The following is a 113,625-nucleotide window of genomic DNA, read 5'->3' on the forward strand; positions in this document are numbered from 1 at the left end:
GCCTTCGACCCAGCCCTCAACGCGGCCTCCAACTCGGCTTTCAACCCGGCGGCAGTTCCATCAGCCAGTTGTGCACCAGCCCGGCCAGTTCCAGGCTGTTGCTGTCCATCATCAGCATGTGCGAATTTCCGGTGATTCCGCGTTCCGGCAACGACAGCACCTGGACGCAGGGGTAGCGCGCCGCAAATTCCTGCACGCGGGCGCGCATGCGCGGCCAGCGCGGGTCGGTGTCCATGTTGTCGCCCATCACGATCAGCGTGGGCGTGCGGTAGTCATCGCCAGGCGCCAACAGGGGAATGCTTGCCGGTTCCAGCGCGACGACCGCGCGGACCCGATCCGGCTGCGCCTGGGCCGCGCGGATGCCGAACACGCCCGCTTGCGAATGGCAGACGACAATCATGCGGCCGACGCGTTCCAGCAGCGCCAGGTAGGCGCGCAGGACGGCGGCGTCGGTGTGCACCCAGCGTGGGACCATCTGGGCGGCAAGCTGACCGAACGCCTCCACCGGAAAGCGGGTGTTGGGGTAGGCGCTGTCCGGACCCGGACGCGTGCCGGGCCGGCCGATACGAAAACGCGTATAGCAGTCTTCCTGTGCCTGCACGATGGGCGGCTCGGGCCAGATGTCAGGAACGGGCGCAAAGCCGGACCGTCCGCGCTCGACGGCGTCGCACAGGTAGGCATCCCAGCCGCGCCGCAGGAACGTGTTGAGCCAGCCCTCGCGGCCATCGGGCGTGGTCTCCCAGGCGGCGCCGGTCATGCCGCCGCCGTGCCAGAACGCGATCGGCGGGCGGCCGTTGGGCGGGTCCGCCAGAAAGTACTGCGCGTACATCTGCTCCACGCGGTACGTGCCGTTCGGGTCCAGCGCGACGGGCTGTCCGCCCTCGGCCATCACGACCTCGCGGCGGGGCAGGCCCGACAGCGAGGCCTCGCGGCCGCCGACATGGAAGGACCCCATGCCGCGCAGGCGCAGGGGACCGGGTTCCTCCAAGTCATTCTGGTGGGAAGCCGCCGCCATCATTCGGCCTTGATGTGGTTCGCCTGGATCACTTGCTTCCACCGCGCGGTCTCGGCGCCGACGAAGTCGCCCAGCGATTGCCGCGTGCCGCTGGCCGTCTCGACGCCCAGTTCGCGCATCTTGGCCGCCACTTCGGGCGCTTGCAGGGCGGTGGCGAACGCGTTGTGCAGCGCGTCCAGTTCGGCGGCGGGCGTGCGCGCCGGCGCCATGATGCCGAACCAAGGCGTGATGAGAAAGTCGGGCACGCCGCCTTCAGCGAAGGTCGGCACGTCGGGGATCGCGGGCGCCCGTTTGCTGCTTGCCACGGCCAGCGCGCGCAGCTTGCCGGCCCGGATGTTGGCCAGCGAGGCGGGAAGATTGTCGAAGTACATATCGACCTGGCCGCCAAGCAGATCGGCGGCGACCTGGCCGGCGCCCTTGTAGGGAATGTGGGCGACGTCGATGCCCGCGCGCTGCTTGAGCAGTTCCGTTGCCAGATGCGCCGAGCCGCCCACGCCGGACGATGCAGAATTCAATTTACCCGGATTGGCGCGGGCGTACGCCAGCAGTTCCGGCAAGGTGTTGGCGGGCACTTGGGGATTGACCACCAGCACGCTGGGCACCGTGCCGATCATTGCCACGGGCGCGAAGTCCTTGACGATGTCGTAGGGCGCGGGCTGGTAGAGCGATGGCGCGACGGTGCAGCCAAAGGCGCACATGAGCAGCGTGTATCCATCCGGCGCGGCGCGTGCCACCGCCTGCGCGCCGATGTTGCCGCCGGCGCCTGCGCGGTTTTCAACGATGAGCGGCTGGCCAAGGCGCCGCCCCAGGTCCTCTCCCAGGATGCGCGCCAGGATGTCAGGAGTGCCGCCCGCGGGAAAGGGCACCACGAGGGTGATGGGCCGCGCGGGAAAGCCGGCGGCCGCGGTGGCGGGCTGGGCGGCGCCCAGCGCCAGAACGGCGCCCGCCGTGGCGGCCAGCAGAAAGCGGCGAGAGGTGGCGGCGCGCCAGCGCGCGGTGAGGGCGGTGAGCAGGGCCATGAAGACGTCTCCAGGAAGTCGGTGTCGGATGCGAAATGGGCCGATCTGCGAGCCACTGTAGCCAAGCGCTGGTGCGACGCCCAATGCCGGGCATGCAAGGCGGTTATATCAATTCTGGTATGCGACTTTCATTGCATGTGTTTCGCGCATAGCATGGTCGCCATGACCGACACTCACCCCTTGCCCTATCTGCGCCGGCTGGACATGAACCTGCTGTTGACGTTCGACGCGCTGATGCGCACGCGCAGCGCCACCGCCAGTTCCGCGCTGCTGCACAAGACGCAGCCCGCCATCAGCCGCGACCTTGCGCGCCTGCGGGACCGGCTGGACGACCCCTTGCTCGTCGTCGTCAAGGGCCGCTTCATTCCGACCGAGCGCGCGCTGGAGTTGCATGCGGCCGTGCAGGACGCGCTGGCGCAGATCGAGTCGGCCTTGCGCCCGGCAGAGGACTTCGATCCCGCGCGCGCCAGCGGCGTGGTCAACATCGGGACCGGCGCGCACAGCGAGATCCTGCTGGCCGCACCGTTGCTGGAACGGCTGCGCCGCGCTGCGCCAGGAATCACGCTGCGATTCCAATCGGTGCATGGCGACTTTGTTCCCGACGACCTGGATGCGGAACGGCTGGACATTGCCATCGGACTGTTCGGCAAGGTGCCGGCGCGCTTTCACCGCGATACGCTGCTGCGCGACCGGCGCGTGTGTGTCGTGTCGAAAGCGCATCCGCGCGCGGGGCAGGGCGCGCTGACGCTGGCTGACTTGCCGCGCATCAGGTGGTTTGCCTTCGCCCAGATGTACGGACGCGAGACCAACTTCGACCGAGCCCTGAAGCCGGAGGCGGGACGGCTGGAATTCTCTGCCTACCTGTCGGGCTTTGGCATCACGCCCTACGTCTTGCTGGATACGGACTATGCGACCACCATGCCGGCCAGCGTGGCGCAGGTGCATGGCAAGCACTTTCCGCTGGCGATGCTGGAATTGCCTGCCAGCCTGCGCAAGATCGAATTCGTGATGGTCTGGCCGCGCCGGCTGCATACGTCGCCGCTGCAGGCGTGGCTGCGCGGCCAGATCCGTGACGTGCTGCGGGACCGCGCGGGCGGTCCCGGGCCAGCCGATCAGCTCGCCTAGGGCTTGCCCGACGCCACGTCCAGCACCGACCCGTCTTCCAGGCTCACGCGGTAGATCTCGCGCACGACATTGCCTGCAAAGCCGATCTCGACAATGGACACGTCCTGGAAGGTCGTCTCGATGCCCTCGGGCAGCACGGCGTTGAACTTGTCGGATTCCGCCTTCATGGCGTCCTGCAGCCGCGCGTCGTACGGCGTCATGCTGTAGACCAGCGTGGTGTGCGGGTCTAGCGGCCAGCCAGTTATTCGCTAGCCCAGGAACATGACCGCCACGATGGCGATGCCGAGCAGCAGGTTCACACCGACCCAGCGCCGGATGCCGGCCATCGCCTGGCCGCCGGCGGGCCAGTCGGACACCGCCACGGCAGCGGCCAGGCGCTTGAACAGCGCGAACCGGATGTGGCCGAAGATCGCCATCATGACGATGCCGCCGCTGGCCATCAGCGTCCAGTTGCGGGGCATGAAGAACGAGCCGCCCGTCTGCGCGGCCTGGCTGGCCGACGAGCCGATCATCCAGGCGCCGGTCACGAGAATCAGCACGATGGCCGCCAGCACGGCATTCAGAAAGGGGCCCAGCACCGAGGCCAAGAGCGGCAACCGCACGGGCGGATCCAGTTTCGCGGCCGCCGGCCGCAGAAAACAGTGGGCGAACAGCATGCCGCCCACCCAGAGGATCACGGCTATGACGTGGAGAAACTGGAGGACGGCGTAGAGCATGGGATCAGCCTGTGGAAAGCGCCGCCGCGGGAGGCGGCGGACGTCGTACGGATGATATCTCCGCAAACCCGACGCGCGGACTTGACCAAGATCATGGTTTTGCATTTAGAATGAGAACGATTGTTATTTGTAGTTATGAATTTTGTAGTTAGTGAGTCAGGGAGCCGTCCGTGCCGAATTCCGTGCTCGCCTCGGGCGACGCCGTCAACATGCTGTACCGCACCCATCACGGATGGCTGCACGGCTGGCTGCGCGCCAAGCTGGGCAACAGCTTCGATGCCGCCGATCTTGCGCAGGACACCTTCGTGCGCGTGCTGCGGCACCGGCACGAACTGGACGCGCTGCGCGAGCCGCGCGCGTACCTGACCACCATCGCCAAGCGCCTGCTGCTGAACCACAATCGCCGCCGATCGGTCGAGCAGGCCTACATGGAAGCGTTGGCGTTGATGCCCGAGGCGCTTGCTCCTTCCCCCGAACAGCGCTTCATCATCCTGGAGACGCTGCAGGAAATTGAAGAAATGCTGGCCGGCCTGTCGCTGCCCGCCCGCCAGGCGTTCCTGATGGCGCAACTGGAAGGCCTGAGCCATGGCGAAATCGCAGACAAGCTCAACGTGTCGCTGCGCACCGTGCACCGCTACATCACCAAGGGATACGAGCAATGCATCATGGCGGTGATGTGAGCGCGCCAGCGGAACCGGCAGCCGAGCTGCCCGCCGTCGAGCGCAACGTCGCACGCGAGGCTGCGCGGTGGCTGATGCGGCTGAGCTCAGGCCGGGCTACCGACGCGGACGTCCATGCCTGCGACCAATGGCGCGCCAGCAAGGCCGAGCACGAACATGCCTGGCAGCGGGCGCAGCGCGTGAATGCGCGCTTCGGCCTCATTCCGTCCGCGCTGGGCATGGCAACGCTGAATCGACCGGACCTCAAGAGCCGCCGCGCCGCGCTCAAGACGCTGGTTGCCCTGATTGTGGCCGCGCCGGTCGGCTGGGCTGCCTGGCGGGCCGATCCCCTGGACTGGAGCGCCGACTACCGGAGCGCCGCCGGCGAGCGGCGCGACGTGATCCTGGCCGACGGTTCGACGCTGCACCTGAATACCTCCAGCGCCGTCGACGTGTTGTTCGACGACGCGACGCGCCTCTTGCGCCTGCGCGCCGGCGAGATCGCCGTCCATGCGGTGGCGGACCCCGCCAGCCATCCGCGTCCCTTCATCGTGCGTACGCGGCTGGGCGATATCGAGGCGCATGCCTCGCGCTTCTGTGTGCGCGAGGAGAGCGGGCGTTGCCAGCTCAGCGTGCAGGAAGGGCGCGTGCGCGTCAGCAGCGCCGGACAGCCGGGGCGCTACGTGGACGTGGCGGCCGGCGAGCAGAGCAGCCTGTCGCCCGATGGCGCCGGCCCCGCGACGCCCGCCGATCCGCATGCCAGCGACTGGCTGCGCGGCGTGCTGTACGCCAGCGCGCTGCGGCTGGACACCTTCGCGGTCGAGCTTGGCCGCTACCGGCAGGGCATCCTGCGCTGCGCGCCGGAGATCGCGCACCTGCGCATCTCCGGCGCCTTCCAATTGCACGACACCGACGCGGTGTTGGCGGCGCTGCCCGCCACCTTGCCCGTGCAGGTGCGCTACCGCACGCCGTATTGGGTAACGATCGTGCCTCGCGACACCTCGGCGTGAGGCGCGGGGTCGGCATGGCGGATCACGTTCACGGCGTTGCCGCGTCTTTTTCCGGCGCGCTGAAAATATTTTTGAAAATGCTGTCCGGTTTTGATTTCACGCGGGTCATGGTTTGTATAGGCACACGGATGCCGATACCTGTTGGATCGAAAGGACGACCATGGCTTACTACCCCGCCGGCCGCGCAAGCGGCTCCCGAGCAGCCCAAGGCGCGCAATGCCGGCTGACCCGTCTTACCGCTGCCGTGCATGCGGCGCTGGCCCTGACCGCTGCATCCGCCGCGATGCTGCCGGTCTCCGCCGCGCAGGCGCAAGGCGCCGCGGTGACGCAGGCCGGGGCGCGCGGCTACAGCATTCCGGCGGGATCGCTGGCGGACGCGCTGCCGCGTTTTGCGGACAGCGCCGGCGTGACGGTGCTGTTCGATGCGGCGCTGGTGGGCCAGCGCCGCACCGCCGGACTGCAGGGGGCGTACTCCGTGCATGAAGGGTTCGCGCGTCTTCTGGCGGGCAGCGGGCTGGGCGTGCAGGAACGCAGCGCGGGCGTCTTCGTGCTGCAGGCGTTGCCGCAGGGCAGCGTGACGCAGCTTGCGCCGGTGCAGATCGACGGCGAAGCGGCCGTCGTCACGCCGGCCTGGGAAACCAGCACCGATCGCCGCCGCCTGGACGATCTGCAGATCCGCAACTGGACCGACCTGAGCCGGCGCGCCGAACCGGGCGTGAACTTCAATCGCACGACCAACAGCATCAACATCCGCGGCCTGGATCAGGACCGTGTGCTGACGCGGGTGGACGGCATCCGCCTGCCGTGGCTGGACGACGGCGCGCGCGGCGTGAAGGGCGGCCTGGAAGCGGTGGACTTCAACAGCCTGTCGCGCCTGGACATTGTGCGCGGCGCGGACGCCACGGGCGGCGGCTCGGGCGCGATTTCGGGCATTGCCGACCTGCACACCCTGAATCCGGCCGACCTGCTAGGCGGCGGCAAGACCTTTGGCGCGCTGGCCAAGACCGATTACGACTCCGCCGACAACAGCTGGGGCGCCAACGCGGCGCTGGCCGGCCAGATCCACAGCAACACATTCTGGCTGGTGCAGGCCGGCGTGCGCAACGGCCACGAACTGGACAACCGCGGCGACGTCGGCGGGTACGGCGCCAAGCGCAGCAAGCCCAGCCCCGAAGACTACGATCAGCGCAGCTTCCTCATGAAGCTGCAGCAGCGCGTGGACGGCGCGCATCTGTTCGGCCTGACGGGCGAATACTTCAAGCGCAATGCCGACATCGACAACAAGTGGGAGCAGGGCCCCGGCACCAGCTACCTCATCGGCGAAAACAGCACCCGCAAGGAAACCGAGCGCGAGCGCGTGTCGTTCGACTACACGTACACGGCGCCGGACTCGGGCAGCCTGGTCGACACCGCACACGCCGTTGTGTATTGGCAGCGCGTGCGACTGGACAACTCGCTGGACGGCATCCGCGGCGTCGATGCGCGCGCGTTCATCATTCCGGGCGATCCATTCCGCTACGGCTTTCCCAACGGCCCCTACGGCCGCAGCAATTCGATCCAGCAGACGCTCTTTGGCGCCAGCACGGAATTCACCAAGCGCATCGCGGGCGCGTCGGTGTCGCAGCTGTGGTCGTTCGGCGGCGAGTGGTACGGCAACAAGACCGAGCAAAATTCCAGCGGCTACGACAACTGCCCGGTGATCCGACCCGGCACGCCCGCGCCGTTCGGCCCGCGCGCGTGCGACATGCTGCACACCAACCAGGCCGACGTCCCGCAATCCAAGGGTGACCAATGGGCGCTGTGGGTGCAGGACGAGTTCAGCTTCGCGGATGGCAGATACACGCTGGCGCCGGCATTGCGCTATGACCACTACGAGCAACGGCCGCAATCCACCGCCGGCTACGAAAGCAATCCCAACGCGGCCGCGCTGCCGCCCAGCAACAGCGGCAGCCGCTTCTCGCCCAAGCTGCTGGGCACGTGGCGGGCGGCCGAACAGCTCAGCCTCTATGCGCAGTACGCTTACGGCTTCAAGGCGCCCAGCGCCACGCAGCTCTACACCAACTACGGCGGCCCTGGCACCTATCTGCGCGTGGGCAATCCGTACCTGAAACCCGAAACCAGCAAGGGCTGGGAACTGGGCGCCAAGCTCGGTTCCGACGATCTCGGCGGTGCGGTATCGTTCTTTGATAATCGTTATCAGAACTTTATCGATGGCGATGTGCCGCTGAATCCCAATTCGCCGCAGTGGCAGCCGGGTTGGGCGGGGCAGTATCCGCTGGGCGTGACCGGCAACGTCAACCGCGCCAAGGTCCGCATCTACGGCGCCGAGGCCAGCGCGCACTGGAAGTTTGCGCCGGGTTGGCGCACGTGGGGCTCGCTGGCTTGGGCGGTGGGCAAGGACGAGGGCACGGGGCAGTACCTGAACTCCGTCGCGCCCCTCAAGGCGATACTGGGCGTCGGGTATGGCCGCGACGTGTGGGGCGTGGACGCCATGCTCACCACAGCCATGCAGCGCGACAAGGTCGAGTATCCCGATGCGTCGCCCGACGCGCCCAATCCCGACTTCAAGGCGCCGGGCTATGGCGTGGTGGACCTGATGGGCTACTGGCGTCCGGCTGCGGTGAAGGGCTTGCAGGTGCAGGCGGGCGTGTTCAACCTGTTCGACAAGAAGTACTGGGAGGCCATCAACGTGCCGACCGCGGGCGCCACCGCGATCCCGCGTGCGGTGGATTGGTACACGGAACCGGGACGCAGCGTGCGCGTCTCGCTGACTTATCAATATTGAGTTCGGTCCGCCGCCATTCGGCGCTGACCGGACCGGCGGCGGTTTTCTGCAGTGTTTTTTTGCACCGGCCGGAGGGCCTACGATGACGAATAATGATTTCTCGACCCGCGCTGAAGAACTGCGTGCCCGCAATGAGGCGCTGGCGGCGTCGCAACCCGGGCTGCGCGCCCGCAATCTGGCCCAAGCGTTGGGCGTGTCCGAGGCCGAGTGGGTGGCCGCCGGCTGTGGCGGCGTGAAGGCAACGGCGCTGCATGGCAAGCCGCAGGAGATCTTCCGCGAATTGGGCACGCTGGGCGAAGTGATGGCGCTGACGCGCAACGACTGGTGTGTGCACGAGCGCCATGGGGTGTATGAGGACATCCAGGCCGACGGTCCGGTAGGTCTGGTGCTGGGACCGGACATCGACCTGCGCGTGTTCTTCACCGCATGGAAGTCGGCCTGGGCAGTCGAGCAGGACGGCCGCCAGAGCCTGCAGTTCTTCGACGGCGCGGGCGTTGCGGTGCACAAGGTCTACCGCACTGACGGCACGGACGCTGCCGCGTGGGACGCGCTGGTCGCGCGGTTTGCGGGCGAGTCGCAATGGCCCGTGGCCGAGGCCTATGCGCCGTCCGCCGACGCCGAGCAGGTCGAGGACGCGTCCGCCTGGCGCGAAGCGTGGCTGGGCATGAAGGACACGCACGAGTTCTTCCCGCTGCTGCGCAAGTTCAAGGTGTCGCGCCTGGCGGCCCTGACGGCGGCCGGCGAAGACCTGGCGCAGCCGGTGCCTGCCGACGCCGTGGAGCGCATGCTGCAATCGGCGGCCGAATCGGGCCTGCGCATCATGTGCTTCGTGGGCAACCGCGGCATGATCCAGATCCACTCCGGTCCGGTGCAGTCGCTGCGCCGCACGGGCCCGTGGTTCAACGTGCTGGATCCCAAGTTCAACCTGCACCTGGACACCACGGCCATCGCGTCGGCCTGGGTGGTCAACAAGCCGACGACCGACGGCTGGGTCACTTCGCTGGAGGTGTACGCCAGCACGGGCGACCTGATCGTGCAGTTCTTCGGTGAACGCAAACCCGGTCAGCGGGAAATCCCGCAATGGCGCGACCTGATGGTCAGCCTGTGCAGCGCGCCGCTGGCCGCTTGAGCGCATAAGGAAACGAGAGCGATGAAGAAATGGTTGGCAGTGGCGGCCTGGTTGTTGGCGGCAGGCGCGCAGGCGGCGCCGCCCGAACGGGTGGTGACCTTGGGCGGCACCGTGACCGAGATCGTGTATCAGCTCGGGCAGGGCGGCAAGCTGGTGGGAGACGATCTCTCCAGCCTGTACCCGGAGGCCGCGACCAAGCTGCCGCGCGTCGGCTATTACCGTGCGGTGCCGGTGGAAGGCGTGCTGGCGCTCAAGCCGGATCTGGTGCTGGCGTCCGAGCAGGCCGGTCCGCCCGACGCGCTCAAGCGCCTGGGCGACGTCGGCGTGCGCATCGTCACCGTGCCGGACACCCCGTCGGTGGATTCGCTGAAAGCGCGCATCCGCAACATCGCCGAGGCGCTGGACGTGGCCCCGGCGGGTGAAGCGCTGGTGACCGAGATCACCCGCGACCTGAAGGCGGTCGAGGCGATTCCGATCACTGGCGCGCGCGCCATCCTGGTGATGAACCGCACCGGCACGCTGCAAGGCGCGGGCGGCGGCACGGCGGCCAACGAAGTCATGACGATGGCGGGGTTGGCCAATGTGCTGAAGGACCAGCAGGGCTACAAGCCGCTCTCGGCCGAAGCGGTCAGCGCGCTCGCGCCCGACGTCATCGTCGTGACGCGAACTTCGCTGGAAGCTTCCGGCGGCGTGGACAAGCTGCTGGCGCTGCCGGGCCTGGCCTCCACGCCGGCCGCCGCGCGCAAGCGCGTCATCGTCATGGACGACCTGCTCCTCTTGGGCATGGGCCCGCGCCTGCCTTTGGCGCTGACCGAACTCAAGCGGGAGGCGGCCGGTGTCATGGGGCGCTAGCGCAAAGCGCGTCTCCGCGCCGCTGGCGCTGGCAGTGCTGGGCGCCGTGCTGGCGCTGGTGGCGCTGGCCGCCAGCAGCAGCGGCGCGGTCCAGATTCCGTTGCGCGACATGCCCACGCTGCTGTTTGGCGACCCCGCGCCGGGCGATGCGCTGTGGCGCAACGTCCTGATCGACATCCGGCTGCCCCGGGTGCTGTTTGCGATGGTGGCGGGCGCCGCGCTGGCCATATCCGGTGCGGCGATGCAGGCGCTGTTTCGCAATCCGCTGGCCGAGCCTGGCCTTATCGGCATTTCGGCGGGCGGCTCGCTGGGCGCGGTGGCCGCCATCGTGCTGACCTCGGGCGGCTTCTGGGTGCTGGCGCCGGCCGCGTTCGCCGGCAGCCTGCTTGCCACCTTCTGCGCATACGCGCTGGGCCGGCGCGTGCCCGGCATGGCGGGACTGCTGCTCGCGGGCATCGCCATCAACGCGGTGGCGGGCGCCATGATTGGGCTGTTCACGTTCGTGGCCAATGACGCGCAGTTGCGCGACCTCACGTTCTGGACCATGGGCAGCCTGGCCGGCGCCAAGTGGACGTTGCTGGCGTTCCTCGGCCCGTGGGTGCTGCTGATGTCCTGGTGGCTGATGCGCCAGTGGCGCGTCATGAACGCCTTGCTGTTGGGCGAGCGCGAAGCGCAGCACCTGGGTTACGCGCTCAAGCGCGTGCGCGCGCAGCTGGTGCTGGCGTGCGCGCTGATCGTTGGGCCGCTGGTTGCCGCGACGGGCGGCATCGGCTTTGTCGGCCTGGTGGTGCCGCATCTGGTGCGCATGACGCTGGGCGCGAATCACCGCTGGCTGCTGCCGGCCTGCGTGCTGGGCGGGGCGCTGGCGCTGACGCTGGCCGACTGGCTGTCGCGTGTCGCCGTCGTGCCGGCGGAGCTGCCGATCGGGCTGGTGACCAGCCTGGTGGGCGGACCCTTTTTCTTGTGGCTGCTGGCGCGCGGCCGGAGGCACGGTTGATGCTTGCAGCCGACGATCTCGTATTGACGCGGGGCGGCAACCGCATTCTGGACAAGGTGTCGTTGGCGGTGCGGCCCGGCGAAGTGGTCGGCCTTTTGGGCGCGAACGGCGCGGGCAAGTCGACGCTGCTGGGCGCAATGTCCGCCGAATTGGCGCCGGAAGCTGGCTCGGTCCGCCTGGGCGATGCCGACGTGCAGCAATTGGCGCATCGCCAACAGGCCCGCCTGCGCGCCGTGCTGCCGCAAAAGCCCGGGTTGAGCTTCGACCTGGACGTGCGTGACGTGGTGGCAATGGGGGCGTACCCGTTTCCCGAACTGTCGCCCGCGCAGGTGGACACGCTGGTGGATCAGGCGCTGGGCTGGGCCGACGTGTCGCATCTGAATGCGCGCCGCTATCCCGAGCTGTCCGGGGGCGAGCAGCAGCGGGTGCAGTTTGCGCGCGTGCTGGTGCAGTGCAAGGCGGCCCGGGGGCTGGGTGAGCCGCGCTATCTGCTGCTGGACGAGCCCACCGCCAGTCTGGACCCCAAGCACCAGGGCGACCTCTTGCGCGTCGCTGCAGGCCTGGCCCATGACGGCGATACCGGCGTACTGGTGATCCTGCACGACATGAACCTGGCGGCGCGCTGGTGCGACCGCTTGCTCCTGCTGTGCGGCGGCCGGGCCATCGCGTCGGGCACGCCGGCCGAGGTGCTGACGCCGAAGAACCTGTTCCTGGCCTACGGCATCGACGCCCATGTCATGCCGCATCCCTTGCAGCCCGAGCGCCTGCTCGTGGTCACGACATGACGGCGTGACGCCGGACGCGGGGCCGGTAAAATGGCGGGCATTGCACTTTCCCGCCAATTTTCACAGGACCCCGTGTCATGCCTACTTTTGACGTCGTCTCCGAAGTCGACAAACACGAACTGACCAACGCCGTCGACCAAGCCAACCGCGAACTGTCCACGCGCTTCGACTTCAAGGGCACCGAAGCCAAGTTCGAACTCGAGGGCTATGTCGTGACCCAGGTCGCTTCCAGCGCGTTCCAGCTCAAGCAGATGCTGGACATCCTGCGCGGCCGCCTGTCTGCCCGCGGCATCGACGTGCGCTGCCTGGACGTGGCCGACCCGCTTGAAAACCTGGGCGGCGCCCGCCAGAAGGTCACCATCAAGCAGGGCATCGAACAGCCCGTTGCCAAGAAGCTCATCGCCGCCATCAAGAACGCCAAGCTCAAGGTCGAATCGCAGATCAATGGCGACAAGCTGCGCATCTCGGGCAAGAAGCGCGACGACCTGCAGACCGCCATTGCATTGCTGAAAAAGACCGACGTCGAGCTGCCGCTGCAGTTCGAAAACTTCCGCGACTAAGCCGCGCGGGCCGCACCGATGGGGCATTCCAGCGAACTGCTCCTTGTCGTTGAGCTTGCGCGCGCGGGCGGCATGTCGGCCGCGGCGCGCGAGCTTGATGTCACCCCTGCCGCAGTCAGCAAGCGGCTGGCGCAGATCGAGGCGCGGCTGGGCGTGCGGCTCTTCAACCGCAGCACGCGGCGCCTCAGTCTTACCGCCGAGGGCGAGGTGTATCTGGAAAACGCCCGCCGCATCCTGGGCGAGATCGACGACCTGGACGCGCTCATCGCCAGCCGTCAGGCCGCCCCGCGCGGCCTGCTCAAGGTCAATGCGCCGCTGGGTTTCGGGCGCAGCTATATCGCGCCGGCCATCGCGGAATTCGCGCAGCAGTATCCCGAAGTCTCGCTGCAATTGCAGTTGACCGACCGGCCGGCCGACTTCGTGCGCGAGGCCTTTGACGTTGCGGTGCGCTTTGGCGATCTACCCGACACGAGTCTCATCGCGCGCAAGATCGCGCCCAACCGGCGCCTCGTGTGCGCGTCGCCCGGTTACCTGAAAAAACACGGCACGCCGACCACGCCGCATGATCTGGCGCGGCACCAGTGCATCGTGCTGCGCCAGAACGACGCTGCCTATGGGCTGTGGCGTTTCACGAAAGGCCGGCGCAGCGAAACCGTGAAGGTGCGCGGCAATCTCAGCAGCAACGATGGCGAGGTCACCCTGACCTGGGGCCTGGCCGGCCTGGGCATCCTGCAACGCGCGGAATGGGACCTGGCGCGCTACCTGCGCAGCGGCCGGCTGGTGCAGGTGCTAGAGGACTATGCGCTGCCGCAGGCGGATATCTACGCCGTTTTCCCGGAAAGGCACCACCTGTCCGCCAAGGTGCGGGTGTTCGTGGATTTCCTGGTGGCGTATTTCGGCGAAGGGTCGGAGGGGCGGTGGTGAAGCGCTGTTCCTTTGTGCTAGATCCCGTTGCGCGTGCTTTCTTCAACCTCGATCACGCTGTCCACAGGTGCTGCGCCGCGTAGGCGCGCCACGGCCGCCAGGCCTCAGATCGCGCCAGCAGTTGCGCGGGTGTGTAGGCCCGCGATTCCAGCTTTTCCAGCGCGCGGATCAAGCCGATATCCGCATGCGGAAACGCATCCGGCTCACGCAGTTGCCGCAGCGCGATGTATTGCGCCGTCCATTCCCCCACGCCGCGTATCGTGCGCAACCGCCGCACGGCGTCTTCCAGGTCGACGGCGGCGTCAAAGAGATGCGGGTCCGCGACTGCCGCTGCGGCCACCGCAGACAGCGTCGCCGCCCGGCTGCGCGGCATGCCCAGCGAGGCCAGTTCGGCGGCGGCCACCACGTCCGGCTCGGGAAACACGTGCGTCAGCGCGCCGTCCGGCTGCGCTAGCGGCTTGCCATGCGCCGCCACCAGCTTGCCCGCCAGCCGGATGGCGGCGGCCACCGTGATCTGTTGTCCCAGCACTGCCCGCATGGCCAGTTCAAAACCGTCCCACGCGCCCGGCACGCGCAGCCCCGGCCGCGCCTGCATCAGCGCCGTCATGACTGGATCGGCGGCAAACTGCGCAGCGATTGCCGCCGGGTCGCTGGCCAGGTCGAACACGCGGCGCAGACGCGCGATGATGGCCGGCAGTGACGGCAGATGAGGAAAGCGCACCGCCACCTGCAGCGCGTCGCCCGCGCCCGGCCGCACCGTGACCGTGCCTTGCGCACCATCCAGGCTGACGGTGCGCGCATAGGTGTCGCCCGTCACGGACTCGACGCCGGGAATGGCGCGCAGCCGCAGGAACGCCAGCATGGCGTCCCAGTCGTAGGGCGGGCGGTAGCGCAGCAGCAGCTTGATTTCCCCATCCTGGCCCGCCGGCACCTCCGGCTTGCCTGAACGCCGCAGTTCGCCGGGGGCCCGGCCGAACAGGTCGAGGAACACCTCGTTGAAACGGCGGATGCTGCCGAATCCCGACGCGAAGGCGATCTCGGCCATGGGCAACTGCGTTTCATGGATGAGCTGCTTGGCCAGCAGCACGCGGCGCGTCTGCGCGAATGCGACGGGCGAGGCGCCCAGGTGCTGGCGGAACTGCCGCCGCAACTGCCGTTCGCCCACCCCCAGGCGCTGCGCCAGCGCGTCGACGCCGGCCTCGTCCAGCGCACCCAGCTCGATACGCTGCAATGCGCGCGCCACGGTGGGCGGCAACTCGTGGCCGGGGCCGACTTCGGGCGCCGTTTCCGGGCGGCAGCGCAGGCAAGGGTGGAACCCGGCCTCCTGCGCGGCTGCGGCCGTCGAAAAGAACGTGACGTTTTTCGACAGGGGCGTGCGCGCCGGACAGACCGGGCGGCAATAGATGCGCGTGGTCTTGACGGCCGTGAAGAAGCGGCCGTCGTAGCGGGCGTCGCGCACCTGGATGGCGCTGTAGCAGGCATCGTGGTTCAGGTTCATGAAGCGATGCTAACGCCGCCGGGCGGGCAAGATCTAGCGGATTTCGGACAGAGTTGTGAATGTCACACTGCTGTCCGAAAACCGCCAGCACCCGGTCTGGCGGCGGGTCTATATTGGCGGCTTGCCTACCTATCCGGAGCGACATCATGCCGGTACACACCTTTCTGCTGGAACGGGTTCCCACCCCCATTGGCCGGATGCTCGTGCTGACCGATGCCCAAGCCCACCTGCGCGCCGTGGACTGGGAAGACTACGAATCCCGCATGCACCTGCTGTTGCAGCGCCAGTACGGCCGGGGCGCGGTGCAACTGCAGGACGCCGCGCAGCCTTCGCAGGCAAGCCGCGCGCTGCAAGCGTATTTCGATGGCGACGTGGACGCCATCTCGGATCTTCCGGTCGCCTTGGGCGGCACGCGCTTCCAGCAGCAGGTCTGGCACGCGCTGCGCGGCATCGAAGGCGGCAGCACCATCAGCTACGGCACGCTGGCGACGCGAATCGCCCGTCCCACGGCCGTGCGCGCGGTCGGGCTGGCCAACGGCGCCAATCCCGTGGGCATCGTCATTCCGTGCCATCGCGTGATCGGCGCCAACGCCACGCTGACGGGCTACGGCGGCGGCCTGCACCGCAAGCGCTGGCTGCTGACGCACGAGGCGGCCTGGCGCAGCGCGCAGCCGCAGCGCCGTACCGAGGCGGCACTTTCAACTTCAAGTTGAAAATGTTGTGAATTTCGGCGCGTTCACCACGCGCCGCGCTCGGTACAGTGCCAGCAGACTCATCCGCACGGAGCGCTGGCACCATGAAGACCTATCGCATTGCAACCATCCCCGGCGACGGCATCGGCAAGGAAGTGATTCCCGCCGGCCAGCGCGTCATGCAGGAACTCGCCGCCCAGGGCGGTCTGCGGTTCGAATTTGAAGACTTCGACTGGGGCGGCGACTACTACCGCAAGCATGGCGTCATGATGCCCGCCGACGGGCTGGATGCGCTGCGCGACAAGGACGCGATCCTGTTCGGCTCGGCCGGCGACCCCGACATCGCCGACCACATCACCTTGTGGGGCCTGCGCCTGAAGATCTGCCAGGGGTTCGACCAATACGCCAACGTGCGCCCCACGCGCATCCTGCCGGGGATCGACGCACCGCTCAAGCGCTGCACGCCTGAACAACTGAACTGGGTGATTGTGCGCGAGAACTCCGAAGGCGAGTACTCGGGCGTTGGCGGCCGCGTGCATCAAGGCCATCCCATCGAAGCCGCGACCGACGTGTCGATCATGACGCGCGCCGGCGTCGAGCGCATTCTGCGCTTCGCGTTCAAGCTGGCGCAATCGCGGCCGCGCAAGCTGCTGACCGTTGTCACCAAGTCCAATGCCCAGCGCCATGCCATGGTGATGTGGGACGAGATCGCCGTGCAGGTCAGCCGCGAATTTCCCGACGTGACCTGGGACAAGGAACTGGTCGACGCCGCCACCGCCCGCATGGTCAACCGGCCCGCGACCCTGGACACCATCGTCGCCACCAACCTGCACGCCGACATCCTGAGCGACCTGGCGGCCGCCCTGGCCGGCAGCCTGGGCATTGCGCCCACCGGCAACATCGACCCCGAACGCCGCTACCCGTCCATGTTCGAACCCATCCACGGCTCGGCCTTCGACATCATGGGCAAGGGACTCGCCAATCCGGTCGGGACGTTCTGGTCGGTGGTGATGCTGCTGGAACACCTGGGCGAAACCGACGCGGCGGCGCGGCTGATGCAGGCCATTGAAAGCGTCACCGCCGATCCCGCGCTGCACACCGGCGACCTGGGCGGCCACGCCACGACCGAGCAGGTGACCAAGGCGGTCTGCGCAAAGCTGGCGGAATCGGCGCAAGCCAAGGCGGCATAGACGGCTTCCGGATGTAGGACGGATTCCGGTGTCAGACACCCTTCTTGATGTAGGACTGATTCCGGTGTCAGACACCTGAATCTGTCTTACGGCTTCAGGAAATCCGGTCAGGTAAGAGGACATCAGATCCGACCCCTGCGCCCGGCAACACAACAACAAGCGAAGTTCATTCGTAGTCAGGAGACAAATCATGCATAAGAAAGCGATGACCGCGCGCGCTCTGGCGTTCGCCTGCCTGATCGGCGTTTCATTCGCGGGCGGCGCGCAGGCGCAGTCCTACCCGGCGCGTCCCGTGAGCCTGATCGTGCCGTTCCCGGCGGGCGGCACGACGGACGTGCTGGCGCGCGCGTTGGGGCAGGAGCTGGCCAAGAGCCTCGGCCAGCCGGTGGTGGTCGAGAACAAGCCGGGCGCAGGGTCGACGCTGGGCGCGGACTACGTCGCCAAGGCGGCGCCGGACGGCTACACGTTGCTGATGGGCGCGGTGCATCACACCATCGCCACCAGTGTCTACAAAAGCCTGCATTACGACTTCCAGAAGGACTTCGCGCCGGTCACCACGGTGGCGCTGGTGCCCAACGTGCTGGTCGTCAATCCCAAGCTGCCCGCCAAGGACGTGGCGTCGCTGTTGAAACTGGCGCAGGCGTCGCCCGGCAAGCTGACCTATGGTTCCAACGGCATGGGCACGGGCCAGCATCTGATCGGCGCACAGTTCGAGCGCGCGGGCCATGTGCAGTTGCTGCATGTGCCGTACAAGGGCAGTGGTCCGCTGACGACCGATCTGCTGGGCGGCCAGATCGACATGTCGTTCGACACGATCACGCCGGTGCTGGCGCACATTCAGAGCGGCAAGCTGCGTGCGCTGGCCGTTACCACCAACCAGCGTTCGGCCGCGCTGCCGGACGTACCGACCATGGAAGAGGCCGGTCTGAAGCCCTTCAACATGGGTACGTGGTTCGGCGTGCTGGCGCCAGCGGCGGCGCCCAAGGAGGTGGTCGACCGGCTGAATGCCGAGATGGTGAAGATCATCCGTTCGCCGGACTTCACGCGCCGCATGGCGGAAATCGGCGCGGTGCCGATCGGCGACACGCCCGCGGAGATGAAGGCGCGCATCGGCGCGGACACCGCGAATTACGCGAAGCTGGTCAAGGAAGCGAAAGTTGCAGTGAATTGAGGGGCAGGGCGGGAGCGGCCATTGCGGCCGCTGCCGCGCCGGCCTTCGTGACCCCCGTCATGCGCGGATCCATCCACGCGAAATCGGCAGGGCCAGCACCTTGCGATACAGCCCCTGTACCGCCGCCGTCACCGGCACGCCCGCGCGGCGCCACATGGGAATCGTGACCGCCGCGGCCATGGGCGCCAGCAGCAATCCGCCCAGGATATCCAGCGGGAAATGCACGCCCAGGTACACGCGCGACGTCCCCACGAGCAACGCGCCCGCCAATGCCAGCCAACCCCATCCCGTCCAACGGCGATCCAGGATCAGCGCAAAGGCGAAGGCCGCGATGATGATCGTGTGATTGCTGGGAAACGACGAGGTCGCCTTGTGCGCGAAGAAGGCGTGCCCCAGGCCGATCACGAAGGGCCGCGGATGCGGCCACAGCACGCCGCATAAATAGCTGGCGGCCAACGCCACGGCGACGCTGGCCAGCGCCTTGAGCATCAGGCTGCGCTGGGCTTCCTTGCCCCACAGCCACACGGCGGCCATGACGCCCGGCACCAGCAGGATGAGTTTGTTCGCCACCAGCATGGCCGCATGGATCCGCCACGCGGGCGTGGCGGGGTCGGCGTTGATCAGAAGAAAAAGGGACTGGTTGAAGCTTTCCGGGAAATCCATGACACGTCATCGCGGCGTAATAAATCGGTTGCCGCGATGGTAATGACCGTACCCGTCAGTTCCCTTACAACGCGCTTCGATACGGCCGCTTTTACTTCTGGATGCGATTGCCCTGCGCATCGACAACCGGCTCGCCGCTTTCCTTCGAGAAGGCCCCCTTCTGCGGCGACGGAAGAATGTCCAGCACCAGTTCGCACGGCCGGCACAGCTTCGCGCCCAGCGGCGTCGACACAAAGGGACGGTTCAGCAGGATCGGGTGCTGCTCGATCGCGTCCAGCAACGCGTCATCCGACAGCGACGTGTCGTCCAGACCCAGTTCCGCGTAGGGCGTGCCCTTTTCGCGCAGGGCATCACGCACGCTGACGCCAGCCTTCTTGAACAGCGCTTTCAGCGTGTCGCGCGAGGGCGGCGTTTCCAGGTACAGGACGACCTGCGGCTCGATGCCGGCGTTGCGGATCAGGCCCAGCGTGTTGCGCGAGGTGCCGCACTTGGGGTTGTGATAGATGATGACGTCGGACATGAGGGCTCCTCTTTCGGGTGATGCGCTGTGAATCTGCACAATGCAACTGCGCCATGCCATTGAGCAAGGCAAGACCCGGAGCATAGTCCATCTACCGCGCCGCAGTCCGGCGCCGCGCCGCCGTCACACCGACAGATGCCGCCGCACGTCCTCGCCGTCGATGGCATCGCGCCCGCCGCTTGCCACCACCTCGCCGCGCGACAGCACGACAAACTGGTCCGCCAGTTCGCGCGCAAAATCAAAATACTGTTCGCACAGCAGGATCGCGATGTCGCCGCGCTGGCGCAGCATGTGGATCACCCGCGCGATGTCCTTGATGATGGACGGCTGGATGCCTTCGGTGGGCTCGTCGAGGATGATGAGCTTGGGCTCGGCCACCAGCGCCCGCGCGATGGCCAACTGCTGCTGTTGCCCGCCAGACAGATCGCCGCCGCGCCGCGCCAGCATGCTTTTCAGCACCGGGAACAGTTCAAAGACTTCCTCCTTGATGCGGCGGGCGCGGGCCGCGGGTTTGGTCGCCATGCCCATCAGGATGTTTTCTTCGACCGTCAGCCGCGCGAAGATGTCGCGGCCCTGGGGCACATAAGCCATGCCGCGCGCGGCGCGCTGGTGCGGCGCCAGGCGCGTGATGTCGGCTCCGTCGAAGGCGATGCCGCCGCGCGCCACGGGCAGTACGCCCATGACGCACTTGAGCAGCGTCGTCTTGCCCACGCCATTGCGGCCCAGGAGCGCCAGGCATTCGCCTTGCCGCACCGACAGCGACACGCCGCGCAGGGTATGGCTGCCGCCGTAGTATTGGTCGATCGTGCTTACGTCCAGCATGTTCAGCGCCCCAAGTAGACTTCGATCACGCGCGGGTCGGCCTGCACACGGCTCATCGGGCCTTCGGCCAGCACCGAGCCTTCGTGCAGCACCGTCACCTTGCCATCGCCCGCGATCTGGTTCACGAAGTCCATGTCGTGTTCCACCACCATCAGGGAATGCCGGCCGCGCAGTTCGTTCAAGAGTTCGCCGGTGCGTTCGGTCTCGGCGTCGGTCATGCCGGCCACGGGTTCGTCCAGCAGCAGCAACTGCGGCTCCTGCATCAGCAGCATGCCGATCTCCAGCCACTGCTTCTGGCCGTGCGACAAGAGGCCCGCGGGCCGCCATACCTCGGGCCGCAGCCGGATCAGGTCCAGCGTCTCGCCGATCCGGTCGGCCTGTTCGCTGGACAGCCGCGAGAACAGGGTGGGGCGCACGCGCTTGTCCGTCTTCATCGCCAGCTCCAGGTTCTCGAACACGGTGTGCTGTTCGAACACCGTGGGGCGCTGGAACTTGCGGCCGATGCCCGCGTGCGCGATCTGCGCCTCGCTCAGCGTCGTCAGGTCGATGCTCTGGCCGAAGTACGCCGTGCCCGACGTGGGCCGCGTCTTGCCGGTGATGACGTCCATCATGGTGGTCTTGCCGGCGCCGTTGGGGCCGATGATGCAGCGCAGTTCGCCCACGCCGATATCCAGCGTCAGATCGTTCAGCGCCTTGAAGCCGTCGAAGCTGACCGTGATGCCTTCCAGGTACAGGATGGCGCCGTGGCTGGTGTCCAGGCCCTTGGGGCTGACGCGGCCATAGCCGGCGTCGCCGCTCGGGCCGCCGTCCAGCGTGGCCGATTCGGTGTGCGTGGAGGTCATGCCTTCTTCTCCTGGATGCGGGCCGCGATACGGCGGGCAAGACCGACGATGCCGGTCGGCAGGAACAGGGTCACCAGCACGAAGATGAGGCCCAGCGCGTACAGCCAGTATTCCGGCAGCACGCTGGTGAACCAGGTCTTCAGGCCGTTGACGGCGCCCGCGCCGATGATGGGGCCGATCAGCGTGCCGCGCCCGCCCGTCGCCACCCAGATGACCATCTCGATGGAGTTCTCGGTGGACATTTCACCGGGATTGATGATGCCGACCTGCGGCACGTACAGCGCCCCGGCGATGCCGCACAGCACGGCCGACAGCGTCCACACGAACAGCTTGAAGCCCAGCGGGTCGTAGCCGATGAAGCGCACGCGGCTTTCGGCATCGCGCACGGCGGTCAGCACGCGTCCCAGCTTGCTCTGCGTGACCATGCGCGCAAGAATCAGCGCGCCGGCCAGCGCCGCCAGCGTCACCCAGTACAACGTGGCGCGCGTGCCCGGCGCGGTGATGTCAAAGCCCAGAATGCGCTTGAAATCGGTAAAGCCGTTGTTGCCGCCAAACCCCGTGTCATTGCGAAAGAACAGGAGCATCGCGGCAAAGGTCAGCGCCTGCGTGATGATCGAGAAGTACACGCCCTTGATGCGCGAGCGGAAGGCAAAGTAGCCGAAGACGAAGGCCAGCACGCCGGGCACCAGCACCACCAGCAGCATCGCGTACCAGAAGTGTTCCGTGAACGACCAGTACCAGGGGTAGGTCTTCCAGTCCAAAAACACCATGAAGTCGGGCAGGTCGCTCTGGTAGACGCCGTCGCGGCCGATGGCGCGCATCAGGTACATGCCGTGCGCGTAGCCGCCCAGCGCAAAGAACAGGCCATGGCCCAGCGACAGGATGCCCGCATAGCCCCACACCAGGTCCAGCGCCAGCGCCGCCATGGCGTAGCACATGAACTTGCCCATCAAGGCCACGGCGTAGGCCGACACATGCAGTGCATGGCCGGGCGGAAACACCAGATTCATCAGCGGCAACAGCGCCAGCAGGACGACGCCCGCGGCCAGCGCCGCCCACACGCGGCCCGAGAAGATCGGGCGGCGCGCCAGCAGGTTAAGGTCGGTCAGCGCGGTCTGTTTCATTCGACGCTCCGGCCCTTGGGGGCGAACAGGCCTTGCGGCCGCTTTTGGACGAACAGCACGATGAGCACCAGGATGGTGATCTTGGCCATGACAGCTCCCGCGTAAGGCTCCAGGAATTTATTCACGCCGCCCAGGCCGAGCGCGGCGATGACGGTGCCAGCAAGCTGGCCCACGCCGCCCAGCACCACGACCATGAACGAGTCGACGATGTAGCCGCGGCCCAGGTCCGGCCCCACGTTGCCCAGCTGCGAGAGCGCCACGCCGGCCAGCCCCGCGATGCCGGAGCCCAGGCCGAAGGCCAGCATGTCGACGCGGCCGGTGGGCACGCCCACGCAGTCCGCCATGCGCCGGTTCTGCGTGATGGCGCGCACGAAGAGGCCAAGCCGCGTGTGGTTCAGCAACGCCCACACCAGGAAGACGACAAAGAAGGCAAAGCCGATGATGACGAGCCGGTTGTAGGTGAGCACCAGCCCGCCCAACACGGTCACGCCGCCCGACATCCAGCTGGGGTTGCCGACCTCCACGTTCTGCGCGCCGAAGAGCGACCGCACGCCCTGCATCAGCATCAGGCTGATGCCCCAGGTGGCCAGCAGCGTTTCAAGCGGACGGCCATACAGCCAGCGGATCACGGTGCGTTCCAGCGCCATGCCCACCAGCGCCGTCACCACGAAGGCAAGCGGCAACGCGGCCACGACATACCAGTCCAGCCAGCCCGGCAGCCAGGCGCGAAACACCGTCTGCACCACGTACGTCACATACGCGCCGATCATCAGCAGTTCGCCGTGCGCCATGTTGATGACGCCCATCAGGCCGAAGGTGATGGCCAGGCCCAGCGCGGCCAGCAGCAGCACGCTGCCTAGGCTCACGCCGTAAAAGAGATTGCCGGCCCATTCGATCGTGGCCAGGTGCCGGTCGATCTGCTTGAGCGCATTGGCCGCCGCCTCGCGGACGCCGGCGTCGGGTTCGGTGTACGTCCCGTCGCGCTCCTGCGTCAGGGCCGCCAGCGTGGGCCGGAAGGCCGCATTCTTCGTGTCGCCCAACACCTGCACCGCGTGGCGGCGCTTGGCGGGGTCTTCGCTTTTCAGTTCCAGATTGGCTTGCGCGATCAGCAGTGCGCCGCGCACGGCCTCGCTCTTCTCCGCAGCCAGCGCCTTTTCCAGCATCGGCAGGCGCGCCGGGTCGCCGGTCTGCTGCAGCCGCCGGGCCGCGTCAAGACGCTCGTTGGCGTTGTCGGAGAACAGGCGGGATCCCGCCAGCGCGGCCTCGATGGCGCGGCGCAGGCGGTTGTTGATGGAAATCGTGCCCGCGTCCGCGGGCAGGTCCACGGCAGCGCTCGTGGAAGGGTCAGTGGCGCGCGACCCGCCGGCGCCGATCAGCACGCGGCCGTCGGCAGTGGCGTAGAGCTGGTCGCTGCCCAGCGCCTGCAGCACCGCGGCCGCAGCGGGATCGGGCAGTTGGCCCAGCGCGGCAATCGCCTGCAGCCTGGCGTCGGTGTCGTCGCCGGCCAGCGGCGCAAGCAGGGCCTGGTCCACGCCGGCGGCGGCCGCGGGCGCGGCCAGCGCCGGCACGGCGATCAGCCATGCCAGGAGGAAACGACGCAAGAAGTGTGCGATTGCCGCGATGCGCATGGCTACCTTTTCCTTGGGGTTGAGACTACAGGCCTTGCTTGCCTTCGTTGCCCGGGATGTACGGGCTCCACGGCTGGGCGCGGATCGGACCCTTGCTCTTCCACACCACGCTGAACTGGCCGTCCGCCTTGATCTCGCCGATGTAGACGGGCTTGTGCAGGTGGTGGTTGGTCTTGTCCATTTCGATCGTGTAGCCGTCCGGCGCGTTGAACTTCTGCCCACCCATCGCTGCGATGACCTTGTCGACGTCGGTGGTCTTGGCCTGTTCAACCGCCTGCTTCCACATGTGGATGCCGATGTAGGTGGCTTCCATCGGATCGTTCGTCACGACGGTGTTGGCGTTGGGCAGATTCTTGGCCTTGGCGTAGGCCTTCCACTTCGCGATGAATGCGTCGTTGACGGGGTTTTTGACGGACTGGAAGTAGTTCCACGCAGCCAGGTGGCCGACCAGCGGCTTGGTGTCGACGCCGCGCAGTTCCTCTTCGCCCACGCTGAACGCCACGACCGGCACGTCGGTGGCCTTCAGGCCGGCGTTGCCCAGTTCCTTGTAGAAGGGCACGTTCGAGTCGCCATTGATGGTCGAGATCACGGCCGTCTTGCCGCCCGTGGCGAACTTCTTGATGTTCGCGACGATGGTCTGGTAGTCGGAGTGACCGAACGGGGTGTAGACCTCGTCGATGTCGCTGTCCTTCACGCCCTTGGAATGCAGGAAGGCGCGCAGGATCTTGTTGGTGGTGCGGGGATAGACGTAGTCGGTGCCCAGCAGCACGAAGCGCTTGGCGCCGCCGCCGTCTTCGCTCATCAGGTATTCGACGGCGGGAATGGCCTGCTGGTTGGGCGCGGCGCCCGTGTAGAACACGTTCTTCTCCAGCTCTTCGCCTTCGTACTGCACGGGGTAGAACAGCAGACCGTTCAGTTCCTTGAACACCGGCAGCACCGACTTGCGCGACACCGAGGTCCAGCAGCCGAAGACCACCGCCACCTTGTCCTGCGCGAGCAGCTGGCGCGACTTCTCGGCAAACAGCGGCCAGTTCGAGGCGGGGTCCACCACCACGGCTTCCAGCTTCTTGCCCATCACGCCGCCGTTGGCGTTGATCTCGTCGATGGTCATCAGGGCCACGTCCTTGAGCGACGTTTCCGAGATGGCCATGGTGCCCGACAGCGAATGCAGGATGCCGACCTTGATGGTGTCCTCGGCGGCGTGGACCTGCGGCATCCATCCTGTCATGGCCAACAGGCTCACGGCGGTCAGTTGCTTAAGGGCTAGTCTGCGTTTCATGGTGACTCCTGGATGGAAGGTGCCGGCCTGGCCGGCGAGAGAACGTTCTGAAAATGCAGTCGCACAGGGATTCAAAAGCAAAACGCGTGCCAAGTTTTGGCAGGCATGCGGCTGCTGTATGAAGCGGGCGGGTTTACGCGAAGGCGCGTGGCGATGGCGGCGCCGCGCGACGGGGATCAGAACGGTGCCGTCTGCACAGAATCGGTGCGTGTTGCGCGCGATGACGGTGCGGCGTGCATGCCGATGCGATGGCCTGCGAAAGCGCCAGGCGCGCGGTCTTGCCGCGCTTCAGAGGGAAAGCGGCGTGCGCGGCCAACATGGCACGCACTTTGCTTGGGAATCCGTACTTGTATACAAGAAAGGATTCCAGCATGAATGCCGCAGCAACGCAGAAGCACCCCGCCGGTTGGACGATCGCGCAATGGCAGGCCGCCTACCGCGACGGTGCGCAGCCTGAAGGCTTGTTGGCCGGCCATGTGGCCGCGCCGGATGACGTCGAAGACAATGCCTGGATCCGGCGCGTGGACCGCGCGCAGCTCGACGAACAGCTCGACGGCCTGCGTCTCTTGCTGGCCGCGGCGGGCGGCGACATCTCGCGCCTGCCGCTGTATGGCGTTCCCTTCGCGATCAAGGACAACATCGATGCGGCCGGCTGGCCCACGACCGCGGCGTGTCCCGAGTTCGCCTATACACCGCAGGAAGACGCCACCGTCGTGCGCCGTCTGCGCGCGGCCGGCGCCATCCTCATCGGCAAGACGAATCTGGACCAGTTCGCGACCGGCCTGGTGGGCACGCGATCGCCGCATGGCGCCGTGGCCAACACGTTCGATCCCGCCTACGTCAGCGGCGGTTCCAGCTCCGGTTCGGCATCGGTGGTCGCGCGCGGCATCGCGGCGTTTTCGCTGGGCACCGATACCGCGGGCTCCGGGCGTGTGCCGGCCGGCTTCAACAATATCGTCGGGCTCAAGCCGACCAAGGGTTGGCTCAGCACCGCAGGCGTAGTGCCGGCGTGCCGCACGCTGGACTGCGTATCGATCTTTGCGCTGACGGTGGACGACGCCGACAAGGTGGCGCAAGTGGCCGGCGGGTACGACGATGCCGATCCGTATTCGCGCCCCATGCCGGTTGGCGCGTCGCTGCCGTGGCCGAAGGCGCCTCGGTTGGCGGTGCCCGCATCGCTGGAATTCTTTGGCGACACGCAGGCCGCCGCCGTGTTCGACGACGCGGTGCGTGCACTGCGTGCCGAGGGCGCCCAGGTCGAGACCATCGACTTCGCGCCGTTCAGCGAACTGGCCGCGCTGCTGTATCAAGGGCCATGGGTCGCCGAACGCTTTGCGGCCGTGGAATCGTTGTGGAAAGAGAACCCCGGCGCCATCAATCCGGTGGTGCGCGGCATTGTCGAACAGGCCGCGAACTACACCGCGCTGGACGCGTTCAAGGCCGAGTACCGGCGCGCCGAGCTCACCCGCCAGATCCATCGCGCGCTGGAAGGCTTTGACGCGCTGGTCGTGCCGACCTCGCCGTCCATCTACACCATCGCCCAGCTTGAAGCGGACCCCGTCACGCTCAATTCCCGCCTGGGTGTCTACACCAACTTCGCCAATCTGGCCGATCTGTCCGCGCTGGCCGTGCCGGCCGGCATGCGCGCCGATGGGCTGCCGTCCGGCATCACGCTGATCGGACTGGCGTGGCAGGACCGCGCGCTGGCGCAGTTCGGCAGGCAATGGCAGGCGCGGCGCGGGCTGCCGCTGGGCGCAACCGGGATGCCGCTGCCCACGCTGGCGGCGGATGGCGCACCGTCCGCGGACACCGTGCGCGTCGCCGTCGTGGGCGCGCATCTGACCGGCATGCCGCTCAACCACCAACTGACGTCGCGCCACGCGGTGTTTGTCGAGAAGACGGCGACGGCGGGCGACTACCGCCTCTTCGCCCTGGCCAACACCACACCGCCCAAGCCCGGGCTGGTGAAGATGGACAGCGGCGCCGCCATCGAGGTCGAGCTGTGGGACGTGCCGGTGACGGCCTTCGGCGCGTTTGTGGCCGAGATTCCCGCGCCGCTGGGCATCGGCACGCTGGAGCTGGCCGACGGCCGGCTGGTCAAGGGTTTCATCTGCGAACCGCGCGGCCTGGAGGGCGCGCGCGACATCACCGCGTTCGGCGGCTGGCGGGCCTATCTGGCCAGCCTGAATGCCGCCACCTGCTGACTACCCGCTACCCACTCCATAACCCCGCCCTCACCTCAGGGAGTCGCACCGTGTTCGATACTGTTCTGATTGCAAACCGCGGCGAAATCGCCGTCCGCGCCATCCGCACCCTCAAGCGGCTGGGCATCCGCAGCGTGGCCGTCTATTCCGACCCGGACCGCAACGCCGCGCACGTGCGCGAGGCCGATGTGGCCGTGGCGCTGGGCGGCGAGAAGGCGGCCGACAGCTACCTGCGCATGGACCTGCTGCTGGCCGCCGCACGCGAACAGGGTGCGCAGGCGATCTATCCCGGCTACGGCTTTCTGTCGGAAAGCGCTGAATTCGCGGACGCCTGCGAGGCCGCGGGCATCGCCTTCGTCGGCCCCACGCCGCTGCAGATACGCGAGTTCGGGCTGAAGCACCGCTCGCGCGAGCTGGCTGCGGAAGCTGGCGTGCCGATGACGCCGGGCACCGGGCTCCTGTCCAGCCTGGGTGAGGCGCTGTCGCAGGCCGAGCGCATCGGCTATCCCGTCATGCTCAAGAGCACGGCGGGCGGCGGCGGCATTGGGCTCTCGCGCTGCGAGAACGAGGCGGAACTGACCGTGGCGTTCGACAGCGTGCAGCGCATGGGCGAGCACTTCTTTCGCGATGGCGGCGCGTTCATCGAGCGGTATGTGGACAACGCGCGGCACGTCGAGGTTCAGATCTTTGGCGACGGTGCGGGCCGCGTGCTGGCGCTGGGCGAACGCGACTGCTCGGTGCAGCGCCGCAACCAGAAGGTCATCGAAGAAACCCCCGCGCCGTTGCTGCCGGCCGCCACGCGCGCCGCGCTGCTGGATGCCGCCGTCAAGCTGGGCGAATCGGTGAACTACCGCTCTGCCGGCACGGTGGAGTTCATCTACGATCCGGGGCGCGACGCCTTCTATTTTCTGGAGGTCAACACGCGCCTGCAGGTCGAGCATCCGGTGACCGAGGCCGTCACCGGCTTGGACCTGGTGGAGTGCATGTTGCGCGTGGCAGCAGGCGAGCCGCTGGATTTCGCAGCCATGTCGCGCGCGCCGCAAGGCGCGTCCATTGAAGTGCGCCTGTATGCGGAGGATCCGCTGCGCCAGTTCCAGCCGTCGCCAGGCGTGTTGACCGAGGTCTCGTTCCCGGAAGGCGTGCGCGTCGATGGCTGGGTCGAAACCGGCACGGACGTGCCCGCGTTCTATGACCCGATGCTGGCCAAGCTGATCGTGCATGCGGACACGCGCGAGGCCGCGCTGGACAAGCTGGCCGACGCGCTGGCGCGCACGCGCCTGCACGGCATTGCGACCAACCTGGATTACCTGCGCCAGATCGTGGCCGATGCGCGCTTTCGCGCTGGGCAGCTGTCCACGCGCTTTCTGGAAAGCTTTGCGTATCGCCCGTCGGCGATCGAGGTCGTGGAAGCCGGGACCTACACCAGCGTGCAGGACTATCCCGGCCGCGCGGGCTACTGGGACATCGGCGTGCCGCCGTCCGGTCCCATGGACGACTACGCGTTTCGCGTCGCGAATCGCATCGTCGGCAACGCGCCGGACGCGGCCGGCATCGAGACCACGTTGGTCGGACCCACGCTGCGCTTTCACGGCGACGCCGTCGTGGCGTTGACCGGCGCCTCGTGCGCCGCCACGCTGGACGGGGAACCCGTGCCGATGTGGCAGCCGATCTTCGTGACGTCGGGGCAGGTGCTGGCCACCGGCCGTGCGCTGTCCGGCTGCCGCAGCTACCTGGCGGTGCGCAACGGTCTGGACGTGCCGCTGTATCTGGGCAGCCGCTCCACGTTTGCGCTGGGGCAGTTCGGCGGCCATGCCGGCCGCACGCTGCGCGTGGGCGACATGCTGCCCGTGATCCGCCCCGAGCTGGCGGGCGCCACGGCCGCGCCGCCCGAGACGCTGCCGCACGCCGCGCCCGCGGCGCTGATCCCCGAATACGGCAGCACCTGGGAGATCGGCGTGCTGTACGGCCCGCACGGCGCGCCGGACTTTTTTCAGCCAGAAGCCATCGACGCGTTCTTCGCGGCCGACTGGGAGGTGCACTACAACTCCAACCGCCTGGGCGTGCGGCTGATCGGGCCCAAGCCGACGTGGGCGCGTGAGAACGGCGGCGAGGCGGGCCTGCACCCGTCCAACATCCACGATTGCGAGTATGCGATCGGCAGCATCAACTTCACGGGCGACAGCCCCGTGATCCTGACGCGCGACGGCCCCAGCCTGGGCGGCTTCGTGTGCCCGGTCACCATTGCCCGCGCCGAACTGTGGAAGGTGGGGCAGGTCAAGCCCGGCGACCGCATCCGCTTCGTGCGCATCGACTACCCGCAGGCCGTGGCGCTGGAAGCTGCGCAGGACCGCCGCATTGCCGATCTGGCGCCGGCGGTTCCCGCTGCGACGGAGCCGACGCCCGTGCCCGCGACCGTCTCCGAGACGATCGTGGCCGCGCTGCCCGCAGAAGGATCGCGTCCCTCGGTGTCGTACCGGCAGGCGGGCGACGGCTACCTGCTGCTGGAATACGGCGACAACGTGCTGGACCTGGCGCTGCGCATGCGCATCCACCTGTTGATGGAAGCATTGAACGCGAACCCGGTGGCCGGCGTGCTGGAGCTGTCGCCGGGCGTGCGCTCGCTGCAGATCCGCTACGACAGCCGGGTGATCCTGCAGGGCGCGCTCATCGCCAGGCTGCTGAAGATCGAGGAAGGACTGGCCGACGTCGCGACGCTGAAGGTGCCGACGCGCGTCGTTTACCTGCCCATGGCCTTCGAAGACAGCGCCACGCTGGGCGCGGTGCAGCGCTATCAGGAAACCGTGCGCGCCAGCGCGCCCTGGCTGCCGAACAACGTGGACTTCATCCAGCGCATCAACGGCCTGGATTCACGCGACGAGGTGAGTCGCATCGTGTTCGAGGCCAGCTATCTCATCATGGGCCTGGGCGACGTCTATCTGGGCGCGCCGTGCGCGGTGCCGATCGATCCGCGCCACCGTCTGCTGACGTCCAAGTACAACCCGGCGCGCACCTTCACCGCCGAGGGCACGGTGGGCATCGGCGGCGTCTACATGTGCATCTACGGCATGGATTCGCCCGGCGGCTATCAACTGGTGGGACGCACGCTGCCCATCTGGAACAAGTTCCTGAAGAATCCCGTGTTCCAGGACGGCAAGCCCTGGCTGCTGCGTTTCTTCGATCAGGTGCGGTTCTATCCGGTCACCGAAGCCGAACTGGACGTGCTGCGCGAAGACTTCCGCGAAGGCCGCGCGACGGTCCGCATCGAAGAAGAGATATTCGACTTCGCGGCGCATCAGCGTTTCATGGCCGAGCAGGCGGACAGCATTGCCGCGTTCCAGGCGCGCCAGAAGACGGCCTTCGATGCCGAGGTGGCGCTGTGGAAGAGCGAGGATGTGGCTGCCGACCCCCCCGCCGCGCAGCCCGAGGCCGAGACCGTGCTGCGCGAGGGCGAACGCCTGGTCAGCGCGGACATGTGCGGCAACATCTGGAAGATCCCGGTCCAGGTGGGGCAAAGCGTGTCGGCCGGCGACACGCTGGTGGTGGTCGAGGCCATGAAGATGGAACTGTCCGTCATCGCGCCCGCGTCCGGCACGGTGTCCGCCATCCGGTGCGTGCCCGGCAAGCCCGTCAATGCGGGCGATCCGCTCGTCGTGATCACCGAAGACGCCACGTGCGTCGTGACCGGATGATGCGGTTGGAAGCCGTCCAGGCCGGTCCGGCCATCCGCCAGTCGCCGGCGCTGGCGGGCTCGCTGGCCGATCAGGTCTACCAGCGCATCAAGGACGACCTGTTCGGCTTCCGGATGCTGCCCGGCGAACGCTTCACGGAGGCCGACCTGGTGGCGCGGCTTGGCGTGAGCCGCACGCCGGTGCGGCTGGGCCTGGCGCGGCTGGAACGCGAAGGCTTCGTGCTGGCGCGGCCGCGCAGCGGCTGGCAGGTGCGGCCCTTTGATTTCGAGCGCTTCGAGGCGCTGTACGACGTGCGCGTGGTGCTGGAGCTGGCGGCGGTGGATAAGCTGTGCGCGCGGCAGGACATGGATCGGGCCGGGATGCTGGGCGCGCTGACCGACGTGTGGCTGGTGCCGCCGCCGCAGCGCATCCTGGACGGCCGGCTGGTGGGGCAGCTGGACGAGGCGTTTCATTGCGCGCTGGTCGCCGCGGCCGGCAACCCCGAGATGGCGCAGATCCACCGCGACGTGACGGAAAAGATCCGCATCGTGCGGCGGCTGGATTTCACGAAGGACTTCCGGGTGGATGCCACGTACGACGAACACGCGGCCATCCTGCGTGCGGTGCTGGCGCGCCGCATCGATGAGGCCGCGCGCTTGCTGCGATCCCATATCGACATGAGCAAGGCCGAGGTGCGCAAGATCACGCTGCACATGCTGCACGAGGCGCGTGCCAGCGCCGGTTGACAGGTCGAGGGCAGTTGGCGGGTTTCGGTTCCCAGCCCCTGTCTTCAGCCCTGAAGCTGCCGATAGACTTCCTGCGACACGCGCTGCAACTCATCACGGCTGACCGCGCCGGACAGCGCGTAGCCGAACTCGCCTTCGACCCAATAGAACACGCGGACGGGCCCTTCCTGCGTGAACTGGAAGGCGGTCTGCCCGCCTGCCGCTTCCCGCGTCACATACAACGTCAGGCGCTGCCCATCGGCAGCGCCGTACATGAACTGCGCGACGGGCCCCGCGCCACCCGGCAGGAGGCGTCCGCCGATCAATTCGTAACCCGTTTTCGACAGCGACGGTGCGCGCATCGGCGCGCCCATGCGTTTGGTCAGCCAGGTCACCAGCGCCTTCTCGTTGTCGCCGCTGACTTCAACGGGCCGGCCCATGTCGGGCGCAAACACGGCGTGGGCGATGGCGGCGCGCTGGGCGTAGCCGCCCGCCGCGCGCTCGGGACTGGCGGTGGCCAGCGCGGCTTGCAGATGACGCGCGTCGACGGCGCCGCGCGCGAACCACGCCAGGCTGGCGCTGACCGCGGCAATCGCCACGCTGGCAGCCATCGCGCGCCACGGCCACGTCCGTGCCGGGGCGCGCAGCGGCAGGCGCAACGGCAACGGTTCGTCCAGCACGGGATCCAGCAAGGCATGCAGCGCGCGCCGTTGCGCCTGCCAGTCGTCCACGCGCGTCTGGTCCTGCGGATGCGCGGCCAGAAAGGCGGCCACCTCGGCATGACGCGCGGCGGAGAGCTGGCCGTCCGCGTAGCCATGCAGATCGGCTTCGGTGATCGGCGTACCCGCGGCGGGAACCGGGTGGAGGCGTTTGTCGTTCATGGCATTTCACGCGGGGTGGGAACGGGCCGCAGGCGCGGTGCGGCGTCACGGCCGCGCATCAGTGCGCCGAGCTTCTCGCGGGCGCGCGACAGGCGCGACATGACGGTGCCGATGGGCACCGACAGGATGCGTGCGGTCTCCTGGTAGGAAAGGTCTTCGACCGCAATCAGCAGTAGGACCTCGCACTGCTCGGCCGGCAGGGCCTGCAGGCAGCGGTCCAGGTCGCGCACTTCAAGCTGATCGGTCTGGGTGGCGCGCACCGGCGCGTCGGGCAGGTCGCCCGGTGCCGTCTGGTCGGTACGCCGGCTGGCGGCGCGCACACCGTCGATGAAATGGTTGTGCATGATGCCGAACATCCAGGCGCGCAGTTCGCCGCGCCGCTGCCAGCGTGAATAGCGGCTCCATGCGCGCTCCAGCGTATCCTGAACGAGGTCGTCGGCCCGGTCGGGGTCACCCGTCAGCCCGCGCGCGTAACGCCGCAGGCTGGGGATGCAGGCCAGGATCTGGGCTTCGTCTTCGGCGCGCATGGTCTGATCGGGCAGCTGTCCGGATCAGGGTTTGACGACGTGCCAGATTTCCTTGAAGTTGTCGCCGGTCTTGTCACCCGGCTTGGTGTCCTTGGCGAACAGGTACAGCGGCTTGTTCTTGTAGGCCCATTGCTTGCTGCCGTCGGGGCGGGTGATGACCGTCAGGTCGCCCATCGGCTTGGCGTCGCCGGTGGCCATGGCGGGCGGCCAGGCCTTGGCGCACTGGTCAACGCAGGCGCTCTTGCCCGCGGTGTCCTTGTCGAAGGTGTACAGCGTCATGCCGGCGCTATCGACCAGAATGCCGTTCTGGGTCTTGACGGCCTGGGCGTGGGCGCCGGCCGAGAACAGGGCGGCGCAGGCAAGAGCCAGGGCCGCGGCGGTGTGTTTGCGCATGGTGTGCCTCGTAGAGGGAAAGGATTGGGGGACTGCCCTCTACGGACGCCGGCCGGGGCCGCTTTATTCCAGCGGTCCGGAAAAAAGCTGCCGCGAAGGGTTCAAGCGCCCGGCCGGACCGCGCCGGGGTTATACCGCATTTCATGCTCCAGCTCGGTCTCCTCCACGGAAGTGAAGCCCAGCGCCTCGTACAGCCGCCGGGCGGGATTGCCTTTCAGGACGCTCAGGGTGACTGGCGCGCCTTCCTTGTCCGCCCGGTCCAGCACCTTGGCGAGCAGCCGGCGGCCCAGCCCCTGACCCTGGAAGTCGGGATCGATCTGGATCTGCACGATGCGCCAGCCCGCTGGGTCGCGGTAATGCTTGAACAGGCCCGCAGGACGGCCGGCCAGCCAGACGATCTGGGCGTCGTCAAAGTGGTAGTGGATGCGCGCCAGGTGCTCGGCTTCGTCCACCGGAATGCCGGCACGCTCCAGATACGCCGTCATCGTGCGCTTGCGCAGGGACAGCAGGAACGGCACGTCTTCTTCGGTGGCGGGCTGCAACGCCAGATCGGGGGTGAGGCTCATGTTGCGGTGCGAAGGGAATGGGGGAACGCGGGCGCCGCCGGATGGCGGGCGGGTTGCCTGACGTTATAGATCGGTTGCGGGGTGGGCGCTAGATGGATTGAGAGGCGTTGGAGGCGTACCGTAAACCAGTCCTGGAAACAGACGGCAGCAATGGCCTTTCAAAAAATGAGTAGTAGACTTCACAAATTCAGGCAATCGCATTAATTTGATACGTGTACTTCACATTTTGGAGCTGGGATATGCCCTCGTATTCCACAGATCCCCTGATCAATGCGCTGGTCAAGGCGCGACGCGACCGTAAATACACGCAGGCTCAGCTTGCGGATCTTGCGGGTATCAGTCGTCGTGCATTGGTAGCGATCGAGGGTGGAGGGGATTGCAATGTATCGACGTTGCGCCGCCTTACGCGCGCCCTGGACTTGGAGTTGAGGCTGGTCCCCGCAGAGTATGCGCCGCCCACCCTTGAAGACGTGTATGCCGAAAACGAGGCGGCCTACCGCCGTTTGCGCGAAGGGCATAAATCATGACGCTGGACATCTATGTGCAGGACAAGAAGGTTGGCGTGCTGGACCAGACCGGGATTACCTCCTTCGTGTTTACCTATCTGCCCGATACGCCAAGAGACTTGGCAGTGTCTTTACTGATGCCGCCGCGCACAGAAAGCTGGACCAGCCCATTTCTATTCCCAGTGTTCCAGGTCTCGCTGCCAGAAGGGGCGTTGCGGCAGACACTGGAACGGTTCTTCGCAAAAAACTTCGCCAGCTTTGGCGACATGGAACTGTTGGCAATCGTTGGCGAAAATCTGATCGGTCAGGTTAAAGCCGTGCCCGCGGGCGCGACACCTTCGCGACGAAGCGTCCATGAATCGCTGCAAAGTCTGTTGTCATCGGACCTGAAATCCATCGTGCGCCATTACTTGGGCGAGGATAGTCATGGGCCGGGCGTATCCGGAGGATTCTTGAAATTTCTGGCGCGCAGCCCCGTCAGCGGGGATGGTGTGAAACGCACCATCGCCGTCGACCAGTGGATCGTCAAATTGAACGATCCTGATCGTGCAGACATCGTGCTGATGGAACACTTCGGAATGATGGCGGCGCGAGAGATGGGGCTCAACGTGCCCGACACGCATCTTGCCCCCGATTTCAGCCGGTTGCTTGTCAGACGATTTGATGTCGACGCCACGGGTAGGTCTCTCGGTTTCGAAGATATGTGTGCATTGACCGGCCAGCCGGCGCGGGACAAGTTCAGTGGTTCGGCCGAGCGCATCGTTCGTACCATCCGCGCCTTCTGTCCCGGGATGGCAGGCCAACGAGCCTGCGAACAGTTTTATGCGCAGTATCTGTTGGCCGCAGCCATCAGAAACGGCGATGCGCATCTGAAGAACTTTGGGCTGTTGTACGAGGGCGGGGAGATTCCTGCGCTGGCTCCCGTGTTCGACATGCTGACGATGTCCGTTTACGCGCCCCGCGACAACCAGGGTGATGCCAACGACGGCATGGCACTCACGCTGGGCGGAACGAAGCGCTGGCCCACGGCGGATTCGCTAAAGCGACTGGGGCAAGTGTGTGACGTATCGCCGGGCAGACAGAACCACTGGCGCAAGCATCTCGGAGAGGCGCTGTTGAGGACTGCCGAATCTGCGGTGGCGTTCAAACACGCAAATCAAGGCGAAGCGGTAGGTCGAAACATCGTCAGGATGCTGGAGCTTTGGTCGCACGGGATGAAGCAGGTAGATGCGACGATCGCAAAGAAGCTCAAGCAATCCGCGGAATCGCTCGCCCCTAAGCCTGCGATTTGACCGGCGCAGGCGTCAACATCCCCAACGGCTCCGGCCCGAAATGCCGCAGATTCGGGAACACCGTCCGCAGATCGTCCCGGCTGGCGCCGAACCACGCGCCCAGGTCTGCGCCCAACTGATCCACCGACGTAGTGGGCAGCAGCCGGCCGTTGTCGACGAATCCAGGCCCATTCAGCGCGATTTCCGGATGGGCGCCGTAGCAGCGGCCGCCGTTGACCGCGCCGCCCAGCACGAAGTGATGCGAGCCCCAACCGTGATCCGAGCCGTTGCCGTTGGAGCCCAGCGTGCGGCCGAACTCGGAGGCCGTGAAGGTGGTGACCTGATCGGCTACGCCCATCTCTGCCAGCGCGCTCTGGAACACCGCCAGCGCCTGGCCCATCTCCTTCAGCAGTGCCGGGTGCGTGTCGTTCAGTCCCGTGTGGTTGTCATAGCCGTTCTGCGAAACAAAAAACACCTGACGCCGCGCGCCCAGCGTGTCGCGGGCGGCGATGATGCGCGCCACGATCCGCAGCTGTTGGGCGAGCGGCGTGGAAAAATCCCCCGGCACGGCGACGTCCGCCAAGGCGGCCCGCAGGCGCGTGTCGGCCGAGATGGATTGCGCGGCGATGCGCGACATCTCGCGTTCCATCAGGTGTTCGCGCGGCTCGGTGATCAGGTCTCGCAGCAGCGCGGTGCAGGCGCTGGAACCGTACATGTCGCGATGCAGCAGGTCGATCTGTGTCGAGCCGTTGATGCCCACGCGATAACCGGCCACCTTGCGCCCGGCCAGCAGCACCGTGCTGCCGCCCGCCGTGATGCCGGTGAAGGTGCGCTGCGCGTTGGCGCCCGCGAACAGATCCGTCAGGCGGCCGGCCCAACCCGACGATGCGCCCTCCGGCGCCAATGCCTGCCAGACCGATTGCTGGTCATTGTGCGAGAACAGCTTGGGCGGCAGCGGCACGCGCGCCCCGATGTATTCGGCCTTGGTCGTGGGCACAATCAGCGGTCCCACGTTGAGCAGCGCCGCCATGTCGCCACGTTCGTACAGCGGGGCCAGCGGCGCCAGCGCGGGGGCCAGCGCAAACTGCATGCCGCCCTGCGTGTCGGCCTTGCCGCGCAGCAGGGTGGCGCGCAGCGCGTCGCGGGGCAGCGCGATATCGCTGCGGGCCGTGGAATACGCGCGGTACGACGACGGATCGTACGGGACCAGCGTGTTGTAGGGATCGTTGCCGCCGTACAGGAAGACGCACACGAGCGCCTTGTACGAGGGAGGGGCGGATTGCGCGGCAGCGGCGCCGATGGCGGCCAGGTTCAGCGCCAGCGGGGCGGCCGCGCGGGTCGCGCCCAGCGCAAAGGCGCGCAGCAGGAAGGCACGGCGGTCGAGGTCGCGGCGGTCTGTCATTTCTGCACCAGGTATTCGGGCGTGGCGGCCACCAGCATGATCGCGGCGCGAACCCGGTCGCGCGGGCGGTCCGGCGGCAGCGTGGCCACGGCCTTGGCGATGGACGCCGCCGTGCGTGCGCTGAAGGCATCGCCCGCCAGCAGCAGCACGACGCGCGCCACGAGTGCTTCTGGATCCTTGGCCAGCGTGATCTCGGGCGTATAGCTCGTCTGCAGATCCTCCCAGCCGCGGTCCGCGTAGATCGCCAGGAAGTTCAGGTAGCCCGCAATGCTGGTCTCGTCCGTGATCTGCAGTTCCGGGGCGACCAGATGGCGGCGGGCCAGTTCGGTGACCGGCGGCACGTAACGGGGCCGGAAGAAGTTGAACACCGTGGCCGACCGCATGGGACTCTGCGCCAACCGGATCGTGTTGTCTGTGGTGTCCGGCATGGCCCATTCGCCGTTGGTGGACGTGGCCCCAAATGCCCGGGCCCAGCCCGAAAAGCGCAGGATGGGCTCGCGCACCTTGCCCCAATGGGGCGAAGACAGGTCCGGCTGGCGCGCCTCGGGGTCCAGCAGGATGGCGCGCACCACGGCCTTCAAATTGCCGCGCTGGCCCGTGCCGTCGTTGTTGAACACGGCCGACACGCGCCCCACGTACGCAGGACTGGGATTGCTGGTCACCATGCGCTGGATGAGCTGCATGCCGATGAAAGGCCCGACATTGGGATGGGCGCTGATGACCTCCATGGCGCGCTTGAGCGACAGATGGCCGTCGGTGCCGGGCGGGATGACCGCGCCCAGGAAGCGCTTTTCCGACATCGAGTGCAACGCGTTGTTCAGCGCCATGGGACGGCGGTGAAACTCCACGTTCGTCTCCGGCCCGTTGATGTCCCAGCCCGTGAAGACCTTGGCCAGCCCCTGCACGTCCGCATTGGTGTAGGTTTCGACGGGCGCGCCGTTCACCATCTTCACCGTGCCGTCCTGGTTCAGCACCAGCAGGCCGATGCTGAACAGCTGCATCACCTCGCGCGCATAGTTTTCGTCGGGGTGGCGGCCGGTCTTGGGATCTTCCTTGCGGTTGCCGCGATAGGTCAGCATGCAGCCCATCGACAGGTTCTGCGTCACGGCGGTCAGCAGGTCCTGGTAGTTGCCCAGCGCGTGCTTGGCCAAGAGGTCCATGAAGCCCGCCGCGCCAAAAAGCGGCCACGACGCCGTGATGGACGAAACGCCGACGACGAAGATCTCCGACAGCGAGAACGCAACCCGCGTGCGCACCTGATCGGGCGCACTGATGAATTTGCGCCACAACGTCGATTCCAGCGGCGCGTTGATGCCGTTGCCCTTGAAGGCCTCGGTATTCCGGTTCTTTTGCAGCAGCCAGTCGAAGTGCGTCTGCGACGGCGGCATCGCCAGCTGCGCGTCCAGCCACGCCGCGTAGCCGCCGCGCACGACGGCGTCTATGTCGGCCGGCGTGGGGCCGAACGTCGCCTGCGCCAGAAAGCGCGAGGCCTGGCCGGGATTCAGGGATGCGGACTGCTGCGCAGCCGCTGACGGCGTAGCGGTCATGCGCCGGGCACCTCGTCAAATGCGAAAACCTACGGTACTAAAAGCCCGGCGGGGCCTTCAATACCGTCATTCGGACGAGGGACTACACCAAACGCATGAGATCAGGCGGATATGACGCGTCGCGCGCGCGTCATACCGCGCGGGTCACACGGAGCGCGTGATGCCGCCGTCGATGCGGATGTTCTGGCCGGTGATGTAGGACGACGCGTCGGAGGCCAGGAACGCGATCAGGTCCGCCACTTCCTGCGCCGTGCCGTAGCGGCCCATCGGAATGCGCACGCGGCGGTCTTCCTTTTCGGGCAGGCTGTCGATGAAGCCGGGCAGCACGTTGTTCATGCGCACGTTGTGCTGCGCGTATTCGTCGGTGAACACTTTGGTGAAGGCGGCAAGGCCCGCGCGGAACACGCCCGACGTCGGAAACAGCGCTTCCGGCTCGAAGGTGGCGTAGGTGGAAATGTTGACGATGGCGCCGGACTGCTGCTGCTTCATCACCGGCGCGACCAGGCGGGTGATGCGCACGACGTTCAGCAGGTAGAACTCCATGCCCAGATGCCAGTCGTCGTCGCTGATCTCCAGCAGCGGACCCTTGGGACCGTGGCCGGCGCTGTTGACCACCGCATCGACGCGGCCCCACTTCTGCAGGGTGGCTTCAACCAGGCGGGACAGGTCTTCGGTCGAGCGGTTTGAGCCGGTGACGCCCAGGCCGCCCAGTTCCTGCGCCAGCGCCGCGCCCTTGCCGGACGAGGACAGGATGGCCACGCGGTAGCCGTCCGCCGCCAGCTTGCGCGCCGCCGCCGCACCCATGCCGCTGCCGGCCGCCGTGAGGATCGCCACTTTTTCCGTGCTCATGCTCGCTCCAGTCTGGAATTCGGGAGCGGCCATTGTAGGGGCGGGTGGGCGTGTGGCCCAAGACGCCGGACGCGGACGGCTACGGCTTGGACCCCACGCGCCAGATCACGTTGCCCACGTCGTCCGCCACCAGCAGGCTGCCCTGCGCGTCGATGGCCACGCCTACCGGCCGGCCCTGCGCCTGGCCGGCGTCATTGAGAAATCCGGTCAGCACGTCCAGGGCCGGACCGGCGGGCTGGTTCTGGTCGAAGGGCACGAAGATCACCTTGTAGCCGCTGCGCGGATCGCGGTTCCAAGATCCGTGCTGGCCGACGAACATGCCGTTGACGAAGGGCGCCGGCAGCTTGGCGCCGCCGGACCACGCCAAGCCCAGCGAGGCGGTGTGCGGGCCCAGCGCGTAATCGGGCACGATGGCCTGCGCCACTAGGTCCGGCCGCGGCGGCGTCACACGCGTATCGACGTGCTGGCCGAAATAGCTGTACGGCCAGCCATAGAAGCCGCCGTCGCGCACAGAGGTCATGTAGTCGGGAACAAGGTCGCTGCCCAGTTCATCGCGCTCGTTGACCGCTGTCCACAGTGTCTTGCCGTCCGGCCCCCACGCCATGCCGACCGGATTGCGCAACCCCGTCGCAAAAAGGCGCTTCTGGCCGCTGGCCACGTCCAGCTCCCAGATGGCGGCGCGGCCCTCCTCGATGTCCATGCCGTTTTCGCCCACGTTGCTGTTCGAGCCGACGGACACGTACAGCCGCGACCCGTCCGGGCTGGCGATGAGGTTCTTGGTCCAGTGATGGTTCAGGCCCGCGGGCAGGTCGGTGACCTTCTCGGCGGGGGCGGTGATGTGCGTCTGCCCCGGCGTAAAGGGAAAGCGCACGACTGCATCCGCATTCGCGACATAAAGATGGTTGCCGACGAGCGCCATGCCGAACGGTGAATTCAGGTCTTGCAGCAGGACGGTCCGCGTTTCGGCGACGCCGTCGTGGTCGGCATCGCGCAGCAACGTGATGCGGTTTGCGCTGACGGTCTTGGCGCCGGCCCGCTTCATCACCAACCCCGTGGCCCACGCCTTGATGCCGCCCGGCGCGTCCTCGGGCTTAGGCGGCGCGTTGGTCTCGGCGACCAGCACATCGCCGTTGGGCAGCACGTACAGCCAGCGCGGATGGTCCAGTCCGCTGGCGTAGGCGGTGACGGCAAGGCCGGCGGCGGGCGTCGGCTGCGCGCCGTCCTGCCAGCCCACGGCCTGGGCCGTGTTCACCGTGGGAATGAGCGTGGTGTTGGGCGGCGGCAGTTGGGGATCAGGACCCATGCCCGCTTCGACGGGCAGCTTGGCAACCTCGCCGCAGGCGCTGAGCAGCGTCAACGCCAGGACGGCCGCCGGCAGGATGCGCAGGGTAGGCATGACGCTCGCCTACTTCACCAGCGTGACCGGCACGTGCGCCAACTGCACGACCTGATTGGCGACCGACCCGATCAGGATGTTGGCCAGCTTGCCATTGCCGCGCGTGCCCATGACGATGCGCGCGCAGCCATGGTCCTGCGCATAACCCGCGATTTCCGCCGGGGCGTTGCCAAAGACCACATGACTGACGTAGTCCACGCCGGCCGAATCCAGCTGCTTGCGCGCCTCTTCTGACGCTTCGCGGCCTTCGCGGGCGTAGAAGTCATTGATCATGTCCTGCGTGATCAGGCGCGACACCCCGGCGCGTCCGCGTGGCGGAGTCTGGATGTTGATGAGATGGATGCGCGCCGATTTGGCGCCCTGCGCGAGGCGGCGGGCGTACACGACGGCGCGGTCGGCGTTTTCGGAGCCGTCGACGGGAACAAGGATATTCAGCATCGCAGCTCCTTACTTGACCAGCGTGACCGGCAGTTCGGTCAGGGAAAGCACGCCCGTGGCGACCGACCCCATGAAAAGCGCTGACACGGACCCCAGCCCCCGTGTCCCCATGAAGATCTCGTTTGCGCCGGTTTCTTCGGCCACGCGTACGATCGTCTCGGCGGCCGCGCCGCCCTGGATGTGGGTCTCGAACGGCACGCCGGCCTGCGTCAGCAGTGCGCGCGCGGCCTCAACCGCGGCCTCGCCTTCTTCCTGGTGATAGGCGTCGATCTCTTCCTGCGACAGGCCGCTGCCGAACGCGCCGGCCTTCAAGGGAATCTGGACTGTCAGCAGGTCCACGCGTTCGACGGGATCGTAGCGGCGCGCGTCGAGCAGCGCCTTGACCGCGTTCAGGGCGGGTTCTGAACCATCGACGGGAATCAGGATGCGTTTCATGAGCGTCTCCTTGCGAACCGTAGGGGGGCGTGCGTTCCACTGTATCCCACATTCGCCCCGCCGGCGGCGCCCCGGCGATGCGTCGGATCAAGGGGAGGGCGTTCCCCGCCACGCGTCGGGCACCGTCTCCGCCGTCATTGCAGTGCCCAGCAGCAGGCTCGCCTGGCGCGCCAGCGCGGGCGCTTCGCCGGTGGTCTGCAAGCGCAGTCCGCCCGGACCGCGATCCCTCAGCAGGCCGCGTTCCTGCAGTTGGTGGCGCAGCCAGCGAGCCACCGGCGCGCCCGTTTCCAGCAGCGGAACGCCAGGGCCGGCGGCGTCCTGGATCACGTCGCGCAGAAAGGGAAAGTGCGTGCAGCCCAGCACCAGCACGTCCGCGCCGGCCTCGCGCAATTCGGCCACCGGTGCGCGCACGGCCTCAACGGCCTCGGGGCCCGACAGCACGCCTTGCTCGACCAGCCGGACCCACTGCGGGCAAGGGCGCAGCAGGATGCGCACTTCGGGCGCCTCGCGCTGCACGAGCGCGGCGAACTTGGGGCTGGCCAGCGTCCCCGTCGTGGCAAAGACGCCGACCACACCCGTATGCGTCAGGTGCGCCGCGGGTTTGATGGCGGGTTCGACGCCGATGATGATGAGCTCGGGATGACGCTTGCGCAGCAACGCGATCGCCGCGGCGGTGGCGGTGTTGCAGGCCACCACCATGGCGCGGGCGCCCTGCGACACGAAATAGTCGGCGATGGCGCAGGCGCGGCGCTCGACGAACGCCTGGGTCTTTTCCCCGTAGGGCACATGGGCGGAGTCGGCGACGTAGAGCAGGGACTCGTTGGGCAGCGCGTCGCGGATCGCGCGCAGAACGCTCAGCCCGCCGACGCCGGAGTCGTACACGCCGATGGGGGATTCGGAAAGCATGGAAAGACGTTGGTCTATGCAGGATGCGGTGGCGGCAAGTGTAGCGCCGGGGCCTACTGGCGTTCTGCCGGCGGGGTTCAGCGGCGGGTCCAGCGGCGGGTTTACCGGCGGGTTTACTGGCGGGTTTACTGGCTTTCCGCCGCGGGCGATGCGTCCCGCTGCCGCCGTGCCTCGTCGATCAGCTTGCGCGCGGCGCCCGACAGCGGCGCATCGCGCCAGATCAGATTCAGCGGCGCGCGCAGGGCTTTCGGGTGCGTCACGCTGACGTAAACCACACCTTCGATGTTCACGCGGCGCAGCGACGCCGGCACCAGCGACACGCCCAGCCCCGCGGCAACAAAACTCAGCGTGGACAGCATGCGCGGCGCTTCCTGCGTGACGCGCGGGCTGAAGCCTTCGGCGCTGCAGGCGGCAATGATCGCGTCGTACAGACCCGGGCCGCTGTGACGCCGGTACAGGATCAGCGATTCGTCCGCCAGTTCCGACAGCGCGATGCGCTTGCGCGTGCGGCCCTTGACGGCGGGATGGTCGGCCGGAAAGGCCGCCAGCATGGCCTCTTCAAGCACGGTTTCCATCTGCACGCCCGGGTCGGCGTGCGCGCCGCGGATGAAGGCGACATCGATGCGTCCTTCGGCCACGGCCTCGCGCAGTTCCCCGGTGCTGCTCTCTTCCAGCACCAGATGCACGTGCGGCGCGCTTTCGCGGAAACGGCGGATGACCGACGGCACGAACGGATGAAATGCCGCCGACCCCGTGAACCCCACCGTCAAGCGGCCCGCCTCGCCCTGTGACACCCGCCGCACACCGTCCACGGCCTGGTCCACCATCGCGATGATGTTGCGCGCATCATCCAGCAACGCGCGGCCGCTTTCCGTGAGTTCCATGCCGCGCGGCAATCGGTGGAACAGGGTCACGCCCAGCTCGGCCTCCAGCACCCGGATCTGCTGGCTGAGTGGGGGCTGACGAATGCCCAGCCGGGCGGCGGCCTTGGTCAGGTGGGACTCCTCGGCGACCGCCAGGAAATAACGCAGGAGCCGTAAATCTACGCTTGCCATATGTGTTCGATATGAGATTTAAACTTGTCATATATTAGACATTATTCAAGGCGAAGCGTACGCTGCAAGTTCGTTATCCACCTCTGGCGCGGCCCCCCCGCCAGTTCCCATTGCCGGCCTGGCGCCGGCCACCAAAAAGATGAACGCAGCACTTCCCATTGACGAGGCCGGCGTACGGCCTCCCCCTACTTGCGGCCAGTTGTTCTACGGATTCCTCGTGCTGGGCCTGACCGCCTTTGGCGGCGCCTTGCCCCTGGCCCGTCGCATGGTCGTCGAAAAGCACCGCTGGCTGACCGGCGCCGAATTCACCGAACTGCTGGGCCTGTGCCAGTTCCTGCCGGGCGGCAACATCATCAACCTGTCCGTCGCCCTGGGCATGAAATTCCGCGGTCCGCGCGGCGCCTTCGCCGCGCTGATGGGCCTGATCCTGGCGCCGTCCATCATCGTGATCATGCTGGGCATGGTCTACGACCGGTTCCAGAACGATCCCGACATCCAGCACCTGTTCGCCGGCCTGGCCGCCGCCGCGGCCGGGTTGCTGATCTCGATGGCGGTGAAGATCGGCATGCCGGTCATCAAGCGCCGCGACTGGCTGGCGGGCGTGGTCGCCACCGCCTGTTTCATTGCGATTGCCGTGCTGCGCATTCCGTTGCTGCCCACCATGGCGGTCCTGACGCCGCTCAGCATCCTGATGGTCTGGAGGCAACGTCGATGATTCACACACTGATCGCGCTCGTCCTGATTTTTACCCAGCTGTCCGTGCTGGCCTTCGGCGGCGGCAACACCATCCTGCCCGAGATGCAGCGCCAGGTCGTGGAGGTGCACGGCTGGATGACCGCCGCCGACTTTTCCGCGCTCTTCGCGCTGGGCCAGGCCGCGCCGGGGCCCAATCTGATGGTCGTCACGTTGGTCGGCTGGCACGTCGCGGGGTTGCCGGGCGTGCTTGCCACGACCATCGCCAAGTTTGGCCCGTCGTCGATCATCACCGTCATTGCGCTGGGATTGTGGGAGAAATTCAAGGACCGCCCGTGGCGCGGGGTCATTCAGGCGGGCATCTTCCCGATGACCGTCGGCCTGGTCGCGGCCAGCGCCTCGCTCATCACCGAGGCGTCTGTCCATACGTGGTTGCTGGGCGCCATCGCCGCCATCGTGGCGATCCTGGGCAGCGTCACGCGGATTCACCCGCTGTGGCTGCTTTTCGCGGGCGCGCTGGCCGGTTTGCTTGGTATCAGTTAGCGTAGGGGACTCTTGCGAGCCCAGCGCGCGATACGCGCCACGGGTGCGCACTGCGGACAGGAGCCCGCCATGCAGCCGCTCACAGACGAAAACGCTTCAGACGAAAACGCTTCAGACGAAAACGCTTCAGACGAAAACGCTTTAGATGAAAGCGCCCGGGGCCGCAGCACCCGGGATGACCGCGCCGAGCAAGACACGCCCCGCGATGCCGGCGCCGGCGCGGCGTCGAATGCCGAGCCGCTGCCGTTCTTCGACGCCCATCGCCGGCTGATGCTGTGCGCCGGCCTGCTGCTCGTCGTCGCGGGCGGGTTATACGCCGCCGGCCTGACGCCCAGCCTCGCCCTCCTGCTGGGCTTTGACGCCGGGGCGCTGGTCTTCCTGATCCTGACCGTGCGCGTGTTCGGCCGCACCAGCGCCGCTTCCATGCGCCTGCACGCCCGCCAGCACGATGTGGGCCGCACCGGCGTCCTGTGGAGCAGCGTCGCGCTGTCCTGCATGGTGCTCGTTGCGCTGTGGGTCGAACTGCATGCGCAAAGCAGCGTCGGCGCCCTGGTGGACACGCTGGCCGCCGCTGTGACCATCGTGCTGTCGTGGCTTTACATGAACATGATCTTTGCGCTGCACTATGCCCACGGGTACTACGGCCATAAGAACGCCATGCACAAGGGTCTGGACTTTCCGGGCACGGACGATCCCGACTACTGGGACTTCGCGTATTTCTCGCTGGTGCTGGGCATGACGTTCCAGGTGTCGGACGTGCAGATCGTCAACCGGCGGCTGCGGCGGATGGCGATGACGCATGGCGTCATCGCGTTCTTCTTCAACGTGTTCATCATCGCGATCAGCGTGAACGTGGCGGCGGGGCGGGCGTAGGGGAATTTCGGCGGCGCCCCTCGCGCGGCCTCAGACCGGGATCGGATTGTCGACCAGGCTCTGATTGAACGCATTCACGAACCCATGCTCGTTCGAGCCGGGGTTGTCCCGCAGGTCACGAATGGCGTCGACCAGCACCTCGGGCGCGTCGGTCGCCAGCTTCTGCATTGTCTCGGCGATGAACGCATCCAGCGGCATGGCGCGCGGATCGCCGCTTTTCTTGATGAGGTCCGTGTCGACCCACGGCGGCGCGATTTCCTGGACCGTCACGTTGGTGTCGCGCAGCATGAACCGCTGCGACAACGCGTACGAATGCAGTGCGGCCTTGGATGCGGAATAGACGGCGTTCGAGGCGATCGGGACATAGGCAAGCATCGACGTGTTGTGGATGATCGTCGCGCGCGGTTGCGCCTTCAGATGCTGGATGAGGGCGGACGTGAGGCGGATCGGCCCCAGCAGGTTCGTTTCCAGGATCTGCTGCGACACGGCGTCGTCAACCTGGGACGACGGGTCATCGAACGGCATGATGCCCGCGTTGTTGATCAGCACGTTCAGCGACGGGTACTTGGCGATCAGGGTCTTGGCGACGCGGTCGATGTCCTGAGCGTCCGAGATGTCGAGCTGGATGCCTTCGATGCCCGGATGCGCCGCTGCGATCTCGTCCAGCAGCGCCTGCCGGCGGCCGGCGATGATGACCTTGTTGCCCAGGTCGTGGAAAGCGACGGCCAGCGCGCGGCCGATGCCGGAAGTGCCGCCTGTGATGAAGATGGTGTTTTGGGTCAGTTGCATGTCGGTGCCTCGGTCGGTTGTGAGCGTCTGGGTTCGTTTCAGATCGCGGTGTGGTTACTATGAGGCAGATTGAGTTTGTCTCAAATGTCAATAAAGCGTCGTTTTAGGACACGCTAATTTTTTGTGTACCTCCCCGTCCGTCGTGCTGACGGGATAAATGCTGCGCAAGCAGACCACATCGCGTCCCCCGAGCAATTCATCGGTTGACGAGTACTCGCGGCTCAAATAGCCTTAAAGCGTCATTTCCAGACAAAGGTTTAAACATGCGCCAGATCGGCCTCATTCTCGAAGACGGCTTCCAGGTGATGGGCTTGGCTGCGCTGGCGGCATTCGAATTCGCCAACATCGCCCTGGACCGCGACGGCTACCGCGTCACCATCCTGTCGGAAGGCGGCGGCCTCATCCGGTCCACCATGAACGCCGGCATCGAGACGGTTGCTCTCGGCGTGATGCCTGACACCCTGATCGTGGCGGGCGAACTGATGCCAGGGCCAATCTCGCCCGGCCTGGCCCGCTACGTGGCGCGCGCCGCCACCGAAGCGCGCCGTGTCGCGGGCGTCTGCACGGGCGCGTTCGTCCTCGCGCAGGCCGGCCTGTTGAACGGCCGCACCGCCACGACCCACTGGGCACATGCGCGCAGCCTGCAGGAACGCTTTCCCGAAGTGCGCGTCGACCCTGACCGCATCTTCGTGCGCGACGGCAACATCTGGACGTCAGCTGGCATGTCGGCCGCCATAGACCTGGCGCTTGCCTTGATCGAAGATGACCACGGCGCGGCGCTGGCCCGCGACGTCGCGCGCCGGCTGGTGGTCTATCACCGGCGGCCGGGCGGCCAATCGCAGTTCTCTGCCTTGCTCGAACTGGAACCGCGCTCCGACCGCGTGCAACGGGCGCTGGTCTATGCCAAGGAGCATCTGCGCAACGCGTTGACAGTGGAGGAACTGGCCGAGGCGGCCAGCTTGTCGCCACGCCAGTTCAGCCGGGTGTTCCGTGACGAGACCGGGCATTCCCCCGCCAAGGTGGTGGAACTGCTGCGGCTGGAAGCGGCCCGCGGGATGCTGGAAGAAGGGCGGCATTCCCTGGATATCGTGGCGCGCGATACCGGCTTCGCGGACCGCAATCGCATGCGGCGGGCGTTCCTGCGCGCGTATGGCCAGCCCCCGAGCGAGGTGAGGCGCGGGGTGCAACCTGCCAGCGCATGACGCATCATGCAGAACTGAAACTGACAGCGCGTTGAACGCCGCGCCGCTGTAGCGCATTGTCGCTGACGCCCGGATCGTTGTGATCTAAGATGCGCCATCCGAACGCTGGCGCATGCCTGGCGCGCGGCTCCGGCATATCCGGCGAACCGAGGCAAAGGCCTCGCGCCGATTTGAGGCCGACACCGATCGACATCCACGCTTTCCACGTCTGCCTTGCACTCTCCATCGCCCGCAACGCGTCCTCTCGATTGGCTGAACTTCTTCGTGGCCGATGTGCGCGACGGGCTTGGCCCCTATCTCGCCATCTATCTGCTTGCCGTCCATCATTGGCGCCCTGACAGCATCGGGCTCGTCATGACGATATCCGGGCTGGCGGCGCTGGCGGCCCAGACACCGGCCGGCGCGCTGGTGGACCGCGCCTCCAACAAGCGCGCGTTGCTGATTGCCGCCGCCGTGCTCGTGACGGTGGCGTGCATGGCGGTCCTGGCCAGCCCGAACTTTGTCTGGGTCACGCTGACGCAGGCGGTGGCAGGCGTCGCGTCATCGGTGTTCGCGCCCGCGATTGCGGGCATCACCCTGGGACTGACGACCGCGCACGCCTTCACGGAACGCATCGCGCGCAACGAGTCGTTCAACCACGCGGGCAACGGCTTCGCGGCGCTGCTCGCGGGCGGGCTGGCGTATGTGTGGGGGCCGGTCGCGGTGTTCTACCTGATGGCGGCGATGGCGCTGGCCAGCCTGGCCGCCACGATGCGTCTTCCCGCGCATATCGATCTGGACAAGGCGCGCGGGTTGGAGCCCGGCCACGATGCCGCCGCGCATGCGCAGCCCGTGCCGCTGCGCCAGTTGCTGTCCAACCGGCCGCTCGTGCTGCTGGCGCTGAGCTGCGCGCTGTTCCACCTGGCCAACGCGGCCATGCTGCCGCTGGTCGGGCAGAAGCTTGCCCTGGCGAATCCGGCGCTCGCCACGCCGCTCACGGCGGTCTGCATCGTCGCCGCGCAGTTCGTCATGATTCCCGCCGCCATGGCCGTGGGGCGCTATGCGGACCAGTGGGGGCGCAAACCGCTGCTGCTGTTCGGTTTCCTCATCCTGCCGCTGCGCGGCGTGCTCTACACGTTTTCGGATGACACGGCGTGGCTGGTGGGCGTGCAGTTGCTCGACGGCATCGGCGCGGGCATCTTCGGCGCTGTCCTGCCCCTGATGGTGCTGGACCTGACCCAGGGCAGCGGCCGGTTCAACGCCAGCCTGGGCGCCGTCACCACGGTGTTCGGTATCGGCGCGGCGCTCAGCAACGGGCTCGCCGGCCTGATCGTGCAGCACGCGGGTTACAGTGCAGCGTTTCTGGCGCTGGCAGGCATTGCCGGCCTGGCTTGCATGACCCTGCTGGTGTTGCCGGAAACGCGCGTGGCCGCCCAGGCGACCGCCGCGTCGGCTTCCAATTCCCTTCCTTGATCCTCTTCTGAAAGCATGTCGCTATCCAACGCCGTGATCTGGTTGATTGCCGCCGCGACCACCATGGCCATCCTTTTTCGTCCGTGGCGGCTCCCCGAGTACGTGTGGGCCACCGCCGGCGCGGTCGCGCTGGTGGCGCTGGGGTTGCTGCCGGCCGCCAAGGCGGGCAGCGCCATTCTGGAAGGCACCGACGTCTACCTGTTCCTGATCGGCATGATGCTGGTGGCCGAAGTTGCCCGGCAGGCCGGTCTCTTCGACTGGGTGGCGGTGGCGGCTGCCGATCACGCGGCCAGGTCCGCCCGGCGGCTCTTCGATCTGGTGTTTCTGGTTGGCACGGTGGTCACCGTGCTGCTGTCCAACGATGCAACCGCCGTCGTGCTGACGCCCGCCGTGTATGCGGTGGCGCGCGTCGTTGGCGCGCCGCCGTTGCCGTACCTGTACGTCTGCGCCTTCATCGCCAACGCGGCCAGCTTCGTCCTGCCGATCTCCAATCCGGCCAATCTGGTCGTGTTCGGCGACCGCATGCCCGCGCTGGGGCCATGGCTGGCGCACTTTGCGCTGCCCTCCGTCTTGGCCATCGGCTCCACGTACGTGACGCTTCGGCTGGTGTTTCGCGATGATCTGCGGCAGCCGTTGAAAGCTTCGCCGCCGTTGCCCCCCATGACATGGCCGCTGCGCATGGCCGCGCTGGGCGTGGCCATCACGGCGGGGACGCTACTGATCACGTCGGCGCTCGGCCATCGCCTGGGCTTGCCGACGCTGATCGCCGGCTGCGTGTCCGCGGCGCTGGTGCTGGCGGCGACGCGGTCGGGGCCGCTGCGGCTCATCAAAGGTGTCGCGTGGGGCGTGCTGCCCCTGGTGGCCGGGCTGTTCGTGCTGGTCGAAGGCATGGCCGCCAGCGGCGTGCTGCAGGATCTGGCGGACCTGATGCGCGGCCTGTCCGCGGACGCCGCGCTTTGGGCCGGTGGCGTAGGCGCCGCGCTGTCGGGCAACGTCATCAACAATCTGCCCGCGGGGTTGATGGCGGGCACGCTGGCGCGCATGGCCGACCTGTCCAGCACGGCAAATGCCGCGCTGCTGATCGGTATCGACCTGGGTCCCAATCTGTCGGTCAGCGGCTCGCTCGCCACCTTGCTGTGGCTGCTGGCCGTCCGCCGCGAAGGCATGCACATCAGCGCGCTGAGCTTTCTGCGGCTGGGCGTCTTGGTGATGCCGCCTGCGCTGATTCTGGCGTTGGGCGCGCTGCACGTCTTCAGTTGACGCAGCACGTCTTGAATTGACGCTGCACTTATTGAATTGACGCGGCGCGCGGCGCAGGCCTGGCGATGGCCAGCGCGCCGCGCGCCTTTCAGGCCCCGCGTCAGAACGTGCCGCGGACCGTCAGCGTCGCGTTGCGCGGATCGCCATAGAAGCTGCCCCAGCCCGGCGCGCCGATGGTCTGGTAGTAGGTCTTGTCGAAGATGTTGTTCACGTTCAACGCCGCCGACCAGTTCTTGTTGATCTGGTACGCGACGCGCGCATTCCACACCGCGTAAGACCCCTGTGAGACCCGCACCGAACGCGTTTCCGTGTAGCTGCCCGTCTGGTAGTTCACGCCGCCGCCCAGCGACCATGCCGACAGTTCACCCGGCAGCCGGTAGTCGGACCACAGACGCAGGATGTGCTTGGGCGTGACGGTGCGCGCGAAGTTGGTGTTGGTGACCGAGGTGTCGTCCAGGAACTTCAGCGTGTTGAACGTGTAGCCCGCAAACAGTTGCCAGCCAGGTGCCACTTCGCCGCTGATTTCGGCGTCCAGACCCTGGCTGCGCACCTTGCCGCTCGACAGGTAGCAGATGTCGCCCGTCGAGCACACGCTGGTCAGATCCTCTTGCGCGCGGTTCTTCTGATCGACGCGGAAGAGCGCGATGGACGTGTTCAGGCGCCCATCCATCAGTTCGCCCTTCAGGCCGATCTCGTAGTTCTTGCCCACGATGGGGTCCAGCACCTTGCCCGATGCGTCCACCGCATTCTGCGGTTCGAAGATCTGCGCGTAGCTGACATAACCGGACCACTGTGGATTGAACGCGTAGATCAGGCCGCCATAGGGCGTGACGACGCCGTTGTCCTTGTAGGGATCGACGTACTGCTCGCCGCTGTCGCGGTAGCGGCTGGTGTTCTCGTACCAGCTCACGCGCGCGCCGGCCACCAGCGTCAGCGGGTCGGCCAGGCTGAAGCGGCCGACGCCGTACACGCCGGTCTGCTTCATCTTCACGATGGTCGCGGCGCTGCGGTAGGCGTTCTCGCGCATCCAGTCGTCGGTGGGTTCCGGCACATGGTGATCCGGGTTCCACACGTTCACCGCGCGGTTCAGGCGGTTCAGCGCGAAATCGTTCTTGCTGGTCAGTTCGTTGATGCTGGCGCCGAAGGTCACCGAGTGCTTGCGGCCCAGCGCCTCGAAGGCGCCGTCCACATCCAGGTTCAGCGCCTTGTTGTGCGTGGACATGTCGAACAGGCCTGCGTACAGCATGGGCCCCAAACCGGTCACGGGATTTACGGCGCCTTCCGTGAACGCGTACTTCGAATCGTTGGATTCCTGGGTGGACGTGCCGGTCAGCTTGAGCGACCAGTCCTTGTTGAAGCGATGCGCCAGCTCGGCAAAGACGGTGGTCTGCTTGCCGTTCCAGCGGTTCCAGTCCTGGCCCAGCGATGTTGACCGCTTCAAACCGATGTCGTCGCCGTTGCTGTAGTGCGGCAGGCCGTGGAAGAAGGGCGTGGAGCGGAGTTCCTCGTAGCTGACGCCGCCGGTCAGGGTGGTGTCCGGCGTGAAGTCATAGCTCAGCACGCCGTACAGCACGCCGGTGCGGCTCTTCGCGGTGTCGTAGAAGTATTCGCGGTCGTTGTAGCTGGCCACGCCGCGGGCGCGCAGCGTGCCGGCTTCGTTGAGCGGCGCGCTGGCGTCGATGTCGGCGCGATAGTTGTTCCACGAGCCGCCGCTGGCCAGCATCTGCACCTGGGTTTCGGCCAGCGGGCGCTTGCGCACCAGGTTGACGGCCGCGCTTGGCGAGCCGGCGCCTTGCAGCAGCCCGGTGGCGCCGCGGATGATCTCCACGCGGTCCAGCGTCACGGTTTCGGTGGTGAAGCTGTCGGCCTGGGGATAGTAGAAGGCGCGGTTCACGCCGTCGAACTGGTAGCTGTCCACGCGAAAGCCGCGCGAATACACGTAGCTGCCGCCCATCGGGCTCTTGTAGAGCGTCATGCCGGTGCTGTTGGCCAGCACCTCGTCCAACGTGTTGGCGTTCTGGTCGTCCATGCGCTGGCGGGTCACAACGGTGACCGACTGGGGAATTTCCTTCAGCGTCTGGCGGCCCTTGCCGATGGTGACGACGCGGCTGGTGTAGCTGCCGGTGCCTTCGGTGACGGGATCGTTGGTCATGCCGGTCACCGTCACCGGCGCCAGCGTGGACACGCCCGGCGTGTCCTGCGGGATGCGCCGCAAGTGGTAACCCTCGCCATTGGCGTTGGCGACCGCCTGCAGGCCGGTGCCGGCCAGCAATCGGGACAGGCCCTGTTCCGCGGTGTACCGGCCCGACAAGCCTTGCGTCTGCACGCCGCGCGTCAGGGCGGGCGAGGCCGCCACCGTGACCTTGGCGGCCACGCCGAACTGGCCCAGCGCGACATCCAGCGTGGTGGGCGCGATGGCAAAGGCGACTTCGCCGGACGACGCGGCCTGCGCCCACGACGCGGCGGGGAGGGCGAATGTGGCGGCCGCCGTCAGGGCAAGGTGGACGGCAAGGCGCAAGCGCATGCGCGGAGACGATGACAAGGCGAGGGGAGAAGGGGAATGGCGTCGTGCCATGGCTGGGGGTTCCTGATTCGTCGATTGAAAAGCGCGGCCCGCGGGCGCCTCGGGGCCTTCTCTTGGTCTAACGAACCAGAAATGAAAATCTGCGGCGTTGTTACAAAATGGTCGGAATGCGCCGTGGGTGGGCGGCGAAATCGGGGGGGAAATCGGGCGACGAATCGGCGCGAATCAGCGCCTTCATGCCCGGCCCACGCTGACCCAGTAGCGCGTGCGATAGCGCAGCCTCAGGTCCAATACGCCGGCAAGCACCTCGAGCGCCTTGTCGGTGTCGTCGATCCGGAACGCGCCGGTGACTTCGCGGTGCGCCACGTCGGCGTCGCAGCGCACGATGCCGGTGCGATAGCGGCCCAGCTCGGCCACAAACCGGTCTAGCCGCATGCGGTTTGCAACCAGCATGCCGCCGGTCCAGGCCGGCGCCGTTTCGTTCACCGCGGTCACGGGCGACAGGCTGCGGCGGTCGAACTCGGCCTGCTCGCCCGCATGCACGACCCGGCGCGCCTGCGCTTGCGCGTCCGGCTCCACCTGCACGGCGCCTTCGAACACCGCGACGTGCGTGGCGCCCCGGCTGTCGTCCATCTGGCGCACGGAAAAGCGCGTGCCCAGCGGCGTCAGCAGGCCGTTTGGCGTTCTTACGCCGAAAGGCCGGCCTGCGTCGTCGGTGCCTGTAGCGATCAGGATCTCGCCGCTGCGCAGTTCGATGCGGCGCTGCTGCGCGTCATAGCGCATCGCCACGGCCGAATCGGTGTTCAGGGTCAGCACGGTGCCGTCGGGCAGGTGCACGACGCGCTGCTCGCCCGTCGCGGTGCGATAGACCGTGCTGCCGTCCCACAACCCTTCGCGCGCGCCCATCCAGCCCAGCGCGCCCAGGCCGACGCCGGCCGCCATCCATTTGAGTGCGCCGCGGCGCGAGCGTTGGTCGCAATAGCGCAGGATGGTCTGCCCCGCTGCGGCGGTCGACACGTTGCCGGTGGTGGCAGCCTTCAGATCCTGGCTGATGCCCTGCAGGCGCTGCCAGGCCAGTTCGTGGCGCGCATCTGCTTCGCGCCATTGCGTACAGGCGGCCTGCGTGGCGGCGTCCGGGGCGTCGCCGGCGCGCATCATCCACTGCGCCGCCTGCCGGATGATGTCGGGATGCACCCGCTCGGTGTGCGCGGCGCTCATGCGTACAGCACCGTGTAGCAGTGTTCCCACGCCTTGATCATGTCGCGCTGCACGGCCGCCACCGAAATGCCCAGCTCGCGCGCCACGTCCAGATAGGGCAGGCCTTCCACCTGCGCCAGCACGAAAACCCGGCGCACCCGCGCCGGCAACTGCTCCATCATGCGGCACACTGCATCCAGCGCCTCGACCACCAACGCATGCGTCTCGGGACTGGGCGCCACGTCTTCGCTGCGCGCGGCGAGCGTCTCAAGGTAGGCTTGTTCGATCGCCCGGCGGCGCGATTGGTCGATCAGCAGACGCTTGGCGACCGTGGTCAAAAAGCCGCGCGGCTCGGCAAACGCGGCGCGAGATTCGCTGCGCATGACGCGTTCGAACGTGTCGTGCGCCAGATCGGCGGCATTATCGGCATTGCCGGCAAGCCGGCGGCGCAGCATCTGTACAAGCCAGCCATGGTGCTCGCGGTACAGACTGACGAATTCGGCGGAGGACGCAAAAGGGGCGGGCGGCACGGGTCTGCGGGTCAGATGCTAATGGGAATGATTGCTAATTGTAGCCAATCAGCGGCGCGTGGCTATTTCTTTTCACGCCCGCCCATTCCCGCTGCGCCCAAGCCGCGGTCGCGGCCTTCCGCTATCTGGGGTTGAAAGGGGCGCCCGCCCGGCGTCGAAAGCCCCGCACCCTCAAGCCCTTCAGGCGTCGGCTGCGCCCAATCTCCACAGCGACGTCATTTCCTTCGACCGCGCTGCAAACAACGGATCCGACGCGTCCCGCGCCTTGCCGTGCACCGGCCGCGTATCCAGCTTGTCGATCACGCGCAGCCCGGCGGTTTCGATCATCTCCAGCAACTGCTCGCGCGTGCGCAACCCCAGGTGCTCGGCCAGGTCCGAAAGAATCAACCAGCCTTCGCCATTCGGCGTCAGATGGTCTTTCAATCCATTCAGGAACCCGCGCAGCATGCGGCTGTCCGGGTCGTACACGGCATGTTCCAGCGGCGAGCTGGGCCGCGCGGGCAGCCACGGCGGGTTGCAGACGATCAGCGACACGCGGCCTTCGGGGAACAGGTCGGTCTGTTCGACCTCGACCTGTCCCGACATGCCCAGACGTTCCAGGTTCTCGTGCGCGCAGGCGATGGCGCGGGCATCCGTGTCAGTGGCGATGACGCGCTTGCCGCCACGGCGGGCAATGACTGCGGCCAGAACACCGGTGCCCGTGCCGATATCAAACGCCACGCTGCCGCGCGGCATGGGGGTGTTGGCGACCAGGTCCACATATTCGCCGCGCACGGGCGAGAACACGCCGTAGTGCGGGTGGATGCGGTTGTTCAGCGCGGCAATCTCCACGCCCTTCCTGCGCCATTCATAGGCGCCGATCAGGCCCAGCAGTTCGCGCAGCGACGCCACGAATGGCGTATCGCCCGGCACGTTCGCGGCTTCGCAGGCCGGATGCGCGTCGGGCGCGCGGCGCAGGGGGATGGTGTGGCCGGCATCGAAGGGAATCAGCAGCATGCCCAGGATGCGGGCGCGCTGCGACTGGACCTGCCGATGCTGGTTGAAGGCTTCGAGCTGGGTTTCGACCGGCTTGCGCGGGCGCTTGTCGACGCGGCGCGTGATGGCCTGCAACAGCTGGCGCGCGTTCTGGAAGTCGCCGCGCCACAGCAGGCCGACACCTTCGCAGGCGTGGCGGTAGGCCATGTCGGCGGTCAGCGTGTCGTCGGCGACGATGACGCGCTTGGGTGGCGTGGCGCCGGTTTCCGAGTGCCAGCGGGCCGAGCGGGCGACGCCGTTTTCTTCCCAATGCAGTTCAGGCGCGTTCAAGAGGTCGCTCCGGTGGGGAAAAGGGGGAAGGGCAGGATCATGGGAAATGGCACATAAAAGATAAGGGCGCGGGCTGCCAATGTAGCAGCTTCGCGCCCTGGAACTGCCGCGCGGCGCATGCGGCGCCGCGACAGGATGGGGTCAATGGAACAGGACGACGGCCTTTTGCAGCGTGATCCAGATGCCCCAGGCCAGCGGGATGCCGACGCACGCCCATGCAAAGGCGATCAGCGCGGGCGGGGTGCGGAAGCTGGACTTGCCCACGCCGTGGGTTTCGGCGGCGACGGCGCGTTCGTGCGCCAGCGCCTTTTCCTTGGCCAGTTCCTCGTCGGTCATGAAGTACTTGGCGTTGACCGGGCGGATGGCCAGGTTGCACAAAAAGCCCACGACCAGCATGCCGGCCAGGATGTACATGGTGATGTCGTACACCTGGGCGCGCGGCACGCCGATGGACAACTGGTATTCGCGGATGTAGTTGACGAGAACCGGGCCGAAGATGCCCGCCGCCGACCACGCGGTCAGCAGCCGGCCGTGGATGGCGCCCACCATCTGGGTGCCGAACAGGTCGGCCAGGTACGCCGGCACCGTAGCAAAGCCGCCGCCGTACATCGACAGGATGACGCAGAACGCCGCCACGAAGAGCGCCAGGGCGCCGATGTGCGCGGTCCAGGGGATGGCGGCGTACAAAAAGAAGCCCAGCACGAAGAAGACGAAGTACGTCATTTTGCGGCCCAGCTTGTCCGACAGGCTGGCCCAGAAGAAGCGGCCGCCGATGTTGAAGAGGCTGAGCAGGCCCGTGAAACCGGCGGCAATGGCGGCGATGGCCGCGAGCTGGTCCTTGTCGAGCTGGCCAAAACCCAGTTCAGGCTTGTCGATCAGTCCGCCGCCGAAGACTTCTTGCAGCAGCGGCGACGCCATCCCGAGAATGCCGATGCCCGCGGTGACGTTCAGGCACAGCGCCCACCAGACCAGCCAGAACTGCGGCACGCCCCACACGCGCTTCACGTGGACGTGGCGCTGCGTGATCATCACGTTATTGACCTGCTTGGCGGGCGGCGTCCAGCCCGCGGGTTTCCAGCCCGTGGGCGGCACGCGGTAGCCCAGGGCGCCCGACATCATGAAGATGAAGTACACCAGCGCCATGGTCAGAAAGGTCTGCCAGACGCCCGGCGAGGTCGGCGTGGCGAAGTGTCGCATCAGCAGGTCGGCCAGCGGCGCGCCGATCATGGCGCCGCCGCCAAAGCCCATGATGGCCATGCCGGTCGCCATGCCGCGGCGGTCCGGGAACCACTTGATCAGCGTGCTCACCGGCGAGATATACCCCAGCCCCAGCCCGATGCCCCCGATCACGCCCGACCCCAGCCACAGCATCCACATCTGGTGCAGGTAGATGCCGATGGCCGAAATGACCAGGCCGCCGCACCAGCACAGCGCCGACACGACGCCTGCCTTGCGCGGGCCCGCGCGTTCCAGCCAGCCGCCCCAGAGCGCGGCCGAACACCCCAGCAGCACGAAGAACAGGGTGTACATCCACCCCATCGTCGAGATCTTCCAGTCACAGCTCGTGGTGAAGAGCTCGGCCACGAGGCTCATGTCCGGCGGGCAGGCCAGTGGTTTCGCGCCGCCCACCACCTTGGACAACGGCAGCCAGAACACGGAAAAGCCGTAGGCCATGCCGATGCACAGGTGGATGGCCAGGGCGGCCGGCGGCACCAGCCAGCGCGAGAAGCCCGGCCCCGCGATGGTGCGTTCTTTGTCGAAAAAACCCGGCCTTGAGCCGGGCAGGTCCAGGGTGGCGCTACTTTCCATGATGTCTCCTCAGGGGTGCGGCTTTATAGCGTGCGTAGCCCGGAAAAGCCCGGTGACGCCGCCTCTTTTATGGATCTGTTGCTGTCCTGCCACTTCGGGGCGGGCCGTCATGCGGCGGCCCGGGTGCGCTATGCGACGCGCGCAAGCGGGGTGAGACGCTCGCGATGCTGGGTGACCGCCTGCAGCACCAGCGGATGCAGCTGTTCTTCGCCGGCGTCGCCGTCGGGGCTGCGCGCCAGGAAGTCCAGCAACTCGTTCCGCATGCGCGGTTCCCAGAATTTCTGGATGTGATTGGTGACGCCTTCCAGCGCCTCGGGCCGGTCCGGCATGGCGTCGAAGAACTGGCCGATGCGGTTGGCCATGCGGATCAGGTTGACGATTTCCATGCTGTCTGGCGTCCGGTTCAGGTAAGAATGCGTTCGGGGTGGGTGTAGATGGCGGCGTCGCCATCGCGCGTGAAGCCCAAGAGCGTCACGTTGGCGTCAGTGGCCAGGCGGATGGCCAGGGCGGTGGGGGCGGAGACCGAGGCCAGCACGGCGACGCCGGCGGATGCCGTCTTTTGCACCATCTCGAAGCTGGCCCGGCTGGACACCACGACGATGCCGTCGCTGCCATTGACCGCCTGGCGCGCCAACGCACCGGCCAGCTTGTCCAGCGCGTTGTGGCGGCCCACGTCTTCGCGTACAAAAGCGACGGCGCCATCGGCGCCCGCCCAGCCCGCCGCGTGCGTGGCGCCGGTGATGTCGTGCAGCGTCTGGCGCGCGCGCATGTCGCGCATGGCGGCCAGCACGGCCTCGATGCGCACGGGTGCGCCGTTGGTCACCGGGGCCACCGGCCGCAGCACTTCGGGCAGGGTTTCGACACCGCACAGGCCGCAGCCGGTGCGTCCGGCCATGGCGCGGCGCCGCGTCTTCAGCTGCATTTCACAGGCGGACGAGATCTCCAGCTGAACGACGATGCCGCCGCATTGCGGCAGCAGGTCGATGCCGCGCACGTCGCTGACGCTGCCGATGATGCCTTCGGACAGCGAGAACCCCACGGCAAAGTCTTCCAGGTCCGCCGGCGTGGCCAGCATGGTGGCGTGACTGATGCCGTTGTATTCCAGCGCCACCGGCGTTTCCTCGGCGACGTAGTCAGTCTCGGCGTCGGGGGCGATGGCCCCCGACCGCACGCGGATGACCTGGGTCGGCGTGCAGTCGGGGCGGGCGGTGGTCGGCGTAGGCATGGGATCCCTGGCGTGCTGGCTGTCGGTTACTTCCCGGTCAGCGCCGCCTCGGACTCGCGCGAGCGTTCGCGCAGGAGCTTTTGCTGGATATCCGCAAATCGCGACCATTGCCGCTGCCATTCCGACGGCTGCGACACGCGCGTCACCTGCACGGCCGTGACCTTGTACTCGGGGCAGTTGGTCGCCCAGTCGGAGCTGTCGGTGGTGACGACGTTGGCGCCGGACTCGGGAAAGTGGAACGTGGTGTATACCACGCCCGGCTGCACGCGGTCGGTCAGCGTGGCGCGCAGCACGGTTTCACCCGCGCGGCTCTGGATGCCGACCCAGTCGCCCTCGGCCACGCCCCGGTCCTCGGCGTCCTGCGGATGGATTTCCAGCACGTCCTCGCCGTGCCACATGACATTGGGCGTGCGGCGGGTCTGCGCGCCCACGTTGTACTGCGACAGGATGCGGCCGGTGGTCAACAGCAGCGGGAAGCGGCGCGTGCTGCGTTCATCGGTGGGCACGTACTTGGTGATCATGAAGCGGCCCTTGCCGCGCACGAACTGGTCGATGTGCATGATCGGCGTGCCGTCCGGCGCGTCGTCGTTGCACGGCCATTGCAGGCTGCCCAGCTTGTCGAGCTTGTCGTATGTGACGCCGGCAAACGTGGGCGTCAGCCGCGCGATCTCTTCCATGATCTCGCGCGGGTGCTGGTAGTTCATGGGGTAGCCCAGCGCGTTGGACAGCGCCACGGTCACTTCCCAGTCGGACTTGCCGTTCTTGGGTTCCATCACCTTGCGCACCCGGGAAATGCGGCGCTCGGCATTGGTGAAGGTGCCGTCCTTTTCCAGGAACGAGGAACCCGGCAGGAAGACGTGCGCGTACTTCGCGGTCTCGTTCAGGAACAGGTCCTGCACGACGATGCATTCCATCGCCGCCAGCGACGCCGCCACGTGCTGCGTGTTGGGATCGGACTGCACGATGTCCTCGCCCTGGCAGTACAGACCCTTGAACGACCCGCCCAGCGCGGCCTCGAACATGTTGGGGATGCGCAGGCCGGGCTCGGGCTGCAGCGTGACGCCCCAGTCCTTTTCGAATTGCGCGCGCACGGTGTTGTCGGAGATGTGGCGGTAGCCGGGCAGTTCGTGCGGGAACGAGCCCATGTCGCACGAGCCCTGCACGTTGTTCTGGCCGCGCAGCGGATTGACGCCCACGCCCTCGCGGCCGATGTTGCCGGTGGCCATCGCCAGGTTGGCGATCGCCATGACGGTGGTCGAACCCTGGCTGTGCTCGGTGACGCCCAGGCCGTAATAGATGGAGCCGTTGCCGCCCGTGGCAAACAGGCGCGCCGCGCCGCGCACCGCCTGCGCCGGCACGCCGGTGATTTCTTCCATGGCTTCCGGCGAGTTCTCGGGCAGCGAGACGAAATCGCGCCATTCCCGGAATGCCTTTTCCTCGCAGCGCTCGGCGACAAAGTCTTCGGCGATCAGCCCCTCGGTGGCAATGACGTGCGCCAGCGAGGACAGCAGCGCGGTGTTGGTGCCGGGCCGCACCTGCAGGTGGAAGTCGGCCTTGATGTGCGGCGAGCTGACGAGCTCGATGCGGCGCGGATCGATGACGATGAGCCGCGCGCCTTCGCGCAGCCGCCGCTTCAGGCGCGAGGCGAACACCGGGTGCCCGCTGCTGGGGTTGGCGCCCATGACGATGACCACGTCGGTATGCATGACGGAGTCAAAGGTCTGCGTGCCCGCCGATTCGCCCAGCGTCTGCTTCAGGCCGTAGCCGGTGGGCGAATGGCAAACGCGCGCGCAGGTGTCGACGTTGTTGGTGCCGAAGGCGGCGCGCACCAGCTTTTGCACCAGCCACGTTTCTTCGTTGGTGCAGCGCGAGGACGTGATGCCGCCCACCGCGTCGCGTCCGTACTGGCTCTGGATGCGGCGGAACTCCGAGGCCGCGTAGTTGATGGCTTCGTCCCAGGACACTTCCTTCCAGGAATCCGTGATGTGCTTGCGGATCATGGGCTTGAGCACGCGTTCCTTGTGCGTGGCGTAGCCCCAGGCGAAGCGCCCCTTCACGCAGGAATGGCCGCGGTTGGCCTGGCCGTCCTTCCAGGGGACCATGCGCACGACTTCCTGGCCCTTCATTTCGGCCTTGAAGCCGCAGCCCACGCCGCAGTAGGCGCAGGTGGTGACGACCGAGTGCTCGGCCTGGCCCATCATGATGACGGTCTTTTCCTGCAGGGTGGACGTGGGGCAGGCCTGCACGCAGGCGCCGCAGGACACGCATTCGCTATCGAGGAAGGGCTGGTCCTGCCCGGCCGACACATGCGAATCGAACCCCTTGCCGGAGATCGTCAGCGCGAAGGTGCCTTGCGTTTCTTCGCAGGCGCGCACGCAGCGGTTGCAGACGATGCATTTGGACGCGTCGAAGGTGAAGTACGGATTGGATTCGTCTTTTTCGGCCTTCAGGTGGTTGGCGCCCTCGTAACCGTAGCGCACGTTGCGCAGGCCCACCACGCCCGCCATGTCCTGCAGTTCGCAGTCGCCGTTGGCCGGACAGGTCAGGCAGTCGAGCGGATGGTCCGAAATGTACAGTTCCATCACGCCGCGCCGCAGGTCGTGCAGCTTGGGGGTTTCGGTAAAGACCACCATGCCGTTCTCGGCGGGCGTCGTACAGGACGCCGGATAGCCGCGGCGGCCTTCGATCTGCACCAGGCACAGGCGGCAGGAGCCGAAGGGTTCCAGGCTGTCGGTGGCGCAGAGCTTGGGAATGTTGATGCCCGCATCCGCGGCCGCGCGCATCAGCGACGTGCCTTCGGGGACGGTGATCTCCTGGCCGTCGATGGTCAGGGTGACGGTCTTTTCGGACACGCGCGCCGGCGTGCCCATGTCGCGATCGCGCTTGATGACGGTTTCTAGCATGGCGGTCTCGGGTTCAGGCCGCGTGGGCGGCAGACTGGGAGGACTCGATGCCGAAGTCCTGCGGAAAATGGTTCAGCGCGGACAGCACCGGGTAGGGCGCCATGCCCCCCAGCGCGCACAGCGAACCGCCAAGCATCGTGTCGCAGAGGTCGCGCAGCAGATGCACCTGCTGCTCGCGCTGGTCGCGGCTTTGACCGCCAGCGGCGATCTTGTCGATGGTTTCCATGCCGCGCGTCGAACCGATGCGACAGGGCGTGCACTTGCCACAGGACTCGATGGCGCAGAACTCCATGGCGTAGCGCGCCATGCGCGCCATGTCCACGGTGTCGTCGAAGGCGACGAGGCCGCCGTGGCCGATCATGGCCGAGATCTGGATATAGGCTTCGTAGTCCAGCGGCACGTCCCATTGCGATTCGGGCAGATAGGCGCCCAGCGGACCGCCCACCTGCACCGCGCGCAGCGGCCTGCCGGACGCGCTGCCGCCGCCGAATTCATACAACAGATCGCGCAGGCTCAAACCAAAGGCCTTTTCCACCAGCCCGCCGTGCTTGAGGTTGCCCGCCAACTGGAACGGCAGCGTGCCGTGCGAACGGCCCACGCCATAGTCGCGGTAGTACGCCGCGCCTTTGGCCAGGATGATCGGCACGGTGGCCAGGGAAATCACGTTGTTGATGACGGTGGGCTTGCCGAACAGACCGGAAATGGCCGGTAGCGGCGGTTTGGCTCGCACCACGCCGCGCTTGCCTTCCAGGCTTTCCAGCAGTGAGGTTTCTTCGCCGCAGATGTAGGCGCCGGCGCCCTTGCGCACCTCCAGATCGAAGCGGCGGCCGCTGCCGTGCACGTCGTCGCCCAGCCAGCCGACGCTGCGGGCGCGCGCGATGGCGGCTTCGAGCGTGGCGATGGCGTGCGGGTATTCGGACCGGACGTAGATGTAGCCGTAGGTCGCACCCACCGCCAGCCCGGCGATGGTCATGCCTTCGATCAGGACGTACGGATCGCCTTCCATCAGCAGGCGGTCGGCAAACGTGCCCGAGTCGCCTTCGTCGGCGTTGCAGACGATGTACTTGGTGTCGCCGGGCGTGCCCGCCACGGTCTTCCATTTGATGCCGGTGGGGAACGCCGCGCCGCCGCGGCCGCGCAGACCGGATTCGACCATTTCGTCGACGATCTGGGCGGGCGCCATGGCCAGCGCGCGCTTCAGGCCTTGCAGCCCGCCATGCGCGGCGTAGTCCTGCAACGACAGCGGATCGATCACGCCGACGCGGGCGAACGTCAGGCGCTCTTGATGCTTGAGGTAGGGAATTTCCTCGGTCAATCCCAGGTGCAGCGCGTGGTCGCCGCCCGTGAGCCAGCCGGCGTCGAACAGCGAGGCCACGTCTTCCGGCTGCACCGGGCCGTAGGCGACGCGGCCTTGCGGCGTGGCGATTTCGACCAGAGGTTCCAGCCACAGCAGACCGCGCGAGCCGTTGCGCACCACCTGCACGGACAGGCCGCGCTGGTCGGCCATGCGTTCGATGTCGCGGGCCACGGTGTCGGCGTCCATGGCCAGCGCCGCGGCGTCGCGCGGCACGTAGATGACGACGGGGGCGCTCATGGCGTGTCCTCCAGCGTGCGGGCCAGCAGGCGATCAAGCTTGGCTTCGGTGACGCGGGCGTGGGGCTGGCCGTCGATCATGACGGCGGGCGACTGCGCGCACAGGCCCAGGCAATACACCGGCTCCAGCGTGAAGTTGCCGTCCGGCGTGCTGCCGTGGAAGTCACAGCCCAGCGTGGTGCGCGCGTGGGCGGCCAGGCGTTCGCCGCCCATGGACTGGCAGGCTTCGGCGCGGCAGACCTCGAGCGTGTGGCGCGCAGCCGGCTCGGTGCGGAAATGGGGATAGAACGTGATGACGCCGTGGACTTCGGCGCGGGAGAGGTTCAGGGCCTCGGCGATGGTTTGCACCGCCTCGGCCGGAATACAGCCCAGTTCGTGCTGGACCGCGTGCAGCACCGGGAGCAGCGGGCCGGGCTGGTCTTGCAGCCGGGCAAGGATGCGGGCCGTGGCCGCGATGGCCGGGGTGGTGGATGCCTGGGCGGCGTCCAGGGCCAGCTTGCCGCCCCGGGCCCCACCGCTGGATGCCAGATCGGATTTTGCCTCGCGCAGGTGCACGTCGGTCTCCTCCTGTGTTGCGTGACCCCGTCAACGGGGGCTTATGTGGCGGTCGGATGAGGGCAAATTAATATGTTTAAAAAAACATATAAAACATCCATCCGCCGCGTTATTTGTGTACTCTAACGAGGTACTTGAACGCCTTCAATAAGAAATAAATGACATATAAGTTCCGAATCGGCCTGCGGCCGCAATGGACATTGGGCGGAGACGACGAGGCGACCCCCGTGCCGTTGCAGGACATGCTTGCGCTGCTGGCGGCCATCGACGCCACTGGCAACATCGCCGGCGCCTGTCGCGCGTGCGGGCTGTCGTACCGGCACGCCTGGGGCGTGTTGCGGCGCTTCGAGACGCTCTTTGGCACGCAACTTCTCATCACCAATCGCCGCCAGGGCACGCAGTTGTCGCCGTTTGCGGAGCGCCTGCTGTGGGCGAACCGGCGGATCGAGGCGCGGCTGATGCCCACGCTGGACAGCATGGCGTCCGAACTGCAAGAGGAACTTGAACGCCTGCTGCCCGAAAGCGGTCCTCACCTGCGCCTGCATGCCAGCCACGGCTTTGCGGTGGAATCGCTGATGCAGCACATGAGCGCCCGCACGCCCGGGCTGGAACTGCGCTATCGCACTGCGATCGAGGCGCTGGCGTCGCTGGAACGGCACGAGTGCGATCTTGCGGGTTTCCAGGTGCCGCTGGGCGATTTCGAATCCCCCATCATGGAGCGCTACGCGCAGTGGCTGCATGCGGACGATTACATGCTGATCCATCTGGCCGTGCGCAACACGGGGCTGTTCGTCACCGCCGGCAATCCCAAGCAGATCCGCGGCATGGCGGACCTGGCGCGCCGCGACGTGCGCTTCGTAAACCGGCAGATCGGTTCCAGCACGCGCTATCTGGTCGGCCTGATGTTGCAGCGCGCCGGCGTATCGATCGGCGAAGTGCAGGGCTACGAAACCAACGAATTCACCCACATGGCGATCGCCGCGCACATTGCCAGCGGCATGGCCGACACCGGGGTCGGCGTGGAGACGGCGGCGTGCCGATTCGGACTGGACTTCATCCCCTTGGTGCGCGAGCGGTATTTCTTCGCCATCCGCAAGGCGTCGTTGGACACGCCGGCCATGCAGGATCTGCTATCCATCATGCGCGGGCCGGACTATGTCGGTTACGTGGGCCAGCTCGTCGGCTACGACGCCCGCGATACCGGCCGGCTGCAGACCCTGGACGAGGCGTTCCCCCGTGAACGCGCGCCGCGATCCGCCGGGATATGATGTGCCAATGAGCAAAGTGATTTTCCTTGCCGATCACCGCGGCGCGCCGCTTTCCGTGCCGCCCGGGGAACTGCCGCCGCCCGGACAGCCCGCGCTGGACCAGCGCGCGCGTCCGCTGCGCGACCTGCGCATTTCCGTCACCGACCGCTGCAACTTCCGCTGCACCTACTGCATGCCGCGCGAGGTCTTCGACAGCAGCTACAGCTTCATGCCGCATTCGGCGCTGCTGTCATTCGAGGAAATCAGCCGGCTGGCCGGCATCTTCACGCAGTTGGGCGTCGAAAAAATCCGCCTGACCGGCGGCGAGCCGCTGCTGCGCAAGCACATCGAAAACCTGGTCGGCATGCTGGCCGACCTGCGCACGCCGCAGGGCCGGCCGCTGGACCTGACGCTCACCACCAACGGCAGCGTCCTCGCGCGCAAGGCCGCCGCACTGAAAAGCGCCGGGCTCACCCGCGTGACGGTCAGCCTGGATGCGCTGGATGCGGCCATGTTCCAGGGCATGAGCGACAGCGGCTTCACGCCGGACGACGTGCTGCGCGGCATCGATGCCGCGGCAGAGGCGGGCCTCGCGCCCGTCAAGGTCAACATGGTGGTGCGCAAAGGGCTGAACGACGGGCAGATCCTGCCCATGGCCGAGCGCTTCCGCCACAGCGGCCACATCCTGCGCTTCATCGAATACATGGACGTGGGCAACAGCAACGGCTGGAACCTCGACGAAGTGGTGCCGTCGCGCGAAGTCCTGGACCGCATCGGCGCGGTCTATCCGCTGGAACCCGTGGAATCCGTCGAAATGGGCCGCGTGGCCGAACGCTGGCGCTACGTGGATGGTGGCGGCGAGGTCGGCGTCATCTCCAGCGTCACGCACGCCTTCTGCGGCGGCTGTACGCGGGCCCGCCTGTCACCCGAAGGCAAGCTCTACATGTGCCTCTTCGCCCATGAAGGCCACGATCTGCGCGCCCCGTTACGCGACGGCGCGACGGACGAGGAAATGGCGCGCATCCTGGCGGGCATCTGGTCCGCGCGCGGCGACAACTATTCCGAACTGCGCGGCCAGAACATGGCTGACCCGTCGCGCAAGATCGAGATGAGCTACATCGGTGGCTGAATCGTCAATGGCGCGTGACGACGTGGCTGGATTGATCCTTGCCGGCGGCCAGGGCTCCCGCATGAATGGGCAGGACAAGGGACTGATCATTTTGCGCGGCGAACCGATGGTGGCGCACGTGGCGCGTTGTCTGGCGCCGCAGGTCGGACGCTTGATCATCAGCGCAAACCGGCATGCCGCGGTGTATGCGCAATACGGCGAGGTGGTGGCGGACGGTGCGCCAGAACTGGGAGACTGGCAAGGGCCGTTGATGGGCATCGCGGCGGCGCTGTCGGCGGTTTCCGTGCAAGATATCGCCGCGCCGCAGTGGCTGGTCGTCTCGCCGTGCGACACCCCTTTCGTGCCCGCCGGTCTGGCACAGCGCCTGATCGGCGCGGCACTCGCCGCAGATGCGTCAATGGCCTATGCCGTCGCCCACGGCCAGCGGCATTCCGCCTGCATGGCGCTTCGCACGGCGCTGCTACCTGAATTGCTGGCCTACCTGCGCGGTGGTGACCGCAAGGTCGGGTTGTGGCAGGCGAGGGCGGGCGCGGTCGAAGCGAATTTCGACGACGCGCCGCCGCATGCCTTCATGAACGTCAACACGCCAGAAGATCTGGCGCTGGCGGAACGCTACGCCAGCCAGTGACGCAGGTCGTAGTACGAGACCGTGTCCCTGTCCTGCACCAGCACATCCGCCGGCAGGCGCGCCAAGCCAGTGGACCACGGCAATGAGCTGATCACGCCCGACCCCTGATGGCCGTAAGGCACGAGCTCGCTGCCGCCTTCGTCCGCCACGCGGCACTGCACGCGCAGGAATTCCTCGCGGCCATCCTGGCGCGGCTGCGCGGTGCGCAGCGGCAGTTGGCTGACCGGCGGGAAAATTTCTTCGCGGCCCTGCATGCGGCGCATCAGCGGCGTCACCAGCGTGGCAAAGACGGCATAGGCCGACACCGGATTGCCCGGCAGGCTGACCACGGGCTTGCCGTCGATCTGCGCCAGCGCCACCGGCTTGCCGGGCTTCATGCGCACCTTCCACAGCGACAGCTCGCCGCCCAGCGCGGCCAGCGCCGGCTTGACCAGATCGCGCTCGCCGACCGACACGCCGCCCACGCTCAGCACCAGATCGCAATCGGCCAGCAGCGTCTTGAAGGCGGCCAGCAGGTCGGCCTCGGTATCGCGTGCATGCAGCACGTGGACGGGCAGGGCGCTCATGCCGCGCACCATCGCCGCCAGCATGGGGCCGTTGGAGTTGTAGATCTGTTCCGTGGCGCGCGGCTGGCCCGGCAGGACCAGTTCGTCGCCCGTTGTCAGGATGCCGACGCGCAACTGGCCGTAAACGGGCACTGTGGCCATGCCTTGCGAGGCCAGCAGGGCAACGTGCGCGGCCTGCAGCAGCGTACCCGCCGGCAGCAGCGCGGCGCCTGCCATCGTGTCTTCGCCGCGGCGGCGGATGTGCTGGCCCGGGCGCGGCTCGCGCGAAATCTGCACGTGGCTGTCGGCTTCGGTCGTGTCTTCCTGCATGACGACCACATCGGCGCCCGCGGGAATCACGCTGCCGGTGAACAGGCGAATGGCTTGGCCGGGTTTGAGCGGCTCGGGCACGTCGCCGGCGTAGCAGCGCTGCTGGATCGGCAGTCGCGCTTCCGGACTCCAGTCGGCCAAGCGCAGCGCGTAGCCGTCCATGGCGCTGTTGTCGGCCGGCGGAATGTCCACCGTGGCGTCAAGATGGGTGGCGAGCACCCGGCCGCTGGCATTCGCCAGGTCGACGTGCTCGGTGCGTTGGAGGGGGGCGGCGGCGTTGGCCAGCAGGGTCTGAGCTTGATCGAAATCCAGCATGGGTGTCAGGCTTCTTCTTCGTGATTCTTGAATTGCGAGGCGAAATTGCAGGGGCGGTGGCCACTGTCGAGCTGCTCGCGCAGGATCTTTGTCCAGGCGATCTCGCAGGCGTTGTTCGAGCCGGGCAGGCAGAAGATCAGTGTCTGGTTGGCCGACCCCGCGAACGCGCGCGACTGGATCGTGGAGCTGCCGATCTCGGTGTAGGAGATCTGGCGGAAGAGTTCGCCGAAACCTGAAATCTCGCGGTCCAGCAGCGGCAGGATGGCCTGCGGCGTGTGATCGCGATGCGAGAAGCCCGTGCCGCCGGTGGTCAGGATGACCTGCACTTCCGGGTCGGCGATCCAGTCGCTGATGACGCGGCGGATCTGGTAGATGTCGTCGCGCACGATGTCGCGCCGCACGCACTGATGACCGGCCTGCGCCAGGCTGTTCGCCAGCAGGTTGCCGGACGTGTCATCGCCCGCGCTGCGGGTGTCGCTGATCGTCAGTACGCCGCAGCCCAACGGGACCGGGATGGCTTCGCTCATGGATTCTCCTTTTTGTCGGCAGTGTCTTCGTCCCAGGCGTCCGTGCGGTCCTGGTCGGATTGGCGCTGTTCCACCCAGAAGCTGTCGCCGCCCGCCAGGGTTTCGCGCTTCCAGAAGGGTGCGCGCGTCTTGAGCGCGTCGATGATGTATTCGCAGCCGCGGAAGGCGTCGCCGCGATGGGCGCTGGCCGCCGCCACGTACACGATCTGCGCGTTGCGGTGCAGCGCGCCGACGCGGTGGACGATGACCGTGCCGGCCAGATTCCAGCGCGCGCGGGCGGTGGCGGCAATATCTTCGAGCTCGCGCTCGCACATGCCCGGATAGTGTTCAAGAAACAGCGTGTCGGTGGGCGTGTCCGGCGCATAGTCGCGCACGTAGCCCACGAATGTGACGATGCCGCCCACGCCGGGGCCGGCGGATTCCCGCAGCGCGGCGGTGAGCGCCGCGCTGTCAAAGTCGGCTTCCTGGACGCGGATCATGGCGTCAGCCTCCGGTGACCGGTTCAAACACCGCGACTTCGTCGCCGGCGCGGATAGCGGCGGTGGGCTTGGCGTGCGTCTGGTTGATGGCCAGCTTCAGGCGCGTGGCCGGTTCCAGCTGGGGATAGCGTTCGCCCAGCTCGGTCAGCAATTGCGCGCCGGTGGATTCGCCCTGCACGGGCCAGGTTTCGGTGCGCTTGCCGACCAGTTCGGCCACGCGCGCGAAATACAGCAGATTAATCGTTGCGCCATTCACCGCTTTTACCTCCCGCCTTGTACTTAAGGCGAACTTGTTCGATCACGATGCCTTTGTCGGCCGCCTTGCACATGTCGTAGATGGTCAGCGCGGCCACGCTGCACGCCATCATGGCTTCCATCTCGACGCCCGTCTTGTAGCTGGTGCGGCAGGTGGACAGGATGTCGATGCGATGCTCGGCGTCGTTCAGGGCGAATTCCACGCCGACGAACGACAGCGGCAGGCTGTGGCACAGAGGGATCATGTCGGCGCAGCGTTTGGCGGCCAGGATGGCGGCCACGCGCGCCGTGTTCAGGACCTCTCCCTTGCCTTGGCCCGGCTGGGTCAGCAGGCCATAGGCCACGGCGTTCATGCGGATGCTGGCGGCGGCGACCGCCACGCGCTCGGTGTCCGTCTTGGCGATGACGTCGACCATGCGGACCTGGCCGGCTTCGTCCAGGTGACTCAAGGTGGGGGTGGTCTCGGACATGGAAATCGGGATCAAGAATTGTTAATGAATGAAAAGAGCGGGGCCGGGCAAGCCGGCCGGGTCCGCTGTTCCGCCTATGATAGACGAGCAGTAAAGGGGGCGCGATAATCGCGCCTGCAGTCAGTGGAAGGTTGGATCGCCTTCAATATGTATCAGGAGACTTTCAATGCCCGTGCGGATGCCCAAGCTACGGTTCACCCGACGCGCCGGCAAGATTCTCCTGGGTATTGTGGCGTTCGTGCTGATTCTGTTTGGCGTTGCGGCCTGGCAAGTGCCAAAGGTGCTGCACGGCGTCCTGACTGACGATGTCTCGAAGATGATCGGCCGCGACGTTTCCGTCGGCAAGATCACCTTCAATCCCTTCACGCTGACCGTCCGCGCGCAAGACCTGGCCGTGGCGCAGCCCGGCGCGCAGACGCCGTTGCTGACCTTGGCCGAACTGGATGCCAGCGCATCGTGGACATCGCTGTTCTGGTTTGCACCGGTGGTCGATCGTCTGACGCTGCGGCAGCCTACCATCGCCATCGTCCGCGAAGACGTCCTGCGCTTCAATTTCTCTGACATAGAACAACGCGTCGCCGAATTGGCCGCCGCCAAGCCTGACGAGCCGCCCAAGCCGGACGAAGGCCTGCCGCGTTTTTCGCTGAACAACATGGTGATCGAGAACGGCACGATCACGCTGGACGACAAGGTCACCGGCCGCAAGCAGGTTGTCGACGAGTTCGCCATCGGCATCCCGTTCATCTCGACCTTCGGCTATGCCACCGACATCGACGTGCAGCCGCGCCTGCACCTGCGCATCAACGGCAGTCCGTTCGACCTGACCGGCGTGGCGCGTCCGTTCGACGTGGTGCCTTCATCCACCTTGCGCGTGGCCTTTGACGGCCTGCAACTGGAAAAGTGGGCGGACGTCTGGCCCATGCCGCTGCCGTTCAAGGTCGAGAGCGCACTGCTGGATTCGAACCTGCAGGTCGTTTTCGAACAACCCAAGGACGCGCCGCCCAAGATCCGCGTCGTCGGCGATCTGGGCTTGCGCCGTCTGGACGTGCGCGATCCGTCCGGCGGCAGTCTGGCCGCGTGGAGTGCGTTGACCGTCAGCCGGCTGGAACTGGAGCCGATCGCGCGGCAGGTGTATATCGGCGAGGTCGGGCTGTGGGCGCCGCAGATCCATGTGCGGCGTCATGCGAATGAGCACTTGAACTGGCAGGATGTTGTCGCCGGACTGAAGGCGCTGGGCGGGGTGGAGCCGACCGCCACGCCTGTCCGCGATGAAATGCGCAAGGCCAGCGGGCTGAAGCCGCTGGCTGCGGGCGGGGCGCCTGCATCGGCGGGGACACCTGCCGCGGCAGGTGCGCAGGCGCCGGGTACGCAATCGCCTTCGACCTCGGCCCCCGTCGCCAAGGCAGACGCCGGGACGGGGTCAACGGCGCAAGCGCCCACCGGACCAGCGTCAGGCGCGCCACGCCCCGCTGACCCGGCCGGCACTGCCCCGACGGCGGCTGGCACTGCCCCGGCCGCCGACACTGCCGCCGCTAGCGCGCCCACCCCCGCACCGGCCGAATGGCAAGTCACCCTCGACGCCTTCAACCTGCATGAAGGCGAGGTCTACGTCACCGACGCGGTCAGCAAGCTCGACTACGTGATGACCGGCTTGGCCGCCACTGTTGAAGGCGTCGAACTGCCGCAGCAGCCGGACCGGCCCATCAACCTGTGGCTGACCATGGACAACAGCACCGATGGCGGCTGGCTGCGCGCCAAAGGGCCGCTCGTCATCAAACCGCTGTCGCTCGACATGAACGTGCGCCTGGGCAATGTGGCGCTCGCGCCGTTGGCGCCCGCCGTGCGTAGCGCTGCGCCGATCAGCCTGCTTGATGGCCGACTGGGCGCCACCGCGCAGGTCCACGTGCGCGAAAAAGGCGGCGTGATCGACGCATCCGCCACCACCGTGCAAGCCGACCTGACACAGTTCAAGGCCCGTGACGAATCGCTCAAGCCCGCGCTCGACATCGCAATGCAGTCCTTGCGCATCACCGCCGACCGCCTCGCCATGGGCCCCGGCCAAAGCAACTTTACCCTGGCCGCTGCCGGCGTCCAGGGCGACGGCAAGCTGGACCTCAAAGGCGTCTTCACCCCGCAGCCGCTTACCCTCAAGACCGCCGTCGACCTCTCCGGCCTGAACGTCGCCAGCTTCGCGCCGTACTTCGCCTCCAGCCTGAACGCCACCGTCCGCGCCGTCACGCTGGGCGCCAAGGGCAACGCCGAATTCATCGCCGCCGCCGGCAACGCCCCGATGAAGGCCGTCTGGAAGGGCGCCGTCGACGTCACCGACCTGGATCTGCAAGACCGCGTCAACAAGGACGACTTCCTGAACTGGAAGCGCCTGGGCTTCGCCGGCATGGACATCTCCGTGGCGGGCGACAAGATCGGCGCCAAACTGGGCGACATCGCGCTCGAAGACTTCTACGGCCGCATCCTGCTCAATGCGCAAGGCCGGCTCAACGTCATGGACCTGGTGGCCGCGCCCGGCCAGGCCGGCGGCTCCATCACGCAGGACACGCAGACCCCAGGCCGCAGCGCCGATACGCCCGCCGCGCCGCCTGCACCCGCAGCGCCTGCGCCGTCCGCCAAGGGCAGCCGGGCAAGCGCCATGCCGGACATCTCGGTCAACAGCGTTACGCTGACTCGCGGACGCATGACCTTCACCGACCGCTTCGTCAAGCCCAACTACGTCGCTGAACTGTCCAGCATCGAAGGCGGCATCACCGCCGTCTCTTCCACCAACCCGCAGCCTGCCAAGGTCAAGGTCACGGGACGGGTCTACACCACCGCGCCGCTCTCCATCAGCGGCGTCGTGCAGCCCTTCGCCCAATACCTGACCCTGGACCTCAAGGCGTCCGCCAAGGGCGTCGACCTGCCACGCTTCAACACCTATTCGGCCAAGTACGTCGGCTACCCCATCAAGCGCGGCAAGCTCTCGGTAGACCTGGAATACAAGATCAAGAACCGCGCCTTGCAGGCCACCAACCACGTCGTACTCAATCAGCTGACCTTTGGCGACAAGACCAACAGCCCCGACGCCACCAAGCTACCCGTGCTGCTGGCCGTCGCGCTGCTCAAGGACTCGCGCGGCAACATCGACATCAACCTGCCCATCTCCGGCTCGCTCGACGACCCCGAGTTCTCGGTCGGCGGCATCGTCGTGCGCGTGCTGATGAACCTGGTCGTCAAAGCCGTGACCTCGCCCTTCAGCCTGCTCGCGTCCGCGTTCGGCGGCGGCGAAGAGCTGTCCTACGTCGAATTCGCGCCCGGCAGCGCCGTTCTCACCGAAGACACGATCCAGCGCATCGATACCCTTACCAAGGCGCTCACCGACCGCCCGGCCCTCAAGATGGACATCAGCGGCCGCGCCGACCCCAAGACCGACTCGGAAGGCCTGCGCCAGGCCTGGGTCGACGCCCAGATCCGCGCCGCCAAGGCCGCCGACGTCGCCCCGCGCGGCAAGAAGCCCGATCCCAAGGGTGTCACGGTCTCCAGCGCCGAACGTGCCAAGTACCTCGAAGACGTCTACGATGACGCAGACCTCAAGGACAAACCGCGCAATTTCATCGGCATGGCCAAGTCCGTTCCGGCCGCGCAGATGGAAGCAATGCTGCGCGCGGCGGCCCCGGTCGGCGAGGATCAACTGCGCCAACTGGCCGATGCCCGGGCGCAGGCGGTATATGAGAAGTTGCAAGCCCAGGAAGGACTCGCGGATCGCGTGTTCATCGTTGCGCCGCAGCTGGACGCCGATGGCATCAAGGACGAGGGGCAACCCTCACGCGTGGACTTCTCCCTGAAGTGAACTCGGCAGGCCCGGGCAGGGACGCGAGGCGCGTCCCTCCGTGCCCGTCTTTTACCAGGAGATTTTTCGATGAAAGACCAGGACGACGCGCACTTCGACAGCCTGCTCCCGCCCTTGCGCCTGGACCGGCGAGGCTTCCTTGCCACCACCGCGGCGGCAGGTTTCTCGCTGGCGGCAGGCCCCGTGGTGGCGCAAACCGCCATCACCACGGACGCCAAGGGCCTTGTGGCCGGCAGGATCGAAATCCCCACCTCCGACGGCAAGATCCCCGCATTCCGCGCCGCGCCGGATGGCAAGAAGAACCTGCCCACGATCATCGTCGTCCAGGAAATCTTCGGCGTGCACGAATACATCCAGGACGTCTGCCGGCGCCTCGCCCACCAGGGCTACCTCGCCATCGCGCCGGAACTCTATGCGCGCCAGGGCGACCCGTCCAAGTACACCGAGATCCCCAAACTGCAGGCCGAGATCGTCAGCAAGGTCCCCGACAAACAGGTCATCGCCGACCTGGACGCCACCGCCGCCTGGGCCGCCGCCAACGGCGGCAACCCCGACCGTCTGGGCATCCTGGGCTTCTGCTGGGGCGGCCGCCAGGTCTGGCTCTACGCAGCCCACAACCCCAAACTCAAGGCCGGCGCCGCCTGGTACGGCCAGTTGGCAGGTGACCCCACCGAACTGAAACCCAAGTCGGCCCTGGCCATCGTCAACGACCTGAAGGCCCCGGTCCTCGGCGCCTACGGCGGCAAGGACGCCGGCATCTCCCAAGCCGACGTCGACCGCATGCGCGTCGAACTCGCCAAGGGCTCCGCGGCCGCCAAGGCGTCTCGCATCGACATCTATCCCGAAGCCGGTCATGCGTTCCACGCCGACTATCGTCCTTCGTATCGCAAGGCGGAAGCGGAACAGGCGTGGACGCGGATGCTGGATTGGTTCAAGCAGAACGGGTTGTAAGGGACAACTTTCCCGAAGGCTCAGCTATCGGGCCAACTTTGACCTGCTCGGGTCAAGGTTGGCCCGATTTTCTTTGTTTGTTTTCAAGTGCTTGAGAAATGTCGGGCCATTATTGGCCCGAAAAGCCAGTGGAAAGAACACTTTTAGGAATTCGGGCAATTCAATATTGGAGGGCTTTGCGGAAAGGCTTGGCTAAGCGGTTGATAAGAAAGAACAACGCGATCGACACGACCAAGTTGGCACAGACTTTGCATTGGGGACATGGTCATCGCCGGAATCAGCCATGCCCATTCAATCCGATCTGCGCTTCACATTCACCATTGGCGACAAGTCCTTTGAGGTTGTCGAATTCACGCTACAAGAAGGCCTGTCCCAGACCTTCCTGCTGGAAATGGAACTGGCCAGCTCAAATCCCGCCATCGACTTCGGTGAGGTGCTGGACCGCGCCGCGTTGCTCACGATCTGGCACGGCGACACGGCGGTGCGCTACGTGTACGGCGCGGTCTCGTCGTTCGTCCAAGGCGACACGGGGTTTCGCAGGTCACGCTACTCCGCCATCGTCGAGCCGCGTCTGGCGCGCCTTTCGCTCAGTTCCGATTGGCGCATCTTTCAGTCCCAAACCGTCCCGCAGATCGCTGAGGCGGTGCTCAAGGCGCATGGGCTGACTCAAGACTACGAGCAGCGCAGCACCACCGAGCATCAGGCCCGTGAGTACTGCGTGCAAGCCGGCGAAACGGACTATCACTTCATCGAGCGCATCATGCGCGAGGAAGGCTTCTTCTATTCCTTCCGTCATAGCGCTGAGGGCCATCAGCTTGTCCACAGCGATCGCCTGTTCATTCATGGACGCGTGGGCGATGAGCCGGTTCTGTACAACCCCGTCCCCGGCGGCGACCAGCCGCAACCCGCGCTGCGACGTTTCGCATACACCGAAAACGTACGCACCGCGCGGCAGACCCAGCGCGACTACACCTTCCACCATCCCCGGTACACGCACCAGCACAGTCGCGATGGGCGGGGTTTGGACCACCAGGGCCGCCGCTACGAACGCTATGACTATCCCGCACGCGCCAAATTCGACGAGGCCGGTAAGCCCTTCGCCGAGAACCGCCTGCGCGGGCATCGCCGCGATGCCCGCATTGCCGTGGTCCATGGCGATGACCCGCGACTGCAGCCGGGTATCTCCTTCACGCTCGCCGGCCACCCGCGGGAAGACATGAACCGCGGCTGGCGCCCCGTGCGCATTGTCCACCGCGGAATCCAACACACGAGTCAGGCCGAGGAAAGTGCACAAGCCCAGTTGGGAACGCACTATCGCTACGAGGCCGAGCTGGTCCCGGATGACGTCGAGTGGCGCGCGGAACCGCTGCCCAGACCATGCATCGACGGCCCGCAGAACGCCATGGTGGTCGGGCCGCCCAATGAAGAAATCTACACCGATGAGTATGGAAGGGTGAAGGTCCAGTTCCCCTGGGACCGTCTCGGCAAGGAGGACGAACACAGCTCCTGCTGGATCCGAGTCTCGCAGAACATCGCCGGCGCGACGTGGGGCCACATGGCCATCCCGCGCATCGGCCAGGAGGTCATGGTCTCTTACTTCGATGGAGATCCGGACCAGCCTGTCATCACCGGCCGCGCGTACAACCGCCTGCAATTGCCGCCCTACGAACTGCCGCGCCACAAGACGCGGATGACCATCAAAAGCAAGACCCACAAGGGCGAGGGGTACAACGAACTGCGCTTCGAAGACGAGAAAGACCAAGAAGAAATCTACGTCCACGCGCAGAAGGATCAGAACATCCACGTCAATCACGACGAAACCACGTTCGTCGGCCATGACCGCAGCGAGCAGGTTGAGCACGATGAAACCATCACCATCGGCCACGACCGCAAGGAGACCGTGGGCAATGACGAACATGTGAACATCGGCCAGGACCGGCGGCACGACATCGGGCGAGATGACTTTATAACGGTGGGGCGTAACCACACCATCTACACCGCCAAGGACCGCACTGAAGAAGTGGGCAACAACCGCCGCGACAAAACCACGGCGAATCATTGGGTGAACATCGGCGGGAACCACGAACAGACGGTTGAAGGGCACGCCGAGTTACAGGCCGGACATGCGATTCGTCATCGCACCAAAGTTTACGAGATCCAGGCAGGGGAGAGCCTCTCTCTCAAAGGACCGGGAGGATCCATTCGAATCGACGGTTCGGGCATCACGCTCGATGGAATCAAGATTCAGATGAAGGGGCCGATGCGCCAACAGAGCGGCGGCGCGAGCCCGATTCCGGCTCCGGTGGGCGTTCCCGCGCCGGGCCTGCCTTTCGACGTGCTGTGCATGAAGCGCAGCGATGGCAGTTGCCCGCGGTTGGACTGCCCGTGTGGCAATTTCCAGGGAGGCTGACATGTTGATGGCCCTGGACCAGGTGACGCAAGCCGAACTGAATCCGCCTTCGCTGGCCACCTTTCTGTTGCTCGAAACAGAAATTCTTGACGAGTGGCTGGTGCGCCAGCCGGACTCGCCGGAGCGCTCCACCATTAGTGACTTCGTACGCAAAGTCGACTATGCCACTTCCCTGCGTTGGGTCTGGAGCGACACCGAGTACGACAGCCACCACACGAACGGGCCAATCCTGGTGCAGTACCAATCGGATTCTCGTCTGCTAGAACACTTTATGGACCCCTGGGCTTTCACGGGTGGAGCGGTATTCCTGGCCTCGTCCCGTCCGATCGACGAGGTAGTAGCCCAACTGCGCGCGGTCCTGTTCGTGCTGATGCCCAATGGCAACAAGGCACGGTTCCGGCTTCAGGAGACAACCGCCCTCGCGAGCGTGTTGCGAGCGCTTGAACCCTACAGAGCCGGGGCGCTGCTGGGTCCGATTAAAGCGCTGATCTGGCGGGAGAACCTCGGACCGGAACATCAGTGGTGGTGCTATCGCCAACCAGATGGCCCGTGCCCGGTACAAGGCGGCTTCCAATTCAATCACTCAGAAATGACCGCCATCGATGCGGGGCTGACTGACCAGCACCTTCGCAGGCACATCGCGATCACCCGGCGAGCACCCCACAGTTTTCGCGACGACCCGCGCCAGCAGACCGGCGTGTGGATGGAGCACCTCAAAAGCTGGGGATTCAAAGAGTTCTCACATCTGGACGCCGCCTTGGACGCCTTCCGTCATCCCGCTTACCGACGGTGCGCGGCGACGGTCGTTGCGCTGTTGCAGGACACGGCGTTGACACCGGGCGCCCGCGCCGCGCAGGCAATGAATCACCTGATGACCGAAGGACACTGATCATGGCAGCAAGCATTGGCTACTGCAGCACCAACGAAAGCTGCAAGGTCCGAATCCCCTTGTTTCCACTGCGCTATTCCGCGCATCCACGGCCCAAGGGTGGCGCCGACTATGGCTATGACGCGGCGTCGCTGGAGACTGGCTTTCAGAAGCTGGACCACGCGCAGTATGGATTGCGTTGCGTGGGCGCGGGATTCGTCTATCTGTTCGATGAGACCGAGGGTACGGTGTTCGTGTGGCGGGTCAACGAAGAGAACGGTCAATTCGTCGAGCTTCTGTCCAGGAATCGCTCACTGGAAGCGGCGCTCGGGGGCTATAAACCGGGACGCTCCCTGTCCCACATCTGGGCGAATGAGCGTTCGGTAGTCCACATTCTATTGACGGACACGCTCCTGACCGAACGAAAAATCCGCGAAATCGAATCGAACCAGGACGGCATCCGGGCAAAGCTGGCAACGACCATTGACATGAAGGCTTGGGCGGACAGCGCGCCATCCAGAAACACCTTTGCAGCAAGCCGGCTAGGCGAACTGGTGGAGGAGTTCAAGGGCACCGATCTCAGCTTTTCGCCCTGGCGCATCAAACAGTTGGCACCTTCCGCTCAGCCCTTGATCACGGGCATGATAGCGGTAGCCCCTGCCAGGCAGATCGCGGTCGTCATGCACGACAACATTGCGCTTGTGCAGGATCTGGGCGGCATATTCCACGTATCTCGCTCGGAGATGGAGGCACACAACTCGGCGCCTGATGCTTCAAGCAAGGGCGACGATATCCAGCGCTATCGCAAGACTATCATCGCTCGGTTGATCGGACGGATCTACGAGGCAGCCTATGCCAACAGCAAGGGAATAAATCTGCAGGATAAGGCGGGTCAGGAGAAGCTCGACAAGGCCCTCAAGCGCGATATCGACGAGTACGAGTACAAGCGCAAATGGTTGGAAGACAACCTTGCAGTTCAGGAGCGCGAACCGGCGAGGTATCGGCCGTCTTCGTATCCCAGCGCCAAGGCCCAGCTGGATGCCATGCCCAAAGACCCAGTAGGCCAACGGGCGGCAGTTCTAGCGCTCAATGCCGAGCGCTATTCCAGGCATGTGAAGGAAGACGAGCGGGTCGCCTACTTGAAGAATTTCGAGCGCGAGCTGGAACAGCGGCACATTGCCGTGCTGGACCACAAGAATGACCGTTGCGCCTGGTTGAAAAGCTACCGGCAGAGTGCGAAACCTGCGGACTTTGGCGCAACCTTTCTGCGCTACGACCTTACCGACCCAGTGGCTTCAACGAGCCATGCCACGGCCTTCAGCCATTGCATCGAAGGCATGATCTGGGGCACAGCAACGACGCCCGCCGGCAAGAAGGACCACGAAAGAGCGCTGTTCGGAGAATGGTGGGCGTTGCCATGGAAGCAAAACCCGATCCTGGAGAACCTGGGGCATGACAAAGGCTTCGGGGACATGCTTGTGGAAAACAAGGCTGACGTGCTCGTAGACACGGCAGCCGGCAAGGTGTTTGCCGGTCTCGTGAGATTCGTGGCTGTTCAATACCTTATGGAGCAGGTCGGGGTCTATACCTTGACCCGTGCCCCGAATTGGCGCGGCGCGGTCCGAAATAGTGTGGATGCCCTTATTCATCGGTTGGCAGGCACAGGCAGTGAGGCTGACGCCGCGCATTTGCGTGGCCTGCTCGAAGAACGCTACGGGGATCGCATCGTTGGACGCAGGCTGACGCTGGAAGAGGGCTACGCGCGGCTCCAACAAGCATCGGGTGTTCGAGGGCTGACTGCTGAAGGGTCGATTGCCCAACGCGCCGGGAATGAAATTGTCCTATTGGAATGGGAGGGTTTGACGCCGCTTACGCGATATGCGAATCCCTTTTTGCAGGTGTTTGAAGGGGGGGCTGCAAGTGGCGTCGCGGTTCTGAGTATGTGGAATTTACTTAAAGCCGCGGAAGATTATCGGTTGGGGGTGAACTCGAACGACCTGGCAACACAATCCAACCTATATGCGGCGGTCGTCGGAACGGGGAGCGCTATAAACGGTGCGTTAACATCGACACGTCCCGTAATACCAAGACTTTTAAATTCAGTCACGGTTGCAGGGCGGCTGCTTAATCGAATGGCTAGCATTTTTGCTGTTCGCCTTTTCGGTTATGCGGGGGCCTTTTTCGATGCTGCCACTCACTGGTTAAAAGCATGGGGGCAGTGGCGGATTGGAAATAGCTCCGCGGCAACCTATTACGCATTTGCAGGCATTGGCATCGCACTCGGTGGGGTCGCCTTGACGAACGCCGGTGCAGGAATAATTTCTACCGGAATTGGTTTGGCAGGGGCTTCAGCCGGATTTCCTGTTTTTGGCTGGATTGTTGCGGGAGTGATTTTCCTGGGGCTCGGTCTTTGGTGGTTATTTCGAGCCGACGATTCCCGGTATTCGGAACTGGAATTCTGGTTCAATAACGGAACTTTTGGAAAGCACATTTCCATGGGGCGCGAAAACGTGATTTATCCGACGCTTGAGGCGGAAAACAAGGCATACGTCGAAATAAACTATGCACCCAGAAAAATAGAATCCGAGTGGAAAGTGATTGGGCTTGATAGGTTGGTTGTTCAGGTGGCATATCCCTTAAAGGGCGACATTCACCGTCTTCAAATTCACAATCAAACGTCGTCAGGGTCTGTTGACGCTTTGAACGACCTCACATCGAAAATTAGCTTGAGCGAAGATGCTCCTGAGGAATTGATTGCTGGCGGGTCCCTTCGTACTTACGTCATTGCTGGCTTAAGCAGCAAGGTTGCGTTTGACCTACGGTTGACGGCCGCATACACGCCGGAGGGATATAGTGAGCCTCTCACTGCAAAATATTCCTTCACGCAGAAGGATGCTCCTTGGTATTACTGATCGATTTCAATATGACGACGCGACATTCTGACGGCGATAGGAAATTGGGCCATGGATTTGAGGGGTGTGTGGCAATGGAGTATTCCAATGAGATTTGATAGACCATCGCATGTGGTGCCGGCGGTGGAAAAGAGTTGGGTGTACAGCCGCGTGGATGCTTTGAGAATTGGTGACCCGCCTCTCGGTGTAGCCCCTGCAGTGGATAACAATTTGATTCGGATGACAGAAGATTGTTTATTCATGCGAACGGCGTCCGGGTCGTTGTATGGTGGCCGCTATAGCATGACTTGGTGGGCAACTGTTGTTGGAGTATTTGCATGGTTTTTCTTCTCCGTGACTCTCCTAGCGTCGTATAAATACTCGGCGGATAGCAAGGAAATTGCTGATGGGTATGGTAGTTACTATGGGGAGTTTTGGTTTTACCCGATCGGAATGGCTGCGGCGCTCTGGGTCAGCTGTTTTTGGATGTACATCCCGTGGCGTCGTCAATTGCCGATCATATTTAATCGAAGGACCAGAAAGGTCTCCTGCTTTGTAGACAGGAGGGTTATCAGCGAAGACTGGGATTCGATCAATGCCTACATCAAAGATGTAACTACCATAGCAGTTGGTGGCGCTCCCGTGAATGAAGGAATTCTGTCCCTCGTGTTTCAGCGGTGGGGGAACGATGGAAAGCAATTGCGTGTCGTGATATACGGCACTCGAGACGCGCCGGCGGCCATGGTCAATCGGGGTATCTATGGCGCCGCGATGGTCTGGGAGTATATCCGCCTTTATATGCGAGAAGGCGCAGATGCGGTCCCTCCAACTACTTCCATTGCAGAGTATCGCTTGTCGCGCCCCCTTGACGCCTTCCGGCATTTCAACCCACTGAAGATGCTGCGCGTGAAGATCTGGTGGTATCCGGTGGCCGTGCCTTTCTTCCTTTTCGTTGCGTTGCCGCTCGCACCGGTTGCGATCGTCGGGGATTTGCTCTACTACGCGCTTGACCGGATCCTGCCACGTCGGATGTGGCCTCAGGAGCTCGTTCACGCATGCGATAACGTTTGGGATGGACGGGACGACTAATGGAAATTCCCAATGTCCCGAAAAAAGAACGCAGCGTCCTTTATAGCCGCGTAGACGCGCTGCGGCACGATGGTCCGCCGCTCGGAGTCAAGCCAGCAGCCGACAAAAATGTCATGAAGATGACGACTGACTGCCTGTTGATGCGGACCGCTTCCGGTTCCCTCTATGGCGGCCGGGGAAGTATGAGTTGGTGGGCGGTCATCACGTCGGTTTTTGTTTGGGCGCTATTTTCCCTGTTTGAGTTTGTAAATTACACAAAATCAGTTTCGAAAGGCACGTTTCACGGCGATTTTTGGGGTTTTATTTGCAAAATTGGTATGTGTCGTTCGGCATGAGTCTGTTCATGCTCATCGGATCCTTATGGATTTTTGTCCCGTGGCGCCGCCAGCTACCCATCGTATTTAACCGAAAAGCACAAACTATCAGTTTTGTTCATGAGAAAAATGTCGTTTCCGAGGATTGGAGCCAGATCCAGGTCTACATTAAAGACGTCACCACCGCCACAGTCGGCGGAGTTCCCATCAATGAGGGAATTCTCTGTTTGGTTCTTCCTCGTTGGGGGCTCAACGGAAAGCAATTGCGCGCCGTCGTCATGGGCACCCAGGACGCACCGGCAGCGATGGCTAAGCGGGGTATTTACGGCGCGGCAATGGTCTGGGAGTACATCCGACTGTTTATGCGGGAAGGCGCGGCAGCGGTTCCCGCTGCGGCTCCATCCATGGCGTATCGCCTGGAGCGCCCCCTTGACGCCTTCCGGCATTTCAATCCACTGAAGATGCTGCGCGTGAAGATCTGGTGGTATCCGATTGCCGTTCCATTTTTTCTCTTCGTCGCATTGCCGCTAGCGCCCGTAGCGATTATTGGAGACTTGCTCTACCACGCACTCGACCGCGTTCTACCGCGCCGTAAGTGGCCGCAGGGGTTAATCGAGGCATGCGATAACGTTTGGGACGGGCGGGGAGACTGATGAAAAATGCAGCCGTCCCGAGAAAATAATGCAGCCACCTTTATGGCCGCCTAAATATGAAACGGCATACAGTTCCGAAAGAAGAGCGCAGCGTTTTCTTCACGCGTGTTGACGCCTTGCGTCCATCTGGTCCGCCGTTGGCGGTTTCCGCTGCGGCAGACAACAACATGATGAGGCTCTCCGAGAACTGCCTGTTCATGCGTACAGCGTTTGGCAGCAGGTTCGGAGGGCGGTACGGAATCAGTTGGTGGGCGACGGTGGCGGTTCTTTTTTTATTTGTTCTGTTTTCAGTCGGAACTTATGTCGCCTATGTTCACCAGCGCCAGTACGAGGGGTATGGCGGCGGCGTGTCGGCCTTCTTTATGGAAAACTGGGATGTGTTTATTGGAGCGCCTGTCGCATTCGCATTTGCGTGCATCTGGTTGTACATACCTTGGCGGACGCAGCTTCCAATCATCTTCAATCGCCGAACCCGCAAGGTCAGTTGCTTCGTTCAGGGGACGTGGGTCAGTCAGCATTGGGACGGGCTGGAGGCTTACATCAAGGACGTGACTACCTTTGCGGCGGGAGGGGCTCCAATCAACGAAGGGGTGTTGACGCTAGCCTTCCCTTATCCGATACAACATAGCCAGCGTATCAATCAAAAACTCCGCGTCGGCATAACCGGCACACAGGACGACGCTCAAGCAATCATCAACCGCGGCATCTATGGGGCGGCGCAGATTTGGGAGTTCATCCGCCTTTTCATGCGGGAGGGGCCTTCCGCAGTGCCTTTAAGCAGCGCGCGAACCCCGTATTCCATTTCCCACTCCACTGAAGCAGTGCGTCATTTCAGTCCGTTGAAGGTGCTAAAGGTCAAGCATGCGGCTTGGTTGCTGTTCGCAGTTCCGTTCTTCATCTTCATCGCGTTGCCGGTGGCGCCGATGCTTATGTTGGGTGACATTTCATACATGTGGCTCGACCGCATGTTGCCACGCCGGCAGTGGCCGCAGGAACTCATCGACGCCTGCGATGGCGAATGGGATGGACGGGAATAAGAGTGGCCGCAGGGGCTGATCGAGGCATGCGATAACGTTTGGGACGGGCGGGGAGACTAAGGCTTGCCCAGTCTCGTTCTGGACACCGTCTCCGCTGCCTACCGAGCCTTCTCCCCCGGCAGCCCATCACTAACCTCAGCCAGCGCCCGCTTCATGTCCTCGTACTTCATCACCCGCTCGCTCTGAAACCCGCCCAGCACCCCACGGCACCCATCCACCCCAGACCGCTTCATCTCCTCCATCATCGTCGTCCCATCGGCCTGCCCCTTTGCAAACGCAGCATCGAAGCCGCCCGTCGGGAATCCATATTCCTCGGCATAGCGCGTGAGATTCTTCCGAGCCGTCTCCTGATGCTGCGCCAAGTCAGGCTCTGAAGCCCCACAAGCACGCGCCGCGCCATTGGACGCACCAGCGGCGATAACGAAAGAGTCGTATTGGGCCTGCTCAGCCGCATCGGGAGCCGCCCACGCCGGGGCAGCAGCGGCTAGCGTCAATGCCAGACCGGTCAGGAATTTGCGCATCGAAAGTCTCCCGGTGAAGCCCTCCGCAGCGGTCAGCCTCTCGCGGCTGCGGCGGGCGTTGTCTACCACGGCATTATGGCAACCGCGCGTTTCATCTCCATGTGCTCGCCGTGTGGAGTCGTTTCGAACTGTTCATCTTCTTTTCGCCTTCCGCCAAAGGCAGCAAGCCGGCCGCGCTCGAACTATGATGGGGGCTGTGAGGCAGTCCTGCCTCAATGCATTGCCCCCTTTCATTTTGGAGATCTACATGACGATCAAAGTCGGCGACCGCGTGCCCGATGGCACGTTGACCGAATTCATCGAAACCGAAACCGCCGGCTGCTCGCTCGGTCCCAACGCGTTCCAGGTCGCCGACCTGACCCGCGGCAAGACGATTGCGCTGTTTGCCGTGCCGGGCGCCTTCACGCCCACCTGCTCGGCCAAGCATCTGCCCGGCTATGTCGAACAGGCCGCTGCCCTCAAGGCCAAGGGCATCGACGAAATCTGGTGCGTGTCCGTCAACGACGCCTTCGTCATGGGCGCCTGGGGACGCGAACAGAAGACCGACGGCAAAGTCCGCATGCTGGCCGACGGCTCCGCGCTGTGGACCAAGGAACTCGGCCTGGAACTGGACCTCGTCCAGCGCGGCATGGGCGTGCGCTCGCAGCGCTACTCCGCCCTGATCGTCGACGGCGTTGTGAAGCAACTGAACGTGGAAGCGCCTGGCAAGTTTGAAGTCAGCGACGCGGCCACCATGCTCTCGCAAGCCTGATCCCCGCAGGTTCCTGTTTTACCCCCAGTGTTGCGGGCCGCCCAGGCGGCCCGCGGCGCTGAAAGCCAGCAGCGGTTGTCGACGCCATGCTCTCCACGATCTCATCGTTTTCGTCGCTTTATTTTGCGACCTTGCTGATGCTTATCGGCACAGGTCTCTTCAACACCTACATGGGCCTGCGGCTGACCGCCCAGTCCGTCAGCGAAGTGTGGATCGGCACCTTGATCGCCGGCTACTACCTCGGGCTCGTGTGCGGCGCGCGGCTTGGGCACAAGCTCATCATCCGCGTCGGCCACATCCGGGCGTTCGTCGCCTGCGCGGCCATCGCCACCAGCATGATCCTGGCGCAGACGCTGGTCGAATTCATGCCCCTGTGGCTGGTGTTCCGTATCGTCTCCGGCATCGTCATGGTGACCGAGTTCATGGTCATCGAGAGCTGGCTCAACGAACAGACCGAAAACCACCAGCGCGGCCGCGTTTTCTCTGTCTACATGGTCGTCTCCGGCCTGGGCACCGTGCTGGGCCAACTGGCGCTCACCGCCTACGCCACGCTGGACCTGCGCCCGCTTACCCTCGTCGCGATGTGCCTCGTGCTGTGCCTGGTGCCGCTTGCCGTCACAGCCCGGTCCCACCCGCCCACGCCGCTGCCCGCGCCGCTGGACGTAAAGTTCTTCATGCGGCGCGTGCCGCTGTCCATGACCGTGCTCTTCGTAGCGGGCAATCTGTCCGGCGCGTTCTACGGCCTGGCCGCGGTGTATGGCGCCAAGAATGGCCTGTCCACATCGCAGGCCGCCATCTTCGTCGCGGCCGCCGTGACGGCGGGTCTGTTGTCGCAGTGGCCGATGGGCTGGCTGTCCGACCGCATCAACCGCGCCGGCCTCATCCGCTTCAACGCGTTGTTGCTGGTCCTGCTGCCTGCCGTCATGTGGGGCTGGATCGCGTTGCCGTTCTGGGCGCTGGTCGCCATGTCCTGCGTCTTCGGCATCCTGCAGTTCACGCTGTACCCGTTGGGCGCGGCCTTTGCCAATGATCACGTTGAATCGGAAAGACGAGTCAGTCTGTCGGCGGTGTTGCTGATGACCTATGGCCTGGGCGCCTGTGTGGGGCCGATGATCGCGGGCTTCATGATGTCGCTGGGCGGACCCGCCATGTATTACGTGTTCATCTCGGCGTGCGCCGTGATTCTGGTCTGGCAGGTGCGGCCCACGCGCGTCACCGGCGCACACCAGGTCGACGAGGCGCCGACGCATTTCGTACCGATGCCGGACACGCTGCAAAGTTCGCCCGCGGCGGCGGTGCTGGATCCGCGGGTGGATCCCGAGAACGACATCGCCATGGAAATGGTGCAGCCGGATCCGTCCGCGGCGCCGGCGCCGCCGGAGCCGGTGGCCGAGGGCGCATCGGTGGATTCCGCGGCGGGGCAGGGCGGAATGGACGAGACGGCGGATACGGCTGCGGGAGCGGGAGGCGTATCCGACACGATGCCGGATTCGATGTCGGACCAGACACCAGACCGTGTATCGGGCTCCGCATCGACTGCCGCATTGGACGCTGCATCGACCGCAGCATCAACCGCCACATCGACCGCCACATCGGACTCCACATCAGACGCCGCATCAGACGCGCACCCCGAACGCCAGCGCCGCACCGGCACCTGAAGCGCCCCTACCAGGGCGTCATCAGCAAAATGGCGGACAACGCCAGCGCAATGCCCAGCACGTTCACACGCGTGAGCGGTTCACGGAACGCCAGGGCGCCCACCAGGGTGCCCAGCGTGATCACTCCCATATTCATCGACGCGAACACCAGCGCGGGGTGCTCGGGCAGCGACTGGTGCGCGCGCACGTAGGTCAGGATGTTGCCGAAGTTGGCCAGCCCCAGCGCCACCCCCGCGGCCAGATGCCGCGCCTGCCAGCGCACGCGGCGCCACAACAGATACGCAAGCATCAGCGCGCCCGCCATCAGGAACGTCAGCAACAGGCTGCCCGCAAATGCGGTCCCCGTGCGGGCAACCTGCTTGAACAGGATGTCGATCACGCCATAGCCCGCCCAGACAACCAGCGGCCAGAGCCACATCGCGCGCCGGTCCTCGGCCGCCGTGGCTTCGGATAAACGAATGCGCGGCGGTTGGCGCAGCAGGCAGAAGAGGGCGGCGAAGGCCAGCGCGATGGCCGCCAATTTGCGTCCCGTGACCGGTTCGCCGAACAGCGCGAACGCGGCCAGCAGCGGAATGAACAGCGACAGGCGCTGCGCGGCGTCGCTGCGCACGATGCCGGCATGCCGCAACGCGGCCGCCATCGCCAAAAAGACGCTCGGCAGCAGCACGCCCAGCGCGGCCAGCACCAGCCAGGGCGTTTGCGGCGCCAGCAGGCGCGCCGGATCGGGGCGCAGCACCAGCCAGCAGAGCAGGGCGGCCACGGCGTAGTTCATCGCGATCGCCTGGCGCACGTCGATCTGCCAACGTCGCGCCAGCTTGAGCATCACGGCGACCGTGACGCTGCAGGCCACGCTGGCCGTCAGATAAAGAAGACCGGGCGTCAACGGCATGCCGCCTCCTCATGGCGGTCGTGCGCGGCGGCGTCGACCCGCATGCCCAATCGGTCGAGCAGGCGCTGGTCGGCCGCCATCTGCGGATTGGCGGTGGTCAGCAGCGCGTCGCCGTAGAACATGGAATTGGCGCCCGCCAGAAAGCACAGCGCCTGCATCGCATCGTCCATCGTCTCGCGCCCGGCCGACAGCCGCACGGCGGCGCGCGGCATTGCAATGCGCGCCACGGCGATAGTGCGCACAAACTCGAAGGGATCGAGGGCTTCGACATCGGACAACGGCGTGCCTTCCACCTGCACCAGGTTGTTGATCGGCACGGACTCGGGATAAGGCTCCATGCTGGCAAGCTGGGCGATCAGGCCGGCGCGTTCGCGGCGCGATTCGCCCATGCCCACGATGCCGCCGCAACACACGCTGATGCCGGCGTCGCGCACGCGGTCCAGCGTGTCCAGGCGGTCCTGGTACGTGCGTGTGGAGATGATCTTGCCGTAGAACTCCGGCGAGGTATCCAGGTTGTGGTTGTAGTAGTCCAGGCCCGCGTTCTTCAATTGCTCGGCCTGGCCGTCCCGCAACATGCCCAGAGTCACGCAGGTCTCCAGGCCCAGCGCCTTGACCGCGCTGACCATTTCGGCCACGGCGTCCAGGTGATGCGGCTTGGGACTGCGCCACGCGGCGCCCATGCAGAAGCGCTGCGCGCCGCCAGCCTGCGCCGCGCGGGCCGCGGCGACCACGTCTTCCAGCGGCATCAGCTTGTCGGCGTCCACGCCGGTGTTGTAGTGCGACGACTGCGGACAATACGCGCAGTCTTCGGGACAGCCGCCAGTCTTGATCGACAGCAGGCTCGACAACTGGATGACGTTCGGATCGAAATGGGCGCGATGCGTTTGCTGCGCCCGGTGCATCAGGTCCATGAACGGCAGCTCGTAGAGCGCCATGATGGCGTCGGCGCTCCAGGCCGAGGCCGGCAGGCGCTTGGGCGATGTCGGGACGGGAATGTACGCAGTCTGCATGGTCGGTGGCTCCTTCGTTCGTGCCGGGGATCTCGCCGCTGGCCTGATGGCCTGGGCTGGATCGGCGGATCGTAAGAAGGGGCGGCGTATTTGCGCAATGCGTTCGATATCGCCGGATTTAGCGGACGGTTGGGAACCTATTCAAAGAAAATGGCCGCTTTTGAGCGGCCAGTCGTCCTAACGCGGCGGCATCTTCGGCGACGCGAAGATGCAGGATATTTTGATTCAAATTGTAAAACCGGAGCAAGCCAGTCAGGACTTGCCTTGCTTTTCCCGGTTGCGCGCGCTTTCGTGACCGGTGATGCCGCGGTCACGAGCCCAGACGATGGCGGCGCTGCGTCGGTGCACGCCGATCTTGCTGTAGATCGTGGCCACGTGATTGCGCACGGTGTTGCGCGACAGCTTGAGCGCCTTGGCAATGCCGTCGTCATCGTGACCCTGGCAGAGCAGGCCCAGCACCTCGCGCTCGCGCGACGTAAGCTGCGCCAGTTCTGCCACGTCGCGCGTCGCGGGAGCGGGTTGGCGCAGTTGCGCCAGTTTTTCGATGATGCCGCGGCTGAACCACGAGGTGTCCTGCATGACCGCCTCGATGGCCGTCAGCAGTTCGGTCTCTGACCGCTTGCGCTCGGTGATGTCCTGGATCACGATCAACACGCGGCGCAGCCCGCCGATCATGACGGGCTCGGCGGACACCAGGCAGTCGAGCTCGCCGCCGTCGCGCGCAATCATCACGGCTTCGCGGTTGCGCACGCTTTCGCCACGCTTCAGGGCGGCCAGCATGCCTTCGTACGGCCGCAATCCCAGTTCGACGAGGTCCTGCTCTGCCTTCTCGTCCAACGTCAGACCCGTGGCGGCGGCAAAGGCGTCATTGAGGTTCAGCACGTTCAAGGTGACGCCGTCGCAGACGGCCATCGGCACCGGGGCAAGCTGGAAGGCTTTGGAGAAGCGCTCTTCGCTTTCGCGCAGGGCCTCTTCGGTGCGCTTGCGGCCCTCCAGGTCGATGAACGTGAAAAGCATGCAGGGCTCGTCGTGCATGTCGATGGGCTGGCCTGCCACCACCACGAACTTGGAGGTGCCATCGGGCAGCTTCAGCACGCCCTCGCGCTGCGGAATGGTCTCGCCTTCATTGAGCCGAGCCACAGCCGTTTCTTTGTCGTCGCTCCCGTCCAGCACATCGATTTCATAGGCCGACTTGCCCAGCACCGCGTCGCGCGAGTAGCCGGTCATTTCCAGGAACCCCTGGTTCACCTTGACGTAGCGCAGGTCCGACAGCCGGCAGATCAACGCGGGAGCCGGATTGGCCGAGAAGGCGCGTTCAAAGCGTTCCTCGGCGTTGATCTGCGCGGTCTGGTCGTGCAGGATCAGGACGCGATAGGGCATGGGGCCGCCATCGTCCAGATTGAGGCCGCGCGCAAGCAGGTTGCGCGTGAATTCGTCGTCGTCTTTACGGGTCAGATCGAGCAGCAGGTCTTCGAATTCTTCGCCCGCCGCCAGCCGGTCCAAGGGATACTGTCGCGCCGGCACGCGATGATGGTTGCGATAGGTGAGCGTATATCGCTTGCGAAAGCCCGCGGGCGTGCCGCCCAGGTCTTCCATTGATTCGGCGCCGTGCAGCGCAAGTGCGCTGGCGTTGGCCCAGGCTATCGAGCCATCGGCCTCAAGCAGGATGATGCCTTCGTTGAGGCCCGCGATGATGCTCTGCAGGTGTTGGCGATGTGCTTGGGGTGCGGCGTCGTTGGGGGTCACGTAGGCCTCTTTTTTCTTCGCATGGCGTGTACGCGCAAGCATGAAGCCGCGCGCCGGTGCTGTCCAGAGGTCAAAAGGGAGGAGTCTCGCGGAAGGGGTACAACGAGAGGGGATTGCACCGCGCGAATGGCGGCGCCGGACAGCCCATGCAAAAGCATATGCGAAAGCAAAATCAAAATTGCAGAAATCAAAAGCACAAAAGCAAAAAGCTCCGGAATCCGGAGCTTAAGATGCGTGTACTTCAAATGCGTGCATTTCAAGTGCGTGCTGCGAGCAGCGTTCGGTAAGCGCAAAGTGCTTGGCGGAGCGGACGGGGCTCGAACCCGCGACCCCCGGCGTGACAGGCCGGTATTCTAACCAACTGAACTACCGCTCCGCAGCGGCTTACTGATGACTTCAACTTTCTTCACTACGGCTGTGGTGTCAAGACAGCTTGTACTGCATGCCAGATGAAGCTGGCGTCCCCTAGGGGATTCGAACCCCTGTACTCACCGTGAAAGGGTGATGTCCTAGGCCTCTAGACGAAGGGGACCTGGAACCAACAAGTTTACTACTGTACTGCGTTACTACTGTACTGCGTTACTACTGAACTGCACTGGTGGAGGTAAGCGGGATCGAACCGCTGACCTCTTGCATGCCATGCAAGCGCTCTCCCAGCTGAGCTATACCCCCAGGGCGTCCTGCTGTTCCAAACTTCAAACAACAAGGTCTCACACTTATAAAACAAAAAAGCCCCGAAAACGGAGCTCTTGAAAGACTCTGAGCGAGAGAGCTTTTGGCGGAGCGGACGGGACTCGAACCCGCGACCCCCGGCGTGACAGGCCGGTATTCTAACCAACTGAACTACCGCTCCGCAGCGGCTTAACTCAACTACATAATCACTTCAACTGCATCACTAATACTGCATGCCAGTAGACTGGCGTCCCCTAGGGGATTCGAACCCCTGTACTCACCGTGAAAGGGTGATGTCCTAGGCCTCTAGACGAAGGGGACTTGGACTTGCTGTACTGCTCTTCGCTTTGGACTGGTGGAGGTAAGCGGGATCGAACCGCTGACCTCTTGCATGCCATGCAAGCGCTCTCCCAGCTGAGCTATACCCCCGTTTCTCTAATCAATTCCTTCAACGTTTCGCTTGAAACGCGCCGGTTAGAGCGCGTTTTTTGCTGTTTCGTTGCCGGTTTTGTTTAGTGCCGTTGGCGAAGAAACGAGATTATGCACGAACTAAATTGGGCGTGCAAGTCGCTTCATGGCAAAAAGCAAAAAAGTTGCGAAAAAAGAGGGTTGGATGGGCATTTTGAGGGCGGATTTAGCGCTGCATTGGTTGCTGAGCGAGCCTGCGATTGATGCGGAAATCAATGAAATCAAAGACTTGTGCAGGTGCTATCGTGGATGGAAAAAATTTTTCGGCGTGTGGAATTTTCCACGCGAGGGCAGCGCGGAAAGTTGACGCGGATCGGCAAGGAAATCGACACATGAGCACTTATCCATGAGCAGCACAGGCTTTCCCACCGTCGCCCTGGGGCGCACGGACATGAACATCACGCGCATCGGCCTGGGCGCTTGGGCCATGGGCGGCAACGGGTGGGCGGTGGGCTGGGGGCCGCAGGACGACACCGAATCCATCAAGGCGCTCCGGCACGCGATCGACCGCGGCATCAACTGGATCGACACCGCCGCGGTCTACGGCCTGGGCCATTCCGAGGACATCGTGCGGCAGGCGTTGGGCCAGATGCCCGCCAGCGAGCGTCCGTACGTGTTCACCAAATGCGGCCTGACCTGGTCGCCCGAGCAGCCACAGGCGATGCCGCGGCGCACCGGCGCGCCGTCCAGCATTCGCCGAGAGCTTGAAGGGTCGTTGCGGCGATTAGGCGTCGAGCGCATCGACCTCTATCAGATGCACTGGCCTGCGGGAGACGGCACGCCGCTGGAGGCGTACTGGCAGGAATTGCTGGATCTGAAGCAGGCCGGGAAAGTCCGTGCGGTGGGATTGTCGAACCACAACCTTGCCCAGTTGCAGGCGGCGGAACACCTGGGGCATGTAGACACCCTGCAGCCGCCGTTCTCGGCAATCCAGCGCGCCGCGGCTATCGACCTCATTCCGTGGTGCGCGGCAAATGGCACGGGCGTGATCGTCTATAGCCCCATGAATTCGGGCTTGCTGACCGGCAAGTTCAGCGCCGAGCGTGCACGGGCCTTGCCGCCGGACGATTGGCGGGCGCGGCACGCGGATTTCCGGTCGCCCGAGCTGGAGCGCAACCTGGCGCTGGCCGATGCCTTCAAGCCCATTGCGGAGCGGCACGGCGCCACCGTGGCCGCCGCCGCAGCGGCATGGACGCTGGCGTGGCCGGGTGTGACGGGCGCCATTTTGGGGGCGCGCAGCGCATCGCAGGTGGACGGACTGATTGGCGCGGCCGAGCTGGAGCTGGATGCCGACGACATGCAGGCGATTGCAGACGCGATTGAAGTCACGGGAGCGGGGATCGGCCCGCTGCGCCCGCCCGACGAAACAGGCTCGCTGCCCGCGAACCTGTTTGCCTGAAGGAAGTCAGCCGCGCCGGGAAATCAGTCGCGCGGGGACGTAGGTGCTGCGTGGAATCAGCCGAACCGTGGAATCAGCCGCGGCGCGGGCGGCGGGCGCTGCCCACGGCCGCGATCAGCGCCAGACCGATCAGCGCCAGCGCGGTCTTGTCCCCAAAACGCGCGTAGGGCGTGAGCCCCGTCATGCCCTGCACCGATACCGGCAGCACACCCGCCTGCAACGGCGCGAGTTGGGCGGCAACCTGGCCCTTTGCGTCGATGGCGGCGGTGATGCCGGTGTTGGTGGCGGTCAGCATCGGGCGCGCGGTCTCGATGGTGCGCAGCCGGCCGATCTGCAGATGCTGCCGCAGCGCCCAGCTATCGCCGAACCAGCCCAGGTTGCTGACGTTGACCAGGATGGTCGCGCCGGGCTCGCCGTTGGGGCCGGGCTGCAACGCGGGCAGCAGGTCGGGACCGAAGAGGTCTTCGTAGCAGATGTTGAACGCGATGTGCTGGCCGCCGACGGCAAACGGGGTCTGGCGTTCGCCGCCGCGATCGAAGTCGCCCAGCGGGATGTTCAGCATCTCGACAAACCAGTGAAAGCCGGGCGGCACGTATTCGCCCCACGGCACCAGGTGGCGCTTGTCGTAGCGCATGGCGGTGTTGCCGCGCACCAGCTGTTCAACGGGCGTGGCGCCGTCAAAACCGATGACACTGTTGGTATAGCGCTCGCGGCCGTTGACGCGGTCATGCAGCGGCACGCCCATCGCGATGACGGTGTTGCGTTGGCCGGCCAGGTCGCGCCAGACTTCCCAGACGCGCGGATCGAGCTGGTCCTGGAAGATGGGCACCACTGTTTCCGGCAGGATCACCAATTGTGGCGCAGGTACGCCGGGCGCCGCGGGCAGGGCCGTCAGCTCCAGATGGCGCCGCAGGCTTTGCTCGAGGAGCGCAGGATCGAATTTCTGCGATTGTCCGATGTTGCCCTGCACGAGCCGCACGTTGAGCGGGTCGCCTACCGGCGCCGACCAGTCGATGCGGGACAGCGGCCAGCCCGCCGCAGCGAGCGCCACCGCGACGCCAGCGGCCAGCGCGTGGCGCGGACCCATGCCGGCCGTGCGCGAAGGCTGCCACAGGCTTGCCGCCGCCGCCGCGACGAATGCGGCCAGGAATGCCATGCCGTGCACGCCGAGCAGCGGCGCCCAGCCTGCAATGGGGCTGTCGACCTGCGCATAGCCGATGTTCAGCCACGGAAAGCCGGTGAGCAGCACCGAACGCAGCCATTCGAACGCGCCCCACATCGCAGCCCAGGCCAGCGTGGCGGCCAGGATGCGGGACGGGGGGGAATCGGCGGACAGCGGCGCGTAGCGGCGCGCCAGCGCATTGGCGGTCGCGGGAAACAGGGCCAGGAATGCCGACAGCGCCAGCACGGCCGCGACAGCCAGCGGTGCGGCAAGATCGCCGTAGCGGTGCAGGCTGATGAAGATCCAATACAACCCGAGCGCGTAGCTGGCAAAGTTGAACAGCCAGCCGCGTAGCCACGCCTGACGCGCCGACGGCGCATACAGCGTGACGCGCGCCAGCACGGCCAGCGCGGCGATCTGGGTGAACGCCAGCGCCCACCCGGGCAGCGGGCCGGGGGCAAAGGTCAGGGCGTGGACGGCGCCCGCCAGCACGAGGCCGGCGGCGCCACGCAGGAGTCGGCCGCGCGGGGTGCTGGTCATGCGTCGGTGGCGGGTGCTTCGGTCTGGGGTGTGGCCAGGCGCTTGACGCGCAGCCAGATGGCCCGGCGGGCGTCGCCGCGCGCCACTTCAAGGCGCAGGCCGTCGAAATCGGCGTGGTCGCCGCGGCGCGGAATACGGCCCAATTGGCCGCCCATCCAGCCGCCCACGCTGTCGTACTCGTCGTCGGGCAGTTGGCAGCCGAACACTTCGTTGAAGTGCGAGATGTCGGTGGCCGCGAGCACGCGCCACTGGTTCTCGCCTTCGGGGAAGATGGAATCTTCTTCAGTCTCGTCGAACTCGTCTTCGATGTCGCCGACGATCTGTTCCAGCACGTCTTCCATCGTCACCAGGCCCGAAATGCCGCCATGCTCGTCAATGACGATGGCCTGGTGGTTGCGGCTGGCGCGGAACTCGTGCAGCAGCACGTTCAAGCGTTTGGATTCGGGAATGAAGACGGCGGGGCGGACCAGCGTGCGCATTTCGATGTTGGGCTCGAGCATGCAGCGCAGCAGATCCTTGGCCAGCAGGATGCCGATGATGTTGTCGCGATCGCCCTCGTAGACGGGGAACCGCGAATGCGCGGTTTCGATCACCGAAGCCACCAGGTACGGGATGGGCTGCGTGACATCGAGCAGATCCATGCGCGAGCGCGGGACCATGATGTCGCCGACAGTGCCCTCGGACACGGCGAGCGCGCCCTTGATCATCTTGTACGACTCCGCGTCGAGCAACTGGCGTTCGTGCGCGGCTTCGAGGACGGCCTTGATGCCTTCGCGGTCCTCGGGCTCTTTGCGCACAAGGGAAAGCAGGCGGTCTAGGAGGGATTTGGTGGCGGGTTTGGTAGAGCGAGCAGGCGTCGCTTCGGGAGCAGGGTAAGGGTCAGACATCGTCCGGGAGGACAAGTTAGGGAGGAGCCAGCATAACCGATACTGGCCCTTCGTTTCTAACGCCGGCCCGGAAAATGGCTGCAATGGACGCGATCTGCGCCTTGCTGCACGCCATTTGCCGGCATTTTCTCAGGGTTGTCCCGAGGCTGCCGGCACGCGGGCGGCGGCGGTCAGTCGGCCACGTACGGATCGGCAATGCCCATCTGCGCAAGCGTCGCGGTTTCCAGGGCTTCCATGCGCTTGGCTTCGCGCGCTTTGATGTGGTCGTAGCCCAGCGAATGCAGCACGCCGTGGATGGTGAGGTGCGCGGCGTGGTCCAGCAGCGTCTTGCGCTGCTCGCGGGCCTCGCGCACCAGCACGGGCACGCACATGACGATGTCGCCGCGCGCCACGCCCACGGGATCGACGCCGTACTCGAAGGTCAGCACGTTGGTGGCGTAGTCGCGGCCGCGGAAGTCGCGATTCAGGCGGCGGCCCTCGGCCGCGCCGACCAGCCGCAGGCTCAGTTCAGCGGCCGAAAACTCGACCAGGCCGTCTTCAAAGGCGGCGCCCAGCGCGCGCTCTGCCCAGCGGCGCAGGCGCCAGCGGGGCAGGCGGGCCTCTTCGACGCCGTACTGCACGGACAGGGACAGCTCAGGCTTCATCTTCGGCTGCGCGGTCGTAAGCGTCGACAATGCGGGCGACCAGGGGGTGGCGCACGACATCGCGGCTGGTGAACTTGGTGGTGGCGATGCCCTGGACGTCATGCAGCACCTTGACCGCATGCGCCAGCCCGCTTTCCTGGCCGCGCGGCAGGTCGACCTGCGACGGGTCGCCGGTGATGACCGCCTTGCTGCCGAAGCCGATCCGCGTCAGGAACATCTTCATCTGCTCGGGCGTCGTGTTCTGCGCCTCGTCGAGGATGACAAAGGCGTGGTTCAGCGTGCGGCCGCGCATGTAGGCCAGCGGGGCGATCTCGATGGTCTGCTTCTCGAACAGGCGCTGGACCTTTTCGAAGCCCATCAGGTCGTACAGCGCGTCATACAGCGGGCGCAGGTACGGGTCGACCTTTTGCGCCAGGTCGCCAGGCAGAAAGCCCAGGCGTTCGCCGGCTTCGACGGCGGGGCGGGTCAGCACCAGGCGCTGCACCGTGTCGCGTTCCATGGCGTCGATGGCGCAGGCCACGGCCAGCCAGGTTTTGCCCGTGCCGGCAGGACCGACGCCGAACGTGATGTCGTGCTTGAGGATGTTGTTCAGGTAGTCGCGCTGGCGCGGCGTGCGCGGGCGCAGGTCGCTGCGCTTGGTGCGCAGCGCGATGCCGTCGCTTTCATCGTCCAGGGCGGGCAGGGCGTCCAGTTCCCTGGCCTGCTCTTCCTTGAGCTTGCCTTCCTGGCGGCCCACCCCGATCTCGACCAATCCAAGCTGGATGTCATCGATGGACAGGGCGCGGTGCACGGCCTGTTCGTGGAAGCGGCGCAGGATGCGGCCCGCCAGTTCGGCCCGCTCGCCTTCGATGGTGACGCGGCTGCCGCGGCGGGACAGCTTGACGGTCATGCCGTCGGCCAGTTGCCGCAGGTTCTCGTCCAGGGGGCCGCAGAGATTGGCCAGGTGGGTGTTGTCGCCGTCCAGGTTGACGATGACGGGCATGCTGCGACGCGCGCGGGGGCGGGGTGTGGTCATTCAGCCTCTTGCGAAGTGCGGTCCACGTCGGCCACGCGGGCACGCAGCGAATTCGTGTGCGCCTCGGTGATGACGACGTCGACCATTTGTCCGATGAGCCGCGCGGGCGCGGGGAAATTGACGATGCGGTTGTTCTCGGTGCGGCCCATGAGTTCGTTCGGGTCGCGGCGCGAGGGGCCTTCGACCAGCAGGCGCTGACGCGTGCCCACCATGTTGCGGGCGATCGTTGCCGCTTGGTCGTTGATGAGCGCCTGCAGGCGCTGCAGACGGCGCAGCTTAACGTCCTGCGGGGTGTCGTCGGTGAGGTCCGCGGCGGGCGTGCCCGGGCGGCGCGAGTACACGAACGAGAACGAGGTGTCGAAGCCGACGTCCTCGATCAGCTTGAGCGTCTTTTCGAAGTCTTCCTCGGTCTCGCCGGGAAAGCCCACGATGAAGTCCGAGGACAGCGTCAGATTCGGGCGGGCGGCGCGCAGGCGGCGCACGACGGACTTGAATTCCAGCGTGGTGTAGCCGCGCTTCATGCCGGCCAGCACGCGGTCGCTGCCGGCTTGCACGGGCAGGTGCAGGAACGACACCAGCTTGGGCAGGCGGGCGTAGGCGTCCACCATGCGCTGGGTCATTTCCTTGGGGTGCGAGGTCGTGTAGCGGATGCGCTCGATGCCGGGGATTTCATGCACGTATTCCAGCAGCATCGCAAAGTCGGCGATCTCGTCGGAGTCCGCCATGCGGCCGCGGTAGGCGTTCACGTTCTGGCCCAGCAGCGTCACTTCCTTGACGCCCTGGTCCGCCAGGTCGGCCACTTCGATCAGGACGTCATCGAATGGGCGCGAGACCTCTTCGCCGCGTGTGTAGGGCACGACGCAGAAGCTGCAGTATTTGCTACAGCCTTCCATGATCGAGACAAATGCCGTGGCGCCTTCGACGCGCGGCGGCGGCATGTTGTCGAACTTTTCGATCTCGGGAAAGCTGATGTCGACCTGCGAACGGCCTTCGTCGCGGCGGCGCTTGATGAGGTCAGGCAGGCGGTGCAGGGTCTGCGGTCCGAACACCACGTCGACATACGGCGCGCGTTTGACGATGGCCTCGCCTTCCTGGCTGGCGACACAGCCGCCCACGCCGATGACGAGGTTCGGATTGGTCTTCTTCAGGTGTTGCACGCGGCCCAGATCCGAAAACACCTTTTCCTGCGCCTTTTCGCGCACGGAACAGGTGTTGAACAGGATGACGTCCGCCTCTTCCGGGTTGTCGGTCAGTTCGAGCCCGCCCTGGTCCTCGCGCAGCACGTCGGCCATCTTGTCCGAGTCGTACTCGTTCATCTGGCAGCCGAAGGTGCGGATGTACAGCTTGCGGGGGGAGCCGGCGCCGGGAGTGGCCGAAGGCAGGGCGGCGGAGACGCCGTCGCGGGGATTGCCCGCGCGCTTGAGAGAGGTTTCTTGCATGATGGTCGCCGTGACGGGTGTAGATCCCGGGGGCTGGAAAGGGGGAAAGGGCGGATTTTAACCCTTGCCCAAGAATTGTTTCTTGGACGCGCGCGCGTTGGCCGTTACGATAGCGGTCCGCGCGCCCGCAGGCGCCGGTAAAATCCCTTTTTTCTCCCGAGCGGCACCGATGAATTCCAATCGCCTTACGCCTCCGGCAGCCGCTCCGTCCCTCGCTGGCGGGACCGGTTCCGCAGTCCAGGACGAATACCGAAATCCGTACCCCGCGTCCGTGTGGGCGCTGCTGGCGGGCGCGCTGGCGCTGGCCGCCGCGGCGTGTGCGCTGTGGGTCGACCTGCCGCTGGCCATCTGGATCCAGAAATCGGTGTCGGAAGGCGTCGACCAGTCCTTTGAATGGGTGGGCGAGCTGGGCGAAAGCGGCCATTACATCGTCATGGCGCTGGCGTTCTACGTGACCGGCCTGGTGGGCCTGGCGCGCGGATGGCGCAATCCGCTGCGTGTCAGCTATGCCGCCATGGCGCGCGGCAGCTTGCTGATGCTGTCGACCATGGCGGTCGGCGGGCTGGTGGTGCTGGTGCTCAAACGCACCGTGGCCCGGGCGCGGCCCGAGTTGTTCTTCGAGCAAGGCATTTACGGGCTGGGCGAATCGTTCTCGCGCGCTCAGCAGTTCAATTCCTTTCCGTCCAGCCACACCTACGCGGCCTTCTCCGTGGCGGTGGTGTTGGGCATTCTGGCGCCGCGTTGGCGCTGGGTGTTCCTGCTGCTGGCGGCGCTGGTGGCGATCAGCCGGCTGGTGAACCTGGATCACTACCTGTCGGACGTCATGACGGCTGCCGGCATCGCCGTGCTGGTCGGGCACTATCTGGCCCCCCGCGTGCTGTGCAGCAAGTATCAATGGCCGCTGCGCGCGCCGTGGCGCTGGTGGAAGAAAGGCTAAGGCATCACCTGGACGCCAGAGAAGACCGCGGGAGGCAGATCATCCCGCGGTTTTTTTTCGTTCGTTGAAAGGCGTCGTCGCGAGGCATGGCGTACAGGGACGGATACTCCAGGGCGGCAGGCTGTGGATGCAACCAAGGCGTCCGGCCCCGGAAGCACCCAACGCGCGTCAGGTCACGGCTACACCGCAGGCGTCACGTCAGCAGCTTGATTCCGGACGGCGTTTCGATCTGCGCGCGCAGGCGGGGCGGGCCATCGGCCTGCTCGACGTCGATCAGGCTATCCGCACCCATCCAGGCGAGCCCCTGGCGCAGCAGCGAGGCGCGGGGGTGGCAGCCGGTCAGACGCAGCAGCCGCAGCGGCTGGCGCGGCAACGTCGCACCCGGCGTGTTTTCCACGTCCCATTGGATCAGCGTCGGCAGCAGGCCTTCGCCGGCCTCGTAACCGGCTTCGCGCCACGCCGGCAGGCTGCCGTCATCCGGCACGGTCAGGCGCCAGCGCAGGTCGCCGCGCGTCATGGCGATGGCGGGTGGCAGCCGGTTGGGGTGTTCGGCCTGCATGCGCGTCAGGTCCAGCGGCGCCTCCACGCGCGCGGCCCAATGGGCCAGGAATGGCCCTTGTTCGATGCGTGCGCGCACGTCGCCCTGGTCCAGCCCGAACCAGCGGGGGCGATCAGGCGCCGGCGCATCGGGATCGATGGCAATGACTTCCAGGTACACGCCGTCCGCCATGCCCAGCACCCGGTTATGGGTGCCCATGCGCGGATGCGCCCCGCCGCCCTGCGACGTGATGCCGAGCAGGCCGGCAACATATTCGGTGCCGCTGGCGAGGTCCGCGGCGGCGATGACGATGTGGTCGATGGAGAGTTTCATGAGGGGCATGGTAACGAATCCGTGGATTGCCGTGCCCGGATACTTTCAAGGGATCCGCTCAGAGGCACTGCCCGAACGTCAAAAGAAAAACCCGTCGCAAGCGACGGGTTTTGCATGTCAGCAGGCCGGCAATCAGGCGACTTCGCCTTCCTCGCCTTCCTTCTTGACCGGCTTGACCAGGTCTTCGCGCTTGACGCCCATCCACATGGCCAGCGCGGCGGCGACGAACACCGACGAGTAGATGCCGAACCAGATGCCGATGGTCAGGGCCATGGCGAAGTAGTGCAGGGTGGGGCCGCCGAAGAACAGCATGGCCAGCACCATCATCTGGGTCGAACCGTGGGTGATGATGGTCCGCGAGATGGTCTGGGTGATGGCGCTGTTGATCACTTCGTGCACGTCCGCCTTGCGGTACTTGCGGAAGTTTTCACGGATCCGGTCCATGATGACCACGGATTCGTTCACGGAGTAACCCAGCACGGCCAGCACGCCGGCCAGCACCGCCAGCGAGAACTCCCACTGGAAGAACGCGAAGAAGCCGAGGATGATGACCACGTCGTGCAGGTTGGCGATGACGCCGGCGACCGCGAACTTCCATTCGAAGCGGAAGCCGAGATAGATCATGATGCCGATCACGACGACCAGCAGGGCCATCAGGCCGTTGTGCAGCAGTTCTTGCCCGACCTGCGGGCCCACGAACTCGACGCGGCGCAGTTCCACGCCCGAGTCGGCGGCCTTCAGTGCGGCCATGACGGTCTCGCTCTGCGTGGCGGACGTCTGGCCTTCCTGCAGGGGCAGGCGGATCATGACGTCGTGCGAGGTGCCGAAGTTCTGGACCTGGAAGTCGGTGTAGCCCAGCTTGGACACCACGCCGCGCACGTTTTCAAGCTGCGCCGTCTGGGCGTAGTTGACTTCCATGACCGTGCCGCCGGTGAACTCGATCGACAGGTGAAAGCCGCGCGTGACGATGAAGAAGACCGCCAGCAGGAAGGTGACGAGACTGATGATGTTCAGCACCAGCGCATGGCGCATGAACGGGATGGTGCGGTGAATCCGGAAAAATTCCATTTTTCGCCTTCGGTTCTTTTCTGTGGCGGACGGCCCGGGCCGTCCGCCCTATTTTCAGTTTGCCTTCGGCTTCCAGACTTCGCCGATGGAGATCGAGGTGAGCTTCTTCTTGCGGCCGTAGTACAGGTTGGCCAGCGCGCGCACGCCCACGACAGACGAGAACATCGAGGTCAGGATGCCCAGGCAGTGAACCACCGCGAAGCCCCGGATCGGGCCCGAACCGAACGCCAGCAGCGCCAGGCCCACGATCAGCGTGGTGAGGTTCGAGTCAAGAATGGTGCCCCACGCGCGTTCGAAGCCGTGATGGATGGCCTGCTGGGGTGTGGCCCCCGCGCGCAGCTCTTCCCGTATGCGCTCGTTGATCAGCACGTTCGAGTCAATGGCCATGCCCAGCGTCAGTGCGATAGCCGCGATACCGGGCAGCGTCAGCGTCGCCTGCAGCATGGACAGCAAGGCCAGCAGCAGCAGCACGTTGAAGGTCAGGCCGATCGTGGAGAACACGCCGAACAGGTGGTAGTAGATGATGATGAACGCGGCGATGGCCAGGAACCCGTACAGCGTCGAGTAGAAGCCCTTCGAGATGTTGTCGGCACCCAGGCTCGGGCCGATGGTGCGTTCCTCGATGATGGACATCGGGGCGGCCAGCGCGCCGGCGCGCAGCAGCAGTGCGGTGTCGGCGGCTTCTTCGGACGACATGCTGCCCGAGATCTGCACCTGGCCGCCCGCGATTTCGCCGCGGATGACAGGCGCGGTGACCACTTCGCCCTTGCCGTTTTCAAACAGCAGGATGGCCATGCGCTTGTTGATGTTGTCGCGGGTGACGTCGCGGAAGATGCGGGCGCCCTTGGAATCCAGCGTCAGGTGGACGGCGGCCTGCTGGGTCTGCGAATCGCGGCCGGGCTGGGCGTCCTGCAGGTTTTCGCCGGTCAGGATGACCTGGCGGCGGACCAGGATGGGACGGCCGTCGCGGTCGTTGTAGCGCTCGAGACCGAACGGGACGCTGCCGCCCAGCAGCGCGGCCTGCGCGGCGGGGGAGTCGTCGACCATGCGGATTTCGAGCGTGGCGGTGCGGCCCAGCAGTTCCTTGGCCTTGGCCACGTCCTGCACGCCAGGCAGTTGCACCACGATGCGGTCCGAACCCTGTTGCTGGATGACCGGTTCGGCCACGCCCAGTTCGTTGATGCGGTTGTGCAGCGTGTTGATGTTCTGCTTGAGCGCGGAATCCTGCACGCGGGTGACGGCGGCCGGGTTCAGGGAGGCCAGCAGCAATTGCTTGCCGCCTTCTTCGCGTTCGGTGAACTCCAGGTCCGGCAGGCGCGAGCGCAGCGTCGAGATGGCGCGGTCGCGGTCGTCGGTGTTGGCGAAGGTGGCGGCGATGCTCTGGCCGGAGCGTTCAACGCCGGCCACAGGAATCTTCTGGTCGCGCAGCACCGAGCGCACGTCGGCGGACAACGAGTCGTAGCGGGCGGTCAGGGCGCCCTGCATGTCGACCTGCAGCAGGAAGTGCACGCCGCCGCGCAGGTCCAGACCCAGGTACATGGGCTTGGGCGCGAACCAGCCCAGCGCGCGCATCCAGGGCGGCGAGGCCGGCAGCAGGTTCAGCGCCACGGTGTATTGCGGGTCGCCGGGAACGGTATTGAGCGATTTTTCGATCAGGTCGCGGGCCTGCAGCTGCACGTCGGTCGACGGGAAGCGGGCGCGCACGGTGCCGAGCGTGCCGTTCAATTCGAAATAGGCGCCTTCGTTGGGGATCTTGGCGTCGGCCAGGATCTGTTCCACGCGGGCCAGCACGGCGGTGTCGACCTTGACCGTGGCTTTGGCGCTGGACACCTGTACGGCGGGGGATTCGCCGTAGAAATTGGGAAGCGTGTACAGCAGGCCAATGAGGACCGCGACCAGGACCGTAATGTACTTCCAGAGGGGATAGCGGTTCATTGCCGGCTACTTCATTTAAAGAGATGAAAGGGCCGCCCGAGCGGGTGAGCGCGGCGGGCGGCGGTAGGCGCCTTCAAGGACAAGAGCCCCGTTGGGGCTCTTCTGGGACGCTTACAGGGCCTTGATGGTTCCCTTGGGCAGAACGGTCGAGACCGACGACTTCTGCATGATGACTTCGACGGGCTTGTCGGCCAGTTCGGACACTTCGACGGTGACGTAGCTGTCGTTGACCTTGGTGACCTTGCCGAGCAGGCCGCCGGCGGTGACGACTTCGTCACCCTTGGCCAGGGCCGCGATCAAGTTGCGGTGTTCCTTCTGGCGCTTCATCTGCGGACGGATCATCAGGAAATAGAGGATCACGAACATCAGGATGATGGGCAGCATGCCCATCAGCGCATTGCCTTCGGGGGCGGCGGCCTGGGCCACGACGAGGCTGGCGGTATCGATAACGGACATTGAATTCTCCTGCGTTTGAGTCTGTTTGGGTTTATCGCTATGTTTTTAATGCGCCCATCCCCGCGCGAGCCATGGATAGGGCAAGCCGACTATTGTATAGAGGTTATCGCCCGCCTTTAACCCGGATGTCATCCCGGGCGTCAAGGCGGCTTCCGTTTGCAGCGGCGGCCTGCCCGGACAAATGGGGGCGAAACCTGCCGGTAAAAGCCCCTGGCGGGGCTTTTTTAACCGGCTACTCGATGCCGCGGGCGCGGTCCGCGGCGAACTGGGCGCGCCAGGCGTCAAAGCGGCCTTCCGCAATGGCCTCGCGCATTTCTTGCATGATAGTCAGATAGAAGTGCAGGTTGTGAAGCGTGTTCAGGCGCGCGCCGGTGATTTCGTTGGCGCGCTGCAGGTGGTGCAGGTAAGCGCGCGAGAAATTGCCGCAGGTGTGGCAGCTGCAGCTCGGGTCCAGCGGGCGGGTGTCGTCGCGGTACTTGGCGTTGCGGATCTTCACGTCGCCAAAGCGCGTGAACAGCCAGCCGTTGCGGGCGTTGCGGGTGGGCATGACGCAGTCGAACATGTCGACGCCGCGGCTCACGCCCTCGACCAGGTCTTCGGGAGTGCCCACGCCCATCAGGTAGCGCGGGGCCTGGACGGGCAGCTTGGGCGTCACGTGCGCCAGGATGCGCATCATGTCTTCCTTGGGCTCGCCCACCGACAGGCCGCCGATCGCGTAGCCATGAAAGCCGATGTCCTGCAATCCGGCCAGGGACTCGTCGCGCAGCGACTCGTACATGCCGCCCTGCACGATGCCAAACAGCGCGTTCGGGTTGCCCAGGCGGTCGAATTCGTCGCGGGAGCGGCGCGCCCAGCGCAGCGACATGCGCATGGAGCGCGCGGCTTCTTCGACGGTGGCGGGGCGGCCGTCGATTTCATAGGGCGTGCACTCGTCGAACACCATGACGATGTCGGAATTGAGCGAGCGCTGGATGCGCATCGATTCCTCGGGCGTGAGGAACAGGCGCGCGCCGTCGATGGGCGAGGCGAACTTCACGCCTTCCTCGGTGATCTTGCGCATGCCCTGCAGGCTGAACACCTGGAAGCCGCCCGAGTCGGTCAGGATGGGTTTGTCCCACTGCATGAAGCCGTGCAGGCCGCCATGCTTTTCCATGATTTCGGTGCCGGGGCGCAGCCACAGGTGGAAGGTGTTGCCCAGCACGATCTGCGAGCCGATTTCCTTGAGCTCGTGCGGCATCATCGCCTTGACGCTGCCGTAGGTGCCCACCGGCATGAAGATGGGGGTCTCGACCACGCCGTGGTTCAGCGTGATGCGGCCGCGGCGGGCGCCGCCGTCGGTGGCGAGCAGTTCGAAGTTGAGTCCGGTCATGAGGCAGGGGTTTCGATGAACATGGCGTCGCCGTAGCTGAAGAAGCGGTAGCGCGCGGCGACGGCGTGGGCGTAGGCGCGGCGGATGGCCTCGACGCCGGCCAGCGCCGACACCAGCATCAGCAGGGTCGACTGGGGCAGATGGAAGTTGGTGACCAGCGCGTCCACCACCCGGTACTCATAACCGGGGGTGATGAACAGACGCGTGTCGCCCTGGGCGGGGGCCAGCGGGACGCCGGGGGCCGTGCGGCCCTCGGTCTGCGCGGCGGCCGATTCCAGCGCGCGCACGCTGGTGGTGCCGACAGCGATCACGCGTCCGCCCTTGGCCCGGGCCGCGGCAATCGCGTCCACGGTGGCCTGCGGAACGGTGAACCATTCGGCGTGCATGACGTGGTCGGCCAGGTTGTCCACGCGCACGGGCTGGAAAGTGCCGGCGCCCACGTGCAGGGTGACGAAGGCGCGGGCCACGCCCAGGCCCTCCAGGCGCTCCAGCGTGGGCTGGTCGAAATGCAGGCCGGCCGTGGGGGCGGCGACGGCGCCGGGTTCGCGCGCGTAGACGGTCTGGTAGCGGTCGTCGTCGCCCGCGTCCGCGGCGTGCGTGATGTACGGCGGCAGCGGCGTCGCGCCGTGGGCGTCCAGCAGGTCGAGCACGGGGCCGGGGAAGCGGATGTCGAAGAGTTCGCCTTCGCGGCCCAGCACCGTGGCCTCGAAGGCGTCGGCCAGGCGCAGCACCATGCCCGCGCCGGGCGACTTGCTGGCACGCACGTGCGCCAGGACGCGGTCGGGTTCGGTGATGCGTTCGACCAGCACCTCGATCTTGCCGCCGGTGATCTTGTGGCCCGGCAGACGCGCCTTGATGACGCGGGTGTCGTTGAACACCAGCAGGTCGTTGGGCCGCAAGAGGGAGGTCAAGTCGGCGAACTGGCGGTCATGCAGCTGGCTGGCGGCGTCCAGGTGCAGCAGGCGGCTGCCCGTGCGCTCGGCGGCCGGCGTCTGCGCAATGAGCTCGGGCGGCAGTTCGTAGTCGAAATCGGAAACGGTGAAGGACTGGGTCACGCGGGTATCTGGAGCAATGGGATCGGCCCTGCAAATGTCGAGCCATGCCGGTTGGGCGGGCTTGGGGCAACCGCATATTGTAAAGGGGACGGTTAATAGGGGCGGATCGGCGCCCCGCGCAAATAAATACGCCGCCAAAAGGCCCCGAGGGCCGTCCCGCGCCGCCCGTAACCGTTCCAGGTTTTGTATGCTCTCGGTTTTGCTGGACGAGCAACCAGGTGGGCGAGGCATGACGGGACAAGTGATCAGGCGGGTGGGCGGACTGAAGCAGTGGCTGGCCGGCGGTGTCCTGGCCTTGGCCGCGTGCGCTGCCTTTGCGCAGGTTCCCGGGTTGCCGCCCGACGTGGTGAAGGCCTGGAAAGCCAGCAAGCTGCCCGACAGTTCGCTGTCGCTGGTGGTGCAGGAGGTGGGCGGCCCGCGGCTGGTGGCGCTGAACGCCAAGGAGGGCCGCAATCCCGCGTCCGTGATGAAACTGGTCACGACCTGGGCGGCGCTGTCCGAGCTGGGGCCCAATTACGTCTGGCGCACCGAATTCATGACGGCGCCCGGCTCGCGCCCCGACGCCAAGGGCGTGCTGACCGGTCCGCTGTACCTGCGGGCCGGGGGCGATCCGCAATTCCTCATGCAGGATCTATGGACACTGCTGCGCGAGCTGCGGCTGCGCGGCGTCAAGCAGATCAATGACCTGGTGATCGACCGCAGCATCTTCGGCCAGGTGTCGATCGACCCCGGCGCGTTCGATGGCGCGCCCGACCGGGCCTACAACGCCAGTCCTGACGCGCTGATGGTGGGCTTTGGCGCACTGCGGCTCCTGTTCACGCCGGACCCGGTCGCCAATAAATGGGTGCCGCTGATCGACCCGCCGCTCCCCGGCCTGAAAATCGAAGGCCAGGTGGAGTGGAGCGACATCCGCTGCCCGGGTCCGCCGGTGGTCACGACCGATCCCGTCATTACCCAGCAGGGCGTGACCATCCGCGTCAACGGCAAGGTGGCGGGTTCGTGCGGGGAGTTCAGCCTGTATCGCCTGGCGCTGTCCCAGCCCGAGTACGCCACCGAGGTCTTCCGCATGCTCTGGAAGGAACTGGGCGGCACGTTCAAGGGACAGGTCCGGTCCGGCATGGTGCCGGCGGACGCGGTGGTGCTGGCCTCGCATGATTCGCCGACGCTGGCCGAGGCCATCCGCCAGATCAACAAGCGCAGCAACAACGTCATGGCGCGCACCCTGCTGCTGACGCTGGGCGCCGAGCGCGGCCGCCGGCCGGCCACTGTGGCCAGCAGCGAAGAGGTTGCCAAGCAACTCCTGGCCAAGCAGGGGCTGGACATGCCGGAGCTGGTCATCGACAACGGCGCCGGCCTGTCGCGCGAGGCCCGTGTGTCCGCGGATAGCCTGGCGTCGATGCTGACCGTGGCCTGGAATTCGCCGGTGATGCCGGAATACATTTCGTCCTTTGCCATCGCCGGCGTGGACGGAACGGTGCGCCGCCGCCTGAAGGGCAACGGCACGCTCGGCATGGCGCATCTGAAGACCGGCTCGCTGCGCGACGTGCGTTCGATCGCCGGCTACGTGCTGGGGGCGAGCGGCAAGCGCTATGTCGTCGTCAGCATCGTCAACCACGAACAGGCTGGCGCGGTCCGAGCCTTCGACGACGCCTTGATCTCCTGGCTCGCCGAACAATGAATGTAGGCCCCCACGCCGCGCGCACGTTGTGCGCTAGCTGCCCCCCGAGGGGGGCTGCCCCGCCTTGGGGCGGCCCGGCGGCGGGGCGGGCTTAAAACGTTTACGATCCTCCCATGTGCCCACGACCATGAAAGGCAAGCGCGCCGCGCCTTGCCCGCGGCCGCCTGAGGCCAAAAGAATTCTGACCAACAAATACTCTGGAGAGTTACGCACATGCCCGTGCACGAAATCCGCCATCCGCTGATCCGCCACAAGCTCGGGATCATGCGGCGCGCCGACCTCAGTACCAAGAGCTTCCGTGAACTATCGCAGGAAGTGGGCGCGTTGCTGACGTATGAAGCGTCCAAGGACCTGCCGCTGGCGCCCGCCACCGTCGAGGGCTGGTGTGGCCAGGTCGAGGTCGAGAAGATCGCCGGCAAGAAGGTCACCGTCGTGCCGATCCTGCGCGCCGGCATCGGCATGCTGGACGGCGTGCTGAGCCTGATTCCGGGCGCCAAGGTCAGCGTCGTGGGCGTGGCCCGCAACGAAGAGACGCTGGAAGCCCACACGTATCTGGAACGCCTGGTCGGCGAACTGGACCAGCGCCTGGCGCTGATCGTTGACCCCATGCTGGCGACGGGCGGCTCGATGGTCGCCGCCATCGACCTGCTCAAGCGCGCCGGCTGCAAGGAAATCCGCGCGCTGGTGCTGGTGGCCGCGCCGGTGGGCATCGACGCGGTGCTGGCCAAGCACCCGGACGTGCACATCTACACCGCGTCCATCGACGACGGCCTGAACGAGCACGGCTACATCATGCCGGGCCTGGGCGACGCCGGCGACCGCATCTTCGGCACGCAGCAAAAGGGCTGAAAGCAAAAGGGCTGAAGACGCGTTGCGGCCGGTTCCCTTCCCGGGATCGGCCGGACCTCGACCGCACAGCGGCCCAGGACCGCGCCCGGTCAGCAGGTCAGGTTTTCACGCCGTAACCGCCGGCTGTCCCAGGTGCTGGCCGAACCAATGCAACTGCGGCGCCAAGCCGGCGACCTCGCCCACGATCAGCAGGGCGGGGGACCGGACGGCATGTTCCCGCGCCAGTTCCGGCAGTTGCGCCAGCGGACCCGACACCACACGCTGTTCGGGCCGGCTGCCGTTTTCGATGAGCGCAAACGGCGTCTCGGGCGAACGGCCATGGCGCAGGAGGCGCTGGGTCAGCAATTCAAGCTGGCCCACACCCATATAGAACGCCAATGTCTGTTTTTCGCGCGCCAGCGCGGGCCAATCCAGGTTGTCTTCATCTTCGCGGCAATGCGCGGTGATCAGGCGCACCGATTGCGCGTGCTCACGGTGCGTCAGCGGAATGCCGGCATAGGCGGCACAGGCCAGCGCCGCCGTAATGCCCGGCACCACTTCGTAGCGCACGCCGTGCGCGCGCAGAAATTCCAGTTCCTCGCCGCCGCGGCCAAAAATGAATGCATCGCCACCTTTTAGCCGCACCACGCGGCGGCCGGCGTGCGCGTGTTCGACCAGCAGCGCATGGATGCGCGCCTGCGTCGCGTGATGGTTTTCGCCGGGCAGCTTGCCCACCGACACGCGTTCGGCGTCGCGCCGGGCAAGCGACATGACCTCGTCGCTGACCAGCCGGTCGTAGAGGATGACGTCGGCCTCGTTCAGGGCGCGCAGGGCCTTGAGCGTCAGGAGACCGGGGTCGCCAGGGCCAGCGCCGACCAGCACCACGCTGCCCTCGGCGGGCGCGATGGGCGAGGCCAGCGCATCGGCCAGCGCGGCCTCGGCCTGCGCCGGTTGTTGCTGGCGCAGGAATCCCGCGACCGGGCCATCCAGCAACCAGTCATAGAAGCGGCGGCGCGCGCCCAGGTCCGGGTGGCTGGCGCGGATGCGTTTGCGGTAGGTGGCCGCCAGGCCGGCAAGCTGGCCCAGCGTGTGATCGAACAGCGATTCAATGCGCTCGCGGATGCGGCGGGCCAGCACGGGGGCCACGCCCGACGACGAAATGGCGACGATGACCGGCGACCGGTCGACGATGGACGGCACCTGGAAAGACGACAGCTCGGGGTCGTCCACGACGTTGGTGAATATGCGGCGCGCTTTCGCAGCCTCTGAGACCGCGGCGTTGACCGCGCGATCGTCGGTGGCGGCCACGACCAGCCACATGTCGTGCAGCCAGGCGGGGTCGAACGGCCCCGGCAGATGGCGGATACGGCCCTCGGCCGCAAGGGCCGCCAGGGCCGGCGTTAGTTCGGGCGCGCCCACGACCACATTGGCACAGGCCTCCAGCAGCGCGAGCGTCTTGCGTTCGGCGACGGCGCCGCCGCCAACAACGAGTACCAGCCGGTCTGTCAGATCGGCAAAAATCGGGAAAAGCTTCATGAATGCCAGCCTCGGGCGTACCCGGCTCAATGTGGGTCGATGATAGGGACGGGTTCTCATCCCCACAACTTTTGATTTCTTTATTTCATATAGCCAAAATTTATTTGGCAGCGTGTCAGGCGCTGCCCAGCCATTGGCTCATTTCGACGACTTCGCGGGCGACTTCGCCCAGCCGTTTCTGGCTTTGCATGGCGCGCTCGCGCAGCAGCCGATGCGCGTCTTCCTCGGAAACGGCGCGCGTCTTCATCAGGATACCCTTGGCCTTCTCCACCCACTGCCGGTCCGCCAGGCGGAGCTGGGCCTCGCGCAGTTCCTCGCGGCGGGTCTTCTCCACGGCAAAGCGCTCGATCGCCACGGTCAGCAGGGGTTCGATGCGGGCGGCCGGCACATCGCCCACCACATAGGCGGCCACGCCTGCGCGTAGCGCCGTGCGGATGGTCTCGCGGTTGTCGTTGTCGGTGAACATCACGACTGGCCGGTCGCTGTACGAACTGGCGACGCAGATGTTCTCCAGCGTGTCGCGGCCGGGGGCGTCGCTGTCGATCAGTACGACGTCGGCGGCGGACTGCGCGATGCTGGCGGCCAGGTCGGCGCCCGGGGCCACCTCGGCGACGACGTGCACGCCCGCTGCGGCAAGCGTTTGCCGCAGCGACGCCGCGCGTCCTTCGCCATCGTTGAGCAGCATGACCTTCAGCATGAAACACCCCCTGTCTGCTTGCTGATGCAAGTTCCATGCCATGGTTGCCGCACGCGGCGGCGGGTGCCTGAGCAAGGTGGCGGGGCGCGCGCCGCACAGCGATGGTGCGCTGCGGCATCGCTCTGCGCACCAATATGGCTCCGCCCCTGATTCACGGCAGCACGGCGCTGACGCCGCGGAATCGCCGCAGCGCCAGCGCCCGCGCGGCCTGCAGGGCGGTTGGCATCTTTCCGCGAAAAACTGGCACAGCGATTGCTTAAGTGAAAACGGGGCGGCCAACGGCGGTCGCCCGACGCAACACGCCGCGACACGCGGCCAGGGACAACGACGTTCCGCTGCGCCATCGGATCCAGATCCGTGGCGCGCGGGACGTTTTTTTTTTCCGCCATTTTTTCCGTCACCCCGCAAGGAACCCTCCATGACGCTCATGACCCGCAGTTCCTCGACCGTCACCGCGCCCGCCGACGCGACCGCCAACGCCAGCCGCCGCAAATGGCTGGGCGGCACGGCGCGCGCGGTAGCCGGCGCCGGCCTGCTTTCGCTGGTCGATCCGCTGGTGCGCGCCGGCGCATGGGCCGCCGGGACAGACGCGCCGGAAAAGACCGAGGTCAAGATCGGCTTCATTCCGCTGACCGACTGCGCCTCGGTGGTGATGGCGTCGGTGCTCGGCATCGACAAGAAGTACGGGGTCAAGATCACGCCGTCGAAGGAAGCATCTTGGGCCGCCGTGCGCGACAAGCTCATGAACGGCGAACTGGACATGGCCCACGTGCTGTACGGCCTGGTCTACGGCGTGCACATGGGCATCGGCGGTCCGAAGAAGGACATGGCCGTGCTGATGAGCCTGAACCAGAACGGTCAGGCGATCACGCTATCGAACAAGCTGCTGGAAGCGGGCGCACGCGACGGCGAATCGCTGGCCAAGCTGATGGCGGCCGACAAGCGCGAATACACCTTCGCACAGACCTTTCCGACGGGCACGCACGCGATGTGGCTGTATTACTGGCTGGCGGCTCATGGCATCAATCCCATGAAGGACGCCAAGGTGATCACCGTGCCGCCGCCCCAGATGGTGGCGAACATGCGCGTGGGCAACATGGACGGCTACTGCGTGGGCGAGCCGTGGGGGGCGCGCGCCATCATGGACAAGATTGGCTTCACCACGGTGACGTCGCAGGGCATCTGGACCGACCACCCCGAAAAGGTCCTGGGCGCCAGCGCCGACTTCGTGAACCGCAATCCCAATACCGCGCGTGCGGTCACCGCCGCGATCCTGGAAGCCGGCAAATGGATCGACGCGTCGCCCGAGAACCGCCGCAAGACGGCCGAGACCATCGCCGCCAAGTCCTACGTCAACACCGATGCGGGCGTCATCGTGGACCGAATGCTGGGGCAGTACGACGATGGCTTGGGCAAGAAGTGGTCGGACGCGCACGCCATGCGCTTCTATGCGGACGGCGCCGCCAATTTTCCGTACCTGAGCGACGGCATGTGGTTCCTGACACAGCACAAGCGCTGGGGCTTGCTGAAGGAGCATCCCGATTACCAGGCGATCGCCACCCAGATCAATCGCGTCGACGTCTACAAGCAGGCCGCGCAGGCCGCGGGCGTTGCGCTGCCCGCCAGCGAAACGCGTACGTCCAAGCTGATCGACGGTGTGGTCTGGGACGGCAGCAATCCGGCGGCGTATGCCGACGGTTTCAAGGTCAAGGTCTGATGGCCACCACCAAAGGGGACTCGAAATGTCTACCGTAACGATGACAACCCGCGGCGACGCATTCGCCGCGTTGTGGCGGGAACGCCTGGAATCCGCGCTGAAGGCGGTCGTGGGGCCCGTCGCCGGCTTTGCGCTCTTCGTGCTGGTCTGGCAGGTGGTGGCGATGCGCATACCGGAGATCCCGACGCCGGGCGTCACGTGGCATGCGGCCGTCGAGCTTTTCTCGGACCCGTTCTACGACAACGGCCCCAACGACAAGGGCATCGGCTGGAACCTGCTGGCTTCGCTGGAACGCGTGGCGATCGGCTTCGGGCTGGCGGCGCTGGTCGGCATCCCCGTGGGCTTTGCGATCGGCCGTTACGCCGCCGTGCGCGCCATGTTCTCGCCGATCGTCAGCCTGTTGCGGCCGGTGTCGCCGCTGGCGTGGCTGCCGCTGGGGTTGCTGCTGTTCAAGGCGGCCAACCCCGCCGC

The 113,625-nt window shown here is 65.9% G+C and carries 102 protein-coding genes and 6 tRNA genes (1 of these 108 only partly in view); 45 read left to right on the top strand and 63 right to left on the bottom strand.

The window, feature by feature from the left end:
• Window positions 1–40: 40 nt before the first annotated feature.
• Both B2W22_RS10845 and B2W22_RS10850 read right to left on the bottom strand, forming a co-directional pair.
• On the bottom strand, window positions 41–988 hold the full coding sequence (locus B2W22_RS10845; RefSeq protein ID WP_254594356.1) for a hypothetical protein: 948 nt from the start codon (window positions 986–988) through the stop codon (window positions 41–43).
• Window positions 989–1,014: 26 nt separating this feature from the next.
• Window positions 1,015–2,034, bottom strand: coding sequence for a tripartite tricarboxylate transporter substrate binding protein (locus B2W22_RS10850; RefSeq protein ID WP_286937610.1), 1,020 nt, complete (start codon window positions 2,032–2,034; stop codon window positions 1,015–1,017).
• A 162-nt stretch (window positions 2,035–2,196) separates the two neighbouring features.
• Here B2W22_RS10850 and B2W22_RS10855 point away from each other — a divergent pair, with 162 nt between their 5' ends.
• Complete coding sequence (locus tag B2W22_RS10855) at window positions 2,197–3,159, top strand: LysR family transcriptional regulator (RefSeq protein ID WP_286937611.1); 963 nt, start codon at window positions 2,197–2,199, stop codon at window positions 3,157–3,159.
• Here the strand turns inward: B2W22_RS10855 and B2W22_RS10860 are convergent.
• Together B2W22_RS10860 and B2W22_RS10865 are read right to left on the bottom strand one after the other, a co-directional pair.
• Window positions 3,156–3,359, bottom strand: coding sequence for a hypothetical protein (locus tag B2W22_RS10860; protein ID WP_254594355.1), 204 nt, complete (start codon window positions 3,357–3,359; stop codon window positions 3,156–3,158). The genes B2W22_RS10855 and B2W22_RS10860 overlap by 4 nt on opposite strands.
• 48 nt (window positions 3,360–3,407) lie before the next feature.
• Entirely contained in the window at window positions 3,408–3,875 is a 468-nt protein-coding gene (locus B2W22_RS10865) for a CopD family protein (RefSeq protein WP_175186318.1), read from the bottom strand.
• A 170-nt stretch (window positions 3,876–4,045) separates the two neighbouring features.
• On the opposite strand from B2W22_RS10865, the gene B2W22_RS10870 reads away from it, so the two are divergent.
• From B2W22_RS10870 to B2W22_RS10910, 9 genes are all read left to right on the top strand, one after another.
• Window positions 4,046–4,555: a sigma-70 family RNA polymerase sigma factor gene (locus B2W22_RS10870; protein WP_286937614.1), complete on the top strand. Its 510-nt coding sequence runs from the start codon at window positions 4,046–4,048 to the stop codon at window positions 4,553–4,555.
• Window positions 4,552–5,544 carry a FecR domain-containing protein gene (locus B2W22_RS10875; protein WP_414631953.1) on the top strand — a complete coding sequence of 331 codons (993 nt, stop codon included), beginning with the start codon at window positions 4,552–4,554 and terminating at the stop codon, window positions 5,542–5,544. The genes B2W22_RS10870 and B2W22_RS10875 overlap by 4 nt, the downstream gene beginning before the upstream one ends.
• A 160-nt stretch (window positions 5,545–5,704) precedes the next feature.
• A complete protein-coding gene (locus B2W22_RS10880; RefSeq protein ID WP_414631954.1) occupies window positions 5,705–8,329 on the top strand; it encodes a TonB-dependent receptor in 2,625 nt (874 codons plus the stop codon).
• Between the two features lie 82 nt (window positions 8,330–8,411).
• Window positions 8,412–9,458 (top strand): hemin-degrading factor, encoded by a 1,047-nt coding sequence (locus tag B2W22_RS10885; protein WP_286937618.1) that lies wholly within the window; start codon window positions 8,412–8,414, stop codon window positions 9,456–9,458.
• A gap of 21 nt (window positions 9,459–9,479) precedes the next feature.
• A complete protein-coding gene (locus tag B2W22_RS10890) occupies window positions 9,480–10,310 on the top strand; it encodes a heme/hemin ABC transporter substrate-binding protein (protein WP_286937620.1) in 831 nt (276 codons plus the stop codon).
• 34 nt (window positions 10,311–10,344) lie between these two features.
• A complete protein-coding gene (locus B2W22_RS10895; protein WP_414631294.1) occupies window positions 10,345–11,307 on the top strand; it encodes a FecCD family ABC transporter permease in 963 nt (320 codons plus the stop codon).
• The gene (locus tag B2W22_RS10900) at window positions 11,307–12,092 is read left to right on the top strand and encodes a heme ABC transporter ATP-binding protein (protein WP_414631955.1); all 786 of its coding nucleotides are present in this window, start codon (window positions 11,307–11,309) and stop codon (window positions 12,090–12,092) included. The genes B2W22_RS10895 and B2W22_RS10900 overlap by 1 nt, the downstream gene beginning before the upstream one ends.
• A 77-nt stretch (window positions 12,093–12,169) precedes the next feature.
• A complete protein-coding gene (locus B2W22_RS10905) occupies window positions 12,170–12,652 on the top strand; it encodes a YajQ family cyclic di-GMP-binding protein (RefSeq protein ID WP_056571865.1) in 483 nt (160 codons plus the stop codon).
• 18 nt (window positions 12,653–12,670) lie between these two features.
• Window positions 12,671–13,576: a LysR family transcriptional regulator gene (locus tag B2W22_RS10910; protein WP_175124467.1), complete on the top strand. Its 906-nt coding sequence runs from the start codon at window positions 12,671–12,673 to the stop codon at window positions 13,574–13,576.
• Between the two features lie 52 nt (window positions 13,577–13,628).
• Here B2W22_RS10910 and B2W22_RS10915 read toward each other — a convergent pair whose 3' ends face one another.
• The gene (locus tag B2W22_RS10915) at window positions 13,629–15,074 is read right to left on the bottom strand and encodes an AlkA N-terminal domain-containing protein (protein WP_175124468.1); all 1,446 of its coding nucleotides are present in this window, start codon (window positions 15,072–15,074) and stop codon (window positions 13,629–13,631) included.
• A 146-nt stretch (window positions 15,075–15,220) separates the two neighbouring features.
• On the opposite strand from B2W22_RS10915, the gene B2W22_RS10920 reads away from it, so the two are divergent.
• The 3 genes from B2W22_RS10920 (at window position 15,221) to B2W22_RS10930 (ending at window position 18,127) form a co-directional block, all read left to right on the top strand.
• Entirely contained in the window at window positions 15,221–15,787 is a 567-nt protein-coding gene (locus B2W22_RS10920) for a methylated-DNA--[protein]-cysteine S-methyltransferase (RefSeq protein ID WP_286937624.1), read from the top strand.
• 83 nt (window positions 15,788–15,870) lie between these two features.
• Window positions 15,871–16,956: a tartrate dehydrogenase gene (locus B2W22_RS10925; protein ID WP_175124470.1), complete on the top strand. Its 1,086-nt coding sequence runs from the start codon at window positions 15,871–15,873 to the stop codon at window positions 16,954–16,956.
• A gap of 190 nt (window positions 16,957–17,146) precedes the next feature.
• The gene (locus tag B2W22_RS10930; RefSeq protein WP_286937626.1) at window positions 17,147–18,127 is read left to right on the top strand and encodes a Bug family tripartite tricarboxylate transporter substrate binding protein; all 981 of its coding nucleotides are present in this window, start codon (window positions 17,147–17,149) and stop codon (window positions 18,125–18,127) included.
• 57 nt (window positions 18,128–18,184) lie between these two features.
• On the opposite strand, the gene B2W22_RS10935 is transcribed toward B2W22_RS10930, so the two are convergent.
• From B2W22_RS10935 to urtA, 7 genes are all read right to left on the bottom strand, one after another.
• Complete coding sequence (locus B2W22_RS10935; RefSeq protein ID WP_175124472.1) at window positions 18,185–18,790, bottom strand: phosphatase PAP2 family protein; 606 nt, start codon at window positions 18,788–18,790, stop codon at window positions 18,185–18,187.
• Between the two features lie 91 nt (window positions 18,791–18,881).
• Window positions 18,882–19,310, bottom strand: a complete 429-nt coding sequence (gene arsC / locus B2W22_RS10940) for an arsenate reductase (glutaredoxin) (protein ID WP_175124473.1) — start codon at window positions 19,308–19,310, stop codon at window positions 18,882–18,884.
• 123 nt (window positions 19,311–19,433) lie between these two features.
• The gene (gene urtE, locus B2W22_RS10945; protein ID WP_175137720.1) at window positions 19,434–20,132 is read right to left on the bottom strand and encodes an urea ABC transporter ATP-binding subunit UrtE; all 699 of its coding nucleotides are present in this window, start codon (window positions 20,130–20,132) and stop codon (window positions 19,434–19,436) included.
• A 2-nt stretch (window positions 20,133–20,134) separates the two neighbouring features.
• Window positions 20,135–20,974, bottom strand: a complete 840-nt coding sequence (urtD, locus tag B2W22_RS10950; RefSeq protein WP_175124474.1) for an urea ABC transporter ATP-binding protein UrtD — start codon at window positions 20,972–20,974, stop codon at window positions 20,135–20,137.
• Window positions 20,971–22,098 carry an urea ABC transporter permease subunit UrtC gene (urtC, locus tag B2W22_RS10955; protein ID WP_286937630.1) on the bottom strand — a complete coding sequence of 376 codons (1,128 nt, stop codon included), beginning with the start codon at window positions 22,096–22,098 and terminating at the stop codon, window positions 20,971–20,973. Before urtC ends, urtD begins: the two co-directional genes overlap by 4 nt.
• Window positions 22,095–23,726, bottom strand: a complete 1,632-nt coding sequence (urtB, locus tag B2W22_RS10960) for an urea ABC transporter permease subunit UrtB (RefSeq protein ID WP_239212906.1) — start codon at window positions 23,724–23,726, stop codon at window positions 22,095–22,097. The genes urtC and urtB overlap by 4 nt, the downstream gene beginning before the upstream one ends.
• A gap of 25 nt (window positions 23,727–23,751) precedes the next feature.
• Window positions 23,752–25,005: an urea ABC transporter substrate-binding protein gene (gene urtA, locus B2W22_RS10965; RefSeq protein ID WP_128827272.1), complete on the bottom strand. Its 1,254-nt coding sequence runs from the start codon at window positions 25,003–25,005 to the stop codon at window positions 23,752–23,754.
• A gap of 371 nt (window positions 25,006–25,376) precedes the next feature.
• Here urtA and atzF point away from each other — a divergent pair, with 371 nt between their 5' ends.
• Genes atzF through B2W22_RS10980 form a run of 3 tightly spaced genes read left to right on the top strand, consistent with a single transcriptional unit; the run spans window position 25,377 to window position 31,623 of the window.
• Window positions 25,377–27,209 carry an allophanate hydrolase gene (gene atzF / locus B2W22_RS10970; RefSeq protein WP_286937632.1) on the top strand — a complete coding sequence of 611 codons (1,833 nt, stop codon included), beginning with the start codon at window positions 25,377–25,379 and terminating at the stop codon, window positions 27,207–27,209.
• A 50-nt stretch (window positions 27,210–27,259) separates the two neighbouring features.
• Window positions 27,260–30,898: an urea carboxylase gene (uca, locus tag B2W22_RS10975; RefSeq protein WP_286937634.1), complete on the top strand. Its 3,639-nt coding sequence runs from the start codon at window positions 27,260–27,262 to the stop codon at window positions 30,896–30,898.
• Window positions 30,895–31,623: a GntR family transcriptional regulator gene (locus B2W22_RS10980; protein ID WP_175186327.1), complete on the top strand. Its 729-nt coding sequence runs from the start codon at window positions 30,895–30,897 to the stop codon at window positions 31,621–31,623. The genes uca and B2W22_RS10980 overlap by 4 nt, the downstream gene beginning before the upstream one ends.
• A 44-nt stretch (window positions 31,624–31,667) precedes the next feature.
• Here B2W22_RS10980 and B2W22_RS10985 read toward each other — a convergent pair whose 3' ends face one another.
• The 4 genes from B2W22_RS10985 to B2W22_RS11000 all read right to left on the bottom strand — a co-directional run bounded on the left by B2W22_RS10985 (window position 31,668) and on the right by B2W22_RS11000 (window position 33,969).
• Window positions 31,668–32,483, bottom strand: coding sequence for an anti-sigma factor family protein (locus tag B2W22_RS10985; RefSeq protein ID WP_286937635.1), 816 nt, complete (start codon window positions 32,481–32,483; stop codon window positions 31,668–31,670).
• Complete coding sequence (locus B2W22_RS10990) at window positions 32,480–33,010, bottom strand: RNA polymerase sigma factor (RefSeq protein ID WP_286937637.1); 531 nt, start codon at window positions 33,008–33,010, stop codon at window positions 32,480–32,482. The genes B2W22_RS10985 and B2W22_RS10990 overlap by 4 nt, the downstream gene beginning before the upstream one ends.
• A 24-nt stretch (window positions 33,011–33,034) precedes the next feature.
• Entirely contained in the window at window positions 33,035–33,403 is a 369-nt protein-coding gene (locus B2W22_RS10995) for a hypothetical protein (protein WP_175137728.1), read from the bottom strand.
• Window positions 33,404–33,504: 101 nt separating this feature from the next.
• Window positions 33,505–33,969, bottom strand: a complete 465-nt coding sequence (locus B2W22_RS11000; RefSeq protein WP_286937640.1) for a GNAT family N-acetyltransferase — start codon at window positions 33,967–33,969, stop codon at window positions 33,505–33,507.
• 239 nt (window positions 33,970–34,208) lie between these two features.
• On the opposite strand from B2W22_RS11000, the gene B2W22_RS11005 reads away from it, so the two are divergent.
• Window positions 34,209–34,496, top strand: a complete 288-nt coding sequence (locus B2W22_RS11005; RefSeq protein ID WP_286937642.1) for a helix-turn-helix domain-containing protein — start codon at window positions 34,209–34,211, stop codon at window positions 34,494–34,496.
• Window positions 34,493–35,767, top strand: coding sequence for a type II toxin-antitoxin system HipA family toxin (locus tag B2W22_RS11010; protein ID WP_286937643.1), 1,275 nt, complete (start codon window positions 34,493–34,495; stop codon window positions 35,765–35,767). The genes B2W22_RS11005 and B2W22_RS11010 overlap by 4 nt, the downstream gene beginning before the upstream one ends.
• On the opposite strand, the gene B2W22_RS11015 is transcribed toward B2W22_RS11010, so the two are convergent.
• The 8 genes from B2W22_RS11015 to B2W22_RS11050 form a co-directional block, all read right to left on the bottom strand.
• Window positions 35,751–37,148 (bottom strand): DUF1501 domain-containing protein, encoded by a 1,398-nt coding sequence (locus B2W22_RS11015; RefSeq protein WP_175124485.1) that lies wholly within the window; start codon window positions 37,146–37,148, stop codon window positions 35,751–35,753. The genes B2W22_RS11010 and B2W22_RS11015 overlap by 17 nt on opposite strands.
• Window positions 37,145–38,695: a DUF1800 domain-containing protein gene (locus B2W22_RS11020; RefSeq protein ID WP_286937645.1), complete on the bottom strand. Its 1,551-nt coding sequence runs from the start codon at window positions 38,693–38,695 to the stop codon at window positions 37,145–37,147. Before B2W22_RS11020 ends, B2W22_RS11015 begins: the two co-directional genes overlap by 4 nt.
• A gap of 144 nt (window positions 38,696–38,839) precedes the next feature.
• The gene (locus B2W22_RS11025) at window positions 38,840–39,544 is read right to left on the bottom strand and encodes an SDR family oxidoreductase (protein ID WP_175124487.1); all 705 of its coding nucleotides are present in this window, start codon (window positions 39,542–39,544) and stop codon (window positions 38,840–38,842) included.
• Between the two features lie 79 nt (window positions 39,545–39,623).
• Window positions 39,624–40,940: a PQQ-dependent sugar dehydrogenase gene (locus B2W22_RS11030; RefSeq protein ID WP_175124488.1), complete on the bottom strand. Its 1,317-nt coding sequence runs from the start codon at window positions 40,938–40,940 to the stop codon at window positions 39,624–39,626.
• 9 nt (window positions 40,941–40,949) lie between these two features.
• Entirely contained in the window at window positions 40,950–41,378 is a 429-nt protein-coding gene (locus B2W22_RS11035; RefSeq protein ID WP_175124489.1) for a universal stress protein, read from the bottom strand.
• Window positions 41,379–41,387: 9 nt separating this feature from the next.
• On the bottom strand, window positions 41,388–41,813 hold the full coding sequence (locus B2W22_RS11040) for a universal stress protein (protein ID WP_175124490.1): 426 nt from the start codon (window positions 41,811–41,813) through the stop codon (window positions 41,388–41,390).
• Between the two features lie 87 nt (window positions 41,814–41,900).
• Window positions 41,901–42,719, bottom strand: coding sequence for a glutamate racemase (gene murI / locus B2W22_RS11045; protein WP_175124491.1), 819 nt, complete (start codon window positions 42,717–42,719; stop codon window positions 41,901–41,903).
• Between the two features lie 125 nt (window positions 42,720–42,844).
• On the bottom strand, window positions 42,845–43,774 hold the full coding sequence (locus B2W22_RS11050) for a LysR substrate-binding domain-containing protein (protein WP_175124492.1): 930 nt from the start codon (window positions 43,772–43,774) through the stop codon (window positions 42,845–42,847).
• Between the two features lie 139 nt (window positions 43,775–43,913).
• Here B2W22_RS11050 and B2W22_RS11055 point away from each other — a divergent pair, with 139 nt between their 5' ends.
• The 3 genes from B2W22_RS11055 to B2W22_RS11065 all read left to right on the top strand — a co-directional run bounded on the left by B2W22_RS11055 (window position 43,914) and on the right by B2W22_RS11065 (window position 45,883).
• Complete coding sequence (locus tag B2W22_RS11055) at window positions 43,914–44,489, top strand: chromate transporter (RefSeq protein ID WP_175124493.1); 576 nt, start codon at window positions 43,914–43,916, stop codon at window positions 44,487–44,489.
• Complete coding sequence (locus B2W22_RS11060) at window positions 44,486–45,010, top strand: chromate transporter (protein ID WP_175124494.1); 525 nt, start codon at window positions 44,486–44,488, stop codon at window positions 45,008–45,010. Before B2W22_RS11055 ends, B2W22_RS11060 begins: the two co-directional genes overlap by 4 nt.
• A 69-nt stretch (window positions 45,011–45,079) precedes the next feature.
• Complete coding sequence (locus B2W22_RS11065; protein WP_286937651.1) at window positions 45,080–45,883, top strand: DUF1345 domain-containing protein; 804 nt, start codon at window positions 45,080–45,082, stop codon at window positions 45,881–45,883.
• Between the two features lie 30 nt (window positions 45,884–45,913).
• Here the strand turns inward: B2W22_RS11065 and B2W22_RS11070 are convergent, their stop codons facing one another.
• Window positions 45,914–46,672 carry an SDR family oxidoreductase gene (locus tag B2W22_RS11070; RefSeq protein ID WP_286937653.1) on the bottom strand — a complete coding sequence of 253 codons (759 nt, stop codon included), beginning with the start codon at window positions 46,670–46,672 and terminating at the stop codon, window positions 45,914–45,916.
• A 263-nt stretch (window positions 46,673–46,935) separates the two neighbouring features.
• On the opposite strand from B2W22_RS11070, the gene B2W22_RS11075 reads away from it, so the two are divergent.
• The 3 genes from B2W22_RS11075 (at window position 46,936) to B2W22_RS11085 (ending at window position 50,586) form a co-directional block, all read left to right on the top strand.
• Entirely contained in the window at window positions 46,936–47,874 is a 939-nt protein-coding gene (locus tag B2W22_RS11075; RefSeq protein ID WP_286937655.1) for a GlxA family transcriptional regulator, read from the top strand.
• Between the two features lie 213 nt (window positions 47,875–48,087).
• Window positions 48,088–49,326, top strand: coding sequence for an MFS transporter (locus B2W22_RS11080; RefSeq protein WP_286937658.1), 1,239 nt, complete (start codon window positions 48,088–48,090; stop codon window positions 49,324–49,326).
• A gap of 15 nt (window positions 49,327–49,341) precedes the next feature.
• Entirely contained in the window at window positions 49,342–50,586 is a 1,245-nt protein-coding gene (locus B2W22_RS11085; protein WP_286937660.1) for an arsenic transporter, read from the top strand.
• A 100-nt stretch (window positions 50,587–50,686) separates the two neighbouring features.
• On the opposite strand, the gene B2W22_RS11090 is transcribed toward B2W22_RS11085, so the two are convergent.
• From B2W22_RS11090 to B2W22_RS11135, 10 genes are all read right to left on the bottom strand, one after another.
• The gene (locus B2W22_RS11090) at window positions 50,687–53,161 is read right to left on the bottom strand and encodes a TonB-dependent siderophore receptor (protein ID WP_286937661.1); all 2,475 of its coding nucleotides are present in this window, start codon (window positions 53,159–53,161) and stop codon (window positions 50,687–50,689) included.
• Window positions 53,162–53,344: 183 nt separating this feature from the next.
• Window positions 53,345–54,328, bottom strand: coding sequence for a FecR domain-containing protein (locus tag B2W22_RS11095; RefSeq protein WP_286937663.1), 984 nt, complete (start codon window positions 54,326–54,328; stop codon window positions 53,345–53,347).
• Window positions 54,325–54,837, bottom strand: a complete 513-nt coding sequence (locus tag B2W22_RS11100; protein WP_175124502.1) for a sigma-70 family RNA polymerase sigma factor — start codon at window positions 54,835–54,837, stop codon at window positions 54,325–54,327. The genes B2W22_RS11095 and B2W22_RS11100 overlap by 4 nt, the downstream gene beginning before the upstream one ends.
• Before the next feature lie 180 nt (window positions 54,838–55,017).
• Window positions 55,018–56,142, bottom strand: a complete 1,125-nt coding sequence (locus B2W22_RS11105) for a methyltransferase (RefSeq protein ID WP_175186293.1) — start codon at window positions 56,140–56,142, stop codon at window positions 55,018–55,020.
• A 141-nt stretch (window positions 56,143–56,283) separates the two neighbouring features.
• The gene (locus tag B2W22_RS11110; protein WP_175124504.1) at window positions 56,284–57,951 is read right to left on the bottom strand and encodes an OFA family MFS transporter; all 1,668 of its coding nucleotides are present in this window, start codon (window positions 57,949–57,951) and stop codon (window positions 56,284–56,286) included.
• 128 nt (window positions 57,952–58,079) lie between these two features.
• Window positions 58,080–58,337, bottom strand: a complete 258-nt coding sequence (locus B2W22_RS11115) for a formate dehydrogenase subunit delta (protein ID WP_105240256.1) — start codon at window positions 58,335–58,337, stop codon at window positions 58,080–58,082.
• 17 nt (window positions 58,338–58,354) lie between these two features.
• Window positions 58,355–59,176, bottom strand: a complete 822-nt coding sequence (fdhD, locus tag B2W22_RS11120; RefSeq protein WP_175124505.1) for a formate dehydrogenase accessory sulfurtransferase FdhD — start codon at window positions 59,174–59,176, stop codon at window positions 58,355–58,357.
• 26 nt (window positions 59,177–59,202) lie between these two features.
• Window positions 59,203–62,079 (bottom strand): formate dehydrogenase subunit alpha, encoded by a 2,877-nt coding sequence (gene fdhF / locus B2W22_RS11125; protein ID WP_286937667.1) that lies wholly within the window; start codon window positions 62,077–62,079, stop codon window positions 59,203–59,205.
• Between the two features lie 13 nt (window positions 62,080–62,092).
• A complete protein-coding gene (locus B2W22_RS11130; protein ID WP_286937668.1) occupies window positions 62,093–63,673 on the bottom strand; it encodes a formate dehydrogenase beta subunit in 1,581 nt (526 codons plus the stop codon).
• A complete protein-coding gene (locus tag B2W22_RS11135; protein ID WP_286937669.1) occupies window positions 63,670–64,227 on the bottom strand; it encodes a formate dehydrogenase subunit gamma in 558 nt (185 codons plus the stop codon). The genes B2W22_RS11130 and B2W22_RS11135 overlap by 4 nt, the downstream gene beginning before the upstream one ends.
• Before the next feature lie 158 nt (window positions 64,228–64,385).
• Here B2W22_RS11135 and B2W22_RS11140 point away from each other — a divergent pair, with 158 nt between their 5' ends.
• The 3 genes from B2W22_RS11140 to mobA are packed head-to-tail and all read left to right on the top strand — an operon-like array spanning window position 64,386 to window position 67,231.
• Window positions 64,386–65,495 carry a substrate-binding domain-containing protein gene (locus B2W22_RS11140; protein ID WP_286937671.1) on the top strand — a complete coding sequence of 370 codons (1,110 nt, stop codon included), beginning with the start codon at window positions 64,386–64,388 and terminating at the stop codon, window positions 65,493–65,495.
• Between the two features lie 7 nt (window positions 65,496–65,502).
• The gene (gene moaA, locus B2W22_RS11145; RefSeq protein WP_175124510.1) at window positions 65,503–66,603 is read left to right on the top strand and encodes a GTP 3',8-cyclase MoaA; all 1,101 of its coding nucleotides are present in this window, start codon (window positions 65,503–65,505) and stop codon (window positions 66,601–66,603) included.
• Window positions 66,604–66,610: 7 nt separating this feature from the next.
• Window positions 66,611–67,231: a molybdenum cofactor guanylyltransferase MobA gene (gene mobA, locus B2W22_RS11150; RefSeq protein WP_286937741.1), complete on the top strand. Its 621-nt coding sequence runs from the start codon at window positions 66,611–66,613 to the stop codon at window positions 67,229–67,231.
• On the opposite strand, the gene glp is transcribed toward mobA, so the two are convergent.
• The 5 genes from glp to moaC are packed head-to-tail and all read right to left on the bottom strand — an operon-like array spanning window position 67,216 to window position 70,152.
• Window positions 67,216–68,421 (bottom strand): gephyrin-like molybdotransferase Glp, encoded by a 1,206-nt coding sequence (gene glp, locus B2W22_RS11155; protein ID WP_286937675.1) that lies wholly within the window; start codon window positions 68,419–68,421, stop codon window positions 67,216–67,218. The genes mobA and glp overlap by 16 nt on opposite strands.
• 5 nt (window positions 68,422–68,426) lie before the next feature.
• Complete coding sequence (gene moaB, locus B2W22_RS11160) at window positions 68,427–68,948, bottom strand: molybdenum cofactor biosynthesis protein B (protein ID WP_286937677.1); 522 nt, start codon at window positions 68,946–68,948, stop codon at window positions 68,427–68,429.
• A complete protein-coding gene (locus B2W22_RS11165; protein WP_175124513.1) occupies window positions 68,945–69,427 on the bottom strand; it encodes a molybdenum cofactor biosynthesis protein MoaE in 483 nt (160 codons plus the stop codon). The genes moaB and B2W22_RS11165 overlap by 4 nt, the downstream gene beginning before the upstream one ends.
• A gap of 4 nt (window positions 69,428–69,431) precedes the next feature.
• Complete coding sequence (locus tag B2W22_RS11170; RefSeq protein WP_286937679.1) at window positions 69,432–69,683, bottom strand: MoaD/ThiS family protein; 252 nt, start codon at window positions 69,681–69,683, stop codon at window positions 69,432–69,434.
• Window positions 69,664–70,152: a cyclic pyranopterin monophosphate synthase MoaC gene (gene moaC, locus B2W22_RS11175; protein ID WP_175124515.1), complete on the bottom strand. Its 489-nt coding sequence runs from the start codon at window positions 70,150–70,152 to the stop codon at window positions 69,664–69,666. The genes B2W22_RS11170 and moaC overlap by 20 nt, the downstream gene beginning before the upstream one ends.
• 166 nt (window positions 70,153–70,318) lie before the next feature.
• Here moaC and B2W22_RS11180 point away from each other — a divergent pair, with 166 nt between their 5' ends.
• The 9 genes from B2W22_RS11180 to B2W22_RS11220 all read left to right on the top strand — a co-directional run bounded on the left by B2W22_RS11180 (window position 70,319) and on the right by B2W22_RS11220 (window position 84,206).
• On the top strand, window positions 70,319–73,993 hold the full coding sequence (locus B2W22_RS11180) for a DUF748 domain-containing protein (protein WP_286937681.1): 3,675 nt from the start codon (window positions 70,319–70,321) through the stop codon (window positions 73,991–73,993).
• A 69-nt stretch (window positions 73,994–74,062) separates the two neighbouring features.
• Window positions 74,063–74,944 (top strand): dienelactone hydrolase family protein, encoded by an 882-nt coding sequence (locus B2W22_RS11185; protein WP_191576051.1) that lies wholly within the window; start codon window positions 74,063–74,065, stop codon window positions 74,942–74,944.
• A gap of 283 nt (window positions 74,945–75,227) precedes the next feature.
• Window positions 75,228–77,354 (top strand): type VI secretion system Vgr family protein, encoded by a 2,127-nt coding sequence (locus B2W22_RS11190; RefSeq protein ID WP_286937684.1) that lies wholly within the window; start codon window positions 75,228–75,230, stop codon window positions 77,352–77,354.
• A gap of 1 nt (window position 77,355) precedes the next feature.
• Window positions 77,356–78,243 (top strand): DUF4123 domain-containing protein, encoded by an 888-nt coding sequence (locus B2W22_RS11195; RefSeq protein WP_286937685.1) that lies wholly within the window; start codon window positions 77,356–77,358, stop codon window positions 78,241–78,243.
• Between the two features lie 2 nt (window positions 78,244–78,245).
• Window positions 78,246–81,134, top strand: coding sequence for a toxin VasX (locus B2W22_RS11200; RefSeq protein ID WP_286937686.1), 2,889 nt, complete (start codon window positions 78,246–78,248; stop codon window positions 81,132–81,134).
• Window positions 81,135–81,221: 87 nt separating this feature from the next.
• Window positions 81,222–82,202 (top strand): DUF6708 domain-containing protein, encoded by a 981-nt coding sequence (locus B2W22_RS11205; RefSeq protein ID WP_286937688.1) that lies wholly within the window; start codon window positions 81,222–81,224, stop codon window positions 82,200–82,202.
• A complete protein-coding gene (locus B2W22_RS11210) occupies window positions 82,202–82,537 on the top strand; it encodes a hypothetical protein (RefSeq protein ID WP_286937689.1) in 336 nt (111 codons plus the stop codon). Before B2W22_RS11205 ends, B2W22_RS11210 begins: the two co-directional genes overlap by 1 nt.
• 8 nt (window positions 82,538–82,545) lie before the next feature.
• On the top strand, window positions 82,546–83,169 hold the full coding sequence (locus B2W22_RS11215) for a DUF6708 domain-containing protein (RefSeq protein WP_286937691.1): 624 nt from the start codon (window positions 82,546–82,548) through the stop codon (window positions 83,167–83,169).
• 56 nt (window positions 83,170–83,225) lie between these two features.
• The gene (locus tag B2W22_RS11220; RefSeq protein WP_175186276.1) at window positions 83,226–84,206 is read left to right on the top strand and encodes a hypothetical protein; all 981 of its coding nucleotides are present in this window, start codon (window positions 83,226–83,228) and stop codon (window positions 84,204–84,206) included.
• A gap of 98 nt (window positions 84,207–84,304) precedes the next feature.
• On the opposite strand, the gene B2W22_RS11225 is transcribed toward B2W22_RS11220, so the two are convergent.
• Entirely contained in the window at window positions 84,305–84,727 is a 423-nt protein-coding gene (locus tag B2W22_RS11225; protein ID WP_175138166.1) for a hypothetical protein, read from the bottom strand.
• A 247-nt stretch (window positions 84,728–84,974) separates the two neighbouring features.
• Between B2W22_RS11225 and B2W22_RS11230 the strand changes: the two genes are divergently transcribed.
• Both B2W22_RS11230 and B2W22_RS11235 read left to right on the top strand, forming a co-directional pair.
• Window positions 84,975–85,478 carry a peroxiredoxin gene (locus tag B2W22_RS11230; RefSeq protein ID WP_056326595.1) on the top strand — a complete coding sequence of 168 codons (504 nt, stop codon included), beginning with the start codon at window positions 84,975–84,977 and terminating at the stop codon, window positions 85,476–85,478.
• Between the two features lie 86 nt (window positions 85,479–85,564).
• Window positions 85,565–87,136, top strand: a complete 1,572-nt coding sequence (locus B2W22_RS11235) for an MFS transporter (RefSeq protein WP_286937693.1) — start codon at window positions 85,565–85,567, stop codon at window positions 87,134–87,136.
• Window positions 87,137–87,143: 7 nt separating this feature from the next.
• Here the strand turns inward: B2W22_RS11235 and B2W22_RS11240 are convergent, their stop codons facing one another.
• From B2W22_RS11240 to B2W22_RS11280, 9 genes are all read right to left on the bottom strand, one after another.
• Window positions 87,144–88,019 (bottom strand): DMT family transporter, encoded by an 876-nt coding sequence (locus B2W22_RS11240; RefSeq protein ID WP_175124575.1) that lies wholly within the window; start codon window positions 88,017–88,019, stop codon window positions 87,144–87,146.
• Window positions 88,016–89,035: a biotin synthase BioB gene (gene bioB, locus B2W22_RS11245; protein WP_239212852.1), complete on the bottom strand. Its 1,020-nt coding sequence runs from the start codon at window positions 89,033–89,035 to the stop codon at window positions 88,016–88,018. The genes B2W22_RS11240 and bioB overlap by 4 nt, the downstream gene beginning before the upstream one ends.
• Before the next feature lie 252 nt (window positions 89,036–89,287).
• On the bottom strand, window positions 89,288–90,823 hold the full coding sequence (locus tag B2W22_RS11250; RefSeq protein WP_175124526.1) for a helix-turn-helix transcriptional regulator: 1,536 nt from the start codon (window positions 90,821–90,823) through the stop codon (window positions 89,288–89,290).
• Between the two features lie 257 nt (window positions 90,824–91,080).
• Window positions 91,081–91,157: transfer RNA gene (locus B2W22_RS11255), tRNA-Asp, on the bottom strand.
• Window positions 91,158–91,237: 80 nt separating this feature from the next.
• A tRNA-Glu gene (locus B2W22_RS11260) sits at window positions 91,238–91,313 on the bottom strand.
• A gap of 64 nt (window positions 91,314–91,377) precedes the next feature.
• Window positions 91,378–91,453, bottom strand: a tRNA-Ala gene (locus B2W22_RS11265).
• Window positions 91,454–91,557: 104 nt separating this feature from the next.
• A tRNA-Asp gene (locus B2W22_RS11270) sits at window positions 91,558–91,634 on the bottom strand.
• A 64-nt stretch (window positions 91,635–91,698) separates the two neighbouring features.
• Window positions 91,699–91,774 (bottom strand) — tRNA-Glu (locus B2W22_RS11275).
• Window positions 91,775–91,806: 32 nt separating this feature from the next.
• A tRNA-Ala gene (locus B2W22_RS11280) sits at window positions 91,807–91,882 on the bottom strand.
• Window positions 91,883–92,027: 145 nt separating this feature from the next.
• On the opposite strand from B2W22_RS11280, the gene B2W22_RS11285 reads away from it, so the two are divergent.
• Window positions 92,028–92,228, top strand: a complete 201-nt coding sequence (locus B2W22_RS11285) for a hypothetical protein (RefSeq protein ID WP_175124527.1) — start codon at window positions 92,028–92,030, stop codon at window positions 92,226–92,228.
• 84 nt (window positions 92,229–92,312) lie between these two features.
• The gene (locus B2W22_RS11290) at window positions 92,313–93,320 is read left to right on the top strand and encodes an aldo/keto reductase (protein ID WP_175124576.1); all 1,008 of its coding nucleotides are present in this window, start codon (window positions 92,313–92,315) and stop codon (window positions 93,318–93,320) included.
• A 73-nt stretch (window positions 93,321–93,393) separates the two neighbouring features.
• On the opposite strand, the gene lnt is transcribed toward B2W22_RS11290, so the two are convergent.
• The 5 genes from lnt to miaB form a co-directional block, all read right to left on the bottom strand.
• Window positions 93,394–95,022, bottom strand: coding sequence for an apolipoprotein N-acyltransferase (lnt, locus tag B2W22_RS11295; RefSeq protein WP_239212848.1), 1,629 nt, complete (start codon window positions 95,020–95,022; stop codon window positions 93,394–93,396).
• Window positions 95,019–95,909, bottom strand: coding sequence for an HlyC/CorC family transporter (locus B2W22_RS11300; protein WP_175124529.1), 891 nt, complete (start codon window positions 95,907–95,909; stop codon window positions 95,019–95,021). The genes lnt and B2W22_RS11300 overlap by 4 nt, the downstream gene beginning before the upstream one ends.
• 170 nt (window positions 95,910–96,079) lie before the next feature.
• Complete coding sequence (gene ybeY / locus B2W22_RS11305) at window positions 96,080–96,553, bottom strand: rRNA maturation RNase YbeY (RefSeq protein WP_175124530.1); 474 nt, start codon at window positions 96,551–96,553, stop codon at window positions 96,080–96,082.
• A complete protein-coding gene (locus B2W22_RS11310; protein WP_175124531.1) occupies window positions 96,543–97,568 on the bottom strand; it encodes a PhoH family protein in 1,026 nt (341 codons plus the stop codon). Before B2W22_RS11310 ends, ybeY begins: the two co-directional genes overlap by 11 nt.
• Window positions 97,565–99,007, bottom strand: coding sequence for a tRNA (N6-isopentenyl adenosine(37)-C2)-methylthiotransferase MiaB (gene miaB / locus B2W22_RS11315; protein WP_175124532.1), 1,443 nt, complete (start codon window positions 99,005–99,007; stop codon window positions 97,565–97,567). Before miaB ends, B2W22_RS11310 begins: the two co-directional genes overlap by 4 nt.
• Window positions 99,008–99,176: 169 nt before the next feature.
• Here miaB and B2W22_RS11320 point away from each other — a divergent pair, with 169 nt between their 5' ends.
• On the top strand, window positions 99,177–99,944 hold the full coding sequence (locus B2W22_RS11320; protein WP_175124533.1) for a phosphatase PAP2 family protein: 768 nt from the start codon (window positions 99,177–99,179) through the stop codon (window positions 99,942–99,944).
• A 193-nt stretch (window positions 99,945–100,137) separates the two neighbouring features.
• On the opposite strand, the gene B2W22_RS11325 is transcribed toward B2W22_RS11320, so the two are convergent.
• The 6 genes from B2W22_RS11325 to queA form a co-directional block, all read right to left on the bottom strand.
• Entirely contained in the window at window positions 100,138–100,815 is a 678-nt protein-coding gene (locus tag B2W22_RS11325) for a VOC family protein (protein WP_175124577.1), read from the bottom strand.
• A gap of 132 nt (window positions 100,816–100,947) precedes the next feature.
• A complete protein-coding gene (secF, locus tag B2W22_RS11330; protein WP_175124534.1) occupies window positions 100,948–101,883 on the bottom strand; it encodes a protein translocase subunit SecF in 936 nt (311 codons plus the stop codon).
• A 54-nt stretch (window positions 101,884–101,937) separates the two neighbouring features.
• The gene (gene secD / locus B2W22_RS11335) at window positions 101,938–103,818 is read right to left on the bottom strand and encodes a protein translocase subunit SecD (RefSeq protein ID WP_175124535.1); all 1,881 of its coding nucleotides are present in this window, start codon (window positions 103,816–103,818) and stop codon (window positions 101,938–101,940) included.
• 111 nt (window positions 103,819–103,929) lie between these two features.
• The gene (gene yajC / locus B2W22_RS11340) at window positions 103,930–104,274 is read right to left on the bottom strand and encodes a preprotein translocase subunit YajC (protein WP_042794815.1); all 345 of its coding nucleotides are present in this window, start codon (window positions 104,272–104,274) and stop codon (window positions 103,930–103,932) included.
• Between the two features lie 232 nt (window positions 104,275–104,506).
• The gene (gene tgt / locus B2W22_RS11345) at window positions 104,507–105,643 is read right to left on the bottom strand and encodes a tRNA guanosine(34) transglycosylase Tgt (protein ID WP_218343114.1); all 1,137 of its coding nucleotides are present in this window, start codon (window positions 105,641–105,643) and stop codon (window positions 104,507–104,509) included.
• Window positions 105,640–106,698, bottom strand: a complete 1,059-nt coding sequence (gene queA, locus B2W22_RS11350) for a tRNA preQ1(34) S-adenosylmethionine ribosyltransferase-isomerase QueA (RefSeq protein WP_286937698.1) — start codon at window positions 106,696–106,698, stop codon at window positions 105,640–105,642. The genes tgt and queA overlap by 4 nt, the downstream gene beginning before the upstream one ends.
• 229 nt (window positions 106,699–106,927) lie before the next feature.
• On the opposite strand from queA, the gene dacB reads away from it, so the two are divergent.
• Together dacB and upp are read left to right on the top strand one after the other, a co-directional pair.
• Window positions 106,928–108,376, top strand: coding sequence for a D-alanyl-D-alanine carboxypeptidase/D-alanyl-D-alanine endopeptidase (gene dacB / locus B2W22_RS11355; RefSeq protein ID WP_175124538.1), 1,449 nt, complete (start codon window positions 106,928–106,930; stop codon window positions 108,374–108,376).
• Between the two features lie 213 nt (window positions 108,377–108,589).
• Complete coding sequence (upp, locus tag B2W22_RS11360) at window positions 108,590–109,225, top strand: uracil phosphoribosyltransferase (RefSeq protein WP_175124539.1); 636 nt, start codon at window positions 108,590–108,592, stop codon at window positions 109,223–109,225.
• Between the two features lie 105 nt (window positions 109,226–109,330).
• Here the strand turns inward: upp and cysG are convergent, their stop codons facing one another.
• Both cysG and B2W22_RS11370 read right to left on the bottom strand, forming a co-directional pair.
• On the bottom strand, window positions 109,331–110,740 hold the full coding sequence (cysG, locus tag B2W22_RS11365) for a siroheme synthase CysG (protein WP_175124540.1): 1,410 nt from the start codon (window positions 110,738–110,740) through the stop codon (window positions 109,331–109,333).
• A gap of 115 nt (window positions 110,741–110,855) precedes the next feature.
• Complete coding sequence (locus tag B2W22_RS11370; RefSeq protein WP_175124541.1) at window positions 110,856–111,437, bottom strand: ANTAR domain-containing response regulator; 582 nt, start codon at window positions 111,435–111,437, stop codon at window positions 110,856–110,858.
• A 418-nt stretch (window positions 111,438–111,855) separates the two neighbouring features.
• Between B2W22_RS11370 and B2W22_RS11375 the strand changes: the two genes are divergently transcribed.
• Window positions 111,856–113,154 carry a CmpA/NrtA family ABC transporter substrate-binding protein gene (locus tag B2W22_RS11375; RefSeq protein WP_239212833.1) on the top strand — a complete coding sequence of 433 codons (1,299 nt, stop codon included), beginning with the start codon at window positions 111,856–111,858 and terminating at the stop codon, window positions 113,152–113,154.
• Between the two features lie 25 nt (window positions 113,155–113,179).
• Window positions 113,180–113,625, top strand: partial view of a nitrate ABC transporter permease gene (gene ntrB / locus B2W22_RS11380; RefSeq protein ID WP_175124542.1) — the 5' portion only. Its footprint extends 385 nt past the window's final position; the window shows 446 of its 831 coding nt (coding positions 1–446); its start codon is at window positions 113,180–113,182; its stop codon lies beyond the right edge, outside the window.

Origin of the sequence: Achromobacter sp. UBA4530 (assembly GCF_002388205.1) — a bacterium.
Lineage (GTDB): Bacteria > Pseudomonadota > Gammaproteobacteria > Burkholderiales > Burkholderiaceae_B > Achromobacter > Achromobacter animicus.

Bases quoted from the DNA above. Each gene is read 5' to 3' on its own strand.
- B2W22_RS11230 (WP_056326595.1), top strand. From the start codon at position 84,975: ATGACGATCAAAGTCGGCGACCGCGTGCCCGATGGCACGTTGACCGAA.
- B2W22_RS11060 (WP_175124494.1), top strand. From the start codon at position 44,486: ATGATTCACACACTGATCGCGCTCGTCCTGATTTTTACCCAGCTGTCC.
- B2W22_RS11165 (WP_175124513.1), bottom strand. From the start codon at position 69,427: ATGATCCGCGTCCAGGAAGCCGACTTTGACAGCGCGGCGCTCACCGCC.
- B2W22_RS10855 (WP_286937611.1), top strand. From the start codon at position 2,197: ATGACCGACACTCACCCCTTGCCCTATCTGCGCCGGCTGGACATGAAC.
- B2W22_RS11130 (WP_286937668.1), bottom strand. From the start codon at position 63,673: ATGAGCGCCCCCGTCGTCATCTACGTGCCGCGCGACGCCGCGGCGCTG.
- B2W22_RS11035 (WP_175124489.1), bottom strand. From the start codon at position 41,378: ATGCTGAATATCCTTGTTCCCGTCGACGGCTCCGAAAACGCCGACCGC.
- B2W22_RS11065 (WP_286937651.1), top strand. From the start codon at position 45,080: ATGCAGCCGCTCACAGACGAAAACGCTTCAGACGAAAACGCTTCAGAC.
- B2W22_RS11070 (WP_286937653.1), bottom strand. From the start codon at position 46,672: ATGCAACTGACCCAAAACACCATCTTCATCACAGGCGGCACTTCCGGC.
- B2W22_RS10935 (WP_175124472.1), bottom strand. From the start codon at position 18,790: ATGGATTTCCCGGAAAGCTTCAACCAGTCCCTTTTTCTTCTGATCAAC.
- B2W22_RS11300 (WP_175124529.1), bottom strand. From the start codon at position 95,909: ATGTCTGACCCTTACCCTGCTCCCGAAGCGACGCCTGCTCGCTCTACC.
- B2W22_RS10920 (WP_286937624.1), top strand. From the start codon at position 15,221: ATGCCGGTACACACCTTTCTGCTGGAACGGGTTCCCACCCCCATTGGC.
- B2W22_RS10925 (WP_175124470.1), top strand. From the start codon at position 15,871: ATGAAGACCTATCGCATTGCAACCATCCCCGGCGACGGCATCGGCAAG.
- B2W22_RS11000 (WP_286937640.1), bottom strand. From the start codon at position 33,969: ATGAGCCTCACCCCCGATCTGGCGTTGCAGCCCGCCACCGAAGAAGAC.
- B2W22_RS11025 (WP_175124487.1), bottom strand. From the start codon at position 39,544: ATGAGCACGGAAAAAGTGGCGATCCTCACGGCGGCCGGCAGCGGCATG.
- moaA (WP_175124510.1), top strand. From the start codon at position 65,503: ATGAGCAAAGTGATTTTCCTTGCCGATCACCGCGGCGCGCCGCTTTCC.
- B2W22_RS11075 (WP_286937655.1), top strand. From the start codon at position 46,936: ATGCGCCAGATCGGCCTCATTCTCGAAGACGGCTTCCAGGTGATGGGC.
- murI (WP_175124491.1), bottom strand. From the start codon at position 42,719: ATGCTTTCCGAATCCCCCATCGGCGTGTACGACTCCGGCGTCGGCGGG.
- B2W22_RS10865 (WP_175186318.1), bottom strand. From the start codon at position 3,875: ATGCTCTACGCCGTCCTCCAGTTTCTCCACGTCATAGCCGTGATCCTC.
- B2W22_RS11250 (WP_175124526.1), bottom strand. From the start codon at position 90,823: ATGCTTGCGCGTACACGCCATGCGAAGAAAAAAGAGGCCTACGTGACC.
- B2W22_RS11115 (WP_105240256.1), bottom strand. From the start codon at position 58,337: ATGGAAATCGTCAACCTGATCCGCATGGCCAACCGCATCGGCCAGTTC.
- B2W22_RS11220 (WP_175186276.1), top strand. From the start codon at position 83,226: ATGAAACGGCATACAGTTCCGAAAGAAGAGCGCAGCGTTTTCTTCACG.
- cysG (WP_175124540.1), bottom strand. From the start codon at position 110,740: ATGAAGCTTTTCCCGATTTTTGCCGATCTGACAGACCGGCTGGTACTC.
- B2W22_RS11030 (WP_175124488.1), bottom strand. From the start codon at position 40,940: ATGCCTACCCTGCGCATCCTGCCGGCGGCCGTCCTGGCGTTGACGCTG.
- B2W22_RS11310 (WP_175124531.1), bottom strand. From the start codon at position 97,568: ATGACCACACCCCGCCCCCGCGCGCGTCGCAGCATGCCCGTCATCGTC.
- B2W22_RS11040 (WP_175124490.1), bottom strand. From the start codon at position 41,813: ATGAAACGCATCCTGATTCCCGTCGATGGTTCAGAACCCGCCCTGAAC.
- B2W22_RS11015 (WP_175124485.1), bottom strand. From the start codon at position 37,148: ATGACAGACCGCCGCGACCTCGACCGCCGTGCCTTCCTGCTGCGCGCC.
- urtE (WP_175137720.1), bottom strand. From the start codon at position 20,132: ATGCTGGACGTAAGCACGATCGACCAATACTACGGCGGCAGCCATACC.
- B2W22_RS11180 (WP_286937681.1), top strand. From the start codon at position 70,319: ATGCCCGTGCGGATGCCCAAGCTACGGTTCACCCGACGCGCCGGCAAG.
- B2W22_RS11225 (WP_175138166.1), bottom strand. From the start codon at position 84,727: ATGCGCAAATTCCTGACCGGTCTGGCATTGACGCTAGCCGCTGCTGCC.
- glp (WP_286937675.1), bottom strand. From the start codon at position 68,421: ATGCTGGATTTCGATCAAGCTCAGACCCTGCTGGCCAACGCCGCCGCC.
- B2W22_RS10850 (WP_286937610.1), bottom strand. From the start codon at position 2,034: ATGGCCCTGCTCACCGCCCTCACCGCGCGCTGGCGCGCCGCCACCTCT.
- urtD (WP_175124474.1), bottom strand. From the start codon at position 20,974: ATGACCTCCACGCACACCGAATCGGCCACGCTGGACGGCGGCCCGAGC.
- B2W22_RS11190 (WP_286937684.1), top strand. From the start codon at position 75,228: ATGCCCATTCAATCCGATCTGCGCTTCACATTCACCATTGGCGACAAG.
- B2W22_RS11205 (WP_286937688.1), top strand. From the start codon at position 81,222: ATGAGATTTGATAGACCATCGCATGTGGTGCCGGCGGTGGAAAAGAGT.
- B2W22_RS11050 (WP_175124492.1), bottom strand. From the start codon at position 43,774: ATGGCAAGCGTAGATTTACGGCTCCTGCGTTATTTCCTGGCGGTCGCC.
- B2W22_RS11195 (WP_286937685.1), top strand. From the start codon at position 77,356: ATGTTGATGGCCCTGGACCAGGTGACGCAAGCCGAACTGAATCCGCCT.
- B2W22_RS11375 (WP_239212833.1), top strand. From the start codon at position 111,856: ATGACGCTCATGACCCGCAGTTCCTCGACCGTCACCGCGCCCGCCGAC.
- ybeY (WP_175124530.1), bottom strand. From the start codon at position 96,553: ATGAAGCCTGAGCTGTCCCTGTCCGTGCAGTACGGCGTCGAAGAGGCC.
- urtB (WP_239212906.1), bottom strand. From the start codon at position 23,726: ATGCGCATCGCGGCAATCGCACACTTCTTGCGTCGTTTCCTCCTGGCA.
- dacB (WP_175124538.1), top strand. From the start codon at position 106,928: ATGACGGGACAAGTGATCAGGCGGGTGGGCGGACTGAAGCAGTGGCTG.
- upp (WP_175124539.1), top strand. From the start codon at position 108,590: ATGCCCGTGCACGAAATCCGCCATCCGCTGATCCGCCACAAGCTCGGG.
- bioB (WP_239212852.1), bottom strand. From the start codon at position 89,035: ATGCAGACTGCGTACATTCCCGTCCCGACATCGCCCAAGCGCCTGCCG.
- atzF (WP_286937632.1), top strand. From the start codon at position 25,377: ATGAATGCCGCAGCAACGCAGAAGCACCCCGCCGGTTGGACGATCGCG.
- B2W22_RS11210 (WP_286937689.1), top strand. From the start codon at position 82,202: ATGGAAATTCCCAATGTCCCGAAAAAAGAACGCAGCGTCCTTTATAGC.
- B2W22_RS11055 (WP_175124493.1), top strand. From the start codon at position 43,914: ATGAACGCAGCACTTCCCATTGACGAGGCCGGCGTACGGCCTCCCCCT.
- B2W22_RS11140 (WP_286937671.1), top strand. From the start codon at position 64,386: ATGACATATAAGTTCCGAATCGGCCTGCGGCCGCAATGGACATTGGGC.
- B2W22_RS11320 (WP_175124533.1), top strand. From the start codon at position 99,177: ATGAATTCCAATCGCCTTACGCCTCCGGCAGCCGCTCCGTCCCTCGCT.
- fdhD (WP_175124505.1), bottom strand. From the start codon at position 59,176: ATGCCTACGCCGACCACCGCCCGCCCCGACTGCACGCCGACCCAGGTC.
- moaB (WP_286937677.1), bottom strand. From the start codon at position 68,948: ATGAGCGAAGCCATCCCGGTCCCGTTGGGCTGCGGCGTACTGACGATC.
- B2W22_RS11200 (WP_286937686.1), top strand. From the start codon at position 78,246: ATGGCAGCAAGCATTGGCTACTGCAGCACCAACGAAAGCTGCAAGGTC.
- secD (WP_175124535.1), bottom strand. From the start codon at position 103,818: ATGAACCGCTATCCCCTCTGGAAGTACATTACGGTCCTGGTCGCGGTC.
- B2W22_RS11235 (WP_286937693.1), top strand. From the start codon at position 85,565: ATGCTCTCCACGATCTCATCGTTTTCGTCGCTTTATTTTGCGACCTTG.
- B2W22_RS10990 (WP_286937637.1), bottom strand. From the start codon at position 33,010: ATGCGCGCCGAAGACGAAGCCCAGATCCTGGCCTGCATCCCCAGCCTG.
- B2W22_RS11020 (WP_286937645.1), bottom strand. From the start codon at position 38,695: ATGACCGCTACGCCGTCAGCGGCTGCGCAGCAGTCCGCATCCCTGAAT.
- lnt (WP_239212848.1), bottom strand. From the start codon at position 95,022: ATGACCAGCACCCCGCGCGGCCGACTCCTGCGTGGCGCCGCCGGCCTC.
- B2W22_RS10910 (WP_175124467.1), top strand. From the start codon at position 12,671: ATGGGGCATTCCAGCGAACTGCTCCTTGTCGTTGAGCTTGCGCGCGCG.
- B2W22_RS10905 (WP_056571865.1), top strand. From the start codon at position 12,170: ATGCCTACTTTTGACGTCGTCTCCGAAGTCGACAAACACGAACTGACC.
- B2W22_RS10890 (WP_286937620.1), top strand. From the start codon at position 9,480: ATGAAGAAATGGTTGGCAGTGGCGGCCTGGTTGTTGGCGGCAGGCGCG.
- B2W22_RS10995 (WP_175137728.1), bottom strand. From the start codon at position 33,403: ATGCGCAAACACACCGCCGCGGCCCTGGCTCTTGCCTGCGCCGCCCTG.
- urtC (WP_286937630.1), bottom strand. From the start codon at position 22,098: ATGAAACAGACCGCGCTGACCGACCTTAACCTGCTGGCGCGCCGCCCG.
- fdhF (WP_286937667.1), bottom strand. From the start codon at position 62,079: ATGCTAGAAACCGTCATCAAGCGCGATCGCGACATGGGCACGCCGGCG.
- B2W22_RS10860 (WP_254594355.1), bottom strand. From the start codon at position 3,359: ATGACGCCGTACGACGCGCGGCTGCAGGACGCCATGAAGGCGGAATCC.
- B2W22_RS10915 (WP_175124468.1), bottom strand. From the start codon at position 15,074: ATGAACCTGAACCACGATGCCTGCTACAGCGCCATCCAGGTGCGCGAC.
- B2W22_RS11095 (WP_286937663.1), bottom strand. From the start codon at position 54,328: ATGAGCGCCGCGCACACCGAGCGGGTGCATCCCGACATCATCCGGCAG.
- secF (WP_175124534.1), bottom strand. From the start codon at position 101,883: ATGGAATTTTTCCGGATTCACCGCACCATCCCGTTCATGCGCCATGCG.
- B2W22_RS10880 (WP_414631954.1), top strand. From the start codon at position 5,705: ATGGCTTACTACCCCGCCGGCCGCGCAAGCGGCTCCCGAGCAGCCCAA.
- B2W22_RS11215 (WP_286937691.1), top strand. From the start codon at position 82,546: ATGCTCATCGGATCCTTATGGATTTTTGTCCCGTGGCGCCGCCAGCTA.
- B2W22_RS11005 (WP_286937642.1), top strand. From the start codon at position 34,209: ATGCCCTCGTATTCCACAGATCCCCTGATCAATGCGCTGGTCAAGGCG.
- B2W22_RS10930 (WP_286937626.1), top strand. From the start codon at position 17,147: ATGCATAAGAAAGCGATGACCGCGCGCGCTCTGGCGTTCGCCTGCCTG.
- B2W22_RS11090 (WP_286937661.1), bottom strand. From the start codon at position 53,161: ATGGCACGACGCCATTCCCCTTCTCCCCTCGCCTTGTCATCGTCTCCG.
- urtA (WP_128827272.1), bottom strand. From the start codon at position 25,005: ATGAAACGCAGACTAGCCCTTAAGCAACTGACCGCCGTGAGCCTGTTG.
- B2W22_RS11185 (WP_191576051.1), top strand. From the start codon at position 74,063: ATGAAAGACCAGGACGACGCGCACTTCGACAGCCTGCTCCCGCCCTTG.
- B2W22_RS11325 (WP_175124577.1), bottom strand. From the start codon at position 100,815: ATGAAACTCTCCATCGACCACATCGTCATCGCCGCCGCGGACCTCGCC.
- moaC (WP_175124515.1), bottom strand. From the start codon at position 70,152: ATGTCCGAGACCACCCCCACCTTGAGTCACCTGGACGAAGCCGGCCAG.
- B2W22_RS11290 (WP_175124576.1), top strand. From the start codon at position 92,313: ATGAACATCACGCGCATCGGCCTGGGCGCTTGGGCCATGGGCGGCAAC.
- B2W22_RS10980 (WP_175186327.1), top strand. From the start codon at position 30,895: ATGATGCGGTTGGAAGCCGTCCAGGCCGGTCCGGCCATCCGCCAGTCG.
- arsC (WP_175124473.1), bottom strand. From the start codon at position 19,310: ATGTCCGACGTCATCATCTATCACAACCCCAAGTGCGGCACCTCGCGC.
- B2W22_RS11010 (WP_286937643.1), top strand. From the start codon at position 34,493: ATGACGCTGGACATCTATGTGCAGGACAAGAAGGTTGGCGTGCTGGAC.
- mobA (WP_286937741.1), top strand. From the start codon at position 66,611: ATGGCGCGTGACGACGTGGCTGGATTGATCCTTGCCGGCGGCCAGGGC.
- B2W22_RS11370 (WP_175124541.1), bottom strand. From the start codon at position 111,437: ATGCTGAAGGTCATGCTGCTCAACGATGGCGAAGGACGCGCGGCGTCG.
- tgt (WP_218343114.1), bottom strand. From the start codon at position 105,643: ATGACCGGACTCAACTTCGAACTGCTCGCCACCGACGGCGGCGCCCGC.
- B2W22_RS11085 (WP_286937660.1), top strand. From the start codon at position 49,342: ATGTCGCTATCCAACGCCGTGATCTGGTTGATTGCCGCCGCGACCACC.
- B2W22_RS11285 (WP_175124527.1), top strand. From the start codon at position 92,028: ATGGCAAAAAGCAAAAAAGTTGCGAAAAAAGAGGGTTGGATGGGCATT.
- B2W22_RS11110 (WP_175124504.1), bottom strand. From the start codon at position 57,951: ATGGAAAGTAGCGCCACCCTGGACCTGCCCGGCTCAAGGCCGGGTTTT.
- miaB (WP_175124532.1), bottom strand. From the start codon at position 99,007: ATGCAAGAAACCTCTCTCAAGCGCGCGGGCAATCCCCGCGACGGCGTC.
- B2W22_RS10885 (WP_286937618.1), top strand. From the start codon at position 8,412: ATGACGAATAATGATTTCTCGACCCGCGCTGAAGAACTGCGTGCCCGC.
- B2W22_RS10900 (WP_414631955.1), top strand. From the start codon at position 11,307: ATGCTTGCAGCCGACGATCTCGTATTGACGCGGGGCGGCAACCGCATT.
- B2W22_RS10985 (WP_286937635.1), bottom strand. From the start codon at position 32,483: ATGAACGACAAACGCCTCCACCCGGTTCCCGCCGCGGGTACGCCGATC.
- yajC (WP_042794815.1), bottom strand. From the start codon at position 104,274: ATGTCCGTTATCGATACCGCCAGCCTCGTCGTGGCCCAGGCCGCCGCC.